The 114,050-nt window shown below is 73.5% G+C and carries 104 protein-coding genes, 2 tRNA genes and 2 pseudogenes (2 of these 108 running past the window's edge); 69 read left to right on the top strand and 39 right to left on the bottom strand.

What is annotated here, in order from left to right:
* Positions 1 to 7 carry the 5' end (the start) of an aminopeptidase N gene (gene pepN / locus FU792_RS03885; protein ID WP_022924268.1) on the bottom strand. The gene continues 2,567 nt to the left of window position 1, outside the view, so the window shows 7 of its 2,574 coding nt (coding positions 1–7); its start codon is at positions 5 to 7; its stop codon lies off the left edge, out of view.
* A 68-nt stretch (positions 8 to 75) separates the two neighbouring features.
* Here pepN and FU792_RS03890 point away from each other — a divergent pair, with 68 nt between their 5' ends.
* Both FU792_RS03890 and FU792_RS03895 read left to right on the top strand, forming a co-directional pair.
* The gene (locus FU792_RS03890) at positions 76 to 735 is read left to right on the top strand and encodes a mycothiol-dependent nitroreductase Rv2466c family protein (RefSeq protein ID WP_022924267.1); all 660 of its coding nucleotides are present in this window, start codon (positions 76 to 78) and stop codon (positions 733 to 735) included.
* Between the two features lie 11 nt (positions 736 to 746).
* Positions 747 to 1,214 (top strand): ribose-5-phosphate isomerase, encoded by a 468-nt coding sequence (locus FU792_RS03895; protein WP_022924266.1) that lies wholly within the window; start codon positions 747 to 749, stop codon positions 1,212 to 1,214.
* Positions 1,215 to 1,277: 63 nt separating this feature from the next.
* Here FU792_RS03895 and FU792_RS03900 read toward each other — a convergent pair whose 3' ends face one another.
* On the bottom strand, positions 1,278 to 1,490 hold the full coding sequence (locus FU792_RS03900) for an antitoxin (protein WP_022924265.1): 213 nt from the start codon (positions 1,488 to 1,490) through the stop codon (positions 1,278 to 1,280).
* 172 nt (positions 1,491 to 1,662) lie between these two features.
* Here FU792_RS03900 and FU792_RS03905 point away from each other — a divergent pair, with 172 nt between their 5' ends.
* Complete coding sequence (locus FU792_RS03905; protein ID WP_272943989.1) at positions 1,663 to 2,706, top strand: DNA polymerase IV; 1,044 nt, start codon at positions 1,663 to 1,665, stop codon at positions 2,704 to 2,706.
* A 23-nt stretch (positions 2,707 to 2,729) separates the two neighbouring features.
* A complete protein-coding gene (locus FU792_RS03910) occupies positions 2,730 to 3,281 on the top strand; it encodes an NADPH-dependent FMN reductase (RefSeq protein WP_022924263.1) in 552 nt (183 codons plus the stop codon).
* A gap of 45 nt (positions 3,282 to 3,326) precedes the next feature.
* On the opposite strand, the gene FU792_RS03915 is transcribed toward FU792_RS03910, so the two are convergent.
* Positions 3,327 to 4,040, bottom strand: a complete 714-nt coding sequence (locus FU792_RS03915) for a GAP family protein (protein WP_022924262.1) — start codon at positions 4,038 to 4,040, stop codon at positions 3,327 to 3,329.
* A gap of 75 nt (positions 4,041 to 4,115) precedes the next feature.
* On the opposite strand from FU792_RS03915, the gene FU792_RS03920 reads away from it, so the two are divergent.
* On the top strand, positions 4,116 to 4,754 hold the full coding sequence (locus FU792_RS03920) for a TetR/AcrR family transcriptional regulator (RefSeq protein ID WP_028130882.1): 639 nt from the start codon (positions 4,116 to 4,118) through the stop codon (positions 4,752 to 4,754).
* Here FU792_RS03920 and FU792_RS03925 read toward each other — a convergent pair.
* A tRNA-Gly gene (locus FU792_RS03925) sits at positions 4,743 to 4,816 on the bottom strand. The two genes, FU792_RS03920 and FU792_RS03925, sit on opposite strands and share 12 nt — an antisense overlap.
* Positions 4,817 to 4,899: 83 nt before the next feature.
* Between FU792_RS03925 and FU792_RS03930 the strand changes: the two genes are divergently transcribed.
* Both FU792_RS03930 and tig read left to right on the top strand, forming a co-directional pair.
* A tRNA-Pro gene (locus tag FU792_RS03930) sits at positions 4,900 to 4,976 on the top strand.
* A 94-nt stretch (positions 4,977 to 5,070) separates the two neighbouring features.
* Complete coding sequence (gene tig, locus FU792_RS03935; protein WP_022924261.1) at positions 5,071 to 6,444, top strand: trigger factor; 1,374 nt, start codon at positions 5,071 to 5,073, stop codon at positions 6,442 to 6,444.
* Between the two features lie 675 nt (positions 6,445 to 7,119).
* On the opposite strand, the gene FU792_RS03940 is transcribed toward tig, so the two are convergent.
* A complete protein-coding gene (locus FU792_RS03940; protein ID WP_022924260.1) occupies positions 7,120 to 8,052 on the bottom strand; it encodes a DMT family transporter in 933 nt (310 codons plus the stop codon).
* 210 nt (positions 8,053 to 8,262) lie between these two features.
* Between FU792_RS03940 and FU792_RS03945 the strand changes: the two genes are divergently transcribed.
* The 4 genes from FU792_RS03945 (at position 8,263) to clpX (ending at position 12,669) form a co-directional block, all read left to right on the top strand.
* On the top strand, positions 8,263 to 8,868 hold the full coding sequence (locus tag FU792_RS03945; protein WP_022924259.1) for an ATP-dependent Clp protease proteolytic subunit: 606 nt from the start codon (positions 8,263 to 8,265) through the stop codon (positions 8,866 to 8,868).
* 32 nt (positions 8,869 to 8,900) lie between these two features.
* Positions 8,901 to 9,605 carry an ATP-dependent Clp protease proteolytic subunit gene (locus tag FU792_RS03950; RefSeq protein ID WP_022924258.1) on the top strand — a complete coding sequence of 235 codons (705 nt, stop codon included), beginning with the start codon at positions 8,901 to 8,903 and terminating at the stop codon, positions 9,603 to 9,605.
* Positions 9,606 to 9,742: 137 nt separating this feature from the next.
* Positions 9,743 to 11,320, top strand: a complete 1,578-nt coding sequence (locus tag FU792_RS03955; RefSeq protein WP_022924257.1) for a hypothetical protein — start codon at positions 9,743 to 9,745, stop codon at positions 11,318 to 11,320.
* A 71-nt stretch (positions 11,321 to 11,391) separates the two neighbouring features.
* Complete coding sequence (gene clpX, locus FU792_RS03960; RefSeq protein ID WP_022924256.1) at positions 11,392 to 12,669, top strand: ATP-dependent Clp protease ATP-binding subunit ClpX; 1,278 nt, start codon at positions 11,392 to 11,394, stop codon at positions 12,667 to 12,669.
* Positions 12,670 to 12,696: 27 nt separating this feature from the next.
* Here clpX and FU792_RS03965 read toward each other — a convergent pair whose 3' ends face one another.
* From FU792_RS03965 to valS, 8 genes are all read right to left on the bottom strand, one after another.
* A complete protein-coding gene (locus FU792_RS03965; RefSeq protein WP_022924255.1) occupies positions 12,697 to 13,044 on the bottom strand; it encodes a DUF202 domain-containing protein in 348 nt (115 codons plus the stop codon).
* Positions 13,041 to 13,412, bottom strand: a complete 372-nt coding sequence (locus FU792_RS03970; protein ID WP_022924254.1) for a YidH family protein — start codon at positions 13,410 to 13,412, stop codon at positions 13,041 to 13,043. The genes FU792_RS03965 and FU792_RS03970 overlap by 4 nt, the downstream gene beginning before the upstream one ends.
* Before the next feature lie 54 nt (positions 13,413 to 13,466).
* Positions 13,467 to 14,009 (bottom strand): hypothetical protein, encoded by a 543-nt coding sequence (locus tag FU792_RS03975; RefSeq protein WP_022924253.1) that lies wholly within the window; start codon positions 14,007 to 14,009, stop codon positions 13,467 to 13,469.
* 2 nt (positions 14,010 to 14,011) lie between these two features.
* On the bottom strand, positions 14,012 to 15,097 hold the full coding sequence (locus tag FU792_RS03980) for a DUF58 domain-containing protein (RefSeq protein ID WP_149814556.1): 1,086 nt from the start codon (positions 15,095 to 15,097) through the stop codon (positions 14,012 to 14,014).
* A gap of 277 nt (positions 15,098 to 15,374) precedes the next feature.
* Positions 15,375 to 16,424 (bottom strand): AAA family ATPase, encoded by a 1,050-nt coding sequence (locus FU792_RS03985; RefSeq protein WP_022924251.1) that lies wholly within the window; start codon positions 16,422 to 16,424, stop codon positions 15,375 to 15,377.
* Positions 16,421 to 16,810, bottom strand: coding sequence for a hypothetical protein (locus FU792_RS03990; protein ID WP_149814557.1), 390 nt, complete (start codon positions 16,808 to 16,810; stop codon positions 16,421 to 16,423). Before FU792_RS03990 ends, FU792_RS03985 begins: the two co-directional genes overlap by 4 nt.
* A 139-nt stretch (positions 16,811 to 16,949) precedes the next feature.
* Positions 16,950 to 17,705, bottom strand: a complete 756-nt coding sequence (locus FU792_RS03995) for a DUF4129 domain-containing protein (protein WP_084485085.1) — start codon at positions 17,703 to 17,705, stop codon at positions 16,950 to 16,952.
* A 9-nt stretch (positions 17,706 to 17,714) separates the two neighbouring features.
* A complete protein-coding gene (gene valS, locus FU792_RS04000) occupies positions 17,715 to 20,387 on the bottom strand; it encodes a valine--tRNA ligase (protein ID WP_149814558.1) in 2,673 nt (890 codons plus the stop codon).
* A gap of 172 nt (positions 20,388 to 20,559) precedes the next feature.
* Here valS and FU792_RS04005 point away from each other — a divergent pair, with 172 nt between their 5' ends.
* From FU792_RS04005 to FU792_RS04015, 3 genes are all read left to right on the top strand, one after another.
* Positions 20,560 to 20,739 (top strand): hypothetical protein, encoded by a 180-nt coding sequence (locus FU792_RS04005; protein ID WP_149814559.1) that lies wholly within the window; start codon positions 20,560 to 20,562, stop codon positions 20,737 to 20,739.
* On the top strand, positions 20,740 to 22,239 hold the full coding sequence (locus tag FU792_RS04010; RefSeq protein ID WP_149814560.1) for an alanine/glycine:cation symporter family protein: 1,500 nt from the start codon (positions 20,740 to 20,742) through the stop codon (positions 22,237 to 22,239).
* Positions 22,240 to 22,471: 232 nt separating this feature from the next.
* Complete coding sequence (locus FU792_RS04015; protein ID WP_149814561.1) at positions 22,472 to 23,449, top strand: endonuclease domain-containing protein; 978 nt, start codon at positions 22,472 to 22,474, stop codon at positions 23,447 to 23,449.
* Positions 23,450 to 23,512: 63 nt separating this feature from the next.
* Here the strand turns inward: FU792_RS04015 and FU792_RS04020 are convergent, their stop codons facing one another.
* Entirely contained in the window at positions 23,513 to 25,141 is a 1,629-nt protein-coding gene (locus FU792_RS04020; protein WP_028130878.1) for an AbgT family transporter, read from the bottom strand.
* Positions 25,142 to 25,530: 389 nt separating this feature from the next.
* Here FU792_RS04020 and ileS point away from each other — a divergent pair, with 389 nt between their 5' ends.
* Both ileS and FU792_RS04030 read left to right on the top strand, forming a co-directional pair.
* Positions 25,531 to 28,899 carry an isoleucine--tRNA ligase gene (gene ileS / locus FU792_RS04025; protein WP_022924245.1) on the top strand — a complete coding sequence of 1,123 codons (3,369 nt, stop codon included), beginning with the start codon at positions 25,531 to 25,533 and terminating at the stop codon, positions 28,897 to 28,899.
* The gene (locus tag FU792_RS04030; RefSeq protein WP_022924244.1) at positions 28,896 to 30,365 is read left to right on the top strand and encodes a bifunctional folylpolyglutamate synthase/dihydrofolate synthase; all 1,470 of its coding nucleotides are present in this window, start codon (positions 28,896 to 28,898) and stop codon (positions 30,363 to 30,365) included. Before ileS ends, FU792_RS04030 begins: the two co-directional genes overlap by 4 nt.
* Here the strand turns inward: FU792_RS04030 and FU792_RS04035 are convergent.
* The 5 genes from FU792_RS04035 to FU792_RS04055 form a co-directional block, all read right to left on the bottom strand.
* A complete protein-coding gene (locus FU792_RS04035; protein WP_022924243.1) occupies positions 30,362 to 31,372 on the bottom strand; it encodes a sucrase ferredoxin in 1,011 nt (336 codons plus the stop codon). The genes FU792_RS04030 and FU792_RS04035 overlap by 4 nt on opposite strands.
* Entirely contained in the window at positions 31,369 to 32,655 is a 1,287-nt protein-coding gene (locus tag FU792_RS04040; protein WP_022924242.1) for a cupin domain-containing protein, read from the bottom strand. The genes FU792_RS04035 and FU792_RS04040 overlap by 4 nt, the downstream gene beginning before the upstream one ends.
* A complete protein-coding gene (locus FU792_RS04045) occupies positions 32,652 to 32,966 on the bottom strand; it encodes a hypothetical protein (protein WP_028130875.1) in 315 nt (104 codons plus the stop codon). The genes FU792_RS04040 and FU792_RS04045 overlap by 4 nt, the downstream gene beginning before the upstream one ends.
* A gap of 101 nt (positions 32,967 to 33,067) precedes the next feature.
* Positions 33,068 to 33,817: a DUF305 domain-containing protein gene (locus FU792_RS04050; RefSeq protein WP_084485083.1), complete on the bottom strand. Its 750-nt coding sequence runs from the start codon at positions 33,815 to 33,817 to the stop codon at positions 33,068 to 33,070.
* On the bottom strand, positions 33,814 to 34,446 hold the full coding sequence (locus FU792_RS04055; protein ID WP_022924239.1) for a DUF3105 domain-containing protein: 633 nt from the start codon (positions 34,444 to 34,446) through the stop codon (positions 33,814 to 33,816). Before FU792_RS04055 ends, FU792_RS04050 begins: the two co-directional genes overlap by 4 nt.
* A gap of 111 nt (positions 34,447 to 34,557) precedes the next feature.
* Between FU792_RS04055 and FU792_RS04060 the strand changes: the two genes are divergently transcribed.
* From FU792_RS04060 to FU792_RS04130, 15 genes are all read left to right on the top strand, one after another.
* On the top strand, positions 34,558 to 34,965 hold the full coding sequence (locus tag FU792_RS04060; RefSeq protein WP_237739994.1) for a DUF4233 domain-containing protein: 408 nt from the start codon (positions 34,558 to 34,560) through the stop codon (positions 34,963 to 34,965).
* A gap of 1 nt (position 34,966) precedes the next feature.
* Positions 34,967 to 35,803, top strand: coding sequence for an undecaprenyl-diphosphate phosphatase (locus FU792_RS04065; protein ID WP_022924237.1), 837 nt, complete (start codon positions 34,967 to 34,969; stop codon positions 35,801 to 35,803).
* 37 nt (positions 35,804 to 35,840) lie between these two features.
* Positions 35,841 to 36,281, top strand: a complete 441-nt coding sequence (ndk, locus tag FU792_RS04070; protein ID WP_149814562.1) for a nucleoside-diphosphate kinase — start codon at positions 35,841 to 35,843, stop codon at positions 36,279 to 36,281.
* Positions 36,282 to 36,609: 328 nt separating this feature from the next.
* The gene (locus tag FU792_RS04075) at positions 36,610 to 38,325 is read left to right on the top strand and encodes a S8 family serine peptidase (protein ID WP_022924234.1); all 1,716 of its coding nucleotides are present in this window, start codon (positions 36,610 to 36,612) and stop codon (positions 38,323 to 38,325) included.
* Positions 38,319 to 38,927 carry an RNA polymerase sigma factor gene (locus tag FU792_RS04080; protein ID WP_052327759.1) on the top strand — a complete coding sequence of 203 codons (609 nt, stop codon included), beginning with the start codon at positions 38,319 to 38,321 and terminating at the stop codon, positions 38,925 to 38,927. Before FU792_RS04075 ends, FU792_RS04080 begins: the two co-directional genes overlap by 7 nt.
* Positions 38,924 to 39,409, top strand: a complete 486-nt coding sequence (locus FU792_RS04085; protein ID WP_022924232.1) for a hypothetical protein — start codon at positions 38,924 to 38,926, stop codon at positions 39,407 to 39,409. Before FU792_RS04080 ends, FU792_RS04085 begins: the two co-directional genes overlap by 4 nt.
* Before the next feature lies 1 nt (position 39,410).
* Positions 39,411 to 41,996, top strand: a complete 2,586-nt coding sequence (locus FU792_RS04090) for a CHAT domain-containing protein (RefSeq protein ID WP_022924231.1) — start codon at positions 39,411 to 39,413, stop codon at positions 41,994 to 41,996.
* A 19-nt stretch (positions 41,997 to 42,015) separates the two neighbouring features.
* Positions 42,016 to 43,071: a rod shape-determining protein gene (mreB, locus tag FU792_RS04095; protein ID WP_022924230.1), complete on the top strand. Its 1,056-nt coding sequence runs from the start codon at positions 42,016 to 42,018 to the stop codon at positions 43,069 to 43,071.
* On the top strand, positions 43,071 to 43,868 hold the full coding sequence (gene mreC / locus FU792_RS04100; RefSeq protein WP_022924229.1) for a rod shape-determining protein MreC: 798 nt from the start codon (positions 43,071 to 43,073) through the stop codon (positions 43,866 to 43,868). Before mreB ends, mreC begins: the two co-directional genes overlap by 1 nt.
* The gene (gene mreD, locus FU792_RS04105; RefSeq protein WP_022924228.1) at positions 43,865 to 44,350 is read left to right on the top strand and encodes a rod shape-determining protein MreD; all 486 of its coding nucleotides are present in this window, start codon (positions 43,865 to 43,867) and stop codon (positions 44,348 to 44,350) included. The genes mreC and mreD overlap by 4 nt, the downstream gene beginning before the upstream one ends.
* Complete coding sequence (gene mrdA, locus FU792_RS04110) at positions 44,347 to 46,425, top strand: penicillin-binding protein 2 (protein ID WP_237739993.1); 2,079 nt, start codon at positions 44,347 to 44,349, stop codon at positions 46,423 to 46,425. The genes mreD and mrdA overlap by 4 nt, the downstream gene beginning before the upstream one ends.
* On the top strand, positions 46,422 to 46,796 hold the full coding sequence (locus FU792_RS04115) for a GNAT family N-acetyltransferase (protein ID WP_022924226.1): 375 nt from the start codon (positions 46,422 to 46,424) through the stop codon (positions 46,794 to 46,796). The genes mrdA and FU792_RS04115 overlap by 4 nt, the downstream gene beginning before the upstream one ends.
* A complete protein-coding gene (ppc, locus tag FU792_RS04120) occupies positions 46,793 to 49,591 on the top strand; it encodes a phosphoenolpyruvate carboxylase (protein WP_022924225.1) in 2,799 nt (932 codons plus the stop codon). Before FU792_RS04115 ends, ppc begins: the two co-directional genes overlap by 4 nt.
* Positions 49,592 to 49,628: 37 nt before the next feature.
* A complete protein-coding gene (locus FU792_RS04125) occupies positions 49,629 to 50,465 on the top strand; it encodes an Fpg/Nei family DNA glycosylase (protein WP_022924224.1) in 837 nt (278 codons plus the stop codon).
* A 179-nt stretch (positions 50,466 to 50,644) separates the two neighbouring features.
* Positions 50,645 to 51,604 carry a hypothetical protein gene (locus FU792_RS04130; protein ID WP_149814563.1) on the top strand — a complete coding sequence of 320 codons (960 nt, stop codon included), beginning with the start codon at positions 50,645 to 50,647 and terminating at the stop codon, positions 51,602 to 51,604.
* A 320-nt stretch (positions 51,605 to 51,924) separates the two neighbouring features.
* Here FU792_RS04130 and FU792_RS04135 read toward each other — a convergent pair whose 3' ends face one another.
* Together FU792_RS04135 and FU792_RS04140 are read right to left on the bottom strand one after the other, a co-directional pair.
* The gene (locus FU792_RS04135; RefSeq protein ID WP_022924222.1) at positions 51,925 to 52,659 is read right to left on the bottom strand and encodes a PIG-L deacetylase family protein; all 735 of its coding nucleotides are present in this window, start codon (positions 52,657 to 52,659) and stop codon (positions 51,925 to 51,927) included.
* Entirely contained in the window at positions 52,656 to 53,651 is a 996-nt protein-coding gene (locus tag FU792_RS04140) for a DNA topoisomerase IB (RefSeq protein ID WP_022924221.1), read from the bottom strand. Before FU792_RS04140 ends, FU792_RS04135 begins: the two co-directional genes overlap by 4 nt.
* A gap of 129 nt (positions 53,652 to 53,780) precedes the next feature.
* Between FU792_RS04140 and rpsO the strand changes: the two genes are divergently transcribed.
* The gene (gene rpsO, locus FU792_RS04145) at positions 53,781 to 54,050 is read left to right on the top strand and encodes a 30S ribosomal protein S15 (protein ID WP_022924220.1); all 270 of its coding nucleotides are present in this window, start codon (positions 53,781 to 53,783) and stop codon (positions 54,048 to 54,050) included.
* A gap of 148 nt (positions 54,051 to 54,198) precedes the next feature.
* Entirely contained in the window at positions 54,199 to 56,745 is a 2,547-nt protein-coding gene (locus FU792_RS04150; RefSeq protein ID WP_022924219.1) for a polyribonucleotide nucleotidyltransferase, read from the top strand.
* A 100-nt stretch (positions 56,746 to 56,845) separates the two neighbouring features.
* On the opposite strand, the gene FU792_RS16625 is transcribed toward FU792_RS04150, so the two are convergent.
* From FU792_RS16625 to FU792_RS04160, 3 genes are all read right to left on the bottom strand, one after another.
* Entirely contained in the window at positions 56,846 to 57,001 is a 156-nt protein-coding gene (locus FU792_RS16625; protein WP_022924218.1) for a hypothetical protein, read from the bottom strand.
* Between the two features lie 118 nt (positions 57,002 to 57,119).
* Positions 57,120 to 58,298, bottom strand: coding sequence for a heparan-alpha-glucosaminide N-acetyltransferase domain-containing protein (locus FU792_RS04155; RefSeq protein WP_022924217.1), 1,179 nt, complete (start codon positions 58,296 to 58,298; stop codon positions 57,120 to 57,122).
* 35 nt (positions 58,299 to 58,333) lie between these two features.
* Positions 58,334 to 58,900: a GNAT family N-acetyltransferase gene (locus FU792_RS04160; protein ID WP_022924216.1), complete on the bottom strand. Its 567-nt coding sequence runs from the start codon at positions 58,898 to 58,900 to the stop codon at positions 58,334 to 58,336.
* Between the two features lie 95 nt (positions 58,901 to 58,995).
* Here FU792_RS04160 and paaA point away from each other — a divergent pair, with 95 nt between their 5' ends.
* The 5 genes from paaA to paaE all read left to right on the top strand — a co-directional run bounded on the left by paaA (position 58,996) and on the right by paaE (position 62,836).
* Complete coding sequence (gene paaA, locus FU792_RS04165) at positions 58,996 to 60,024, top strand: 1,2-phenylacetyl-CoA epoxidase subunit PaaA (RefSeq protein WP_022924215.1); 1,029 nt, start codon at positions 58,996 to 58,998, stop codon at positions 60,022 to 60,024.
* Positions 60,021 to 60,308, top strand: a complete 288-nt coding sequence (paaB, locus tag FU792_RS04170) for a 1,2-phenylacetyl-CoA epoxidase subunit PaaB (RefSeq protein WP_022924214.1) — start codon at positions 60,021 to 60,023, stop codon at positions 60,306 to 60,308. The genes paaA and paaB overlap by 4 nt, the downstream gene beginning before the upstream one ends.
* The gene (gene paaC, locus FU792_RS04175) at positions 60,305 to 61,069 is read left to right on the top strand and encodes a 1,2-phenylacetyl-CoA epoxidase subunit PaaC (protein ID WP_022924213.1); all 765 of its coding nucleotides are present in this window, start codon (positions 60,305 to 60,307) and stop codon (positions 61,067 to 61,069) included. Before paaB ends, paaC begins: the two co-directional genes overlap by 4 nt.
* Positions 61,069 to 61,638 (top strand): 1,2-phenylacetyl-CoA epoxidase subunit PaaD, encoded by a 570-nt coding sequence (gene paaD, locus FU792_RS04180; protein WP_022924212.1) that lies wholly within the window; start codon positions 61,069 to 61,071, stop codon positions 61,636 to 61,638. The genes paaC and paaD overlap by 1 nt, the downstream gene beginning before the upstream one ends.
* Positions 61,639 to 61,711: 73 nt before the next feature.
* On the top strand, positions 61,712 to 62,836 hold the full coding sequence (paaE, locus tag FU792_RS04185; RefSeq protein ID WP_022924211.1) for a 1,2-phenylacetyl-CoA epoxidase subunit PaaE: 1,125 nt from the start codon (positions 61,712 to 61,714) through the stop codon (positions 62,834 to 62,836).
* Here the strand turns inward: paaE and FU792_RS16630 are convergent.
* Both FU792_RS16630 and FU792_RS04190 read right to left on the bottom strand, forming a co-directional pair.
* On the bottom strand, positions 62,824 to 62,973 hold the full coding sequence (locus tag FU792_RS16630) for a hypothetical protein (RefSeq protein WP_022924210.1): 150 nt from the start codon (positions 62,971 to 62,973) through the stop codon (positions 62,824 to 62,826). The two genes, paaE and FU792_RS16630, sit on opposite strands and share 13 nt — an antisense overlap.
* A 544-nt stretch (positions 62,974 to 63,517) precedes the next feature.
* Positions 63,518 to 64,147, bottom strand: a complete 630-nt coding sequence (locus FU792_RS04190) for a Maf family protein (protein WP_022924209.1) — start codon at positions 64,145 to 64,147, stop codon at positions 63,518 to 63,520.
* 2,488 nt (positions 64,148 to 66,635) lie between these two features.
* Here FU792_RS04190 and FU792_RS04195 point away from each other — a divergent pair.
* On the top strand, positions 66,636 to 66,917 hold the full coding sequence (locus FU792_RS04195; RefSeq protein WP_052327756.1) for a DUF1697 domain-containing protein: 282 nt from the start codon (positions 66,636 to 66,638) through the stop codon (positions 66,915 to 66,917).
* Positions 66,918 to 67,124: 207 nt separating this feature from the next.
* On the opposite strand, the gene FU792_RS04200 is transcribed toward FU792_RS04195, so the two are convergent.
* Positions 67,125 to 68,810 (bottom strand): DUF885 domain-containing protein, encoded by a 1,686-nt coding sequence (locus tag FU792_RS04200; RefSeq protein ID WP_022924207.1) that lies wholly within the window; start codon positions 68,808 to 68,810, stop codon positions 67,125 to 67,127.
* 32 nt (positions 68,811 to 68,842) lie between these two features.
* Between FU792_RS04200 and FU792_RS18750 the strand changes: the two genes are divergently transcribed.
* The 4 genes from FU792_RS18750 (at position 68,843) to FU792_RS04220 (ending at position 72,887) form a co-directional block, all read left to right on the top strand.
* Entirely contained in the window at positions 68,843 to 70,156 is a 1,314-nt protein-coding gene (locus tag FU792_RS18750; protein WP_338101158.1) for a hypothetical protein, read from the top strand.
* Complete coding sequence (locus FU792_RS04210; RefSeq protein ID WP_338101179.1) at positions 70,042 to 70,677, top strand: class I SAM-dependent methyltransferase; 636 nt, start codon at positions 70,042 to 70,044, stop codon at positions 70,675 to 70,677. The genes FU792_RS18750 and FU792_RS04210 overlap by 115 nt, the downstream gene beginning before the upstream one ends.
* Before the next feature lie 4 nt (positions 70,678 to 70,681).
* Positions 70,682 to 71,338 (top strand): MOSC domain-containing protein, encoded by a 657-nt coding sequence (locus FU792_RS04215; RefSeq protein WP_028130870.1) that lies wholly within the window; start codon positions 70,682 to 70,684, stop codon positions 71,336 to 71,338.
* 79 nt (positions 71,339 to 71,417) lie between these two features.
* The gene (locus FU792_RS04220) at positions 71,418 to 72,887 is read left to right on the top strand and encodes a sodium/glutamate symporter (RefSeq protein WP_022924204.1); all 1,470 of its coding nucleotides are present in this window, start codon (positions 71,418 to 71,420) and stop codon (positions 72,885 to 72,887) included.
* Positions 72,888 to 72,927: 40 nt separating this feature from the next.
* Here the strand turns inward: FU792_RS04220 and FU792_RS04225 are convergent, their stop codons facing one another.
* Both FU792_RS04225 and FU792_RS04230 read right to left on the bottom strand, forming a co-directional pair.
* A complete protein-coding gene (locus tag FU792_RS04225) occupies positions 72,928 to 73,176 on the bottom strand; it encodes an acyl-CoA carboxylase subunit epsilon (protein WP_028130869.1) in 249 nt (82 codons plus the stop codon).
* Positions 73,173 to 74,792, bottom strand: a complete 1,620-nt coding sequence (locus tag FU792_RS04230; RefSeq protein WP_022924202.1) for an acyl-CoA carboxylase subunit beta — start codon at positions 74,790 to 74,792, stop codon at positions 73,173 to 73,175. The genes FU792_RS04225 and FU792_RS04230 overlap by 4 nt, the downstream gene beginning before the upstream one ends.
* 22 nt (positions 74,793 to 74,814) lie before the next feature.
* Here FU792_RS04230 and FU792_RS04235 point away from each other — a divergent pair, with 22 nt between their 5' ends.
* The 4 genes from FU792_RS04235 to FU792_RS04250 are packed head-to-tail and all read left to right on the top strand — an operon-like array spanning position 74,815 to position 78,188.
* The gene (locus FU792_RS04235) at positions 74,815 to 75,573 is read left to right on the top strand and encodes a biotin--[acetyl-CoA-carboxylase] ligase (RefSeq protein WP_033418605.1); all 759 of its coding nucleotides are present in this window, start codon (positions 74,815 to 74,817) and stop codon (positions 75,571 to 75,573) included.
* 10 nt (positions 75,574 to 75,583) lie between these two features.
* The gene (locus FU792_RS04240) at positions 75,584 to 76,372 is read left to right on the top strand and encodes an enoyl-CoA hydratase/isomerase family protein (protein ID WP_022924201.1); all 789 of its coding nucleotides are present in this window, start codon (positions 75,584 to 75,586) and stop codon (positions 76,370 to 76,372) included.
* 43 nt (positions 76,373 to 76,415) lie between these two features.
* Positions 76,416 to 77,120, top strand: a complete 705-nt coding sequence (locus tag FU792_RS04245; protein ID WP_028130868.1) for a response regulator transcription factor — start codon at positions 76,416 to 76,418, stop codon at positions 77,118 to 77,120.
* Positions 77,121 to 77,123: 3 nt separating this feature from the next.
* Positions 77,124 to 78,188, top strand: a complete 1,065-nt coding sequence (locus FU792_RS04250; RefSeq protein ID WP_022924199.1) for a sensor histidine kinase — start codon at positions 77,124 to 77,126, stop codon at positions 78,186 to 78,188.
* Here FU792_RS04250 and FU792_RS04255 read toward each other — a convergent pair.
* Entirely contained in the window at positions 78,161 to 78,679 is a 519-nt protein-coding gene (locus FU792_RS04255) for a GtrA family protein (protein ID WP_022924198.1), read from the bottom strand. The two genes, FU792_RS04250 and FU792_RS04255, sit on opposite strands and share 28 nt — an antisense overlap.
* A gap of 41 nt (positions 78,680 to 78,720) precedes the next feature.
* Here FU792_RS04255 and FU792_RS04260 point away from each other — a divergent pair, with 41 nt between their 5' ends.
* The 3 genes from FU792_RS04260 to FU792_RS04270 are packed head-to-tail and all read left to right on the top strand — an operon-like array spanning position 78,721 to position 81,704.
* Positions 78,721 to 79,944, top strand: a complete 1,224-nt coding sequence (locus FU792_RS04260) for a 5-(carboxyamino)imidazole ribonucleotide synthase (protein ID WP_022924197.1) — start codon at positions 78,721 to 78,723, stop codon at positions 79,942 to 79,944.
* Between the two features lie 56 nt (positions 79,945 to 80,000).
* Entirely contained in the window at positions 80,001 to 80,489 is a 489-nt protein-coding gene (gene purE / locus FU792_RS04265) for a 5-(carboxyamino)imidazole ribonucleotide mutase (RefSeq protein WP_052327772.1), read from the top strand.
* Between the two features lie 54 nt (positions 80,490 to 80,543).
* Positions 80,544 to 81,704: an acyl-CoA dehydrogenase family protein gene (locus tag FU792_RS04270; RefSeq protein ID WP_022924195.1), complete on the top strand. Its 1,161-nt coding sequence runs from the start codon at positions 80,544 to 80,546 to the stop codon at positions 81,702 to 81,704.
* A 22-nt stretch (positions 81,705 to 81,726) separates the two neighbouring features.
* Here the strand turns inward: FU792_RS04270 and FU792_RS04275 are convergent, their stop codons facing one another.
* A complete protein-coding gene (locus tag FU792_RS04275; RefSeq protein ID WP_022924194.1) occupies positions 81,727 to 83,370 on the bottom strand; it encodes a serine/threonine-protein kinase in 1,644 nt (547 codons plus the stop codon).
* Between the two features lie 38 nt (positions 83,371 to 83,408).
* Complete coding sequence (locus FU792_RS04280; RefSeq protein WP_149814564.1) at positions 83,409 to 84,647, bottom strand: LCP family protein; 1,239 nt, start codon at positions 84,645 to 84,647, stop codon at positions 83,409 to 83,411.
* Between the two features lie 86 nt (positions 84,648 to 84,733).
* Here FU792_RS04280 and FU792_RS04285 point away from each other — a divergent pair, with 86 nt between their 5' ends.
* Positions 84,734 to 85,717, top strand: coding sequence for a glycosyltransferase family 2 protein (locus tag FU792_RS04285; protein ID WP_022924192.1), 984 nt, complete (start codon positions 84,734 to 84,736; stop codon positions 85,715 to 85,717).
* 28 nt (positions 85,718 to 85,745) lie between these two features.
* Here FU792_RS04285 and FU792_RS04290 read toward each other — a convergent pair whose 3' ends face one another.
* From FU792_RS04290 to FU792_RS17695, 3 genes and pseudogenes are all read right to left on the bottom strand, one after another.
* A complete protein-coding gene (locus FU792_RS04290) occupies positions 85,746 to 86,420 on the bottom strand; it encodes a 3-oxoacid CoA-transferase subunit B (RefSeq protein WP_022924191.1) in 675 nt (224 codons plus the stop codon).
* Between the two features lie 5 nt (positions 86,421 to 86,425).
* Entirely contained in the window at positions 86,426 to 87,211 is a 786-nt protein-coding gene (locus tag FU792_RS17690) for a CoA transferase subunit A (protein ID WP_022924190.1), read from the bottom strand.
* A gap of 87 nt (positions 87,212 to 87,298) precedes the next feature.
* Positions 87,299 to 88,075, bottom strand: a pseudogene (locus FU792_RS17695) (TIGR03089 family protein); the annotation flags it as partial.
* Here FU792_RS17695 and FU792_RS04300 point away from each other — a divergent pair.
* Complete coding sequence (locus FU792_RS04300) at positions 88,008 to 88,943, top strand: DNA-3-methyladenine glycosylase family protein (RefSeq protein WP_022924188.1); 936 nt, start codon at positions 88,008 to 88,010, stop codon at positions 88,941 to 88,943. The pseudogene FU792_RS17695 and the gene FU792_RS04300 sit on opposite strands and share 68 nt — an antisense overlap.
* On the opposite strand, the gene FU792_RS04305 is transcribed toward FU792_RS04300, so the two are convergent.
* Together FU792_RS04305 and cofD are read right to left on the bottom strand one after the other, a co-directional pair.
* Positions 88,921 to 89,688 (bottom strand): coenzyme F420-0:L-glutamate ligase, encoded by a 768-nt coding sequence (locus tag FU792_RS04305; RefSeq protein WP_238706042.1) that lies wholly within the window; start codon positions 89,686 to 89,688, stop codon positions 88,921 to 88,923. The genes FU792_RS04300 and FU792_RS04305 overlap by 23 nt on opposite strands.
* Before the next feature lie 310 nt (positions 89,689 to 89,998).
* Positions 89,999 to 91,003, bottom strand: a complete 1,005-nt coding sequence (cofD, locus tag FU792_RS04310; protein WP_022924186.1) for a 2-phospho-L-lactate transferase — start codon at positions 91,001 to 91,003, stop codon at positions 89,999 to 90,001.
* 157 nt (positions 91,004 to 91,160) lie between these two features.
* Between cofD and FU792_RS04315 the strand changes: the two genes are divergently transcribed.
* The 3 genes from FU792_RS04315 to FU792_RS04325 all read left to right on the top strand — a co-directional run bounded on the left by FU792_RS04315 (position 91,161) and on the right by FU792_RS04325 (position 96,370).
* Entirely contained in the window at positions 91,161 to 91,430 is a 270-nt protein-coding gene (locus FU792_RS04315) for a WhiB family transcriptional regulator (protein WP_022924185.1), read from the top strand.
* A 132-nt stretch (positions 91,431 to 91,562) separates the two neighbouring features.
* A complete protein-coding gene (locus FU792_RS04320; protein ID WP_022924184.1) occupies positions 91,563 to 94,721 on the top strand; it encodes a glycosyltransferase in 3,159 nt (1,052 codons plus the stop codon).
* Positions 94,718 to 96,370 (top strand): DUF5719 family protein, encoded by a 1,653-nt coding sequence (locus FU792_RS04325; protein ID WP_022924183.1) that lies wholly within the window; start codon positions 94,718 to 94,720, stop codon positions 96,368 to 96,370. The genes FU792_RS04320 and FU792_RS04325 overlap by 4 nt, the downstream gene beginning before the upstream one ends.
* Positions 96,371 to 96,376: 6 nt before the next feature.
* Here FU792_RS04325 and FU792_RS04330 read toward each other — a convergent pair whose 3' ends face one another.
* Complete coding sequence (locus FU792_RS04330) at positions 96,377 to 96,694, bottom strand: metallopeptidase family protein (protein ID WP_028130865.1); 318 nt, start codon at positions 96,692 to 96,694, stop codon at positions 96,377 to 96,379.
* 152 nt (positions 96,695 to 96,846) lie between these two features.
* Here FU792_RS04330 and FU792_RS04335 point away from each other — a divergent pair, with 152 nt between their 5' ends.
* The 14 genes and pseudogenes from FU792_RS04335 to FU792_RS04400 all read left to right on the top strand — a co-directional run bounded on the left by FU792_RS04335 (position 96,847) and on the right by FU792_RS04400 (position 112,655).
* A complete protein-coding gene (locus FU792_RS04335; RefSeq protein ID WP_028130864.1) occupies positions 96,847 to 97,215 on the top strand; it encodes a DUF3499 domain-containing protein in 369 nt (122 codons plus the stop codon).
* A gap of 22 nt (positions 97,216 to 97,237) precedes the next feature.
* On the top strand, positions 97,238 to 98,659 hold the full coding sequence (locus FU792_RS04340; protein WP_028130863.1) for a phosphohexomutase domain-containing protein: 1,422 nt from the start codon (positions 97,238 to 97,240) through the stop codon (positions 98,657 to 98,659).
* 4 nt (positions 98,660 to 98,663) lie between these two features.
* Positions 98,664 to 98,885, top strand: a complete 222-nt coding sequence (locus FU792_RS04345; protein WP_022924180.1) for a Trm112 family protein — start codon at positions 98,664 to 98,666, stop codon at positions 98,883 to 98,885.
* A gap of 11 nt (positions 98,886 to 98,896) precedes the next feature.
* Positions 98,897 to 100,187 (top strand): annotated as a pseudogene (locus FU792_RS04350) (SIS domain-containing protein).
* Between the two features lie 5 nt (positions 100,188 to 100,192).
* Positions 100,193 to 101,131, top strand: a complete 939-nt coding sequence (locus tag FU792_RS04355; RefSeq protein WP_052327770.1) for a tryptophan 2,3-dioxygenase — start codon at positions 100,193 to 100,195, stop codon at positions 101,129 to 101,131.
* Positions 101,115 to 102,365, top strand: a complete 1,251-nt coding sequence (locus tag FU792_RS04360; RefSeq protein WP_022924177.1) for a kynureninase — start codon at positions 101,115 to 101,117, stop codon at positions 102,363 to 102,365. The genes FU792_RS04355 and FU792_RS04360 overlap by 17 nt, the downstream gene beginning before the upstream one ends.
* 346 nt (positions 102,366 to 102,711) lie before the next feature.
* On the top strand, positions 102,712 to 104,166 hold the full coding sequence (locus tag FU792_RS04365) for a mycothione reductase (RefSeq protein WP_478013396.1): 1,455 nt from the start codon (positions 102,712 to 102,714) through the stop codon (positions 104,164 to 104,166).
* The gene (gene ahcY, locus FU792_RS04370; protein ID WP_237739992.1) at positions 104,151 to 105,614 is read left to right on the top strand and encodes an adenosylhomocysteinase; all 1,464 of its coding nucleotides are present in this window, start codon (positions 104,151 to 104,153) and stop codon (positions 105,612 to 105,614) included. The genes FU792_RS04365 and ahcY overlap by 16 nt, the downstream gene beginning before the upstream one ends.
* Positions 105,615 to 105,648: 34 nt before the next feature.
* Positions 105,649 to 106,326, top strand: coding sequence for an MtrAB system response regulator MtrA (gene mtrA, locus FU792_RS04375; RefSeq protein ID WP_022924173.1), 678 nt, complete (start codon positions 105,649 to 105,651; stop codon positions 106,324 to 106,326).
* 19 nt (positions 106,327 to 106,345) lie between these two features.
* Positions 106,346 to 107,953, top strand: coding sequence for an MtrAB system histidine kinase MtrB (mtrB, locus tag FU792_RS04380; RefSeq protein WP_052327755.1), 1,608 nt, complete (start codon positions 106,346 to 106,348; stop codon positions 107,951 to 107,953).
* Positions 107,950 to 109,734: an LpqB family beta-propeller domain-containing protein gene (locus FU792_RS04385; RefSeq protein WP_022924171.1), complete on the top strand. Its 1,785-nt coding sequence runs from the start codon at positions 107,950 to 107,952 to the stop codon at positions 109,732 to 109,734. The genes mtrB and FU792_RS04385 overlap by 4 nt, the downstream gene beginning before the upstream one ends.
* A 46-nt stretch (positions 109,735 to 109,780) precedes the next feature.
* Positions 109,781 to 110,512 (top strand): ComF family protein, encoded by a 732-nt coding sequence (locus tag FU792_RS04390; protein ID WP_022924170.1) that lies wholly within the window; start codon positions 109,781 to 109,783, stop codon positions 110,510 to 110,512.
* Between the two features lie 131 nt (positions 110,513 to 110,643).
* Entirely contained in the window at positions 110,644 to 111,339 is a 696-nt protein-coding gene (gene hpf / locus FU792_RS04395) for a ribosome hibernation-promoting factor, HPF/YfiA family (protein ID WP_022924169.1), read from the top strand.
* 101 nt (positions 111,340 to 111,440) lie between these two features.
* Entirely contained in the window at positions 111,441 to 112,655 is a 1,215-nt protein-coding gene (locus FU792_RS04400) for a DNA glycosylase AlkZ-like family protein (protein WP_022924168.1), read from the top strand.
* 9 nt (positions 112,656 to 112,664) lie between these two features.
* Here FU792_RS04400 and FU792_RS04405 read toward each other — a convergent pair whose 3' ends face one another.
* Positions 112,665 to 114,050, bottom strand: the 3' portion of a protein-coding gene (locus tag FU792_RS04405; RefSeq protein WP_084485079.1) for a GNAT family N-acetyltransferase. 429 nt of this gene lie beyond the right edge of the window; the window shows 1,386 of its 1,815 coding nt (coding positions 430–1,815); the start codon falls outside the window, past its right edge; its stop codon occupies positions 112,665 to 112,667.

Consider the following 114,050-nt stretch of genomic DNA (forward strand, 5'->3'; position numbering starts at 1 on the left):
CGGGCATGCAGAGGTCTCCTCGTCGAGCGTCGGGTCCGCAGGTGCGGTCAGGGTATGCCGTGACACGATGGTCGCATGACGCATCACGAGTCCTCTGCCCAGTGCGCCACAGGTCGGACCACCCACGCCGAGATGTTCTTCGACCCGGCCTGCCCGTGGGCCTGGATGACCTCCCGGTGGCTCATGGAGGCGGCTCAGGTCCGCGACCTGGAGATCACCTGGTCCGTGATGAGCCTGTCGGTGCTCAACGAGGGGCGCGACCTCGACGAGGGCTACCGCGAGATGCTCGACCGCGCCTGGGGCCCGGTCCGCACGATCATCGCGGCCACCGCCGACCTGCCCGCGGCCGAGGCCAACGAGATGCGCAAGAAGATGTACGACGCCTACGGCCAGCGGATCCACCTCGACGGACGCGGCAGCGAGGACCTCGACGCCATCACCACCGAGGTGGTCGAGGAGCTCGGGCTGGACGCCTCGCTCGCTCAGGCCGGCGGCTCGGAGGAGCACGACGAGGCGCTGCGCGCCAGCCACCAGCGGGCCATCGACCTCGTCGGCGACGACGTCGGCACGCCGGTCGTCTCGGTCGAGGACGTCGCCTTCTTCGGGCCCGTCGTCACACCCGCCCCCAAGGGCGAGGCCGCCGGCAAGCTCTGGGACGGCTGCCTGCTCGTCGCCGCGACCCCGGGCTTCTACGAGATCAAGCGGACCCGCTCGGTGGGTCCGGACTTCAGCTGAGGGAGAGCGCCGTGCGGGTTCACATCGGCGGCGACCACGCCGCCTACGAGATGCAGCGCGACCTGGTGACCTGGCTCGGTGAGCAGGGTCACGAGGTCGTCGACCACGGGCCGGTCGACCACGACCCGCAGGACGACTACCCGGTCTTCGTGCTGCGCGCCGCCGAGGCGGTCGCCGCGGACCCGGGGTCGCTCGGGATCGTGCTGGGCGGGTCGGGCAACGGTGAGCAGATGGCCGCCAACAAGGTGGCCGGCATCCGCGCGGCGCTCGCCTACGACCCCGAGCTGGCACGCCTCACCCGCGAGCACAACGATGCGCAGGTCGTCTCCCTCGGCGCGCGGATGCATACCCTCGAGGAGGGGCGCGCCATCGTCGAGGCCTTCCTGGCCACCCCCTTCTCGGGCGACGACCGGCACCAGCGCCGGATCGACATGATGCGCGCCTACGAGAGCGACGGGACGCTCCCGCCGCTGCCCTGACGCCGCACGACGAAGCCCCCGCCCGGATCGACCGGGCGGGGGCTTCGCAGGCTCAGCTCACGCTCAGGCGTTGTTGTCGCCCTCGCCGTTGCCCTCGCCCTCGACGCCACCGAACTGGTCGGCGCGGTCGTTGGCGAAGTCCTGGGCCTTGTCGACCTGCTCGGAGTGCTTGCCGCCGGTCTTGTCGTCGACGAAGTCGCCAGCCTGCTCGACGCCCTGGTCGACCTTCTCGTCGTGCTGACCGGCCATGTCCTTGGCCTTGTCCATGAAGCCCATGACGAGACTCCTTCCCATCGGGTCCGGCGCCCCGGTCGGGGCGCCTTTCTTGCGGGACCACGCAACCACATCCCCCCGGGGCTGTCGACCCGGGCGCGATGCCCGGGCGCGTCGCGGTCGAGGACCGGTCGGCGCCCGGGCGGGTGTCGGCGGGCTCGGACACAATGGGCGCGTGAGCCGCAGATGGGTGCTGCACGTCGACATGGACCAGTTCCTGGCCGCCGTGGAGATCTTGCGCCGTCCCGAGCTGGCGGGGTGCCCCGTGGTCGTCGGCGGACGCGGCGACCCGACCGAGCGCGCGGTGGTCTCGACCGCGTCCTACGAGGCGCGCGAGCACGGCGTCCGCTCCGGTATGCCGCTGCGCGTCGCCGCGCGCCGGTGCCCCGACGCGGTCTTCCTGCCGGTGGACTTCCCGGTCTACGAGGACGCCTCCGAGCAGGTCATGGACACGCTGCGGGCGTGGCCGGGCGCGGTGGTGCAGGTGCTCGGGTGGGACGAGGCCTTCGTCGGGGTCGAGACCGACGACGTCGAGGCCGTGGCCGCCGGGGTGCAGGCGGCGGTGCTGGAGCGCACCGGGCTGCACTGCTCGATCGGCATCGGTGACAGCCTCGTGCGGGCCAAGACCGCGACCGACTTCGGCAAGCCGCGCGGCACCTGCGTCCTCACCCGTGAGACCTGGCTCGAGGTGATGGGACCACGCCCGACGACGGCGCTGTGGGGCGTCGGCAAGCGCATCGCCGCGCGCCTGGAGCAGGTCGGTCTGACCACGGTGGCGGAGCTGGCCGGGGCCGACGACGCGGTGCTGGCCGCGGAGTTCGGCCCGACCAACGGGCCGCGACTCTCCGAGCTGGGCCGGGGCGGGGGAGCAGACTGGCCGGACGACTCGCCCTGGGTGCCGCGGGCGCGGGGCCGCGAGACGACATACCAGCAGGACCTCGTGACCCCCGAGGAGGTGCGCGAGGCCCTGCGCGAGCTCGCGGCGCGGGTCGTCGAGGACGTCGCCTCGGAGGGCCGGCCGGTGCAGCGCGTCTTCCTCAAGGTGCGCTTCGTGCCCTTCTTCACCTACCACCGGGGTCGCAAGCTGCCGGAGCCGACCACCGACCCCGACGTGCTCGCGGCCACCGCCTTCGAGCTCTACCAGCGCCTCGCGGACGAGCGACCGGTGCGGCTGCTGGGGGTGCGCGGCGAGATGGTGCCCCCGCCGGGCGGGTACTGAGCAGCTGTGGTCCGATGGTGCCCATGAAGATCGGCATCATCATCGGGTCCATCCGCGAGGGCCGCAAGGGCGAGAGCGTGGCCCGCTGGGTCCACGACCAGGCACAGCAGCGCGACGGCGGCACCGACTACGAGCTCATCGACCTCAAGACCTTCGGGGTGCCGCTGCTGGAGTGGGAGAAGGTGCCCGGCGGCGTCAAGAAGCAGTACCCGCACGAGTCCGTGCACGCCTGGAGCGCCGCCATCGACGCCTGCGACGGCTTCGTCGTGGTGACGCCGGAGTACAACCACTCGGTCCCGGGCGGCCTCAAGAACGCCACCGACTGGCTCTACCCGGAGTGGCAGGGCAAGGCGGCCGGGTTGGTCGGCTACGGGTCCGAGGGCGGTGTCCGGGCCATCGAGCACTGGCGGCTGATCCTGGCGAACTACAGCATGGTCGTGGTCCGGCAGCAGGTGTCGTTGTCGACCTTCGACGAGTTCGACGGGGGCGAGGTGGCGCCCAACGAGCGCCGGCCCGAAGAGCTCGGGACCCTGCTGGACCAGGTCGAGGAGGCCGCGGCCCGCCAGCGGTCCTGACTCCCCGCGGGTCCGGTCCCACGGACCGGGCGGTCCTGCAGGGCGTCAGAAAATGCGTGTCGCCGCGTCGGCTGCGAGCAGGAAACCGATGATGCCGATGACCCACCACACGGCGCCACCTGCACGGGCTGCCAGCCAGGCGGAGAGGCGGCGCAGCGTCGGCTCGGCCCTCTGGTGAAGGCTGAGTCGGACGAGGAGCAGGAGCAGCGCGGGCAGCGCCATGACCATCACGTAGCCGGCAAGGACGCCGAGGCGGCCACCGGGCCCGAGGTCGCTGGTGCTGATGAGGGCGACGGCTCCGAGGTAGGGGACCATGCTGGCGGCCTCGATCAGCCCGGCGACGAGCGCGACCCCGATCACCGTCGACACCTTGCCCTCGGAGGTGGCGATGGCGTCCGCCCAGGTCTGCGCCCGTGGCGGTGCACCCTCGGCCTTGCGCCGAGCAGCGGCCCGCTTGGCCCACGCAGTATCTGGCCAGAAGCTGACGAGCAGGAGACCGACCCCCGTCGCCAGCTGCAGGTGGTCCGCACCTGGGGTGCCCGAGAGGTCGGCTGCCAGGTCGCCGAGCAGGTCGGCGCCGGTCAGCAGGGCCACGCCGAGTGCGAGGTAGAACAGGCTGATCGTGGTCAGGTAGATGAGGACCCGGCTCGCACTCACCCTGGGGTGCACGAGCATCAGGAGGGGGAGCACCAACGTGCCCACGCTCGTGCTGTCGACCAGCGCCAGTCCGACAAGTGCCAGGAGCGCGCCCGGTGCCATGATTTTCCCTTCCTGATACAGCTGTATCGGATCACCCCAGCATCTCTTCCCAATACACCTGTGTCAAGATGGCTCATGCCCAAGGTCGTGGATCACGAGCAGCGGCGGCGGCAGATCGCCGACGCGATGTGGCGGGTCATCGCCCGCGAGGGCATGGCGGCTGCCAGTGCGCGCTCGGTCGCGGCCGAGGGCGCCTGGTCGCTCGGAGCCGTGCGGTACTACTTCACCAGCCAGGACGAGCTGTTGCGATTCGCCATCGACCAGATGATCGAGGGGGTGACGGCGCGGGTGCGCCACCAGTGGCGCACCGGGTCGCCGGGGGAGGAGCGGTGCCGGCGGGTCTTGGAGGAGCTGCTCCCGTTCGACGAACGTCGCACGGGCGAGGTGCGGGTCTGGCTGGCGGCCCTGGTGCAGTCACAGGTCGACCCCTCTCTCACCGATCTCTGTCAGGCGGGGTGGCGGGGCACCCGACTGGTCTGCCGAGGGGTCGTGGCCGAAGTCCGAGGCGAGGACAGGCTCTTCGCCCAGGTGGTGGCGGACCCCGACCATCCCCTACCCCCGAAGCTCGAGAAGGCCGCCGAGCTCCTGCATACCGTGGTCGACGGGCTGACCCTGCAGGCATCGACCATACCGGACGCCGTGGACGAGCGAGAGGTCCGACGCCAGCTGAGTCGCTACGTCTCGGCCGTGCGCACCGGTGAGTGGAGCGGGTGACGGGAATCGAACCCGCGTAGCCAGTTTGGAAGACTGGGGCTCTACCATTGAGCTACACCCGCGCGACCCCGCGTGAGGCGTGTCCCGCCGGGCCGAGGAGATAGTCTAGACCCTTGCCCGCGGCGTCCGTGACGCCGTCCGACGACGGGGTATGGCGCAGCTTGGTAGCGCGTCCGCTTTGGGAGCGGAAGGCCGCCGGTTCGAATCCGGCTACCCCGACCACCTAGCATGGTGCTGATCCGCGTGCTCGCCGCGGGCTGTTCGCACGCCCGGCGAGAGACGACATACCCCCGACATGACAACGGAGCAACCTGCAGTGAAGAGCGCTGTCGAGACCCTGACCCCGACCCGGGTCAAGCTGACCGTCGAGGTCCCCGCCGCCGACCTCCAGCCCAAGCTGGATGCCGCCTACAAGAGCATCGGCGCCAACGTGCAGATCCCGGGCTTCCGCAAGGGCAAGGTGCCGAACCGGATCATCGACCAGCGCTTCGGCCGCGGCGCCGTGGTGCAGGAGGCTGTCAACGACGCCCTGCCGGAGTACTACACCCAGGCGATGACCGAGAACGACCTCACTCCGCTCTCGCAGCCCGAGGTCAACCTCACCACGCTGCCGATGGAGGAGGGCCAGGACCTCGCCTTCGAGGCGGAGGTCGACATCGTCCCGCAGTTCGAGCTGCCCGACTTCTCCGGCATCGAGGTCGTCGTCGACCCGGTCCAGGCGTCCGAGGAGGACGTGCAGACCCGGATCGACAACCTGCGCGAGCGTTTTGGCACCCTCAAGCCGATCAAGCGCAAGGCCAAGACCGGCGACCACCTGACGATCGACCTGTCCGCAAAGATCGGCGAGGAGGAGATCGACTCGGTGACCGGCGTCTCCTACGAGATCGGCTCCGGCACGATGCTGGACGGGCTGGACACCGCGCTGCGCGGAACCAAGGCCGGCGACACCGTCGAGTTCAGCTCGCCGCTGGCCGGTGGTGACCGCAAGGGCGAGAACGCCGACGTCACCGTCACCGTGCAGGCCGCCAAGGAGCGCGAGCTGCCCGAGCTGGACGACGAGTTCGCCCAGCTGGCCAGCCAGTTCGACACGATGGACGAGCTGCGCGAGGACCTCGCCAAGCAGGCCGAGCAGGGCGCCCGCTTCGAGCAGGGCGTCGGCGCCCGCGACAAGGTGCTGGAGGCCATGCTCGGCATGGTCGAGATCCCGGTGCCCGAGAGCCTCGTCGAGGCCGAGGTGCACCGTCACCTCGAGGGCGAGGAGCGGCTCGAGGACGACGAGCACCGCGCCGAGGTCACCGAGTCCACGATCAAGGCGATGCAGACGCAGTTCCTGCTCGACGCGCTGGTCAAGCGGGACGAGGTCGAGGTCGACCAGGGCGAGCTCATCGAGTACATCATGATGACCGCGCAGCAGTACGGCATGAACGCCCAGCAGTTCGCGCAGCAGATCGACCAGCAGAACCAGGTGCCCGCGATGGTCGCCGAGGTCGGTCGCCGCAAGGCGCTCGCGAACGTCCTGGAGCAGGCGAAGGTCACCGACACCGACGGGAACGTCGTCGACCTCGACGCGATCGAGGGTGACGACGAGGACGACGAGGCGGCCGAGGAGGTCGGGCCGGGCGACCAGGTCGTGGAGGCCGGCCACGAGGTCGTCGAGGCCGAGGAGACCGAGGACGCCGCCAAGGCCTGACCCACCACGCACGGTGCGCGACTGCACCGGGTATGCCGCCCAGCAGGGCGAGTTCACGGCATACCCGGTGCAGTCGCGTTTTCTGTGGCCCGGGCCGCGCTGCTGGTCGCCCCGGCCGACGCCTTGGCCTCCCACCACACCGCCGCCGAGCTCTGGGGCGGTGTCGTCCCGCACGCGGTGCGCCCGCACGTCAGCGTGCCGACCGGGCGGGCGCGGTCGGCCCGGGAGGACCTCGTCGTGCACGCCTCGTCGCGGCAGCCGGTGGTCTTCCGGGGCCTGCGGGTCACGACGCCGTTGGACACCTTCCTCGACTGCGCACGGGTACTCGATCTCGTCGACCTGGTGGTGCTGGGCGACAGCCCGGTCGGCAGGCGCCGGGTCACGCCCGAGCAGCTGCGGCAGGGGGCGCAGGAAGCGACCGGCCGGGGCGCCCGCCTCGCCCGCCGTGCCGCCGGCCTCGTCCGGGCGGGCGTGGACTCACCCATGGAGACCCGGGCGCGGATGCTCCGCGTGCTCGCGGGCCTTCCCGAGCTCGAGACCGACATCCGCTTCCACGACGAGAGCGGTGACCTGCTGCGTCGGCTCGACGCGGGGGACCGGGCGACGCGGACCGCGGTGGAGTACGACGGACGGCACCACATCGAGCGGGAGGGCGGCCGCGGTGGTCGAGAGAGGTCAGCGCTGCAGGGCCTCGGCGCGCTCGGGCGCCCGGACCGAGGGCTGCGGGGCGCGCTGCTCGTGCAGCGACAGCGCGACGACGGTCGCGACGACCAGCGCCATCCCCAGCCACTGGGTCGGCTCAGGGCGGCTGCCGAACGCGATCACCCCGATGAGGGCGGCGGTGAGCGGGAAGGTCAGCTCGGCGAGAGTCGCCCGGGAGGCCGGGGTATGCCGCAGCGCCCGGTAGTAGAGCGTCATCGCCGCGAGCCCGGGCAGCAGCGCGAGCGCCGCGATCGAGGGCGCGGCGGAGAGCGGGACGGCCAACGGGGTGCCGGTGAAGCCGGCGATGATCGCCAGTGTCACCAGGCCGACAGCGAAGCGCAGGGCCGTCAGGTCCACGAAGCGCAGCTCCGCGCTCGCCGCCCGGCCGAGCACCGTCCCACCCGCCCACAGCGCCGCGGCGCCGAGCGCGAGCAGCGCGGCCTGCGCCGAGCTCACCGTGACGGCCAGCGGGTCGGCGAAGGTCATCAGCCACGCGCCGACGACGGCGGGCGCGAGGAAGAGCAGGTAGGACCGGCGCAGCCGCTCCCCGAGCAGGACCGCGGCGAGCGCCAGCGCGATGAAGGGCTGCAGCTTCTGCAGGACCTGCGGGGTGATGGGGTCGCCGAGGCGGAAGGCAGCGGTGAACAACGTCGTGGCCAGCGCCGAGCTGCCGGCGCCGATGACGAGCACCGAGACCTGGGTGCGCAGGCTCGCGGCGCGCCAGCGGCGGACCGCGGGGACCAGCCACGGCAGCAGGAGCAGGGTCAGCATGGCGTGCTCCCAGAAGACGATGGCGAGCGAGGGCAGCTCCTGCGCCAGCGGGCCGCGCCAGAGCGCGGACAGGCCCCACAGCGAGGCAGCCAGGGCGACCAGCCAGGTGCGGTCGGCGCGAAGGGTGTCGGTCACGCGGACAGCCTCGCACGGCTGGGACGGTGCCCACCGTGCGGCCGGTCGGCGCAGACCGCGCGGCCGGTCGGGGGAGGGGGCGAGGCGGCAGTGCGCTCAGGGCGAACACGGCGCCCGCGGGGGAGTTTCGCGACGGGGGCGGACGTTAGGGTCGATGACAAGCACAGGTGCCGCACGGCATACCCCGGACGAAGCGAGGGAAAGCAGCGCATGACCGACATCACGATGGCCGAGAGCACCGCGCCGGCGGGTCTCGACGACCAGATCTACAACCGGCTCCTCAAGGAGCGCATCATCTTCCTGGGCTCGGAGGTGCGCGACGACAACGCCAACGCGATCTGCGCCCAGCTGCTGCTCCTGGCCGCCGAGGACCCGGAGAAGGACATCTGGCTCTACATCAACTCCCCGGGCGGCTCGGTGACCGCGGGCATGGCGATCTTCGACACCATGCAGTGGATCCCCAACGACGTCGCCACGGTGGCGATGGGCCTGGCCGCCTCGATGGGGCAGTTCCTCCTCTCCGCCGGCGCCCCCGGCAAGCGGTATGCCACCCCGCACGCCCGCGTCATGATGCACCAGCCCTCGGGCGGCATCGGCGGCACCGCCTCCGACATCAAGATCCAGGCCGAGCAGATGCTGCACATCAAGCAGCAGATGGCCGAGCTGATCGCCGAGCACACCGGGCAGAGCGTGGAGCAGATCACCACCGACTCCGACCGCGACCGCTGGTTCACCGCGGCCGAGGCCAAGGAGTACGGCTTCGTCGACCACGTCTACGAGCGCTCCGACGACGCGCCGTCGTCCCCCACCTCCTGACCGGCCACCCCAGCGAGAAGAGAGCTGACCCCATGACCTTCCCCCAGCAGAGCCCGTACGTTGGTGGCGCCTGGAGCGGCACCCCGCAGCAGCCCGGCGGTGGCCTGGCCCGTCCGCTGGCTCCGAGCAGCCGCTACATCCTGCCGCAGTTCGAGGAGCGCACCTCCTACGGCACCAAGCGCCAGGATCCCTACACCAAGCTGTTCGAGGACCGGATCATCTTCCTCGGCGTCCAGGTCGACGACGCCTCGGCCGACGACATCATCGCCCAGCTCATCGTGCTGGAGAGCCAGGACCCGGACCGCGACATCCTCATGTACATCAACAGCCCCGGCGGCTCGTTCACCGCGCTGACGGCGATCTACGACACGATGCAGTACATCAAGCCGGACGTGCAGACCTTCGTCATCGGCCAGGCCGCCTCGGCGGCCGCGGTGCTGCTGGCGGCCGGCGCGCCGGGCAAGCGCTTCGCGCTGCCCAACGCGCGGGTGCTCATCCACCAGCCGGCGCTCGCCGGCGGCGACTACGGCCAGGCCTCGGACATCGAGATCCAGGCCAACGAGGTGCTGCGGATGCGGACCTGGCTCGAGGAGACCTGGGCCAAGCACTCCGGCCGCAGCGCCGAGCAGGTCCAGAAGGACATCGAGCGCGACAAGATCCTTACCGCCGCGGAGGCCAAGGAGTACGGCCTCGTCGACGAGGTGCTCGCCTCGCGCAAGGCGTCGCTGGACGACTGAGGCCACCCGGCGCCGGGCATACCCCGGTCCGCCGGTTGCCGACCCCGGAGCCCGTCACCCCTCGTGGGGGCGGGCTCCCGTCGTCCCCGGGCGCGCCGGGTCCGGCACCGCGCCGTGAGCAGGTAGGTTCACCCAGCGTGGCGCGGGTGCTGGGCTGGGTGCAACGGGGGCTGGGCCTGCTGCTGCTCGTCGTGGCGGTGTGCGCCGTGGTCGCGCCCGTCACCAGCTGGTTCGTCATGCCCGGCGGGCTGGTGTGGGTGGTGACCGCACTCCTGCTCGGGCTCTGGTGGCTGGGTCGCGGCCGGCTCGGACCCGTGGCCGCCGCGGTGCAGCGCCGCCCGCGGCTGGTGGTCGGGCTCGGTGCCGCGGCCGGTGGCCTGCTCGTGCTGGGCCACCTTCCCCTCGCCCAGATCGACTTCGGCTGGGACGCCCGCCAGGTGGTCTGGGGCGTCGAGGAGCTCGTGGGCGGGGAGCCGCTCACGCAGGGGCGCGAAAACTACTTCTCCAAGTACCCCAACAACATCCCCGTCCTGGCCCTCTTCACCCCCGGGGCCCTGCTCGGCGACCAGCTCGGTCTCCCGCCCGTGACGTCCATGCTGCTCCTCCAGGGCGTCGGGGTCGGGGTCGTCGTCTGGTGCCTGGGGGCCACGATGGTGCTGCTCGATCGACCGGACTCGGTGCTGCCCGTGCAGGCCCTGGCGACGGTGCTGCTGGGCCTCAACGCGCAGACCGCCATCCCCTACTCCGACGTGCCGGCCGCGACCTTCGTGGCGGTGTGCCTCTGGGCCGCGGTGCGTGCCGACGTGACCCGGCGTCGGCGCTGGTGGGCCGTCGCCCTCCCCGCCCTCGTCGTCGCGGTCTCGATCAAGGTGTATGCCGTCGCGTTCGCCTGCGGGGCGCTCGCCCTCGTCCCCGAGCTGGTGCGCCGACGGGGCGCGAGGAGTGCCGTGGCCGCCGTCCTGGCCGGTGCGCTGGCCCTGGGGGTGGGTGTCGCGGCGACCACGTCGGCGGCGGCGCGGCTGACGCAGCTGCCGTCGGAGCGGCTGGAGCAGGTCCAGCAGCCCTACCCGGTGGAGCATTTCCTGGCGATGGGCACCTACGACTCGCAGGACCCGTCGCCGACCCGCGTCTACGGTGGCTGGAACTGGGAGCACGCGTCGACCATGAAGCATCAGCCCGACCAGGAGCTGCGGCAGCAGATCTCCCGCGACAAGATTCGCACCCAGGTCCTGGAGCGGGGCGTGGTCGGCAACCTGACCTTCACCTCCCGCAAGATCGCCTGGGTCTGGGGCGACGGCACCTTCTGGGCCCACGGGGAGGGCGTCGACCGGGACGAGCCCGGCCTCCTCGGAAGCCGGTGGAGCGCGCTGCAGTCCTGGTTCGTCGGCTCCGGCGAGCCCTACCGTCAGGTGGTGGCCCCCGCGCTGCACGGCCTCTGGGTGGCGACGCTGCTCGTGACCGGGGTCGGGCTCTGGCGCGTCCGGAGCGGTCCCTGGGTGGCCGCCTGCTCGGTCAGCCTGCTCGCGCTGACGGGCTACCTCGCGCTGTTCGAGGCCCGCCCGCGCTACCTGGTGGCCCTGCTCCCGGTCCTGCTCGTGCTGACCGGTCTCACGGCGGGAGCTCCCCCGGAGCGGGGTTCCGCTGACAGCGGATCGCGGGCCCAACACGCGGATCGCGCCGGGAAAACCGTGCCGAAACCCGGCTCGGCAAGGTAGCGTCGTGCAGACAGGGCGACCCCGGGTCGCCCGGACCACGGTGAGGACGCAGCGGTAGGAAGGACGACCACGTGGCACGGATGGGCGAGAGCAGCGAGCTGCTGAAGTGCTCTTTCTGCGGGAAGAGCCAGAAGCAGGTCAAGAAGCTGATCGCCGGGCCCGGCGTCTACATCTGCGACGAGTGCATCGACCTGTGCAACGAGATCATCGAGGAGGAGCTGGCGGAGTCCAGCGACCTGGGGCTGGGCCAGCTGCCCAAGCCGCGGGAGATCTTCGACTTCCTGCAGAACTACGTCGTGGGCCAGGACCCGGCCAAGCGCGCCCTGGCCGTCGCGGTCTACAACCACTACAAGCGCATCCAGGCCGGTGAGGGCAAGGGCAGCGCCGACGAGAACGTCGACATCGCCAAGTCCAACATCCTGCTCATCGGGCCCACGGGCTGCGGCAAGACCTACCTGGCGCAGACCCTGGCCCGGATGCTCAACGTCCCCTTCGCGATCGCCGACGCGACCGCGCTCACCGAGGCGGGGTATGTCGGTGAGGACGTCGAGAACATCCTGCTCAAGCTCATCCAGGCCGCCGACTTCGACGTGAAGAAGGCCGAGACCGGGATCATCTACATCGACGAGATCGACAAGATCGCGCGCAAGAGCGAGAACCCCTCGATCACCCGGGACGTGTCCGGCGAGGGCGTGCAGCAGGCGCTGCTGAAGATCCTCGAGGGGACGGTCGCCAGCGTGCCGCCGCAGGGCGGCCGCAAGCACCCGCACCAGGAGTTCATCCAGATCGACACCGGCAACGTGCTCTTCATCGTCGGCGGCGCCTTCGCCGGGATGGAGAAGATCATCGAGTCGCGCACCGGCAAGCAGGGGCTGGGCTTCGGTGCCGAGCTGAAATCCGCCAAGGACGTGGGGGAGCACTTCGGCGACGTCCTGCCCGAGGACCTCATGAAGTTCGGGCTGATCCCGGAGTTCATCGGTCGGCTGCCGGTCATCACCACAGTGTCCCCGCTGGACCGGGACGCCCTGGTCAACATCCTCACCGAGCCGCGCAACGCGCTGGTGAAGCAGTACCAGAAGATGTTCGAGATCGACGGCGTCGAGCTCGAGTTCGCCGACGAGGCGCTGGAGGCCATCGCCGACCAAGCGTTGCTGCGCGGCACCGGCGCCCGCGGCCTGCGCGCGATCCTGGAGGAGGTCCTCCTCCCGGTGATGTTCGACGTGCCCTCCGACGACGAGATCGCCAAGGTCGTCATCTCCCGCGAGGTCGTGCAGGAGAACGTCAACCCGACGATCGTGCGCCGGGACGTCGCCCCCCGCAAGCGGCAGCAGCGCAAGGAGAGCGCCTGAGCGCTGGCCGTGCGCCGGGGGACCCGGTCAGCCCAGTCGTTCCAGACCGACCCGCAGCACGAAGACCGCGGCGGCCACGCTCACCAGGCCCAGGCTGACGCTGGCCACGACGAAGGCCACCCCGTCCGAGGCGATGGTGTCGTCGTGGTGCAGCCGGAGGTGGTCGCGACGGTAGCGCCCGGTGGCCCGGTGGTAGGCCCACCCGGCACCGAGGACCACCAGCCCGCCCACCAGGGCCGCCGTCGCCAGCCCGAGGTATAAACCGGTGAAGCGGGCGATCCCGGCACCGATGACGGCGAGCGCCAGGCACGTGCGGCGCCAGGCCAGCAGCGTGCGCTCCGGCTGCAGCCCCGGGTCGTAGGCAGGAGCGCTCACACCAGCAGCCCGATCGCGACGAGCAGGATCGCCAGGAGCAGCCCGACGGCGATGAACAAGCCGATGGTCAGCGGGGGCAGGGCGCGCCCCTCGCGCATCGCCCGCTCCACCCGGAACCACCCCACCCAGGCCTGCAGCGAGGCCAGCATGCCGAGGACCACGAAGACCGCGGAGGCCGCGAGCCGGAAGCCGGGGTCGACCGGCACCGGCAGCGCCTCCAGCGCCACGCCTGCCGCCAGGAAGGCCAGCGCGGTGCGGATCCAGGCGAGGAAGGTGCGCTCGTTGGCCAGGCTGAACCGGGGGTCCGGCTCCGAGCCGCGGGCGTACACCGACCGGGGCAGGCGGGTCGCCGACCGGCGCTCACTCATCCGGGCCCGCTCCGATCGGCTCGTCGCTCACGCGGACCAGCATAGGCAGGGACCTCATCCGTCCTGCTGGCGCTCACGTAGCCGCAGATAGCCCCCGAGCGTCAGCGCGAGCAGGGCCAGCCCGAGGATGCCGGGGACCGGACCGCCGGTCGCGGCACCGGTCGTCACGAGGGCGGCGAGCGCCCAGACGACCGTGGTGACGAGGGCGACGACCGCGCTATGCAGGGCATACCGCCGCAGCACGGTGGGCGGCAGGGTCGCCTGCGGGGGCACCGACGCGGCCAGCGAGGCGCTCGCGTGCACGACGAGCAGGCTCCACGTGGCGGGCAGCAGGGCCCAGTGCCACGGGCCGTCGACCCCCGCCCACCAGCTGGCGATGGCCCAGACGAGGAAGACGGCGGGCATGATGCCGTTCGGCTGGACCACGACGAGCAGGCCCAGGAGCACGGTGCCGACCCAGGCGACCGGCCCGCCGCCGCCCGCGGCCGCCTGGGAGAGGGCGAAGCCGAGGGCTCCCAGGACCGCCAGGAGCCGCACCCGCCGGTGGCTGGGGGTGGCGGTGCGCAGGTTGACCCAGTGCTCGCGCAGCTCGCCCACGGCTACACCCCCGCCCCGCGCCGCCGGTGCGACAACTCGCGCAGCACGACGTCCAGGCTGCCGGGGCCCAGCCACGGCACGACCGCCACGCCCTGGCGCCTGATCGCCCGGATCTCCCGCTCCCGCTCCAGCATCCGGATCCGCCAGGCGGTGCGGGCGAGCGGGTCGCGGTCGGCGCTCGGGACCACACCCGCGCCGCCCTCGACCAGCGCGTCCACCACGACGACCGACAGGCCGCGGGCGGCCAGCGTCGCGGCCTGGGTGAGCGCGTCGGGCGAGACGAGGGCCGAGATCATGACGACGAGCGTGCCCGAGCCCACCCCGAGGTGGACCCTGCGCGGGTCGGTCTCGTCGTCCACGGCCGGCTGGATCCGGCTCAGGGTGTCCAGGATGCGCACACCGTGCCGCCGGCCCGTTCCCACCGGGACCGTGAGCGGGGTGCGGGCGGACAGCACCCGCAGGCTCACCCGGTCGCCCTGCTGCAGGAAGTGCTCGCCGACGGCGGCCGCGGCACGAACCGAGCGGTCCAGCGAGCTGGGCGTGCCCGTCAGCCCACCGGAACGGCCGAGGTCGTAGTGCGCGTCCACGAGCACGGCCACGTGGGTGTCCTGGTCGGCGTAGCTCGAGGTCACGTGCAGCTCCCCGGTGCGGCTGGACCGCGGCCAGTGGATGCGGCGCAGTCGGTCGCCCACCTGGAAGGGCCGGATCGTGGCGAACTCGCTGCCGTCGCCCGGGCGGGTGGAACGGTGCATCCCGACCAGGCCGCGAGGGTGCGGCGCCGGGGCCGAGGTGTCGAAGGCGGCGGGCTGGGGCAGCACCCGCAGGCCCTGGGCCCCGACCGAGATCGGCCCCCAGCGGTAGGACCCCCAGGCGCTGCTGGCCGCCACCTGCATGGGCCCGATCCGGCGCACGCCCCACCGGGTGACCCGCAGCCCGACGAGCAGCCGTCGCCGGCCCTGCACGAGCGACCCCTCGGCGTCGACGACGGTGGCCGTGCGCTGGACCGGGAGGTCGTCGCTGTCCAACGCCGCGCGCATCCGCTCCTGGGCCACGGCCTCCACGAAGGGGCGGGGGTCAACGCCGCGCACAGGACGTGGGCGCCCTCGACCGGCTCGAGGTCGGCGACCGCCAGCGCCTGGTCGCCCTCGCGCACCTGAGCGTGCGACAGGGCGAAGCGGTGGTCCGGCCGGTCGGCGGGGCGCGTCGCCAGGCTCCAGGCGAGGACGACCACGAGCGGGCTGAGCAGCACGAGCAGGTCCGGGCGGCGCCACAGCAGCGCCACCGGGGCGACCAGCAGCACGGCCACGAGGCAGCGGGCGAAGGCGTGCGTCGGGCGCCAGGCGTCGGCCCGCTCGGTGAGCGACATCAGGCCTGCGTGCCGACGTCGCCGTCGCCGTGGCTGGGTCCGGTGCCGTCGTCCACGGTGGAGGCCCCGGTGCGAGAGCCGGGGACCGGCACCTGGCCCAGCGCGGCGGTCACGACGGCGGCGCCTCCGGTGTCCGACATCCACAGCTCGGGCTTGATCGAGATGCGGTGGTCCAGCACCGCGTGCGCGACCGCCTTGACGTCCTCCGGGGTGAGGTAGTCGCGGCCGCGGATGACGGCATACGCCCGCGCGGTGAGCATGAGCGCGAGCGAGCCGCGGGGAGAGGCCCCGACGAGGACGGCACGGTGCCGGCGCGTCGCCGAGGCCAGCTCGACGCAGTAGCGGGAGATGTCGTCCTCGACCGGGACGCGCTCGATCGCCTCCTGCATCGCGGCCAGCCCGGCGGCGTCCGTGACCGGCTCCAGCCGCTGGTCCTCGGTCTGCCGAGAGACGCGACGGCGCAGCACGTCCCACTCCTCCTCGGGCGAGGGGTAGCCGAAGGAGACCCGGGCCAGGAAGCGGTCGAGCTGGGCCTCGGGGAGCGGGTAGGTGCCCTCGTACTCCACCGGGTTGGCGGTGGCGAGGACGTGGAACGGCTGCGGCAGCGCGAAGGTCTGGCCCTCGACGGTGACCTGGTGCTCCTGCATCGCCTCGAGCAGCGCCGACTGGGTCTTGGGCGGGGTGCGGTTGATCTCGTCGGCGAGCAGCAGCCCGGTGAACAACGGACCCGGGCGGAAGGCGAACTCGGCGGCCTTCTGGTCGAAGACGAAGGACCCGGTGAGGTCCGAGGGCAGCAGGTCGGGGGTGAACTGCGCGCGGGTGAACTCCAGCCCGAGGGTCTGCGCGAAGGAGCGCGCGGCGAGGGTCTTGCCGAGCCCGGGGAAGTCCTCCAGCAGGACGTGGCCCCGGGACAGGATCGCGGTGAGCACCATGGTCAGCGCCTCGCGCTTGCCGACGACCGCCTGCTCGACCCGGTCGAGCACCTCGCCGGCGCGGCGCGAGACCTCCTCGGTGGTCAGGGTGGGTGTCTCGGTGCTGGTCTGGCTCACAGCTGCTCGACTCCTTCGATCGCGGTGTGCAGGGCGCTCTTGCTGCGCTTGCGCCTGTCGGTGGGCGGGCGGGTCAGGTAGTTCCACAGGTGGGGGTCGAGCACCGCCCGCGCCCGCTCGGGCTCGGTCTCCAGGTCGACGTCGTGGTGCGCCAGCAGCCGCTCGGCGGCCAGCTCCCGGACGACCGGGTAGATGTGGTCGCCCCGGTCGTCCCGCTCGAGCGCGTCCCGCAGGTCGCGCCGCAGCCGCAGGAGGCGGTAGTCCATGGCGTCCGGCGGCGCCGACTCCTGCCGTGGCGTCGACACCCAGTAGGCCTGCTCGACGTCGCGGGTGGTGCTCGTCGCGCCCCACAGCGCCAGGCCGAGGACGAGGCCGGCGAGGACCACGGCGAGGACGGCCAGTGGCAGGGCGTAGGGAAGCGAGCCGATGTAGTAGACAGCGCGCCGACGAGCAGCGCGCCGACCAGCGCCGGGGTCAGCTGGCGGCGCAGCGTGCGCCGGGTGACCGCGCCGTGGACCGTGGGGCTCACCGGGCCCCTCCGGCCCGCCCGGCCTGCTGCTCGCCCTGCTCCTGCGCCGCGGCCTCCTGCTCAGCGGCGCGGGCCTGCTCGGCCAGGACGCGCCGACGCAGGTCGTCATGGATCCGCTCGAGCGCGCCGACCGCCCGGTCGCGCTGCTGCTCGCTGACCGGGTGCCGGGAGAAACGGGCCTCGCGGTAGGCCTCGGAGAGCTCCCGGATCGCGGCCTCGTCGACCTCCCACCGGCCCAGCACCCGTCGGGTGAGCTCCGCGGCGGTCTCCGCGGGGTTCTGGTGCAGCCCGGAGCGGCGCACGGCGTCCTCGAGGGCCACCCAGCAGGCGACGACGGCGTTGCGCGGGTCACCCTCCGCGAGCGCCCGGTAGCGGACGTCGTCGCCGCTGGCCTCCAGCAGGGCGACGAGCTCCTCGTCCTCCTCGACGGTGAGCGGCTCCCGCTCGCGGACGCCGCGGTTCGCCAGCATCCGCAGCACCATGAGGACGACCGCGACCACCAGGACGAGGAACCCGATGAGCAGCCAGTCGACGGCGCGGCCCTCGGTCTCCTCGAGCTCGCCACCGCTCGCCTGCTCGGCCGGGGCCTGCGTCACGGCGGGCAGGTCGGGCATCCCGACCGAGGGCGCCCAGGTGCTCTGCGGCGGGCCGACGAGGGAGGAGCCGCTGCTCGAGCTCCACAGCAGCAGCGTGATGCCGGCCAGGGCAGCGACGACGGCGATGACGACCGTCGGACCCATGCCCCTGCGCATGGCCTCAGCCTATGCCGGGTCCACCACCAGGGCGACGTCCTCGACGCTCAGGGTGTCGGCGTCGGCGAAGGACACCTCGCCGACGACCTTGCCGGCGGCACGCAGGTCGTCCAGGGCGGACCGGACGTGGTCGAGCTCGGTCCCCGGCCCGGCGACGGTCGCGGCCGAGATCTCGGTGCGCATCTTGACCTTGGCCTCCGACTTGGCCCGCCGGAGCCCCGCCAGGGCCTGCCCGACGGTGGTCAGCAGCGCGGCCGGGGCGTCGTCCGCGGCGCGGGAGAGCTCCTCGACCACCGGCCAGGGCTGGGCGTGCACCGAGCTGCCCTCCTCGTGCCACCAGGACCACACCTCCTCGGTCGCGAAGGACACGACCGGCGCGAGCAGACGCAGCTGCACCGACAGGGCCAGCCGGAGCGCGGCCCGTGCCGAGAGGGTCGCGGAGGAGGGTTCGGTCGTGGGGCCCTCGGCGCTGAAGGCGCCGCCGTAGGCACGCTCCTTGACCAGCTCGAGGTAGTCGTCGCAGAAACCCCAGAAGAAGGACTCGGTGACATCCAGCGCGGTCGAGTAGTCCCAGCGCTCGTAGGCCTCGGTGGCCCGCCGGACCACGTCGGCCAGCCCGGCGAGCATGGCGCGGTCGAGCGGCTCGGTGACCAGCTCGGACTCCGCGGCGCCCTCCGGCAGCTCGCCGAAGGACAGCACGAACTTGCTGGCGTTGAGCAGCTTGATGGCGAGCCGGCGCCCGACCTTGACCTGGCCGGGGTCGTCCACGGTGTCGACGCCCGGGCGGGCGGCGGCGGCCCAGTAGCGCACCGCGTCCGTGCCGTTCGCCTCGAGCATCCCCAGCGGCGTGGCGGCGTTGCCCTTGGACTTGGACATCTTCTTGCGGTCCGGGTCCAGGATCCAGCCGTTGAGGTAGGCGTCGGTCCACGGGACCGAGCCGTGCTCGTGGTGCGCACGCACGACCGTGGCGAACAGCCAGGTCCGGATGATGTCGTGACCCTGGGGCCGCATGTCGAAGGGGAAGATCGCCTCGAAGAGCTCGGCGTCGGACCCCTCGCCCCGGCCCCCCCGGGTGGGCCAGCCGCCGGCGATCTGCGGCGAGAGCGAGCTGGTCGCCCAGGTGTCCATGACGTCGGTGTCGGCGGTGAAGCCGCCCGGGGCGTCCCGCTGCTCCGCGGTATACCCCGGGGGCACGTCGTTCACGGGGTCGACCGGCAGGCTGGCCTCGTCGGCGACGAGCACCCGGTCGTGGTCGACCTCGCCGTGGTCGTCGACGGCGTACCAGAGCGGGAAGGGCACCCCGAAGAAGCGCTGCCTGCTGATGAGCCAGTCGCCGTTGAGCCCCTCCACCCAGTTCGTGTAGCGGCTGCGCATGAACGCCGGGTGGAAGTCGATCTCCGCGCCGCGGGCGACGAGCGCGGCGCGCAGGTCCTCCTCCCGCCCGCCGTTGCGGATGAACCACTGCCGGCTGGTGACGATCTCCAGCGGCTTCTCGCCGCGCTCGTAGAAGTTGGCCTTGCGCTGGGTCCGGGTGGGCTCGCCGTCGAGGTCCCCGCTCTCGCGCAGCGCCGCCACGGTGGCCTCGCGGGCCGAGTGCGTGGTCTTGCCCGCGAGCTGCTCGGCATACAGACCCTCGCCCGGGCCGCCCGCGACCCACGCCGGCGTCTCGGCCTGGAACCGGCCGCTGCGGGTGATGACCGACCGGGTCGGCAGGCCCAGCTCGCGCCACCACATCACGTCGGTCATGTCGCCGAAGGTGCAGCACATCGCGATGCCGGCACCCTTGTCCATCTCCGCCGCCGGGTGCGCGAGGACAGGCACCTCGACCCCGAAGAGCGGGGAGGTGACGGTGGTCCCGACGAGGTCGGCATACCGCTCGTCGTCGGGGTGCGCGACCAGCGCGACCACCGAGCAGATCAGCTCGGGGCGGGTCGTCTCGATGTAGACCGGGTCCTGACCCGCACGGTGGTAGGCCACGCGGTGGTAGGCACCCGGGTAGTCGCGCGCCTCGAGCTCGGCCTGGGCGACCGCGGTCTGGAAGGTGATGTCCCACAGCCCCGGAGCCTCGGACTGGTATGCCTCGCCGCGCGCGAGGTTGCGCAGGAAGGCCTGCTGGGCGACCGCGCGGGAGCGATCCTCGATGGTGCGGTACTGCACGTTCCAGTCGATGGCCAGGCCGAGACGGCGGAAGACCTCCTCGAAGGCCTGCTCGTCGATGACCGTGAGCTCCTCGCACAGCTCGATGAAGTTGGCCCGGCTCACCGGCACCTGGTCGGCGGCCTTGAGGCTCTTGCCCTCACCGCCGCGCTGCGGCGGCGTGAAGTCGGGGTCGTAGGGGAGCGAGGCGTCCCCGCGCACGCCGTAGTAGTTCTGCACCCGCTTCTCGGTCGGCAGGCCATTGTCGTCCCACCCGATGGGGTAGAAGACCTGCTTGCCGGTCATCCGGTGGTAACGGGCCAGGCAGTCGGCCTGGGTGTAGCCGAAGACGTGGCCAAGGTGCAGGGTCCCCGAGGCGGTCGGGGGAGGGGTGTCGACGGCGAAGATCTGCTCGCGCGGGCCGGCCAGGGCCGCCTCCCGGTCGAAGGCGTAGACGTCGGTGTCCTTCCATACCCCGACCCACTTCTCCTCCAGGCCGTCGACGGACGGACGCTCGGGCAGCTGCGCCGGGCGGGAGGGAGCGATCTGGTGGGGTGCGTCATACCCGTCATTGTCACAGACCCCGGCGTCCCGACGGACGGGGATGGAGAGCGTCGAACGAGAGACGTGTGCCTGGTGTTCCGGGATCGGGTCACGTTTTGGTCACGATCGGGGTATGTCGTTGACCATCCCCCCGATGTGGCACACCGTGTGACGCATGTTGCGATCACTTCCCGTGCCCATGGGCGCCACCGAGACCACAGACCCAGAGTGGCTGCAGTCAATCGAAGGTGCGGTCGACAGCGCCTTCACCAACCTCACCGTGTGGTTCGACACCGTGCTCTTCTGGGCGCCGGACTTCTTCCCGATGCCTGGATCGTGGCCTGGCTCCTCGTAGGTGCCATCGTCATCACCATCTACCTCGGGTTTCCCGCAGCTGCGCGGCGTGGGCCTGGCCTGGAAGGTCGTGCGAGGGAACTTCTCCTCGCCCGACGACCCGGGTGAGATCCCGATCTCACTCCAGGCGTTGACCTCAGCCGTCTCTGGGACGGTCGGCCTCGGCAACATCGCCGGCGTCGGTGCTGCTGTGGTCATGGGTGGTCCTGGAGCCACGTTCTGGATGATCCTCGCCGGCATCCTGGGGATGGCGACGAAGTTCGCGGAGTGCACCCTCGGAGTCAAGTACCGCGAGATCCGCGCGGACGGCACCGTCTCGGGCGGGCCGTTCAAGTACCTCCCGGTGGCCTTCACCAAGTTCCCGAAGTTCCTGTCCGTGGGCCTAACCGGCGCCTTCGCCATCGCGATCCTCCTCTTCGGTGTCGCGGGGGGCAACATGTTCCAGTCCAACCAGACCTACGCCCAGCTGGTCCAGGTCACCGGCGGAGAGAACTCGCCGTTCGTGGCGTTGGCCTGGCAGTTCGGCGTCGGTCTCATCATCGCGGCCATCATCGGCGCGGTCATCATCGGCGGGATGAAGTCGATCGGTCGGGTGACCTCGACGCTGGTGCCGTTCATGGGTGGCATCTACGTCCTGGCCTGCCTCTTCGTCATCCTGAGCAACATCGGCCAGGTGCCCAGTGCGGTGGTGGCGATCGTCGGCGGCGCGTTCTCTCCGGAGGCCGTCGCAGGTGGCTTCCTGGGTGCCCTCATCGTGGGGCTCCAGCGATCGGCCTTCTCGAACGAGGCCGGGCTCGGCTCCGCGCCGATCGCCCACTCCACGGTGAAGACGCGTCGTCCGGTGTCGGAGGGCTTCGTCGCCCTGTTCGAGCCCTTCATCGACACGGTCATCGTCTGCACGATGACCGCGCTGACGATCATCATCGCGGACACGCAGTTCTACAACGACGCCCGCGAGGGGTACTTCAACGGTGACCCGGCCGCCGACGGCGTGGTCGTGACCTCCGAGTCCTTCGAGTCGGCCATCGGCTGGTTCCCGTACCTGCTGGCGCTGGCCGTCGCGCTGTTCGCCATCTCGACGCTCATCACGTGGTCCTACTACGGCCAGCGCGCCTGGGCCTACCTCTTCAACGACAGCAAGACCTCGGTGACGATCTACCGAGGGGTCTTCCTGCTCTTCACGGTGATGGGGTGTGTGCTGTCCTTCGGTCAGCTCATCGACTTCACCAACGTCATCCTCTTCCTCTGCGCCTTCATCAACCTGCTCGGCGTCTACTTCCTCCTGCCGGTCATCAAGCGCGAGATGAAGGAGTACTGGGCGGACTACCGCTCGGGCAAGCTCTACGAGCTCGGCAAGCTGGATGCCGACAAGGAGATCGCTGTCGAGGAGCTCGCCGAGGCCAACCAGGTGAGGGACGACTCCGGTCAGAACCGCCTGGCCGACCCCGACGACGACGGATTCGGAGCGGGCGGCGCCACCACCCCGCGCGACCGGCGCTGACGGGTATACCGCAACGGCGAGGGCCGGGAGCAGCCACCGTGCTGCTCCCGGCCCTTCGCCGTCCGGGAGCTGCCAGCGTCCCGTCGACACCCCCAGCCAGAACGGCTCCAGAGTTCATGTGAACGCTGGAGCCGGTGACCTCCGGCGCGGCGGCCGGACGGAGCGGACCCCGTGGGCATACCTGTGGACAAGTTCTGCGCGTGCGGTGCCCGGTGCGGCACCGTGCTGCGGTATGGAGCTCGATCTCACCCGACCCTTCCTGCGGTCAAAGGGGCTCGCCGCAGGGCTGACCAAGCACCACCTGGACGGCGCCTCCTTCCACTCGGTCTTCGGGAGCGTCCGCCTGGCCGCCGACGTCCCCCTCACCCCCGAGATGATGGGACGCTGCGCCGCCCTCGTGGTCCCGCGGTGCGCGGCAAGCCACCAGACCGCGGCACGGATCTGGGGCGGGGTGGTGCCGGAGACGTCCACCACGCACGTGACCGTGCCCGACGCACGGTCCCGCCGCTCGCGGCGGGGACTGCAGAGCCACGTCGACGCAGGAGCGACCGTGCGCAGGCGGCGAGGCCTGCTGCTCACCGTACCCGCGCAGACCTTCCTCGATCTCGCCGTGCCGCTGTCCTGCGTCGACCTCGTGGTCCTGGGCGACTCACTCGTCCACCAGCGATCCACGACGATCCAGGAGCTGGACCGCGCGCTGGTCGAGCACGGCACTCGGCTGCCCCGGCTTGCCCCGCAGGCAGCCGCCCTCGTCCGGGCGGGAGCCGAGTCGCCGATGGAGACCCGCACCCGCTTGGTGCTGGTCCTCGCCGGTCTGCCCGAGCCGGAGCTGCAGCACGAGGTGGGTGACGAGACCCGCCGGTTCCGCCTCGACCTGGCCTACCCCGAGCTCAAGATCGCCGTCGAGTACGACGGGCGCCAGCACGCGGACGACCCACGCCAGTGGCAGCACGACCTCGCCCGGAGGGAGTGGCTGGACGCCCACGGGTGGCGGGTGATCGTCGTCACGACCACGGACGTCTACGCCACGCCCTGGGCCACGGTGCGTTCGTGTCGCGGGGGCGATGGCGGCGCGGGGCTACGTCAAGCCGCTGCCGTCCAGCGCCCCGCCCGCGTTCGCTGCGCACTTCCCCGGCCAGCCCTGGCGCCGCACCTGATGACCTTCGTCCCGCCGGCGCGCCGGTCCCGACCGGCTCCAGCGTTCATGTGAACGCTGGAGCCGCTCAGGTCGGGCGTGTCGCCGGGACGACGGGGGCGGGGTGGATCTCGCGGGTCAGCGCACCGGGGAGCCAGGTCCGAGGGGGAGTCCGACGGCATACCAGAGCACGAAGAAGGCCACCCAGCCGACGAGGATCGCGAGCGAGGCCGGCAGGGTCATCGCCATGAGCGTGCCGACGCCGGCGTCCTTCTTGTAGCGCTGCAGGTAGGTCAGCATGAGGGCGAAGTAGACGTTGAGCGGCGTGATGATGTTGGAGGCGGAGTCGCCGATCCGGAAGCCCATCTGCGCCACCTCGGGGGCGATCCCCAGCAGCATGAGCGCCGGCACGATGACCGGCGCCATGAGGGTCCACTGCGCCGAGCCGCTGGTGATGAACAGGTTGAGCACGTAGGTCATGAGCACGACCAGCAGGATGACGACGAGCGGCGGCACACCCAGGCTCTCGATGGCGTTCGCGCCGGAGACCGCGAGCACCGTGCCCATGTTGGACCAGCCGAACCAGGCGATGAACTGCGCGGCGGCGAAGAAGAGGACGAGCACGGGGGCCAGGTCGGACATGCCCTTGGCCATGAAGGTGGGCAGGTCGCCCCACGAGGTGATCGTGCCCGCGACCCGTCCGTACGCGACGCCGGCGACGACGAACAGCCCGGCGATGAGGATGGACACGCTGAGGATCGCCGGCCCGGTGAGGATGGCACCGTCCTCGCCGCGCAGGGGCGAGCCCGGGATCGCGGTGATGATCGCGACGACGGCGAGGAAGCCGAGCGCCGCGAGGCCGCCCACCTTCAGCGCGCGCTTCTCGGTCTGGTCCAGCTCCGCGTCCTCGAGGCTCTCGAACTCCGTGTCAGCCGCCTGGTCGTCGTCGCCGGCCGCGTCCTCGCCCGCAGCGTCCCCGCCGGCCTCGTCCTCGTCGACGTCGCCGGCCTCGGAGTTCTCCGACCGCCACCCCTCGGCCTCCATCCGAGGGCTGACCCAGCGCTCGAAGACCACGGTGATGATGACCGCCAGCAGGACCGAGGAGACGACGGTGAAGTAGATGTTGGCCAAAGGGGAGACGACGTAGTCCTCCTCCACCAGCTGGGCGGCCGTCGTCGAGATGCCGGCCAGCAGGGGATCGGTGGCGTTGATGATGAGGGAGGCGTTGAAGCCGGCGCTCACGGCGGTGAACCCCAGCCCGATGCCCACCAGCGGGTTGCGCCCCACGGCGAGGAAGGCCATCGCGGCCAGCGGTGGCAGGATCACGGTGATGGCGTCCGAGGCGATGGACCCGGTGATGCCGGTCAGGGCGATGGCGAAGGTCAACCACCGGCCCGACACCGAGGTCACGACGAGCCGCACGGCGGCCATGATCATCCCGCTGCCCTCGGCAACGGCCACGCCGAGCATGACGACGAGCACGATCCCCAGCGGCGGGAAGCCGGTGAAGTTGCTGATCGACTCCACCACCATGCGGCGCAGGTTCTCCACCGTGAGCAGGTTCTCGATGGCGACCGGGGCGTCCTCGCCCGGGACCTGCACGCTGATCGGGGTCTGGCTGAGGACGGCGCTGAGCAGGGCGACGAGGATCGCGAGCCCGGTGAAGAGCCAGAACGGGTGGGGTATGCGGTTGCCCCAGCGCTCGATGACGTCCAGGACGCCTCCCTGCCGGGAGCTGGTGCTACGGGCCTCTTCGTCCGTGTCCATGCCGTTCCTCTCTTTCCGCTACGGCAACGTAACTCAGACCGGGAGCACGTGCGCACCTGGCCCGCCGGTGGCCCGGAGTGCCGTCCTGGGTCGGCTAGCATGGAGGCACAGGCGTCCGAGCCGTCATCAGCGGCAAGCCTGCGGAAGAACGGCCACCGTGACCCGACGGTGAGCCCACTAGACCCGCACGGGGCAGGCCCGTCACAGCCGGAACGAAGCGGCACGCCGCGCCAGCAGGCCCGACCGGGGCCGGGGGTGAGCGGCGGGCAAGCGAGGTGGTACCGCGGTGCCGACCGGGCTCATCCCCCGGGCAGCGTCGTCCTCGTGGCAGCAGAGCACGACTGACACGAGTCCGACGACGACGCACCAGGAGCAGGAGCCACCCCCCCATGGCCTACCCCCGCACCAGCACCTCCGCCGACGCGCTCACCAGCTCGCCGCGCTTCCCGGAGATCGAGCAGGCCGTGCTGGCCTACTGGCGCGAGCACGGCACCTTCGCCAAGAGCGTGGAGCAGCGTGAGGCCGGGGAGGACGGCGCCAACGAGTACGTCTTCTACGACGGGCCGCCGTTCGCCAACGGACTGCCGCACTACGGCCACCTGCTCACCGGCTACGTCAAGGACGTCGTGCCGCGCTACCAGACGATGCGCGGGCGCCGGGTCGAGCGGCGCTTCGGGTGGGACACCCACGGGCTGCCCGCCGAGCTGGAGGCGATGGACCAGCTCGGGATCAAGACCAAGGACGAGATCCTCGGCCTCGGCATCGAGGCGTTCAACGCCAAGTGCCGCGAATCGGTGCTGAAGTACACCGACGAGTGGCAGGACTACGTCACCCGGCAGGCGCGGTGGGTCGACTTCGAGCACGACTACAAGACGCTCGAGGTCGACTACATGGAGTCGGTGCTCTGGGCGTTCAAGAGCCTCTACGACAAGGGCCTGGTCTACGAGGGCTTCCGGGTGCTGCCCTACTGCTGGAACGACCAGACGCCGCTGTCCAACCACGAGCTGCGGATGGACGACGAGGTCTACCAGGTGCGCCAGGACCCGGCGGTGACCGTCGGTGCGCGGCTGCTTCCGGGTGAGGGTCCCGACGAGGTGCTGGACGGCGCGCTGGCGCTGGTGTGGACGACGACGCCGTGGACCTTGCCGGCGAACCTCGCGATCATGGTCGGCGAGGACATCGAGTATGTCGTCGTGCGGGCCCCGCTGCCCGGCGCCACCGGCGAAGGCGCCGGGTCCGGCGGCGGTGAGCGCTACCTCATCGCGAAGGAGCGGCTCGCGGCCTACGCCCACGAGCTCGGCGAGGATCCGGAGGTGCTCGGCACCTACACCGGTGCCGAGCTGACCGGCCGGTCCTACGTGCCGCCGTTCTCCTACTACGAGGGCTGGGAGCGCGCCCACCGGCTGGTCGTCGCGGAGTTCGTCACGACCACCGACGGCACCGGCCTGGTCCACACCGCGGGCGCCTTCGGTGAGGACGACAAGGTGGTCACCGACCGCGAGGGCATCGAGCCGGTCATGCCGGTCGGCCCGGACGGCGCCTTCACCGCCCCGGTGGAGGAGTACGCCGGGATGCTTGTCTTCGACGCCAACGCGCCGATCATGGACCACCTCAAGGCGGCCACCCGCAACCAGCTCGGCGGGGAGCAGCACGAGACCGGCTCGGTCACCGCGGGCACCGTGCTGCTGCGGCGAGAGTCCTACGGCCACTCCTACCCGCACTGCTGGCGCTGCAAGCAACCGCTGATCTACAAGGCGGTCTCCTCCTGGTTCGTCGAGGTGACGGCCTTCAAGGACGACATGCTGCGCACCAACCAGGAGATCACCTGGGTGCCCGAGCACATCAAGGACGGCCAGTTCGGCCGGTGGCTGGAGAACGCCCGCGACTGGTCGATCTCCCGCAACCGCTTCTGGGGCAGCCCGATCCCGGTGTGGCGCAGCGACGACCCGGCCTACCCGCGGATCGACGTCTACGGCTCCCTGGAGCAGCTCGAGGCCGACTTCGGCGGGCTCCCGCGCGACCGCGAGGGCAGCATCGACCTGCACCGCCCCTTCGTCGACGAGCTGACCCGGCCCAACCCCGACGACCCCACCGGCAAGAGCACCATGCGCCGGGTCGAGGACGTGCTCGACGTGTGGTTCGACTCCGGGTCGATGAGCTACGCCCAGGTGCACTACCCGTTCGAGAACGCCGACTGGTTCGAGCACCACTTCCCGGCGGACTTCATCGTGGAGTACATCGGGCAGACCCGCGGCTGGTTCTACACGCTGCACATCCTCGCGACCGCGCTCTTCGACCGGCCCGCCTTCTCGACCTGTCTGTCCCACGGCATCGTGCTCGGCAGCGACGGGCAGAAGATGAGCAAGTCGCTGCGCAACTACCCGGACGTGCGGGAGGTCTTCGACCGCGACGGCGCAGACGCGATGCGCTGGTTCCTCATGAGCAGCCCGATCCTGCGGGGCGGCAACCTCATCGTCACCGAGCAGGGCATCCGGGACGGCGTGCGCCAGACGATGATCCCGCTGTGGAACGCGTGGTACTTCTTCGGGCTCTACGCCAACGCCGCCGGGTACCAGGCGCGGTGGTCCACGGACTCCGAGCACGAGCTGGACCGGTACGTCCTCGCCAAGACGCGCGAGTTCGTCGAGGCGGCGCAGGCCGCCTACGACGGCAACGAGATCGCGGTCGCCGCCGAGGTCATCCGCGACTTCGTCGACGTGCTCACCAACTGGTACATCCGGCGTTCCCGCGACCGCTTCTGGGCCGAGGACGAGTCTGCCTTCGACACGCTCTACACCGTGCTCGAGATCACCTGCCGGGTCGCCGCGCCGCTCCTGCCGCTCCTGACCGAGGAGGTATGGCGGGGGCTCACCGGTGGTGAGTCGGTGCACCTCACCGACTGGCCGGAGGTGGGCGACCTGCCCGGCGACGCCGGTCTGGTGGCCGCGATGGACACGGTGCGCGAGGTCTGCTCGGCGGCGCTCGGGATGCGCAAGGCGCAGGGGCTGCGGGTGCGCCTCCCGCTGCCGCGGCTCACGGTGGTGCTGCCGGACTGGGAGTCCTTCACGCCGCCGGGCAACCGGTCCCGGGCCCGGATGGTCACGCAGGTCGTCATGGAGGAGGTCAACGTCCGGCAGCTCACCGTGCTCGACGCGAACGACCCGGACGCGCTGGCCGATCTCCAGATCGAGCAGCGGCTCACCGTCAACGCCCGGGCCGCCGGGCCCCGTCTCGGCAAGCAGGTGCAGGCCGCGATCAAGGGGTCCAAGTCCGGCGACTGGTCCGTCGGCGACGACGGCGTGGTCACCAGCGGCGGCATACCGCTGCAGGAGGGCGAGTTCACCCTGGAGACGGTCGTGGGCGAGTCCGCCGACGGCGCCTCGTCGTCCGCGACCGCGCCGCTGCGCGGCCACGGCGGCGGCTTCGTCGTGCTCGACACCGAGGTGACCCCGGAGCTGGAGAAGGAGGGTCTGGCCCGTGACCTGGTCCGCGCGGTCCAGGGCGCCCGCAAGGATGCCGGGCTGAACATCAGCGACCGGATCAGCCTGACCGTCGTCGGTGACGACGAGGTGTGGGACGCCGCGATGGCCTACCAGCAGCTCGTCATGAGCGAGACGCTCGCCGTGCAGTTCGGGGCGGCCGGGGCCGGGCAGCCGCTGCCGCCGGCCAAGGACGGTGCGCACTCGGGCACCGCCGACCTGGGCGGTGGGCATACCGTGCAGCTGCTGATCAGCCGACGCGAGGAGGCAGGACGATGAGCGACAACATCTTCGCCGGCGACGACGGCAGCACCGAGCTGCCGCTGGACCCGGGCGGCGCCGTGCCCCCCGCCGAGGAGGGCTCGCCCCGGGCGCCGGAGGCGACGTCGCCGGAGCTGCTGGCGCGCTACGCCGAGGTCAGCGAGGCGATCTTCGCGCGCACCCCCGAGCACATGCCGCAGCCCACCCTGCACCGGGTCGCCCGCGTCATGGAGCTCATGGGTGACCCCCAGCACAGCTTCCGGATGATCCACCTCACCGGCACCAACGGCAAGACCTCCACCGCGCGGATCACCGAGCGGCTGCTGCGCGAGATGGGTCTGCGCACCGGCCGGTTCACCAGCCCGCACCTGCACGACATGCGCGAGCGGGTCAGCATCGACGGGGAGCCGGTCTCGATCGAGGCCTTCCTCGCCGCCTACGACGACGTCCTGCCCTTCGTCGAGATGGTGGACGCCGAGAGCATGGCGTCGCCGGACGAGGCGGACCGGGTCCGGATGACCTACTTCGAGGTGATCGTCGCCCTCGCCTACGCCGCCTTCGCCGACGCCCCGGTCGAGGTCGCCGTCGTCGAGGTGGGCCTGGGCGGCGTCTGGGACGCCACCTCGGTCGCCGACGGCGACGTCGCGGTCCTCACCCCCGTCGCGCTCGACCACACCCGTCTGCTCGGCTCGACGCTGGAGGAGATCGCGGGCGAGAAGTCGGGGATCATCAAGGCCGACGCCCTGGCGGTCGTGGGGGTGCAGGAGCCGGAGGTCATGCAGGTCCTCACCGAGCGTGCCGAGGAGGTCGGAGCGCAGGTCCACGCTGAGGGCGTCGCCTTCGGGGTCCTGGCCCGCGAGGTCGCGGTGGGCGGGCAGCAGCTGTCCGTGCGCGGCCTGGCCGGCGACTACACCGACCTGTTCCTGCCGCTCTTCGGTGCCTACCAGGCGCACAACGCGGCGATGGCGATCGCCGCCGTGGAGGCCTTCGTCGGGGGTGGCGAGCAGCCGCTCACCGACGAGGTGCTGCGCGCGGCGCTGGCCGACGTCAGCTCGCCGGGCCGGCTGGAGATCGTCCGGCGCTCCCCGACGGTCCTCGTGGACGCGGCGCACAACCCGGCCGGGGCCGCGGCGCTGGTCGAGGCGGTGCGGGAGTCCTTCACCTTCACCCGGCTCGTCGGGCTGCTCGCGGTCCTCGAGGACAAGGACGCCGAGCACATGATCCAGGCGCTGGAGCCGGTGCTGGACCACGTCGTGGTCTCCCGCACCACCTCGCCGCGCGCCATCCGGCCGCACCGTCTCGGGGAGCTGGTCGCGGAGTACTTCGGCGAGGACCGGGTGACCGTCGTCGCCGACCTGCCGGACGCCCTCGACGTCGCGGCCGGTCTCGCCGACGACGGCGGGGTCGGCGGCGCGGTGCTCGCGACGGGCTCGGTGACGACCGCGGCCGAGGTCCGTGAGCTGCTCGGCCGGCAGACCGCCTAGCGGCTGGCGACGGCCTCGGCGGGCAACGCGCTCCAGCCGGTCACCTCGGGTATGCGCACCGCGCCGGCCCGCGGGGCACGGCAGGTGAGCCGTTGCGGAGCAGCCAGACGTTCGACCCCGGTGGCCCGCCAGGCACCCTGGCCGCGCACCCTCACGTCGGTGTGCCACCGGCCGACCACGGGGGCAGCGCCATCGTCGCGGTCGTCCCCGGCGGGGGCCTCGACCGGCAGCTCCACGGGGGCGCCGAGCGGGTGCACCGCGTCCCACGGCACCTGCCACCGGGCCAGGGCCGCCAGCACCGCGCTCTGGACCACGCGGTGCTGGCCGAGGGCCCCTCGCAGATGGGCGACGCTGGGCGCGCCCTCGCGATGGTCGCGCACCAGCCGGGCGGCGGTGCCGGGGTCGAGCGCGCCGTAGCAGGCGCCGTCCGGCAGGACGAGCAGGTTCGCCGCGAAGCGGTCACCGCCCGTGTGCGAGCACTCCCAGGTCTGGTCCGGCCAGGCCTCCTGCAAGGCCACGGCCACCGGTCGACCGCGGACCGCGCAGCAGACGTCCTTGCGGCCGTGGGTGCAGACCAGCAGCAGCTGCTCGTCGTCGGCCGAGGCGTCGGTGAGGCCGACGGGCTCGGCGGCGGCCGCGCGCGCGGCCGCCGCCCCGGCCATCTGACGCAGCCGCGCCGCCCCGGTGAGCAGCTCGGCACCGGAGCCCCAGGCACCGCGCACCACCCGCGACCCGGGAGGGGCGCCCGGGTCGACGGCATACCAGCGCCACGGGCCCTCGCGCCGAGGCTGCTCGCCCGGGCGTCGGATGAGCAGCACCCTGGCCCAGGCCGCCGCGCTCTCCCGGAGGACGTCGTCCCGCACGTCATCCGGGAGGGCTTGGAGGGCGTCGAAGGGCCACCCGCCCGGCACCTCGACCAGTAGCAGCCGCGGCTGCGGGGGTGCGGTCCCCGGCAGCGGGTCCGCGCGCTCCCGCGCGGCGTCCGAGCAGCGGAAGCTCTCGGTCATCGGTGCCCGTCGCCCGACCCGGGCACGACGGCGATGCCGCGGGTCAGCAGCCCGCGCGCGAGCTGCAGCGCGGCGTCCTCGTCGAGGCCCGCGGCGCCGCCGAGGTCGCGCACCCTCACCGGCCCGCCCTCCAGCAGGAGGTCCAGGGCCGGGCGGTAGGAGGCCGGCAGGGTGAACGCCGCGACGCGCGAGGTCACGGTCACCCGCTCGTCCTCGTCCTCCAGCTGGGCCACGAGATGGGGGCGCAGCAGGATCTCGTCGTCGACGGTCAGGGACTGGGCCGCCGCGACCTGCGCGAGCGGCCGCACGGCCGAGGGTCGGGCGCTGCCCCGCTGTCGTGCGTGCAGGGTCGCGGCCAGCTCGTCGGCCGGTAGCTCCCGCAGCCGCCGCAGCAACGTCTCGCGCACCTGCTCGACGTCGTCGTGCCAACCGCCCGGATCGGAGAGGTCCACGCCCAGGGGCAGGCTGCGGCGCACCTCGTCCTCGGCGCCGAGACCGGCAGCGACGAGGTCCAGCGCCGAGGTCGCCAGGTGGTGCCGGGTCCATGCGTGCACGCCGATGGTCAGGTGCGTGCTGACCTCGCCCATCGCCCGGGCCGAGTGGATCCAGCCGCGGGGGAGGTAGAGGCAGTCGCCAGGCTCCAGGGTCGTCTCGAGGTGGGCGGGTCGCTGGGCGGCGGCAGTCACCTCCTCGCGCCGGTCGGTCCACGGTTGGCTGCGCAGCGGCTGCGGGAGCACCGGCTCGCGCAGCGACCAGCGCTTGGTCCCGGAGATCTGCAGCACGAAGACGTCGTGCACGTCGTAATGGTCGTCGAAGCCCTGGTTGGCCGCCGGGGTGACGTAGGCGTTGACCTGCACCGGGCTGCCGAGGTCGGCGGCCAGGTCGTCGGCGAGGACGCGGATCGGCGACCACGTGCGGTGCAGGCCCTGGAGGACGATCGTCGCCCCGTCGGCGAAGAGCCGGAGCAGCTTGCTGTCGTCGACCTGGTCCGGCATCCCGGCGCCGGTGCCGCCCGAGGAGGTGAAGGCGCTCTCCGGCAGCGTGGACCCGTCCTTGGCGACCCGCAGGAAGGGGGTGCGCAACCCGCGCTCCGAGACGAGATCGTCGACGGCGTCCAGGGAGAAGAGGTCGTCGAAGGTGTCACCACCGCGGTCGGCGACCCCGGCCAGGTGGAGGGTATGCCCCCAGTGGTCCCGTGCGAAGTCCTGCGGGGACAGCGAGCCGAGCAGTCGGGTGAGGGCCGGTCTCCCGGCCCTCACCCGGTGCGATCCGATGTCGGTCACTCGGCGGGACCGTCAGCCCCGCCGTCACCACCGGCACCGGCGTGGCCGTCTGCACCGCCGTCGGCTCCGCCGTCGCCACCCGGGCCGGCGTGGCCGTCCGCGCCGCCGTCGGCTCCGCCGTCGCCACCCGGGCCGGCGTGGCCGTCCGCGCCGCCGTCGGCTCCGCCGTCGCCACCCGGGCCGGCGTGACCGTCCGCGCCGCCGTCGGCTCCGCCGTCACCGCCGGGGCCTGCGTGACCGTCGGCGTCGCCGCTGGCGGCCTCGGTCGCCTCCGGCACGTCCTGGAACGGGTCGTTGTCCTGCGTGCTCATGTCGTCCACCCTTCTGTCGATGGTGCTGCCGCGAGGTCCACGGCCTCAGCACGAGCATCCTGCGTGGCCCGCCGGCGTGCAACCGGAGGTGCCCTGCCCGCTCAGTGGTCGTGACCGCCCGGAGGCTCGCTCGGCGAGGTCGCGTCCCCCGTGTCTCCGGAGGCCGCGTCCCGCTGCTCCACCCAGGCGTCGACGTCCTCCCGCGGCGCGGCGTCCCGCTCCTCGAGCATGTCCTGCATGAGCAGGACCTCGCCGACCTGCGCGTCCACCATCTTCTGCGCGGCGAGGAGCACCTCCGGCTGCTGCGCCTGGTCGACCGCGGCCTGCGCCATGTCCACCCCGGAGAGGTGGTGCGTGGTCATGAGCTGGAGGAAGAGCACCTCGGCCTCCTCGCCCGAGGCCTCGCCGAGCTCCTGGATCTCGGTGGGGGAGGCCATACCGGGCATGGGCACGCCCGCGGGCAGGTCGGCCGTGTCGCCGTGGTCCATCCCCTCCATCGACGTCCCCGCCGACGACATCCAGGCCATCCGCTGCTCGCCCCGGGCCCGCGGCAGCCCCCAGTCGTCGAGCCAGGTCCCCATCATCCCGCGCTCGTAGCCCTGGGTGTTGCTGATGTCGACCGCCAGCCGGCGCACCGCCTCGTCGTCGGTCCGCTGCATGACCAACTGCGACATCTGGACCGCCTGCGCGTGGTGCTCGCTCATGTCGCGGGCGAAGCCGGCGTCCGCGCCGTCGTCCGGGGGGGTCCGCTCGCCGAAGGCCAGCCACCCCACGAGGGCGCCCAGGCACAGCGCCACGATGGTGACGGCGGCGAGCGCAGGGGCACCGAAGGTGCGCCACCGATCGGTCATCCGCGCTCCACGAGGTCCGTGCTCGTCCCGCTCGTGCACGCGGAACCGAGCTCGGGGGTGTCTGGCGCCAGCTTGTACTCCCGCACGAAGGCCTGCAGCAGCTTCTCGTCCGCCGAGTCCAGCTCGAGCTGGTGGTTCCAGGACGTCGCCATGACCGGCGACTCCTGGTCGGCGACCGGGCTGACCAGCATGTAGTCCTCCTCGCCGAGGGCGGTGATCACCTCGACCTGCTCCGCCGGGAGGTCGGGCTGGTAGGTCAACCAGACGGCCCCGTGCTCGAGCGAGTGCACGGCGTGCTCGGTCGGGACCTCTTCGGCGTAGACGCCGCAGTTCCACCAGGCCGGGTGGTGCGGGCCGCCCGGCGGCACCGCGGAGTCGTAGTCGATCTGCTCGGTGCGGTGGTCCGCGGCGGTGTTGTCGAAGTCCTTGACGGCCGACAGGTCGGCCAGCGCGGGCGAGTCCCGCACGACCGCGAAGACGACCGCCCCGACGATGACCACGACGATGGCCACCACCGACCCCCAGATGAGCAGCCCCCGGCGGCGCTCGGCGGCGGCGCCGGCTTTCTGGATCTTGGCCGCCTTCGCGGCGCGGTCGGAGGCCGCGGGCTTGCGGTCGGGTCGGGGCATCGGTGCGCTCCTGTGCGGATCGGTCGAGCTGGGGTGCCGACCCCAGCGTATGCCGTCGGGCTGGCGGGTTGCTGGGAAGCCTCCCAGGCTGGGTCTGCGACACTGACGGGCGTGACCCCCGGCACCCTCACCCGACGTCTGTGTGCCACGACACTGCTCGCCCAGGCGATGTCGGTCTTCTTCGGCACTCTCGTGGCCTGGCGCCTGGCCGGGACGACCGGGGACCCGCGGGCAGGGGCATACCTCTGGGGCGGGCTCGTGCTCACCGCTCTGTGCGTGCTCGCCGCCGGTGCGCTGCGCAGCCGGGTCGGGATCCTCCTGGGCTGGCTCGCGCAGTTCCTCACCCTGGCGGCCGGGCTCGTCCTGCCGGCCATGCTCGTCGTGGCCGGGCTCTTCGGTTTCCTCTGGTGGCTGTGCCTCAGCCAGGGGACGCGGATGGACCGGCTCACGGCGCAGCGGCAGGCGCAGGCCGACGACCCGGCGACCGACGACACCGCGACCGACAGGGAGAGCGAGTGAGATGGACCTGCTGAGCGCGATCGTGCTGGGGATCGTGCAGGGGCTGACGGAGTTCCTGCCGATCTCCTCCAGCGCGCACGTGTCGATCGTCGGGCGACTGCTGGGCGACGACGGCGCGGACCCGGGTGCCGCGTTCACCGCGATCACCCAGCTCGGCACCGAGGCGGCCGTGCTCCTCTACTTCTGGCGCGACATCGTCCGGATCGTCCGCGCCTGGTTCGCCGCGCTCGCCGGGCGCATCCCCCGCGACGACCCGGACGCCGTGCTCGGCTGGTGGGTCATCCTCGGCACCTTCCCCATCGGGATCCTGGGCCTGCTGCTGCAGGACTGGATCGAGACCGACCTGCGGAGCCTGTGGATCACGGCGACCATGCTGCTCGTCTTCGCGCTGGTCATCCTGGCCGCCGAGCGGGTGGGGCGTCAGGAGCGCGAGCTGCACCAGCTCACCTGGAAGCACGGCCTCGGCTTCGGCCTGTGGCAGGCGCTCGCACTGGTCCCGGGCGTCTCCCGCAGCGGCGGCACCATCGCCGGCGGCCTCTTCATGGGCTACACCCGCGAGGCCGCGGCCCGCTACTCCTTCCTGCTCGCGATCCCGGCCGTGCTCGCCTCCGGCGGGCTGCAGCTGGTCAAGGTCGTCACCGGGGACGCCATCGGGTCGGGGACGGGATGGGGCGCCATCGCGGTCGCCACGGTGCTCGCCTTCGGCGTGGGGTATGCCGTCATCGCCTGGTTCATGCGCTACATCACCACCCACACCTTCACGCCGTTCATGGTCTACCGGATCGTGCTGGCCCTCGTCCTCTTCGGCCTGCTGGGCCTCGGCGTGCTCGAGCCCTGACGTCGAGCAGCCGCCGCGACGGCCTACGCTGGGGCCCGTGACCGACACGACCGCCGCGCAGACCGAACGCTCTCTCGTCCTCGTCAAGCCGTACGGCTACCGTCGCGGCCTGTCCGGGGAGGTGCTGCGTCGCATCGAGGCCAAGGGCTACACGCTCACCGCCCTCGCCGTGCTCACCCCGACCCGGGCGCAGCTCGAGCAGCACTACGCCGAGCACGAGGGCAAGCCGTTCTACGAGCCGCTGCTGGAGTTCATGTCCTCCGGACCCGTGACGGCCGCCGTCATCGAGGGACAGGGCTGCATCCCCGGCTTCCGCTCCCTCGCGGGGGCCACCGACCCGACCGCGGCCGCGCCGGGCACCATCCGCGGCGACCACGGCCGCGACTGGGGACTCAAGGTGCAGCAGAACATCGTGCACGGCTCGGACAGTCCGGAGTCCGCGGAGCGCGAGATCGACATCTGGTTCCCGCAGGGCTGAGCGCGGGACCGTCGCCCCCCGCTGGGCACGGTCACCAGGGGATAGCCGGCCACCGCCGCGTAGGACGAGGTCACGCCGAGGAAGTTGTCGCCGTTGACCAGGTCGGTCATCCACGCGGGCCCGCCGGTCGGGGCGACGAGGGCGTCCGGCCAGGGCTCGTGGCTCCTGGACTCCTCGGCGCCGGACGGCATCGTCCAGGGAGCAGAGGCCGGGCCGGCCGCGCAGATACGTCACGATCCGATGTATCTGCGCGGTGAAGGGGTGCTCTGAGGGCCACCTGACCCCTAGGCTGGGACCCGCAGGGGACCGAGCCGGCCAAGGAGGCCTGATGACCCAGCGGGACGCCGTTGAGCTCTTCCTGCCCCCCGCGCTGCTGCGCCGTCACGACGCACGGCTCCTCGACCCGTCCAACGCCGCCCGGGAGCGGGCTCGTGACGGGTCGGCCCTCGCCGCACCGTCGGCGACGGCATACCGTGCCGGCCGGCTGCTGGTGAGCGGGTTGCTAGGCGTCTCCGCCGTGGACCGCATCGACGAGCTGGAGCGTGTCCTGCGCGCGGCCGGGTTCGAGGTGTCCCTGCGCCCCGACGTCGCCGACGAGGCCTTCACCCGGTGGCTGCTGCTGGCGGTCGAGACCGGGGCCGAGGACGGGGGAGGCAAGGAGTTCGAGCAGGTCCGGAGCGCGCCGATGGGTCCGGACGACCCGGTGACCCGCATCGACCCCGGGCTGCAGGTCGGTGCCCTGGGCGTCCGCGAGCTGGACGCCGGGTATGCCTCACGGGTGTTCGTCGTGCCGGGCGAGGGGGTCCGGGAGCCCGACCCGTGGACGCTGCTCCTGGCCGCGCGGGCGGCCGGGCTGAAGAACGTGGACCTGGAGCACCTCGTCATGCCCGGGACCGGAGGGCTCTACTGGGGTGGGCAGACCGGCGGGCTCTACTGGGGCGGCCAGACGGGCGGGCTCTACTGGGGTGGGCAGACCGGAGGGCTCTACTGGGGCGGACAGGGAGGGGTGCCGGGCGTGGCCCCCGACCGGACGCCGGTGCAGCTGGCGCTCTCCGACCCGACGAGGAAGCCGCGCGGTCGGCGAGCCCCGGTCGTCGTCATCCCGGACACGGGGCTCGGGGAGCACCCGTGGTTCGCGGGCGGCGACCTCGCCTCAGAGCGGCGCTCGCTGCTCGGTTGGCCCGTCCTGCCGGACGGCCGGCCCGATCCGTGGCCGGAGGGTACGGGTGTGGTCGACGAGCTGACCGGCGCGCTCGACCCGCTGTCCGGGCACGGCACCTTCATCGCCGGCGTCGTCCGGCAGGCCGCCCCGGGCGCGCGGATCGTCGCGCTCCCGGTGCTGGACTCCGCAGGGCTGGCGGCGGAGCAGGACGTGGTGCGCACGCTCGTCGTCCTGCTCGTCCTGCACCTCATCCGGCAGGAGCAGGGACGTGACGACTTCGGCGACGCCGGGGGCGTCGTGGACGTCCTCAACCTCTCGCTCGGCTTCTACCACCAGGACGGCGAGGTGAAGGAGCATCCGGTGCGGTCCCTGCTCGAGATCTTCGGCAGGTCCGGGGTGGGCGTCGTGGCCGCAGCGGGCAACCAGGCGACGAGGACCCCGATGTATCCCGCCGGGTGGGCGCTGCCCGCCGGGTCGACCCCGGACACCCGGAAGGCGGTGCCGCTCGTCTGCGTCGGCGCGCTCAACCCGGACCGGTGCTCGGTGGCGCTCTTCAGCAACGCCGGGCCGTGGGTCACGACCCACCGCCCGGGCGTCAACATCGTCAGCACCCTCCCGGTCACCTTCGACGCCTCGGCCCAACCCGCCCGCCGGGTCGGCACCGACCCGGGCACCCGGGCCACCCCGGACCCGGACGACTTCCGGGGCGGGTTCGGCGTCTGGAGCGGGACCAGCTTCGCCGCACCCTGGTTGGCCGGGCAGCTGGCAGACCATCTCGCGGCGCTGCTGGCGGCGGACGACGACGGGGACGCGGCGGCAGCACTGCGCGGCCGGGCAGGGGCGGCCCTGCACACCCTGCTGGTGGAGGAGGGACGATGCTGACCGACGACGAGCCGGAGGTGGGTGTCCAGGAGGATCCCCCTTCGCTCGGGGATCAGGCCGGGGCCTGCTTCCACCGGTACCGCGAGGGTCAGGACCAGGCGCTGGGTGAGCTCGTCGACCTGGCGAGCCCGCTGCTGTGGAACGTCGCGCGGGCCCACGGGTGCGACCGGGAGGCCGCCGAGGACGTGGTCCAGGACGTGTGGATCAGGCTGGTGGACCGGGCCGCCGACATCCGGGAGAGCGGTGCGGTGCTGGGGTGGCTCGTCATCGCGGTCAAGCGGGAGAGCTGGCGCACCGCCAAGGTGGCACGGCGCACCTCCTACGACCCGACGGGGACCGTCGACCCCGGTGAGACCGAGCCCGGTCCCGAGGCAGCCACCATCCTCACCGAGCGCCAGCAGGTGCTCTGGGCCGCGGTCCAGGAGCTCTCCGAACGGTGCCGGCAGCTGCTGCGCATCGTGGCCTTCTGCGACCGGCCGGACTACGACGAGATCTCGGCGGCGCTGGGCATGCCGAGAGGAAGCATCGGACCCACCCGTGGTCGGTGCCTGGACAAACTGCGACGGTCGCTGGCGGCCGACGACAGGTGGGAGGACCGATGACCTACGACGACCTCTCGTCGGCGCCGCTCGACGACTCCGACGTCGCCGTGCTGCACGACCTGCGCGAGACCGTGGACCGGCTCGACCCCTCCCCGGCCGGTCTCACCGACCGGATCAAGTTCGCCCTGACCGTGCGGGCGCTCCAGGCCGAGGTGGCCGAGCTCACGCGGGCACCGACGGCACTCACCCGGGGTGACGACGCCCAGGACGAGCCGGACCAGACGATGACGGTGACCTTCAGCACCGACTCCGTGAGCATCATGATCACGGTCAGCCCGCTGGGTGACGGCACGGCGCGCGTGGACGGCTGGCTCACCTGCGAGGTGTCCGAGGTGGAGCTGGCCCGACCGGACGGACGTCGCGACCGCGTCGAGGTCCAGGACGGACGGTTCGCCTTCGCCGCAGTGAGCACCGGCCCCGCCTACCTCGTGGTCCACCCCCTCGGTGACCGCACCGTCCTGACCCCCACCTTCACCATCTGACGTGGGCCGTCGGGCTCCGGCACGGGCGTCGCCCACGGCGGCCTCGCTCTTCGACGCCGGTCGGCAGGCCAACCTCGCGGGGCGGCCGGCCGAGGGCGAGCGGCTGCTCCGCCGGGCCTTGCGCTCGTTGGACCGGCACGCCGACGAGACGGTGCCCGGCATCGGCTCGGTGCGGGGTGGCGACGCAGGAGTGGTGGAGGCGCGCGTCCGGGTGCTGCTGTCGTTGAGCACCTCGCTCGTGCAACGGCACGGGGCGAGCCCCGCGCTCGAGGTCGCGACCAGCGCCCTCCACCTGGCCCAGGGACCGCTGCTCGGCGAGGAGGAGCAGATGCTCCTCATGACCAAGTGCCAGCTGCAGCTCGCGATGATCCACGGCCGCACCGGCCACGCCGACGCCGCGTTGAACCAGCTCGACCGTGCCCTGTGCTTCGTCGACCGGCTCGGACCCAGGGACCGCTTCCATCTGCTGCTCTCCCGCGGGGCAGCCCGCACCGACGGCCACGACCCCGGGGAGGCCGAGGCCGACTTCGTGGCCGCGGCCCAGATCGCTCACGACCACGGGTTCGCGATCGAGGAGTTCATGGCCCGGCACAACCTCGCGCAGGCCGTCTCGCTGCAGGGCGACCTGCCACGGGCGCTCCGGCTCTTCCGCGACATCGAGCGACTGGGCGGCGAGGCCTCGCTCGCGGTGGCCCTGCACGGGCGGGCGCGCACGCTCCTGGACGCCGGGCTCGTCACCGAGGCCCGGGAGCTGCTGCAGCGCGCGGTCGCGGAGGCCGTGCGGACCGGACAACGCCTCGTCGTCGGCGAGGTGCAGGTCGACCTGGCCGTCGCCGAGCTGATCGACGGCGACCAGGCGGCAGCGGCCCGCACCGCGGCGGGGGCACGCCGCTCCCTGCAGGGCCGCGCCCCAGGGGTGCGTCGGCGGGCCGAGCTGGTGCTCCTGGACGCCCGTCGTCGGCGTGGACGACGGCTCACGGAGGTGGCGCGCCGCGGTCTGGCCCTCGTCGAGGCCTTCGACCGCGACGGTGACCACGTCGCGGCCGACCTCGCCCGCCTGGTCGTCGCCGAGACCGAGGTGGACCGGGACCGGTCCGCCGAGGCCGTGCAGCTGCTGCGGGCCACCGCAGACCTCACCCACGCCGGGTCGCTCAGCATGCGGCTGCGGGCCCGAGGGGTGCTCGCCGCTGCCGCGCGGGCGGCTGACGACGCCGTCACCGCCCGTCGCCACCTGCGGGCGGCGCTGACCGACCTGACGCGGACCGTGGCCGGCAGCTCCAGCCTGGAGCTGCGCGCGGCGACCCATCACTACGCCCAGGGGCTCGCGGCGCTGGATCTGTCGGTGGCCCCCGACAGCTCCCGGGACCGGCTGCTGGCCGTCGAGCGCTGGCGCGAGGCGGCCAGCCGGTCGCCCGCCGTCCGGCCTCCTGCCGACCCGGAGCTGGCCAGGCGCACGACGGTGCTGCGCCACCTGCGCCAGCAGGTCCGGGACGACCTCGACCGGGCCCACCGGCTCCGACCCCGGTTGCGGGAGCTGGAGCGCTCGGTGGCCGCCCTGTCGTGGTCGGCACCCGGTGGCACGGCCGGGCGTGAGGTCGTCACGCGCCAGCAGCTGGGCCGGGCGCTGGGCCGGCTGCGGGAGCGGGACACCTCGCTCGTCTACCTCGTGGAGGCGTCCGGCACCCTGGTGGCCGAGGTCCTGGCACAGGGCAGGATGCGCACGGTCGAGCTGGGGCCGGTCGCTCCGGTGCGCGAGCTGGCGCAACGACTGGCGGCGGACCTGGAGACCGGCGCACGGTCCCACGGGTGGCCGATGGAGGAGCTGCTCCACCGGTCGCTGCGCCGCTCCGCGCGGATCCTCGACGACGCCACGCTCGCGCCGTTGCTGCTGGACGGACGCGTCCTCGTGGTGCCCACACCGAGCCTGGCCGCGGTGCCCTGGGGCATGCTCCCGAGCCGGTCCGGCCAACCCACCCCGGTGGCGCCGAGCCTCACCGCCTGGGCCCGACAGGAGCTCGCCGTCCCGGCCCCCACCGTGGTGGCCCTCTCCGGGCCGGAGCTGGCTCGGGCCCGGGACGAGGTCGCGCGGGTGGCACAGGCGTGGGGACCGACCCGGGCCACGCCGGTGGGCGATGCCGCCGCGCCGGACCTCGCCGCGGCGCTGGGCGGGGCCGACCTCGTCCACGTCGCCGCCCACGGGCGGCACCGCGACGACAGCCCGCTCTTCTCCTCGCTGTGGCTCGCCGACGGGCCCTACTTCCTCGCCGACCTGGAGCGCGAGGACCGCCGGGCCAGCCACGTGGTGCTCTCGGCCTGCGACTCGGGCCGGTCCCGCCACCGCGGCGGGTCGGCAGCCCTGGGCCTGGCGGCCGGCCTGCTGTGGCTGGGCGTCACCAGCGTCGTCGCCGCCCCCTGCAGGGTTCCCGACCAGGTCGCCGCCGAGCACTTTCCGGACTACCACCGGCTGCTCGTGGCGGGCCTACCCGCGGACGAGGCGCTGAGCCGCTCGGCGCAGCGGGCCCACCCGCTCGCGGGTGCCTTCGTGGCCTGGGGCGCGCCCTGGAGCGCCGCGCCGACGCCCGGGTGACGCTGCGTACGATGCCGGGGTGAGCATCGAGGCAGGACGGCGGGCGCGAGGGTCCTCGCTGCTCGGGCGGGACCTCGCCGTCGACCTCGGGACCGCCACGACGCAGGTGCACGTGCAGGGTCGGGGCGTCGTCCTCGACGAGCCGACCCTGGTCGCCGTGGACACCGGCACCGGTCGGCTCGTCGCCGCCGGCAGCAGCGCCCACGAGATGCTCGGGCGCACGCCGCAGCACGTGCTCACGCTGCGACCGCTCGCCGACGGCGTCATCAGCGACGGCGACCTCGCCGAGCAGCTGCTGCGGCACTTCCTGGAGCGGGTGCGTCCCACCCGGCTGGTGCGGCCACGGACCGTCGTGTGCCTGCCCGGTGGGATCACCGCCGTCGAGCGCCGCGCCCTCGAGGACGCCGCGATGCGGTGCGGGGCGCGCCGGGTCTACGCCCTGGAGGAGGCCATGGCCGCGGCCGTCGGTGCCGGGCTCCCGATCGAGGGCGCTGCGGCCACCATGGTCGTCGACCTCGGTGGTGGGACGACCGACGCGGCCGTCATCAGCCTCGGTGGGGTGGTGAACGCGCGCAGCCTCCGGGTCGGGGGCAACGAGGTGGACGAGGCCTTGGCCGAGGGGGTCCGCCGCGAGCACGACCTGCTCCTCGGGGAGCGGTCGGCGCAGCACATCACGCACGCGGTGGGATCGGTCTGGCCGGTCGCCGAGAGGCTGACGACCCGGGTGCGGGGACGTGACCTCGGCACCGGGCTGCCGCGGACGATCGAGCTCGGGAGCGAGGAGGTGCGGCGGATGATCGAGCCGGTCACCGCCCAGGTCGTCGAGGTGGTGCGCTCGGTGCTCGACGTGTGCCCGCCCGAGCTGTCCGGGGATCTCCTGGACACGGGGGTCACGCTCACCGGGGGTGGGGCGCTGCTCCGGGGCTGGGCCGAGCGGCTGCGGCACGAGCTCGGGGTGCCGGTGCGGCTGGCCGAGGACCCGCAGCGCGCGGTCATCCGCGGGGCCGGGGCCTGCGTCGACGACATGGGCGCGCTCCGACAGGTCCTGACGCGTCGGGCCGCGACGCCGGCCTGATGCGTCGGCTCACCCTGGTCTCGGTGCTGCTGGCGGGGGCGACCGCCGCGGCGATCGTGGTCGACCTCGCCCGCCCGGGACTCGCCGACCCCGTCCGCGAGGCGGTGGCCGTCGCGGCGGCCCCCGCGCAACGGGTGCTCGCCGGGTGGGACGACGGGGAGCTGGCCCGGCTGAGCGAGGAGCGCAACGAGCTGGCGGCGCAGGTGGACCGGCTGGAGGCACGGGAGCGCGACGTCGTCGAGCTGGACGCGCTGGCGCGCTCGAGCACGGTGGCCGCGGTGGACCGCCAGCTGCTGCCCGCGCGGGTGGTCGCCTTCGCCTCCGGCAGCTCCCCGGTCGGGTCACGGACCGTCACCGTCGACGTCGGCCGCGAGGACGGCCTCGCGCCGGACCAGACCGTCGTGAGCGTCGACGGGCTCGTGGGTCGGGTCCTGCGGGTGGCCCCCCGCAGCGCCGACGTGCTGCTGCTCGGCGACGCGCAGGTCGTCGTCGGGGTGCGCTTCGGCGACGAGGGCGCGCTGGGCGACGTCCAGGCGGGCACCCCGCCCGAGCTGCCCCCGCGGGGCCACGGTGAGCTGACGCTCACCGCGCTCGGGGACAGCGAGATCGCCGTCGGGGACGAGGTGACCACCCTCGGGAGTCCGGACGACATCCCCTACGTCGCAGGCATACCGCTCGGCACGGTGACCGACGTCGACCCCGACCGGGGACAGCTCGGCCGGACCGCCGTGGTCCGGCCGCACGTGGACACCGACACCCTGGACCTCGTCGCCGTCGTGACGGTGGCGGACGGATGATCCGCGTCCTCGGACCGACGGTGCGCGCCCTGCTGCTGGTGCTCGCGGTGCTGCTGCCGAGCGCGTGGCCCGCCGGACTGGCGCGGCCCGACCTCGTCCTGCTCGTCGTGGCCGCTGCCGCACTGCTGCACCGCCCGCAGGTGGGTCTGCTCGTCGGGCTGGTGGGGGGCTGGCTCGTCGACCTCGTCCCTCCGGGCGGCGAGCCGCTGGGGGCGAGCGCGCTCGGCTATGCCGCCGTGGGTCTCGGCCTGGGATGGGTCCGGCGGGCGCTCGTGATCTCCCCGCTCCTGCCGTGGGCGGCCACCGCGCTCGCCGCGGCCCTCGTGCTCGGGGTGCGTGGCGTCGGCGCGGCTGCCGGTCTCGGGAGGGCGCTGCCCGGTGAGCTCGTCTGGTCGTGGGTGGTCACCATGCTCGTCGCGGTGCTCGCCCTGCCCGTGCTCATGTCGCTCGAGCGGTGGATGACGGCACGGGGGTGGGCATGAGCCCGTCGCCTCCGCGCCGGGGTCGACCCGCCCCGGTGCGGGTGCCCCGGCCGACGGTGACCCCGCCCCGCGTCCGGCGCCGTCGCTCGACGCGCCCGCTGTGGGCCGCCGTCGTCGTGGTGCTCCTGCTCGGCGGGGTCCTCCTCGGGCGCCTCGGCCAGGTGCAGCTGACCCGGCACGAGCAGCTCGCGACGCAGGCCGCGGAGGTGAGCACCCGTGAGGTGGTCACCCCCGCCCTGCGCGGCCGCGTGCTGGCGGCGGACGGCACCCCCGTCGTGACCAACACCGCCTCGTCCGTCGTCACCGTCGACCCGCAGGTCCTGCTGGAGGCCGAGGACGAGGGCCGGGCGCTGATCGCCTCGGTCGCCGCCGCCCTCCGGCTGCCGGAGGAGGAGCTGTGGGGCCGCACCCGGGTGTGCGGCACCGAGGGTGCGCCGCCCGTGCCCGCGTGCTTCAGCGGGTCGCCCTACCAGCCGGTCCCGATCGTCGACGATGTCGACCCGGTCGACGCCCTCGCCCTGCTCGAGCGGCCCGAGGACTACCCCGGGGTCAGGGTCGACAGCATCCCCGTCCGGGACTACCCGGCACCGGAGGGGATCAACGCGGCGCACCTGACGGGCTACCTCGGTCGGGTGACCGCGGCCGAGGTCGAGGCGGCGGACGGGGCGCTCGACCCCGAGGCCTGGGTGGGGCGCGCCGGACTCGAGGCGGTCTACGACGCGGGGGTGCGCGGGACGGCCGGCCGGACCACGGTGACCGTCGACCCGCGGGGCGTGGTCACCGGCACCCTCGAGCGGACCGACCCCGTGCAGGGGGCGGACCTGCGGACCCACCTCGACGTGGAGGTCCAGGCGGCGAGCGAGACCGCCCTGGTCGAGGCGGTCCGGGCCGCCCGTCGGGCGGGTGCGCCCGCGACCAGCGGCGCCGCGGTCGTGCTCCGCCCGGACACCGGCGCCGTGGTGGCCGCGGCCAGCTTCCCCACCTACGACCCCGGCCTGTGGACGCGCGGCGTGAGCGCGCGGGAGTACGACCGGCTTCTCGATCCCGACCGGGGGGCGCCCCTGGTCAACCGGCTCGTCGCGGAGACCTTCCCGCCCGCGTCCACCTTCAAGGTCGTCACGCTGCCCGCAGCGCTGCAGACCGGCATCGACCCCGAGGGGGAGTATGCCTGCCCGGGCGCCGTGACCATCGCCGGGCAGCGGTTCACCAACTACGAGTCGGAGGCCTACGGCGAGATCGACCTGCCGCGCATCCTCGAGGTCTCCTGCGACACGACGTTCTACCGGTGGGCCTACGACCACTGGCGCCAGCTCGGCGGCCTGGGCGGCGGCGCGGAGGCCGACGCCCGGGACCGCTTCCTCGCGGTGGCCCGTGGGTTCGGGCTCGGGCAGCGCACCGGGGTCGACCTGCCCGGCGAGGTCGCGGGCACGCTGCCGTCGCGGGCGTGGAAGCAGGACTACTGGGAGACCACCCGGGAGGACACCTGCGCGCGTGCCGAGGAGGGCTACCCGGAGGTCGAGGACGAGGACCGTCGGGAGTTCCTCGAGCAGCTGGCGGAGGAGAACTGCGTCGACGGGGGCCAGTGGCGGCCGGGGGACGCGGCCAACTTCTCCATCGGGCAGGGCGACGTCGCGACCACCCCGCTGCAGATGGCCGTCGTCTACGCCGCCGTCGCCAACGGCGGCCGGCTCGTGACCCCGCAGCTGGCCGACGCTCTGGTGCACGTCGACGGCACCGTGGTCGAGGAGCTGGAGCGGCCCGACCAGGGCAGTGTGTCGCTGGAGGACGAGACCTGGCAGATCCTGCGCTCGGGCCTCGAGGCGGTCGTCACCGACGGCACCGGCGCCGCCGCCTTCGCCGGCTGGCCGCAGGAGGCATACCCGCTGGCCGGCAAGACCGGGTCGGCCGAGTCCTTCGGGCAGGACGCGACCTCGTGGTTCGCGTCCTACGGCCCGGTCGAGGACCCGGAGTACGTCGTGCTCGTCATGGTCGAGCAGGGCGGCATCGGGTCCGACGTCGCGGCACCGGCCGCGCGGGCCATCTGGGAGACGTTGCGCGAGCAGGAGGGACGATGACGACGACACCGGACCCCGTCACGATCCGTGACGCCACCGGCGCCGACGCGGCGGGCTGCGCGGCGATCTACGCGCCCTACGTCCGGGACACCGCGGTCACCTTCGAGACCGACCCGCCGGACGACGTCGCCCTCGCCGGCCGCATCGCTGCCGCGCAGGACCGGCACGCGTGGCTGGTCGCCGAGCGGGACGGTGAGCTCCTCGGGTATGCCTACGCCGGCACCTACCGGCCCCGGCGCGCCTACGCCCGGACCGCGGAGACCAGCGTCTACCTGGTGCCCGAGGTGGTGGGAGCTGCCGCTCGCCGAGGACGTCGCGGAGCCCTGAGGGGTTCGGAGGCCGACCCTGGTTGCCGTAGGGTCGACGCGTGAGCGAGCCGACGTCCACCGACCCCATCAGCCCCGAGCTCCGTGCCGACGTCCGACGGGTCTCCACCCTGCTCGGGCAGTCGCTCGTGCGGCACCACGGGCAAGAGCTCCTCGACGCCGTGGAGGAGGTGCGGCTCGCCGCCAAGGCCAGCAAGGAGGGGGACGAGCAGGCCGCCGCCGACGTCCGCCGGGTCCTCTCCGGCCTCCCGCTGGACCAGGCGACCGACCTCGTCCGGGCGTTCTCGGCATACTTCCACCTGGCGAACGCCGCCGAGCAGGTGCACCGGGTGCGCACCCACGCGGCCCGCAGCGAGGACGAGGGCTGGTTGACCTCCGCGGTCCGGGACGTCGTCGAGCACGGCGGCCCCGAGTTGCTGGCCAGCAGCGTCGCCGAGCTGGACATGCGGCCGGTCTTCACCGCGCACCCGACCGAGGCGTCGCGGCGCAGCGTGCTGACCAAGATCCGGCACCTGTCCGACCTGCTCGCGACGACCACCGAGCCGGAGACCCTCGCGCGGCGGCGCCAGGACCGCGAGCTGGGCGAGCTGGTCGACCTGATCTGGCAGACCGACGAGCTGCGGCAGAATCGCCCGACCCCGCTCGACGAGGCGCGCAACGCGATGTACTACCTCGACGAGGTGCTCACCACGACGATGCCGAACCTGCTCGGGCACCTGTCCGACCTGCTCGCCGAGCAGGGCGTCCGCATGGATGCCTCCCGCTCGCCGCTGCGCTTCGGCAGCTGGATCGGCGGGGACCGGGACGGCAACCCCTACGTCACGCCGGCGGTCACCCGCGAGGTGCTCACGCTGCAGGGCACGCATGCCATGAAGGTCGCGCTCGCGCTGGTCGATGTGCTGATCTCGCAGGTCTCCTCCTCCACCCTGGTCGTCGACGTCGAGGAGGAGCTCCTGGCGTCGGTGCGCGAGGACCTCGCGCACCTGCCCGGCCTCGACAAGCGGGTGCTTGAGCTGAACGCCCAGGAGCCCTACCGGCTCAAGCTGACCTGCGTACGGGCCAAGCTGCTCAACACGCGCCGTCGCTTCGACGCGGGCACGCCGCACGAGGAGGGACGCGACTACGCCTCGGTGGACGAGGTCGTCGCCGACCTGCAGGTGGTCGCCGACTCGCTGCGCCGGCACGGCGGGGAGCTGGTCGCCGACGGGCGGCTGGCGCACGCGACTCAGACCATCGCCTCCACCGGCCTGCACCTGGCGACGCTCGACGTGCGCGAGCACTCCGAGAAGCACCACGAGACGCTGGCGCCGATGCTGGACGCCGCCGGGGCTGCGGGAGAGGCGGGCTACGACGCGCTGGACCGCGAGGAGCGGCTGGAGCTGCTCGGCGCCGAGCTCGGCTCGCGCCGCCCGCTGCTCACCCGGGCGGCACCCCGGGAGAAGACGCTGGCCGTCTTCGACGAGATCCGGCAGGCGGTCGCGACCTACGGTGAGGACGTCGTCGAGACCTACATCATCTCGATGACGCAGGGACCAGACGACGTGTTGGCGGCGGCCGTGCTCGCGCGGGAGGCCGGGCTCGTCGACCTGCACGGCGACGCCGGGGGCGAGGGCGCCTTCGCGCTCATCGGCTTCGCGCCGCTGCTGGAGACGATCGACGAGCTCCGCGGTGCCGCGGCGCTGGTCGACTCGATGCTGTCCACCCCGGCATACCGCGAGCTGGTGCGGCTGCGCGGGGACGTCCAGGAGGTCATGCTCGGCTACTCCGACTCCAACAAGCAGGCGGGCGTGCTCACCAGCCAGTGGGGCATCCACCAGGCGCAGCGGGCGCTGCGCGACGTCGCGGCGAAGCACGGCGTGCGGCTGCGGCTCTTCCACGGTCGCGGCGGCTCGGTCGGCCGCGGCGGCGGCCCGACCTACGACGCCATCCTCGCCCAGCCCAACGGGGTGCTGGAGGGCGACATCAAGTTCACCGAGCAGGGTGAGGTCATCTCCGACAAGTACTCGCTGCCGGCCCTCGCGCAGGAGAACCTGGAGCTGTCTCTCGCCGCGGTCCTGCGCGCCTCCGCGCTGCACCGCGACCCACGGACCACCGCCGAGGAGCGGGAGCGCTACGGCGCGGTCATGGACGTGGCCAGCGACGCCGCCTTCGCGGCCTACCGCAGCCTCATCGACGACGAGGACCTGCCGGCCTACTTCGTCGCGGCGACGCCGGTCGACCAGCTGGGCGCGCTCAACATCGGCTCCCGCCCGAGCAAGCGGCCGGACACCGGCAAGGGCCTGGACGGGCTGCGGGCGATCCCGTGGGTCTTCGGCTGGACCCAGACCCGGCAGATCGTCCCGGGGTGGTTCGGCGTCGGCTCCGGGCTGCGGGCGGCGCGCGAGGCCGGGCACGGCGAGACGCTGCACGAGATGCTGGAGCACTGGCACTTCTTCCGCTCGGTGATCTCCAACGTCGAGATGACCGTCGCCAAGACCGACCTCGGCATCGCGGCGCACTACGTCGACACCCTCGTGCCGGAGGAGCTGCGGCACGTCTTCGCGGCCATCCGCGAGGAGTTCGAGCTCACCGTCACCGAGCTCAAGGCGCTGACGGGGGAGGATGACCTGCTCGACGACCAGCCGGTGCTCAAGCGCACGCTGGCCGTCCGGGACAACTACCTCGACCCGATCTCCTACCTGCAGGTGGAGCTGCTGCGCCGGCTGCGCGAGCGGCCGGACGACACGGCCTCGGCCGACGAGGGGGCGGCCGGACCCGGCGACGACGAGGTCGACGAGCTGCAGCGTGCGCTGCTCGTGACCGTCAACGGGGTGGCGGCAGGTCTGCGCAACACCGGCTGAGAGGGCCGGTGCCGGCGCTGCGTGAGAGCATCGGGTCATGCCCGAGGGACACACGCTGCACCGGCTCGCCCGCGCCCTCGACTCCGCCTACGGTGGCACGACGCCGCAGGTCAGCAGCCCGCAGGGCCGCTTCGCGCAGGAGGCCGCCGTCCTGGACGGGCAGGTCGTGGACGGGTCGTGGGCCCACGGCAAGCTGCTCTTCGTCGACTTCGCGCAGGGGCGCAGCCTCTACGTCCACCTCGGGCTCATCGGCAAGTGGTTCGTGCTGCCGGTGGAGCCGCCAGGCAGCGAGCCGCCCGCGACCGGGCAGGTGCGGCTGCGGCTGCTCTCGGACACCCGGGTCGCCGACCTGCGCGGCCCGATGGCCTGCGAGCTCGTGGACGAGGCGGAGGTGGACCGGCTGGTGCGGCGGCAGGGGCCGGACCCGCTGCAGCCGGTGGGCGGGCTGAACGACCCGGACGAGGCATACCGGAAGATCCGCCGCTCGGGCAAGACCGTCGCCGAGCTGCTCATGGTCCAGACGGTGCTCGCCGGGGTGGGCAACATCTATCGCTGCGAGGTGCTGTGGCGGCACCGGTTGCACCCGCTCAAGCCCGGCCGCTCGCTCAAGCCGGCATCCTGGCAGCTCATCTGGGAGGACCTCGTGCGGCTTATGCCGCTGGGGGTGCGGACCGGCACGATCATCACCCTCGACGACGTGGCTGCGGACACCGAGGCGGCCCTGGAGCGCGGCGAGCTGCCCGACGTGCCCCGCGAGTTCGCCGTCTACAAGCGCACCGGTCAGCCGTGCCTGCGCTGCGGCGCGAGCATCCGGCACAAGGTCGTCGCCGGCCGCAACCTCTTCTGGTGCGGCAACTGCCAGCGCCGCACCTGAGGTCCCCTCCCGCCTGAGCAGAGAGATGTGCCCGAGGCAGGCGCTGCAACCCCCGCGTGGCACACCCTTCTCTGCTCAGGCTCCGGTCTACGTGCCTTCCTCTGCTCAGGTCCACCTGCGGATACTGCACCTGTGGACAAGTCCGGCGCTGAGTCGTCGCGGCGCGGCAGGCTGGTCCCATGAGGGGCGACGCGATGGACCCGCGGGTGGGTCGGCTGCTGGAGGTGCACCCGCACGGGCTCACGACGGCCCACCTGCACCGTGCCGGTGTGTCCGACACGGTCATCCGGAGCCAGGTCGCCGCGGGGGTGCTCCTCCGCCTGCGCCGGGAGGTCCTCGTCGACCGGCGGGTATGGGAGGCGTCGCCCCCGCGGGAGCGTCATCGCCTGCGCGCGCTCGCGGTCGCGGGTTCGCTGACGTCGCTGGGCACCGAACCTGGGCAGGTCGCACTCAGCCACCGCAGCGGGCTGGTGGTTCAGGACCTGGACGTGCACGGTCTCGACGACGAGGTCCACGGGAGCCGCGTGGGCTGCGGCCGTGGCCACCGCTCGGGAGGCCTGTGGGTGCACGCGCCGGTGCCGCCGGGACAGGTCACCGACCAGGACGGTATACCCGTGGTCCGGCCCGCGCTCGCCAGCCTCCAGGAGGCCGTCGTGCACGGCGCCGAGTGCGGGCTGGTCGCCGCCGACTCGGCCCTGCGGGTCGGCGCCGCGACCCCGGAGGAGCTCCGCTCCCTGGTCGACCTGTCGTGCCTGCGGCGTGACCGGCCTGCAGCGTGCCTGGTGGCCGACCTGGCCGACGGCAGCCGGGAGAGCGCCGGGGAGTCACGCACGGCCTGGCTGCTGCACCTGCTCGACCTCGAGGTCGAGTGCCAGGTCGAGATCTACGACCCCGCCGGCTGGCTGGTGGCGCGGTCGGACTTCCGGATCAAGGGCACGAACGTCCTGCTGGAGTTCGACGGCCGGGTGAAGTACGACGACCGGGACGTGCTCATGGCTGAGAAGGTGCGCGAGGACCGGCTGCGGGAGCTGGGCTACGAGGTCGTGCGACTCACCTGGGCAGACCTGGCCACGCCGGGGCTCGTGCGGGCCAAGATCCGGCAGGCCCTCGCGCGGGCGTCCCTCCGCCGACCGGCCTGAGCGCTGGTGCGCCGGGGCCGCCGGTGCTTCCGGTCCCGCCGGGGCCGCCGGTGCTTCCGGTCTCGCCAGGGCCGCTGGTGCTTCCGGTCCCGCCTGAGCAGAGAAGGCTGGCCCAGGCAGGGGTTGCAGCGCGTGCGTCGGGCACGTTTCTCTGCTCAGGTCGGGTGGGGGTGGCTGTGTCCCTGCTGAGCAGAGAAATCTGGCCCAGGCAGGGGTTGCAACCTGTGCGTCGGGCACGTTTATCTGCTCAGGTCGGCGATGGGCGGGTGCGGGCCGGAGTGGGCGGCCGCGGGGGCACGGTGGCGCCCGGCGGGGGTGGCTCAGCGCGGCCAGACCTGGGCGCGCCAGGCATACCGGGTGGGGCCGGCGCTGTCGCCGGCGCCGTCGGTGCTGCCCAGGATCATGCCGAGCAGCTCGCGCGGGGAGGGGTAGTCGTCGTCCAGCGCGGCGAGGTACTGCCGGTGCGCCTCCAGCGAGGCGACGCCGCGCTCGAAGGTGTCGGTGACGTCGACCTCGTGCGTGGGGGTATGCCCGGCCGAGGACGCGATCCAGCGCACCCCGTCCCACGGCTCGTGGCCCTCGGTGACCAGCTCGGGGAAGATCCACCGGTTGCCCGCCGCGGGCACGGCGTCGATGACGCTCAGGCCGACGACGCGGTGGTCGGCCTGGTTGAGCCCACCGCCCGGGAAGGTCTCGGCGTGCGTGATGGTGGTCACCACCTCGGGCCGCACCTCCCGGATCACCCGGGCGAGCTCGCGCCGCAGCCGCAGGCCGGCCTCCAGCACCCCGTCGGAGAAGCCGTCGAGGAAGCGCACGTCCACGACGCCCACCTCGCGGGCGCCGTCCCGCTCCTCCTGCTCGCGGACCGGGCCGGCCTCCTCCGGCGGCATCGTGGCGATGCCGGCCTCCCCGCGCGTGACGAGCAGGTAGGTGACCTCCTTGCCCTCGGCGGTCCACCGGGCCACCGCCGCGGCCGTGCCGTACTCCAGGTCGTCGGGGTGGGCGGCAATGCACAGCGCCCGCTGCCAGTCCGTGGGGAAGGTCTCCAGGCTCATGCCAGCATCTCTAGCACGGCCTTCTCCAGGTCACGCGTCCGGGCCGCCGGTGAGCGGTGCCGCCGCCGCGCCACCTCGGCGATCGTCGTGCCGCTCTCGTAGAGGTCGATGACGCGCGGGTCGATGTAGGACGAGCGCGCGACGGTCGGGGTGTTGCCGAGGTATGCCGCCACCTCGTCCACAGCGGCCTTCACCGCTCTCTTCCGCGAGGCCTGGGTGTCGCCCGCCTCCTCCGAGAGCGCCAGCGAGGTCGCCGCCAGCACCGTCGCGTGCCAGGTCCGGAAGTCCTTGGCGGTCAGCTCGCCCCCGAGCAGCTCGTCGAGGTAGAGGTTGACCGCGGCGGCGTCGAGGTCGATCCAGCGGCGCCCGTCCTGGTAGGCCAGCAGCCGCTGCCCGGACCGGCGCCGCCGCATCCGGTCCAGCGCCGCGATGACGTCGGCATCGTCGATCTCGACCGTGTGCTCGACGCCGGACTTGCCCACGAAGCGGAAGACCAGCACGTCACCCCGGGCGCGGACGTGCCGGCGCTCCAGCGTGGTGAGGCCGAAGCTGCCGTGCGCGTCGGTGTAGACGTCGCTGCCGATGCGGAAGTAGCCCAGGTCCAGCAGCCGCACGGCGACCGCCTCGGCGCGCTCGGCGGGCATACCCTCCTGCGCCAGGTCACGGGCCACCCGACGTCGCGCCGCGGGCAGCTCGGCCGCCGCCGCGAGCACCCGGTCGAACTTCATCCGGTCCCGCTTCTCCCGCCAGGCCGGGTGGTAGAGGTACTGCCGCCGTCCGGCGTCGTCGGTGCCGACCGCCTGGAGGTGCCCCTGCGGGTGCGGGCAGATCCAGACGTCCTGCCAGGCCGGCGGGATGGCCAGCGCCTTGACCCGCTCGACCTCCTCGTCCGGCAGCCGCTCGCCCTTGGCGTCCAGGTAGGTGAACCCACGCCCGGAACGTCGGCGGGTCCAGCCGGGCGAGCTGGGGGAGACGGTGCGCAACCGGGGCATACGCGCAGATTAGGGCCGATCCCGCCCCACTGATAACCTGAACGGTGCCGTCATGACGGCCGCGGATTCGAGAGTGCCCCGGTGAACAGGCCCGGGTTGGCGCCGCGCAACAACACGAAGGAGTCGCCCATGGCGATCGACACTGCCGCCAAGCAGGACATCATCAAGGAATACGCCACGACCGAGGGCGACACCGGGTCCCCTGAGGTCCAGGTCGCGCTGCTGACCGCCCGCATCAAGGAGCTCACCGAGCACTCCCGCGAGCACAAGCACGACCACCACAGCCGCCGCGGCCTGCTGCTGCTGGTCGGCAAGCGCAAGCGGCTGCTGCGCTACCTCGAGGAGATCGACATCGAGCGCTACCGGTCGCTGATCAAGCGACTCGGCCTGCGCCGCTGAGACTTCGCCTGGGAGCGGTTCCCGTCACGGGGACCGCTCCTTCGCGTATGAGGTGGGGGGCCGACGCGCGTCCCTCACCAGCAGGACCGGCCGGGCACAACGATGATGCCCCGCGCCGTGAGCAGAGTTGAGCAGAAAAGGAGGGCCCATGGAGGGTCCAGAGATCACCTTCGCCGAAGCCGCCATCGACAACGGCTCCTTCGGCATCCGCACCGTCCGGTTCGAGACCGGGCGCCTGGCCAAGCAGGCCGGCGGCTCCGTCACCGCCTACCTCGACGACGACACCATGCTGCTGTCGACCACCACGGCCGGCAAGCACCCCAAGGACCACTTCGACTTCTTCCCGCTGACGGTGGACGTCGAGGAGAAGATGTATGCCCTCGGCAAGATCCCGGGCAGCTTCTTCCGCCGTGAGGGTCGCCCGTCCACGGACGCGATCCTCACCTGCCGGCTGATCGACCGCCCGCTGCGCCCGACCTTCGCCAAGGGGCTGCGCAACGAGGTCCAGGTCGTCATCACCGTGCTGTCCCTCAACCCCGAGCACCAGTACGACGTGCTCGCGATCAACGCGGCCTCCGCGTCCACCCAGATCTCGGGCCTGCCCTTCAGCGGCCCGATCGGCGCGACGCGGATCTCCCTCATCGACGGGCAGTGGGTGGCCTTCCCGAACTTCTCCGACGCCGAGCGCTCGACCTTCGACATGGTCGTCGCCGGGCGGGTCGTCGACGGTGACGACGTGGCCATCATGATGGTCGAGGCCGAGTCCACCGAGGCGACCTGGGACCTGGTGAAGTCCGAGGGCAAGCAGGCCCCGACCGAGGAGGTCGTGGCTCAGGGCCTCGAGGAGTCCAAGAAGTTCATCAAGGCCCTCTGCGACGCTCAGGCCCAGCTCGCCCAGGAGTCCGCCAAGGAGGTCCAGGAGTTCCCGCGCTTCCTCGACTACGAGGACGACGCCTACTCCGCCGTCGAGGAAGCCACCAGCGGTGACCTCGCCACGGCGCTGCAGATCGCCGGCAAGGCCGAGCGCGACGACCGCGTCGACGAAATCAAGGCCGCCATGATGACCCGGCTGGCCGGCGACGACGACGGGTCGGGCGCCGCCTTCGCCGGTCGCGAGAAGGAGCTGTCCGCGGCCTACCGCGCCGTGCAGAAGAAGCTCATCCGTGAGCGCATCCTGCGCGACGAGGTCCGTATCGACGGTCGCGGGCTCAAGGACATCCGTGCCCTGTCCGCCGAGGTCGAGGTCATCCCGCGGGCGCACGGCTCGGCGATCTTCGAGCGCGGCGAGACCCAGATCATGGGCGTGACCACGCTCAACATGCTGCGCATGGAGCAGCAGCTGGACACCCTCTCCCCGGTGTCCCGCAAGCGCTACATGCACAACTACAACTTCCCGCCCTACTCGACCGGTGAGACCGGTCGCGTCGGCTCGCCCAAGCGGCGCGAGATCGGCCACGGCGCGCTCGCCGAGCGGGCCCTCATGCCGGTGCTGCCGGCGCGCGAAGAGTTCCCCTACGCGATCCGCCAGGTGTCCGAGGCGCTCGGCTCCAACGGCTCGACCTCGATGGGCTCGGTCTGCGCGTCCACGATGTCGCTGCTCAACGCTGGTGTGCCGCTGCGCGCGCCGGTGGCGGGCATCGCGATGGGACTGGTCTCGGCGGAGATCAAGAACGACGCCGGGACGTCCGAGACGAAGTATGCCGCGCTGACCGACATCCTCGGCGCCGAGGACGCCTTCGGCGACATGGACTTCAAGGTCGCCGGCACCAAGGAGTTCGTCACCGCGATCCAGCTGGACACCAAGCTCGACGGCATCCCCGCCGACGTGCTCGCCGGCGCCCTGACCCAGGCCCGCGACGCGCGTCTGCACATCCTGGACGTCATGAACGAGGCGATCGACGCCCCGGACGAGATGAGCCCCTACGCCCCGCGGGTGATCTCGGTGCGCGTGCCCACCGACAAGATCGGCGAGGTCATCGGCCCGAAGGGCAAGATGATCAACCAGATCCAGGAGGACACCGGCGCCGACATCTCGATCGAGGACGACGGCACCGTCTACATCGGCGCGACCGACGGCCCCTCGGCCGAGGCCGCGCGGGCGGCGATCAACGCGATCGCCAACCCGCAGATGCCGGAGGTCGGCGAGCGCTTCCTCGGGACCGTGGTCAAGACCACGACCTTCGGGGCGTTCGTGTCGCTGCTGCCGGGCAAGGACGGGCTGCTGCACATCTCCGAGATCCGCAAGCTCGTCGGTGGCCAGCGCATCGACGCGGTCGAGGACGTGCTGGGCGTGGGCCAGAAGGTCCAGGTCGAGCTCAAGGAGATCGACCCCCGCGGCAAGCTCTCGCTCGCGGCGGTCGTCGCGCAGGAGCAGGGCGCGTCGGGCGAGGGCCAGACCCCGGCCCCGGAGCAGGGGCAGCCCGCCGGTGACGCCGGGGAGCCCAGCCGTGCGGACGACGCCGAGGCGCCCGAGGTGACCGAGCCGGCCACCAGCGGTGACGCCGACGGCGGCGACGCCGACGGCGGTGACGCCTCCGGGAGCGACGCCTCCGGGAGCGACGCCGAGGGCGAGGGCGGCGAGCGTCCGCGTCGTCAGCGCCGCCGTCGGGGCGGCCGTGGTCGTGGCGGCAACGGTGGTGGCACCGGCGCCGCCTCGGACTCCGCCGAGTCGGACGGCTCCGGCTCCGAGGTCTGATCGACCTGAGGCGCGGCACGACGCTGCCGCAGGCATGACGTGAGGAAGGGCGGGCCCGATCGGGCCCGCCCTTCCTGCGCGTGTGTCGTCGTCCGGCTGCTCAGGCCAGCGCCTTGCGCCGGATCCTGGGTGCGGGGGCGTCGACGTGCCAGCGCATCTCCATCCGGGTGCGGCCGGTGGTGTCGGTGACCGGGACCCACGTGAGGGCCCGGGTCGCGCGCGTGGTGTCGGTCCGCAGGGAGCGAACGGTCGCCATGGGGTCCACCTCCTCCGAGAGATGAGTCTCGGCTCGAATCGTTCATCTGCTGTTCACCGAGCATACCCCAGAGTTCACCGAGAAGTGAACAGAAGGTGAACGCGCGTCGTCGTCACGTTCAGGATGTGGCGGGGGTGGCGGCTGTGGTGCCCACGGAGCGCACGACGGCGCTGACGACCGCCTCCAACGGGCCGCGTCGACCGACGGCCACCAGCATGGCGCCCACCACCAGCGCGAGGAGGCTGTGCGCCAGCAGACCGGTCGAGGTGTCCGGCGCCCAGGGGCCGGCGTCGCCCAGGGGTGTGGCCAGCAGCACGACGTGTGCCGAGTAGAGGCTGAGGGTGGCGCGACCGGCTCCCGCGAGCAGGGCCCAGGGCAGGACGGAGAACACGCGGACCAGGATGAGGCAGCACCCGAGCACGAACGTCGCCGCTGCGGTCGTGTGCACGAGGTCCACGACGCTGCCGCTGTGCCTCGCCCAGACGCCGAGCCACCAGGGACTGCCCTCGGGGTGGGTGCCGTAGAAGCCGGTGCGCCGCTGGTGGTCGAGCACTGCCCAGTCGCCTGGGCCGAGCCCGACCGTGGCCAGCAGCGAGGTGCGCACCTCCTCGCTGCGTGTGACCAGCCTCGAGACGCCGAGGGCGAGCACCGCGGTCGCCCCGGAGGCGAGGACGAGGGGTCGGGTGACCCGAGTGCCGGGGCCGCGGTCGTGCAGGACGCGGCCCACCGCCATCCCGGCGAAGAGGTAGGTCGCCCAGGTGAGGACCGGGTAGTAGCCGGTGACGAGCAGCTCGCCGAGGAGCTGGAGCGGCCCCGTGAGCAGCGTGGCCAGGGACGGCACGGCCAGCGTGGGCTCGGGCAGCGCCGAGCGCAAGGTCAGGCTGAGCACCGGGCTGAGGAGCCCCCAGGCGAGTGCCAGCCAGGCCAATGGTGCCGCCCGCCAGGAGAGCACCGGCAGGGCGCAGCAGAAGAGCAGGCCGTAGTACGTGAGGATCACCGCGATCCCGGAGCTGGGCAGTCCCAGCAGCAGCCCCAGGCCGCCGACGAGCGCGGCGCGGACCAGGACCCGGCGGCGGTGGAGGCGCGGATCGGCCAGCACCTCGGTCCGGGGCGAGGCCAGGACGAGGCTCACCCCGGCCAGGACGGCGAAGAGCGCGGAGGAGCGACCCGCGACGGTCTGGAACACCCAGCTCACCCCACCGGGCCCGGGCCCCTCCTGCTCGACCAGGTGGGCGGCGAACATCCCCAGCAGCGCGAGCGTGCGCGCCAGATCCACCCCCACCAACCGGCCGGCCACGTCAGGACCCTCGCCTCAGGTGCCCGTGGGCGGCGTCACGGCCACGCCACCAGGCGGACCTCGCGGACGGTCCGCCCGTCGTCGGCCACCACCCGGTCACGCCACGCGCCGTCCGGCTCGAAGCCGGCGGCCTGGAGGAAGCCCCGCGTGACCTCGGCCTCGGCCAGCACCCAGGTGGCCACCGCCTCGAGCCCGTCCTGGGCGGCTCGCAGGGTGTCGACCGCAGCGTTGAGCAGGCGGGAGCCGTGGCCGGCGCGGCGCGCCTCGGGGTGGACGCCACCGTCGAGGAGCAGCGCCGAGGTGCCCTCGGGCAGACCTGGCTCCTCCTCCGCCGGACCGACCGCGACGTAGCCGGTGACCTGCGGTCCGGCGCACGCGACCAGCAGGCGGTGCCGCGGGGAGGGCGGGTGCTCCAGCGACTGGCGCCATGCCGAGGCGAACCGTGGGCCGGTCAGCGCCTCCAGGACCTCGGGGTCGAGCACGTCGGCATACTCCTGCTGCCAGACGAAGGCCTGCACGAGCCCCACCGCGGGCGCGTCGTTGGGGCGCGCGGTGCGGACGCTGGCGTCGGCGGCGGGGGCCTGCTCGTGCGGATGGCTCATCGTCCCAGTCTCGCACCCGCGGTTTGTTACACCGCGACCGTCGAATGACGTGACGCGCGTTATACAAAGTCAGGGATCTCTGGCACACTGGGGTCATGTACGGCAACGACTTCGGCCAGCCAGGCACCGACACCCAGGCGAAGCCCTCGCCGCTCAATGCGGCGGAGACGGAGGACTACACCGAGGCGCTCGCCGCCTACTTCGACGGGCTGGTCGAGGACGACCAGCGGGTCGAGCCGCGCGACGCCATGCCGGAGGCCTATCGCACCACCCTGATCCGGCAGATGGCGCAGCACGCGCACTCCGAGATCATCGGCATGCAGCCGGAGGGCAACTGGATCAGCCGGGCGCCCAGCCTGCGCCGCAAGGCGATCCTCATGGCCAAGGTCCAGGACGAGGCCGGGCACGGGCTTTACCTCTACTCCGCCGCGGAGACCCTCGGGGTGGATCGTTCCGAGCTGCTCGACAAGCTGCACCAGGGCAAGCAGAAGTACTCTTCGATCTTCAACTACCCCACGCTGACCTGGGCCGACGTGGGCGCGATCGGCTGGCTCGTCGACGGCGCCGCGATCATGAACCAGGTGCCGCTGTGCCGCTGCTCCTACGGCCCCTACGCCCGCGCGATGATCCGCGTGTGCAAGGAGGAGTCCTTCCACCAGCGGCAGGGCTTCGAGATCCTCTGGACGCTCGCCCGTGGCACCGAGGAGCAGCAGGCGATGGCGCAGGACGCCGCCGACCGGTGGTGGTGGCCGGCGCTGATGATGTTCGGCCCGCCGGACTCCGGCGAGGCGGCCAGCAACGGGCATACCGCCCAGAGCATGGCCTGGGGGATCAAGCGGTTCTCCAACGACGACCTGCGGCAGAAGTTCATCGACATGACCGTCCCGCAGGCGCAGAAGCTCGGCCTGACCCTGCCCGACCCGGACCTGCGGTGGAACGAGGAGCGCGGGCACTGGGACTTCGGCGACATCGACTGGGACGAGTTCTGGCGCGTGCTCAAGGGCGACGGCCCGTGCAACGAGCAGCGGATCAGCACCCGCGTCCAGGCGCACGAGGACGGCGCGTGGGTGCGTGAGGCCGCGGCGGCGTATGCCGACAAGCAGGCCGCGCAGGAGGTCGCATGACCACCGCCGGCTGGCCGCTGTGGGAGGTCTTCGTGCGGGCCAAGCGTGGGCTGTCGCACGTGCACGCCGGGTCGTTGCACGCCCCCGACCGGGAGATGGCGCTGCGCAACGCGCGGGACCTCTACACCCGGCGGCAGGAGGGTGTGTCGATCTGGGTCGTCGCCTCCAGCGACATCACCGCCTCCAGCCCGGACGAGCGCGACAGCTTCTTCGACCCGGCCGCCGACAAGGTCTACCGGCACCCCACGTTCTACGACGTGCCGGAGGACGTGGAGTACCTGTGAGCGAGCAGCACCACGTCGACTACCTCCTCGGGTTCGGCGACGACGCCCTCATCTATGCCCAGCGGCTCGGGGAGTGGCTCACCCACGCCCCGCAGATCGAGGAGGACATGGCCCTCGGCAACGTCGGGCTCGACCTCGTCGGGCAGGCCCGCGCGCTGCTGACCCGCGCCGGGGAGGTGGAGGGGGCCGACCCGGTGCGGGACGAGGACGACCTCGCGATGCTGCGCGACGAGCGCGAGTTCCGCAACGTGCAGCTCGTCGAGCAGCCGCGCGGCGACTTCGCGCACGAGATGGCGCGGATGCTGTGGTTCTCCGCCTACCAGTGCGAGCTGTATGCCCGCCTGCTCGACTCCGCCGACGAGACGCTGGCCGCCATCGCCGCGAAGGCGGTCAAGGAGGTCGACTACCACCGCGACCACGCGACGCAGTGGGTGCTGCGCCTCGGCGACGGCACGGCGGAGAGCCACGAGCGGATGCAGCAGGGGCTCGTCGCCGTCCACCCCTACGTCGCCGAACTGGGCGAGGACCACGACGCCGCGCGCTGGGCCGCCGAGCAGGGGATCGGCGTGCTTCCGTCGACCTTGACCGAGGCCGTCAACGAGCACGTCGGGCAGGTGCTGGAGCGGGCCACGCTGAGCATGCCCGACGCGCCCCGCTGGCACGCCCGCGGCGGTCGCGACGGGATCCACTCCGAGCAGATGGGCTACCTGCTCGCCGAGATGCAGCACATCCACCGCAGCCATCCCGGGGCGACCTGGTGATGGTGGCTGCACCAGGAGACCGCCCTGAGCCAGCCCGTGCCGGGCTGCCCGGCGCCGGGCTGACCGACGCCGAGCTGGCGGACGCCGAGCGGGCGATCCGCGGGGTCGCCGACCCCGAGATCCCGGTCATCACCATCGACGACCTCGGGGTCATCCGCGACGTCGAGCCCGCCGACGTCAACGGCAGCCCCGGGCTCCGGGTGACCATCACCCCGACCTACTCCGGTTGCCCCGCCATGCACGCGATGGAGGACGGCGTGCGCGAGGCGGCGCAGCGGCACGGCATACCCGTCGACGTCGTGACCCGGCTCTCGCCGGCGTGGACCACCGACTGGATGAGCGAGGAGGGGCGCACCAAGCTGCGCCGCTTCGGGATCGCGCCGCCCACCGGCGACCGGGCGCACGCGGCCGGCCCGGTGCCCGTCGGGCTGCAGATCCGGGTGGTCGCCTGCCCGCACTGCGGATCGCAGGACACCGAGGAGGTCGCCCGCTTCGGGTCGACCGCCTGCAAGGCGCTGCGGCGGTGCCGTACGTGCCGGGAGCCGTTCGACGAGTTCAAGACGATCTGATCGCCCGGGGGCTCCGCCCCCGGGTCCCCCCGCAGCTGGGGCTGCGCCCCAGACCCCCGACAGGAGTGATTCGTTGAGCCTGATCCAGCAGCCGACCCGCCGTCGCGCACGGTTCCACGACCTCACGGTGCGCCGGGTGGACCGCCTGACCGACCAGGCGGTCGCCATCAGCTTCGAGATCCCCGAGGAGCTGCGCGAGGAGTTCACCTTCGAGCCGGGGCAGCACCTCACCGTGCGCGCCACCATCGACGGCGAGGACGCCCGGCGCTCCTACTCCTGCTGCATCTCGCGCGCGCAGTCCCGGGAGCGGGGAGAGCTGCGGGTCGCCACCGCGACCGTGCCCGGCGGGCTCATGTCGACCTGGCTCAACGAGCAGGTGCAGGCGGGGGACACGCTGCAGGTCATGACCCCGATGGGGTCGTTCACCTGCCCGACGCAGCCGACCGCGACGCGGCACCACGTCGGCATCGCCGCGGGCTCCGGGATCACCCCCGTGCTCTCGCTGCTGACGACGGCCCTGGAGGAGGAGCCGCACTCCCGGGTCACCCTCGTCTTCGGCAACCGCCGCACCGACTCCGTCATGTTCCTCGAGGAGCTGATGGACCTCAAGAACCGCTTTCCCGGCCGGTTCACGCTGCTCAACGTGCTCTCCCGGGAGCCGCAGGACGCCGAGCTGCTCACCGGCCGTATCGACCGGGAGAAGGTCGAGCAGCTGCTCGCCACCTTCATCCCCGAGGACCAGGTCGACGAGTGGTACCTCTGCGGGCCGTTCGGGATGGTGGAGACGGTGCAGGAGATCCTCGCCGAGCGTGGTGTGGACTCCGAGCACGTGCACCACGAGATCTTCCACGTCGACGGCGACGGGGCCCCGGTCACGGAGCAGACGCCTGCGGAACCGGTGGACCCGGGCGCGCCGCCGGAGGCGGTCGCCACGGTGACCCTGGACGGTCGGACCACGACCGTGCCGATGCAGACCACGGCCGAGACGATCCTCGCCGCGACGCTGCGGGAGCGGCCGGACGCCCCCTTCTCCTGCACCGGCGGCGTCTGCGGCACCTGCCGGGCCAAGGTCGTCGACGGCGAGGTGCGGATGGAGCGCAACTACGCCCTGGAGCCGGACGAGGTCGAGCGCGGCTACCGCCTCATGTGCCAGTCGCACCCGGTGACCGAGACGGTCACCATCGACTACGACGCCTGACCGGGGGAGGACGCGGCGCCGGGGGAGTCTCCTCGCTGGTGGAGAAGCCAGCGGACCTCCTGCTCCAGCGCGTCCGTGGCCGTCGGCAGGGTGAAACCGAGGTGCGTGAGGCGCGTCGTGTCGAGCACCGTGGGCACGCGCCAGGGGAGGTCCGGGGGCGGTCGGCGCAGGCGAGCACGGCACGCGCGAGGACCTCGGTGGAGTTCGTCGACTCGACCACGTCGCCGCCCCGGACGCGGAGGACCGCGACCGTGGGCTCGTCCCCTCGGCGGACCCGGTGGGCGAGGGCGAGCACCGCAGTCGTGCGCACCTGCCGCACCCAGGCGCCCTGGATCGTGCTCGGTCGCAGCACGCTGACGCGCTCGCCGTGCCCCGCAGCACACGCTCGGACTCCGCCTTGCCAGCGCCGTAGCCCTCGGCGCCCCGGCCTCGTGCCCGGCCCAGGCCATCGTGGGCGTGCCCTCGGGGACCGGCGCGGTGAAGTGGGCGCCGCCGGGGGAGTTGAGGTGGTGGCCGCACGGATCGACGTAGACGGCTGTCGCGCTGAGGTACGCCGTCCCGCCGCAGCGACGCGAGAGGCGGCCCACCCGGCGGCGGCCAGGCGCTCGGCCGTGCGCCACAGCGATCCGGTGCCTCCGAGGATGACTGCCCGGGGTGCTGGACTGCCGCCGCGCATGCGGCTCAGGCGTGGTCCGTGAGCTCGTGCCAGGCGAGGTCGAGCTGACCGACCAGGTCGCGCAGCAGCGGCAGACTGACACCGACCACGGCGTGGTAGTCACCCTCGATGCCGGTGACGTAGGGGCCGCCGAGGCCGTCGACGGTGAAGCCGCCGGCGACGTGGAGCGGCTCGCCGGTGGCGACGTAGTGCGCGATCTCGGCGTCGGTGAGGTCGGCGAAGTGCACGGTGGTCGAGGCGGTCCCGCCGAGCGTCGCGCCGGAGCCCTCGCTCCGGTCGTCGATGACCCAGTGGCCCGAGTGCAGGACGCCGGAGCGACCCCGCATGCGTTGCCAGCGCTCGATCGCCACCTGCGAGGAGTGCGGCTTGCCGAAGATCTCACCGTCCAGCTCGAGCACCGAGTCGCAGCCGAGCACGAGTGCGTCGACGTCGTGCCCGGCGCTCACCTGCTCGGCCTTGGCCCGGGCGAGGGTCAGCGCGACGTCGGCGGCCTCGAGCTCTCCGTGCCGCTCCTGTGCCGCGGCGATCGCCGCGTCCTCGTCGACACCCGACACGATCACCTCGGGCCGGACCCCGGCCCTGGTCAGAGTGGTGAGGCGGGCCGGGGACGCGGACGCGAGCACGAGCGGGATCACGGGGCACAGCCTACGGGGCGTGACGTCACCCCTTGAGCAGGTTTCGGGCGGGAGGTCGAGGCGTGGGGCGGTGTTCACGGTGATCAGCCCGCGGTCGTCAGGGAGCCCCTGTGGGGAGGGAAGTGCCGGGGGGAGGGGAGGTGGCGCCGGGTCAGATGGGGACTCAGAAGGGGGAGACTCGGTCTCGCGTGATGACCACGGCACGCCGGGTGCATCGCCCCGGCCGGTCCCACCCGTCGTGCCGTGCTCCTCTGGCTCTCCGTGGGCATGCTCGGTGACGTCCAGCGGAATGCCCAGCACCTCCTCCGCCGTCGGCACGGGGGTGTCTGAGCGACGACGGGTGACCGAGCACCAGCCGGCGAGAGGAGTGCCGTCGTCGGCGTCGTCGTCGAGGTCCGAGAGGAGGGCGTCGGCCCCGCGGTGCACCAGGGCGGCGTAGAGCGCCTGGCAGGCGAGGTCGCGGCGGGACTCCCAGGTCTGCGTGGTTGAGCCGTCGACCGCGTGGCTGTCTGTCGCGTGATCGTCGGCGGCGCTGCCACCCGTCGGACGAGCGGCCGTCGCCTCACCAGCCGTCGCCTGACCGGCCGTCACTCGACCACCTGTCGCGTGACCACCCGTCGCGTGACCACCTGAACCCGAACCGCGGGCGAGGACCGCCCGCTCGAGGTACTGCCGGTAGTCGTGAACCCGGGTGGTCGTGCTCTGGCCGAGCAGCGTGCACCAGCGCAGGTCTCGCCGTCGGTTGATCGTGACCGACCACGTGCGAGCGGTCTTGAACTGGTGGGTGCGGACGTCGAGGGAGCCCAGGTTGAGCTCGCCGGTCACCCCGCCGACGGCGCCGAAGGGAACGACGTGGTCGAGCTCGCACCGGGAGGCGGGCACCCTGGTCAGTGGTGACCGCGAGTGGACGTCGGCGGCGATCACCTGCCGACGCATGTCGGCATCCGGACGGTAGCGGGTGATGGTCCGCTCGATGAGCCGACCGTCGGCGGGGTCCACCAGCAGCCGGGACAGAGTCGTCCCCGGGACCAGGGCGAGCTCGCGGGCATGGCCGGGCGAGATGAAGACAGGGTGGTGCCCCAGGACCTGGCCCACCGACCCGAGCCGCGGCACCGGGCCGAGGCGCCCGTGCTCGCCATCCGTCCCGGCCGTCCGGTCAGGTGCGGCACTTCCCGCGGGCGTGCGGTCCGGCAGAGCACTCCCCGCGGGCGTGCGGTCCAGTTCGGCAGTCGACTCGGGCGTGCGGTCCGGTGCGGCACTCACCTCGGGCGTCCTGTCCCCCTCGGCACCTGTACGGGGCGTTCGGTCCGGCAACGCCGTTTGGTGGCTCGGCGGATCCATGCCGTGCGCGTCGGACGCTGCGCGCCCAGCCAGAGACTCCCACGGCACGACGACCTGCAGCTCGACCTGCGGTTGTGCGGTGGTGACCCGATGGATCGCCGCCAGGTCGGCCAGGGTGAGGTCCTCCTCGGCCTCTGCCTCCGGCAGGGGCACCGTGCCGTAGAGCAGCAGGCCTGCGGGGACGTCCGAGCGCAGCTGGTCGAGGGTCCGCTCGTCGCCGGCCGACCGTAGGGCCCGCGCGGCATGCTCGATCCGCGCATGGATCCCGCTCATCGTCGTCAGCGCTCCGGTGACGCTCAGGGTGGCGGTCCCGTCGTCGTGCACGGACAACCACGACCACCGCGCCCGGTAGGCCGCGCGGCGCCGCTCCCGCTCGGCCTGCACATCCTCACCCTCGGCCCGGACGGCCTCCCGCTCCAGCGTCGCCCAGTAGTCGGCGTGCTGCCAGGGCTCCTCCCGCAGGTCGCCCTCGCTGTCGAGCCGCTCGACCGCCGCGGTGGCCGGGTCGGTGCCGAAGAGCACCTCCGCCACGAGCGCAGCCCGCTCCGCGGGCAACGAGCCGCACCGGTCCCAGAAGCCGCGCACGAGACCCCAGGTCACCTCGGCCCGGTCCAGCGCCCCCAGCACCTGACCGCGCACGTCGACCGGCGCGCAGGCCAGTCCGGTCATCGCGCGCGCCTCTCGTTCACCGACGCCCAGCCGGAGCCGGATCTCGGCGACGCACAGGCGCTTCGCCTCCGCCCGCCAACGGCGCCGCTCCGTGGCGGTCAGCTCCTCGACGCTGCTGAACCCCTTCTGCGCCAGCAGCGCAGCACCCGTGGCCGCGACGAGCTGGTGCGCCACCTCCAGCAGGCGACGCTCGGCCCGGGAGCGCGTCGCCGACACCTCCCCGAGCTCGGCCAGCAGCGCAGCACCCCGCTCCCGCTCCCCGGTCGCGCCCTGCTGGTCGTCCTGGTCCGCTGCTCGCCCGTCCCGCGCTGGATCGGTCATCGTGCGTCACCCCCTCCCCGGGCCTCCGAGCCCTCGCGAAGGTGGCCCGTCTTTCGAACAAGTGTATGAGTAGCCACCGACAGACCCTCGTCGTCACGGGCCTGTCACGTGCTCCCACCGCCAGACGGGGTGTGCGGCCAGGTGGCAGGATCGCGGCATGGCCACCCACGTCGCCTTCCTCCGCGCCATCAACCTCGGCGCGCGCCGGCAGTTCCCCAAGGACGACATCCTGCGGGTGACCGAGGAGGCGGGCTTCCAGAGCGTCGCCACCTACATCAATACGGGCAACGTGCGGCTCGAGACGCGGAGGCGCTCGCGGGCGAGGATCGAGGCCAGGCTCGAAGCGGCCTACCTCGCCGACCGCGGGTTCGAGGCCCACGATCACGTATGCCGCCGCCGAGCTGCGCGCGCTCGGCACGGACCTGGACGAGCTGGGTGAGGGGCATACCGGCCAGCACCACGTGTGCCTGCCCAAGCTCGCCGGTCGCGTGGAAGAGGTGGCGCACCAGCTGGGGGTATGCCATCGCGTCCACCCGGGGGTGGGCGACGTCGCGTGCCGGGTCGTGCACCGGGACGATCTTGGCCATGACGCGCAGCGACGCCGTGTTGACGGCCGGGGTGAAGGACACGGTCTTCGCCGGGCCGCTCACAGCTCGCCGAGCACCGCCGCCCGCAGCGTGTCCAGACCGACCCCGCCGATGTCCAGCGCCCGCCGGTGGAAGGCCGTGAGGTCGAAGTCCTCGCCCTCGCGGCGCCGGCACTCCTCGCGCAGCTCGAGCCACAGCCGCTCGCCGATCTTGTAGCTCGGCGCCTGCCCCGGCCACCCCAGGTAGCGGTCGAGCTCGAAGCGCAGCGACTCCTCGTTCTCGTGCGCGTGCGTGGTGAGGAACTGCCAGGCCTTGTCGTAGGTCCACTGCCCGCCCCCGACCTCGGCCGGCGCCTCGAAGCCGCAGTGCACCCCGATGTCGATGACGACGCGGGCGGCGCGCAGCGACTGGCCGCCCAGCAGCCCCATCCGGTTGCCGGGGTCGTCCATGTAACCGAGGTCGGCCATGAGCCACTCGGCATAGAGCGCCCACCCCTCGCCGTGCCCGGAGGTCCACGACGCGAGCCGCCGCCAGCGGTTGAGCAGCTCGGAGCGGTAGACCGTCTGCCCGATCTGCAGGTGGTGGCCCGGAACGCCCTCGTGGTAGACGGTCGTCAGCTCGCGCCAGGTCGAGAAGCGGGTAACCCCCTTCGGCACCGACCACCACATCCGCCCCGGCCGGGTGAAGTCCTCGCTGGGGCCGGTGTAGTAGATCCCCCCGGTCTGGCTGGGCGCGATCATGCACTCGATGCGCCGCACCGGCTCGGGCACGTCGAACTGGCTGTCGGTCAGCTCGGCGACCGCGCGGTCCGCGGTGACCTGCATCCACTCGCGCAGCGCCTCGGTGCCCTCCAGGGCATACCCCGGGTCCTCGTCGAGGACGGCGACGGCCTCCGCCACGGACGCGCCCGGCCGGATCTGCTCGGCGGTCTCGCGCATCATCGCGGTGATCCGCGCCAGTTCCTCCTGCCCCCAGCGGTAGGTCTCCTCCAGGTCGATCTCGGCACCGAGGAAGCTGCGGGAGTGCAGCCGGTAGCGCTCGATGCCGCAGGCGTCGGACTCCGGCGCCCGCGCCACCAGCTCCTCCTCGAGGTATGCCGCGAGCGCGCCGAACGCCTGCTTGGCACCGCCCACGGCGCTCGCCAGGTGGGTGCGGATCGCCTCCGGCTGACCGGCGCTCTCCTCGGTCAGCGCGTCGAAGCTGCTCGCCTCGTCCCCGGCCTGGTCGCGGCACTGCCCGGCGACCGCGCGCACCTGCCGTCCCGGGGCCACCTGGCCCTGCTCGGCCGACCAGCGCAGCGCGGAGCGGTACTGCTCCAGCGCGGTCGGCACCGCCTCCAGCCGGGCGATGATCGTCTCCCAGTGCGCCTCGGTGTCCTTGGCCATGAGGTCGAAGATGTCCCGGACCGCCTGCGGGGCCGAGGCGATGACGTTGAGCTCGACGGGCGCCTGGCCCGCGAGCACCAGGTCCAGCGACTCGACCTCCAGGCCGAGCCGCTCGCGCAGCGCCGCCGCGGTGACCCGGTCGGTGTCGTCCGCGGGCTCGACCGTGTCGAGCCGCTGCAGCGTCCGGGCCGCCTGGTCCCGGTGCGCCCGGAGTCCCTCGACCGACAGGTCGTCGATCTCGGTGTCGCGGCCGGGGACGCCGAGGTAGGTCGCCTCCAGCGGGCTGAGCGCCACCATGGCGTCGAGGTGCTCCTCGGCGAGGCGGTCGATGTCGGTGGGGGTGCGGGTCGACGTCGTCACGGGAGCCCAACCTACCCGCCTACCCTGGGGCGGTGCCCAGACGTCGCCAGCCCGCCGATCCCCGCCGCGAGACCGAGCGCTGGTTCCTGGCCAACGGCCTGTCCTACTTCGTGCCCGGCGAGCGGGCCGCGGCCCGCGCCGCCCTGCGGCCTCGCCACCTCCTCCCGCTGGCGGCGCTCGTGCTGCTGGCGACCGCCGCGCTGGGCGGCACCCTCGGCTGGGTGTCGCAGCAGGTCAGCGCTGCCCCCGCGGTCTGGCTCACGCTCGTCATCCTCGCCGCCCTCTGGTATGCCTCGACCGCTCTGCACGCGCGGCCGATCCTCACCTTCGCGCTGCGCCGCACGGTGCGCAGCGCCCCGCTGCTCGTCGGCACCGCGATGCGGGCGCTGCCGCTGCTGCTGCTCTTCGTCGCCTTCCTCTTCATCAACGCCGAGGCCTGGGAGATGAGCGCCAGCCTGCCCTTCGCCACGCACTGGCTGGTCGTCCTGCTGCTGCTCGGCATCGGGGTCGTCTTCCAGCTCGTCCGGCTGCCTGAGGAGGTCGACCGGGCCGACGACGCCGTCGACGCCGACTTCCTCGAGCGCGCCTGCCGCGGCACCCCGATGGAGGCCACCCAGGTCGCCCTGGCGGCGGACCCGCGGGTCGACGTCCCCGCCTACGCCCGCGTCACCGGCTTCGAGCGGTGGAACCTCATCATCGCGCTGCTGCTCATCCAGCTGGTCCAGGTCGTGGCGCTCATCTGCGCCGTCTTCGTCTTCCTCCTGGTCTTCGGGTCGATCATCCTGCAGCAGGAGACGCAGCTGGCCTGGACCGGGCTGGAGCGGACGCACCACGTCCCCTACCTGGGCAGCGTGTCGGCCGAGCTGGTCAAGGTCTCGCTCTTCCTCGCCTCCTTCTCCGGCCTCTACTTCATCGTCAGCGCGGTGACGGACGACACCTACCGGCACCAGTTCTTCTCGGTCGTCACCCAGGAGCTGGAGCGGGCGGTGGGGTCCGGGCCGTCTACCGCGCGCTGCGCGCGCAGGAGGAGGGTGTCGCATGAGCACGGGCAGGCACGGGTAGGACCCGGCGCACTACGGGCGGTATGCCGCGGAGCGGGACCGCCCGTTCGTCGAGCTCATGGCGCGGGTCCCCGAGGTGGAGCCACGGCGGGTCGTCGACCTCGGCTGCGGCCCCGGTCACGGGGCTGCGGTGGTTGCGGGAGCGGTGGCCGGACGCCGAGGTGCTGGGCCTGGACTCCTCGCCCGAGATGGTCGCCGCCGCCCGCGAGGACGGCTCGCAGGCGGAGGTCGCCGACCTGGTCGACTGGGCCCGCGGCGACGCCGACCCGGTCGACCTGCTCGTGACCACCGCCACGCTGCAGTGGGTGCCCGACCACCTGGAGCTGCTGCCCGACCTCGTCGCCCGCCTGCGCCCCGGCGAGGGCGGCGTTCTGGCGCTCACCGTGCCGGGCAACTTCGACGAGCCGAGCCACACCCTGCGCCGGGAGCTCGCGGACCGGCCGCGGTATGCCGCGCACCTGGACGGCATCGCCGCGCCGTCGTCGCACGACCCGGCCGACTACCTACGGGTGCTCACCGCCGCCGGCTGCGTGGTCGACGCCTGGGAGACCACCTACCTGCACGTCCTCGACCCGGCGGTCACCGACCCGGACCCGGTCTTCACCTGGGTCTCCGCCACCGGCGCCCGGCCCACCCTGCAGGCGCTGCCCGAGGGGCTGCGGGAGGAGTTCACCGTCGAGTTCCAGGACGCGCTGCGGCGGGCCTACCCCCGCTCCGAGGCGGGCGTCGTGCTGCCCTTCCGGCGGGTCTTCGCCGTCGCGCGCCGACGTGACGGGGACGACGGGGCGGGAGCGCGCATACCGTGAGGGCATGAGCCCCCGCGTGCGGTCGACCAACCTGGCCAAGCCCAAGCCCGACCCGGGCGCGCCGCGCGTGACCGGCATCGACAAGCAGCCGGTGAGCGGGATCGAGGTGGTCGCGCCCGGCCCGGACCACGGGGACGGCTCCGGCGCCGTCGGCGACCACATCGGGGACGCGCGACACCACGGCGGGGCCGACAAGGCCGTCTACGCCGTGGCGCGCGCGGAGCTGGACTGGTGGGAGTCCGAGCTGGGGCGCGTGCTGCGCGACGGGATGTTCGGGGAGAACCTCACCACCGCGGACTGCGACGTGGACGGGCTCGAGCTCGGGCAGCGGCTGCGGGTGGGCTCGAACCTGCTGGAGGTCTCGGTCCCCCGGCAGCCCTGCGCGACCTTCGCTCGGCACCTGGGGGAGGAGCGCTGGGTGCGCCGCTTCACCGAACGGGGCGCGTGCGGGGCCTACCTCCGGGTCGTCGAGCCGGGCCGGATCGAGGCGGGCGACCCGCTCGAGATCGGCCCGCCGCCGGGCCACGGCGTCACCATGCGCACCGCCTTCGCCGCCGCGATGGGCGACGGTGCGGCCGCGCGAGAGGTGGTGGCGGCCCGCTGCCTGCCGGAACGCTTCCACGAGCCGATGGAGCGCCGGCTCGCTGCCCGACGGGCCTGACGCGACCGTCGTGAACCCTTCCCGTGCGTCGCGCGCTGTGCCAGAGTGTGCGGACCACGCATACGAGGGAGGGTGACCGATGTCCGCTGACCAGATCGGCTTCGCACTGATCGTCCTGGGCCTGTTCCTGCTCCTGGGCAAGGTGATCCGGGTCAAGGTCGGCTGGGTGCAGAAGCTCTTCCTGCCCAGCTCGATCATCGGGGGCTTCCTGCTCCTGCTGCTCGGCCCGCAGGTGCTCGGCCGGGTCGGCGGCCCGGTCGGGGAGAACGGCCTCTTCACCGGCTCGATGCTGGAGGTCTGGAGCGCGCTGCCCGGCCTGCTCATCAGCATCGTCTTCGCCACCATGTTCCTCGGCCAGGACCTGCCGAGCCCGAAGCGCGCAGGCAAGCTGGTCGGCCCGCAGCTCTCGCTCGGTGTCGCGATGGGATCGGGGCAGTACGTCGTCGGTCTGGGCCTCGCCGCGCTCGTGCTGGTGCCGCTGCTCGCCGCCGAGCCGATGGTGGGCGCGCTCATCGAGATGGGCTTCGAGGGTGGGCACGGCACGGCTGCCGGCATGCGCCCGGTGCTGGAGGACCTCGGGTATGCCGAGGGTGCCGACCTCGCGGTCGGGATCGCCACGGTGGGGATCGTGGCCGGCGTCGTCATCGGGATCGCGCTCATCAACTGGGGCGTGCGGACCGGGCGCACCGAGATCCTCAAGGGCGACGTCAAGGCCTCGGTCGAGGAGCAGAAGGGGCTGTTCCGCAAGGACGAGCACTACCCGGCCGGCACGATGACCAGCCGCCCCGCCTCGGTCGAGCCGCTGTCGCTGCACATGGCCCTGGTGTCGGTGGCCATCCTCATCGGGTGGTGCGTGCTGGAGGCGCTGCGCTGGATCGAGGCGCAGACCTACTCCAGCGTCCTCATCAACGGCGACACCCCGCTGGAGATCTTCGCCTTCGTCCCGCTCTTCCCGCTGGCCCTGCTCGGCGGTGTCGCGATCCAGGCGGTCGCCTCCGTGCTCGGTGTGGACCACCTCATCGACCACCAGATCATGCTCCGGATCCAGGGCTGGGCCCTCGACTTCCTCATCGTCGCCGCCATCGGCACGCTCTCGCTCGAGGCCATCGGGTCCAACATCGGCTCGTTCGTGCTGCTGTCGATCGCGGGCATCGCGCTCAATGTGGGGCTGTTCCTGTGGTTCGCCCCGCGGATCATCGGCCGCTACTGGTTCGAGCGCGGGATCGGCGACTTCGGGCAGTCGATGGGCGTCACCGCCACCGGCCTCATCCTCATGCGGATCACCGACCCGGACGCCGAGAGCCCGGCTTTCGAGGCCTTCGGCTACAAGCAGCTCGTCTTCGAGCCGTTCTTCGGCGGCGGGCTGGTGACGGCGCTCGCCGTGCCGGTGATCGCGCTCACCGGCATCTGGCCGCTGTTCACGGTCATGCTCGTGCTCTTCCTCACGGCGATCGCGATCGGCTGGTTCGTCTTCAAGCCCCGGGCGGAGGCCGAGCGCCGTGAGCTGCAGGAGCAGGGCGAGGAGGGCGCGGACGCGGTCGCGACCTGAGCTCGCGGTCGCGAGGCGGCCACGCCGGCCGCGACCGTCCTCAGCGCGGCAGCGAGGACGCCCGCCAGCCGCCGGGTCCGACCGCGGGGCGGGGGCGGGCGAAGCGGGACCGCGCCGTCCACAACGTCCGCGCCCGGGAGCCAGACCCCCTCTGGCCGGACCGGTCGCCGTCCCCGGAGAGCCCGACGAGCACGGCCGTGAGCGCCGCCAGCTGGGCCGGCGTGGGGCTGCCCCGCACGACCCGCAGCACGGGCGCGTCCACCGCGTCCGGCGTATCCTGCCCGCTCACAGCGGGATGTTCCCGTGCTTGCGCGGGGCGCGGTTGGAGCGCTTGGTCCGCAGGTGGCGCAGGGCACGGGCGACCTCGACCCGGGTCTGCGAGGGCGCGATGACGGCGTCGACGTAGCCGCGCTCGGCCGCGAGGTAGGGCGTGGCGACGGTGTCCTCGTAGTCGCGGACGTGCCGGGCGCGCTCGGCCTCGACGTCGCCACCGTCGGCGCGGACCTGCGCGAGCTCGCGGCGGTGCAGGATGCTCGCCGCCCCCTGCGCCCCGGTGACCGCGATCTGGGCGGTCGGCCAGGCCAGGTTGACGTCGGCACCCAGGTGCTTGGAGCCCATGACGTCGTAGGCGCCGCCCACGGCCTTGCGGACGACGACGGTGACCAGCGGCACGGTGGCCTCGGCATAGGCATACAGCAGTTTGGCGCCCCGCCGCACCATGCCGCCGAGCTCCTGGTCCGTGCCGGGCAGGAAGCCGGGGGCGTCCACGAGGGTGATCACGGGCAGGTTGAAGGCGTCGCAGGTGCGCACGAAGCGGGCGGCCTTCTCCGAGGCGTCGATGTCCAGCGTCCCGGCGAGGTGCATCGGCTGGTTGGCGACGACGCCCACCGGCCGGCCCTCGACCCGCCCCAGGCCCACGACCACGTTGGGCGCGAACTGCTCGGCCACCTGGAGGAAGTCCCCGTCGTCCACGACCGCCCGGACCGCCTCCACGATGTCGTAGGCCGCGCCGGCGGCATCCGGGACGAGGCTGTCCAGCGCCTCGTCGGTCTCGTCGACCTCGGTGTCCGGCTCCTCGTCGTAGGCCGGCGGGTCCTCGAGGTTGTTCTGCGGGAGGTGACCGAGGAGCTCCTTGACGTAGTCGAAGGCGTCGTCCTCGTCGCTGGCGACGTAGTGGGCCACGCCGCTGCGGGTCGCGTGGGTCTGCGCCCCGGCCAGCTCGTCCAGCGAGACGTCCTCGCCGGTCACCGTCGCGATGACGTCCGGGCCGGTGAGGAAGAGGTGGGAGCTCCCCTCGACCATGACCACGAAGTCGCTGAGCGCGGGGGAGTAGGCCGCTCCGCCGGGGCAGGGGCCCATGACCAGGGAGATCTGCGGGATGACCCCCGAGGCGTGCACCTGGCGGCGGAAGATCTCCGCGGTCAGGCCCAGCGAGGCCACACCCTCTTGGATCCGGGACCCGCCCGTGTCGTGGATGCCGACGACCGGGCAGCCGATCTTCATCGCCAGGTCCAGGACCTTGGTGATCTTCTCCCCGAAGACCTCGCCGAACGACCCGCCGAGGACGGTGTAGTCGTGGGCGAAGACCGCGACCGTCCGACCGTCGACGGTGCCGTAGCCGGTGACCACGCCGTCACCGTAGGGTCGGTGGCGCTCCTGCCCGTAGGCGCTGCTCCGGTGGCGGGTGAGGGCGTCCAGCTCGGTGAAGCTGTCCTCGTCGAGCAGCGCCTCGACCCGCTCCCGGGCGGTGCCCTTGCCCTTGGCGCGCTGCTTGTCCAGCGCCTTGTCGGCGGCGGCGTGCGCCGCCTCCTGCGCGCGGGCGTGGAAGTCGGCCAGCCGACCCGCGGTGGTGCGCAGGTCCGGCCCGTCCTCGTCCTGGCGCTCGGCGCGCGGCGTGTCGCTCATGGTCCCAACTTAGCCTTGCCGCATGAGACCTCTGCGCTGGGCCGCGCCGGAGCGGCACGAGTCGCTGCCCTCGACCAACCTCGAGGCGCTGCGCGACCCGCGCCCCGGGCGGGTCGTCGTCGCCGACCACCAGTCCGCCGGCCTGGGACGGCGCGGCCGCTCGTGGTCCTCGCCGCCGGGGGACTGCCTCGCGATCAGCGCCGTGCTGCCCGCGGTGGCGCCCGAGCTCGCCGGCTGGGTCCCGCTCGCCGCCGGGGTCGCGGTGGTCGACGCGCTGGCCGTCAGCCGCTGGCCGGTCGAGGCGCGGCTGAAGTGGCCCAACGACGTGCTCGTGGCGGACGGCCCGGCACCGGGCAAGATCAGCGGGATCCTCACCCAGGTCGCCGACGACGGCGCGGTCGTCGTCGGCGCCGGCCTCAACGTGGACCACGACCGGACCCGGCTGCCGGTCCCCACCGCGACCTCCTGGCGGCTCGCCCGCGGGGGCTCCCCGCTGCCGCCTGGGGCTCGGGAGTCCTTCCTCGAGGACTACCTGGACCGGCTGCGCGACCTGCACCGCTCCGTGGCCGAGGGTGACCACGAGACGCTGCACGCCGCCTACGGCAGCCGCTGCGCCACCCTCGGTCGGGACGTCGTCGTGCACCGACCGGACGGCGGACGGACGCGCGGCCGGGCGCTCCGCGTCGACCACCGGGGCGCGCTAGTCGTGGCCGGCTCCCCGCCCGACGGTGGCGAGAGCGTCCACGACGCCGGTGACGTCGAGCACCTGCGCGAGCAGTAACGTCACCCGCATGGACGCACCCACGATGCTGCGGCTCACCCGCCACGGCGACCACGTCGTCGAGCTGGCCCTGGACCGCCCGGACGCGATGAACGCCGTCTCGACGGCCTTCTCCGAGGAGATCACCGCCGCCACCGCCGACCTGGCCCGGGACGCCTCGGTGCGCGCGGTGGTCGTCACGAGCACCCACGCCACGGCGTTCTGCGTCGGCGCCGACCTCAGGGAGCGCAACCGCTTCAGCGACGCCGAGATGATGGACCACCGGCTGGTGTCCAAGCTCGCCTACCGCGGGGTGCTCGACCTGCCGATGCCGGCCATCGCCGCGGTCGAGGGGTATGCCCTGGGCGGCGGCCTGGAGATCGCGCTGTCCTGCGACCTCCTCGTCGCCGGTCGTGAGGCGACGCTGGCGCTGCCGGAGGTCGGGGTCGGCGTCATCCCCGGCGGCGGTGGCACCCAGCTGCTCACCCGCCGGGTCGGCTGGTCCCGGGCGGCGTCGATGATCTTCACCGCCCGCCGGCTCACCGGCTCCGAGGGCCACGAGCTGGGGGTGGTGGACGAGCTGGTCGACGCGGGGAGCGCCCGCGGGCGGGCGCTGGAGCTGGCCTCCTCCATCGCCGGCAACAGCCCGGTGGCGGTCCGCAACGCCAAGCGGGCGATGCGCCTGGGCCAGGGCACCGACCTGGCCGCGGGGCTGGAGATCGAGGACGGCTGCTGGCGCGCGACGGCCTTCAGCCGGGACCGCGCCGAGGGCGTCGCCGCCTTCGCGGAGAAGCGGACTCCGCAGTGGCCCGGACGGTGACCGACCACGCATACTGGCAGCCAGCCTGCCGAGAGGAGACGACGTGACCCGAGTGCTGCTGGCCGAGGACGACCCCACGATCTCCGAGCCGCTCGCGCGAGCGCTGCGCCGCGAGGGTTACGAGGTGACCCTGGCCCCGAACGGGCGCCAGGCCCTCGCCGAGGCGACCGGCGACCTGCCGCACGACCTGCTCGTGCTCGACCTGGGGCTGCCCCAGCTCGACGGGGTCGAGGTCTGCCGCTCGCTGCGCGACTCCGGCGTGCGGATGCCCGTCCTCATGCTGACCGCGCGCAGCGAGGAGGTGGACACCGTCGTCGGTCTCGACGCCGGGGCCGACGACTACGTCACCAAGCCGTTCCGGCTCGGCGAGCTGCTGGCGCGGGTGCGCGCTCTGCTGCGGCGCGGTCCGGGCGCTGCTCCGAGCTCGACCGGTGCTGCCCTGCGGATGGACGTGGAGGCGCGCCGCGTCTTCCTCCACGACCGGGAGGTGCGGCTCACCACCAAGGAGTTCGACCTGCTGCGGGTGCTGATGCGCGAAGAGGGCCGCGTCGTCTCCCGCGAGGTCCTCATGCGCGAGGTGTGGGACACCTGGTTCGGGTCCACCAAGACCCTCGACATGCACGTGTCGGTGCTGCGCCGCAAGATCGGCGACGACGCCCACGACCCGCGGCACATCGTCACCGTGCGTGGCGTGGGCTTCCGCTTCCAGAACGACCCGGACGGGGACGACGCCGAGGCGACGGACTGACCCGTGCGCCGGATCCTGCGCGAGCTCGCGGTGCGGATCGTGCTCGTCGTCACCGGTGGTGCCCTCCTGCTCGCGATCTTCGTCGCCTGGCTGCTCCCGCAGGTGCGGGAGAGCGCCTGGCCAGGCGGGGCGGGGGCGGTGCCGGGGTGGGTGCTGCCGCTCATCATGGTGCTGTGCGGGATGCTCGTGCTGGCGGCCGGGGTCCCGACCGCCCGCTCGCTCGCCGACCGCGCGGCCGAGACCACCGCCGGGCCGCTGCGTCAGCTCGCCCACCGCACCGACGAGCTGGCCTCGGGTGGATTCGCCCTGGACCCGGAGGCGCGTCCGGGGCGGCTGGTCGAGCCTGAGCCCTTCCGGTCCGGGATCGCCGAGATCGACGCGGTCGCCCGCGTCGTGGACCGGCACCACAGCACCTTCGCCAGGGCCCTCGTCTTCGAGCGATCCTTCGCCGCCGACGCCTCGCACCAGCTCCGCACCCCCTTGGCCGCGCTGCTGCTGCGGCTGGAGGAGATCGCCCAGTCCGACGACGCGGCGGTGGCCCGCTCCGAGGCGGAGATCGCCATCGGCCAGGTGGAGCGGCTGACCGGCGTCGTGGACGACCTGCTGCAGCGGACCCGCGCCGGTCATGCCAGCGGCGGTGCGGTCACGGCGGCCGACGCCGTCGTGGCGGGGCTCGACGAGGAGTGGACCCCCGCCTTCGAGGAGCGCGGCCGGGTGGTCGAGCTGACCTGCGAGCGCGGGGTGATCGTCGAGGCGAGCGCCTCGGTCCTGTCCCAGGTCCTCAACACCCTCGTGGAGAACGCCCTCGTCCACGGGCGCGGGGACGTGCGGGTCCACGTCTACCGCTCCGGCCCCTCGGCCATCTTCACCGTGTCCGACCAGGGGCCGGGCATACCCCGTGACCTGGCGCGCACCATCTTCGACCGCGGCATCACCACCGGCGCGGGGACCGGCCTCGGACTGGCCGTCGCCCGGGAGACCGCCGAGTCGATCGGGGGGCGGGTGGAGCTGGTCCACACCTTCCCGCCGGTCTTCGCCTGCTACCTGCCCCTGGCGACGACGCCCTGACCCTTGCCCTCCAGGTCCAGCTCGCCACGGAAGACGAAGGTGCGGTAGGCCCAGAACCGGAACAGCGTGCCGAGCACGAGCCCCACGCCGTTGCCCGACACGTTGTCGGCCAGCTGGCTGTCCAGCCCGAGGATGTAGCGGGAGAACCCCAGGCACGCCAGCGCGATGAGCAGCCCGAGCGCGTTGAAGACCACGAAGAGCGCGAACTCGTGGGCCACCGGCTCGCTGCGGCGGTGCCGGAAGGTCCACAGCCGGTTGCCGACCCAGGAGAAGACCGTCGCCACGCTCGTCGCGACCACCTTGCCCCACAGCGGCGACCCCGCCATCGGGCCCTCCGCGACCCCGGGCACCCCGAAGATGAGGACGTTGTAGAGCGCCGTGTCCAGGACGAAGGCGAGCGCGCCCACCGTCCCGAACTTGGCCAGCTCGGCGACCAGGACGCGGTAGGCCGCGCGGGCGCGGGCGAGCAGCCCGGGGGTAGAGGGGGTCACGGGGCCGCAGTGTAGGCGCGCTCGCTGGATAGGGTGGTCGCGTGACGTCACCCAGCCCCGTCCGCGCCGAGGGCGGCTTCCCCGTGGTGGGCATCGTCGGCGGTGGCCAGCTCGCCCGGATGTGCCAGCCACCGGCGGTCGCCCTGTCTCTCACCCTCTCCGTCCTCGCCGAGTCGCCGACGGCCAGCGCCGCGCTGGTCGTGCCGCACAGCCCGGTCGGGGAGCACACCGACCTCGCGGCGGTGCGGGAGTTCGCGCGCGGCTGCGACGTCGTGACCTTCGACCACGAGCACGTCCCGCAGGAGGTGCTGCTCGCGCTGCAGGAGGAGGGGGTGGAGCTGCACCCGAGTCCCCAGGCGCTGGTCTTCGCGCAGGACAAGCTGGCCATGCGGCGGCGACTCACCGAGCTCGGACTCCCCTGCCCCCGGTGGGCGCAGGCACGCACCGGCGCCGACGTGGAGGACTTCGCCGCGCAGGTCGGCTGGCCGCTGGTCGCCAAGGCCCCGCGCGGCGGCTACGACGGCAAGGGGGTGCTGGTCTGCCGGTCGCTCGCCGACGTGCAGCCGTGGCTCGGCGAGGTGGGCACCGGCGGTCTCGCCGACGGCATCCTGCTGGAGGAGGCCGTGGACTTCTCCCGCGAGCTCTCGGTCATGGTCGGTCGCAGCCCCTCCGGGCAGGCGGCGACCTGGCCGGTCGTGGAGACCGTGCAGGAGGGCGGCATCAACACCGAGGTGCTCGCCCCGGCGCCCGGCCTCGACGACGAGCTCGCCGTGGCCCTCGCCGAGGGGGCGCTGCGCATCGCCGGTGAGCTCGGGGTGACCGGCGTCATGGCCGTCGAGGTCTTCGAGGTGACCGGGCGGTGGCCGGACGGGTCGGCCTACCCCACCTACCTGGTCAACGAGCTGGCGATGCGCCCGCACAACAGCGGGCACTGGAGCATCGACGGCGCGGTGACCAGCCAGTTCGAGCAGCACCTGCGGGCGGTGCTGGACCTGCCGCTCGGCGACCCCTCGGCCCGGGCCCCGTGGACCGCCTCCGCCAACGTGCTGGGCGGCGACTATCCCGAGCTGTACGCCACCTACAAGCACCTCATGGCGCGCGACCCGGGCCTGAAGATCCACCTCTACGGCAAGGGGGTGCGACCCGGGCGCAAGCTCGGGCACGTCACGGTCTGCGGCGGCGACGGGAGCGCGTCCTCGCTGGCGGAGCTGCGCGGGCGGAGCACCCATGCCGCCGACTACCTGCGAGGAGTGGTGACCGAGTGAGCTCACCGGCAGAGCGGAGCACCCGGGGCGAGCAGGCCCCGGTCGTCGGCCTGGTGATGGGCAGCGACAGCGACTGGCCGGTGATGGAGGCCGCCGCCGAGGTGCTCGAGGAGTTCGGGGTGCCCTACGAGGCCGACGTCGTCTCGGCGCACCGGATGCCGATCGAGATGATCGACTACGGCGCAGGCGCGCAGGAGCGCGGACTGCGGGTGATCGTCGCCGGTGCCGGGGGAGCGGCGCACCTACCGGGCATGCTCGCCTCGGTGACGGTGCTGCCGGTCATCGGGGTGCCGGTGCCGCTGAAGCACCTGGACGGTATGGACTCGTTGCTCTCGATCGTGCAGATGCCGGCCGGGATCCCGGTCGCCACGGTGTCGGTCGCGGGCGCCCGCAACGCCGGCCTGCTGGCGGTCCGGATGCTGGGCGCCGGCGAGGGCGAGCAGGCGGCACGGCTCCGGGAGCGGCTGGCGGGTTTCGCCGGCGACCTGCGCGACCAGGCCCACGCCAAGGGCGAGAGGCTGCGGGAGCGCCGGACGTCACGCTGAGACCCGTCGGAGGACGGGCACGTCGCGGTTGACGTCCGCGTTAGGCTGCGCTCCATGAGCGAGTTCGACCTGTTCCGGATCAGTGAGGACCACGAGGCGCTGCGCGAGGCGGTTCGCGAGATCGCGGAGGAGCAGATCGCCCCCCACGCGGCAGCGGTGGACGAGGAGAGCCGGTTCCCGGACGAGGCGCTCAAGGCCCTCACGGCCACCGACTTCCACGCCCCGCACATCGCGGAGGACTACGACGGCGCCGGCGCCGATGCGCTGGCGACCTGCATCGTCATCGAGGAGGTGGCGCGGGCCTGCGCGAGCAGCTCACTGATCCCCGCGGTCAACAAGCTCGGCACCATGCCGTTGATCCTGGCGGCCTCCGAGGAGGTCAAGGCCCGCTACCTGCCGCCGGTGGCGCGGGGCGAGGCGATGTTCTCCTACGGCCTGTCCGAGGCGGGCGCCGGCTCGGACACGGCGGGCATGACGTGCAAGGCGCTGGAGCAGCCGGACGGCAGCTTCGTGCTCAACGGCCAGAAGTCGTGGATCACCAACGCCGGGGTGAGCGAGTTCTACACCGTCATGGCCGTCACGGACCCCGACGGGCCGCGCGGCCGCAACGTCACGGCCTTCGTCGTGGAGAAGGACGACGAGGGCTTCACCTTCGGTGCGCCGGAGAAGAAGCTCGGGATCAAGGGCAGCCCCACGCGTGAGCTGCACTTCGACGACTGCCGGATCCCCGGTGACCGGATGGTCGGCGGGCTCGGCGAGGGCCTCAAGATCGCGCTGCGCACGCTCGACCACACGCGGGTCACCATCGGTGCCCAGGCGGTGGGGATCGCCCAGGGCGCGCTGGACCTGGCCCTGGGATACGTCCAGGAGCGCCAGCAGTTCGGCAGGGCCGTCGCCGACTTCCAGGGCGTGCAGTTCATGCTCGCCGACATGGGGATGAAGCTGGAGGCGGCGCGGCAGCTGGTCTACGTCGCGGCGTCGAAGTCCGAGCGGGGCGACGACGACCTGCCCTTCTTCGGTGCCGCCGCCAAGTGCTACGCCTCGGACGTCGCGATGGAGATCACCACCGACGCGGTGCAGCTGCTCGGCGGCTACGGCTACACCAAGGACTTCCCGGCGGAGCGCATGATGCGCGACGCCAAGATCACCCAGATCTACGAGGGCACCAACCAGGTCCAGCGCGTGGTGATGGCGCGCCAGCTGCTCAAGGGCTGACGCCGGAGGGGACGGCGCCGCGCTAGCGGTCGTCGTCCCCGCCCGCCTCGTCGTCGCCGGAGCCGCCGCCGTCGGTGCGAGGCGTGCTCTGCACCTCCACGGCCTGACGCAGCGCGACGACCGGCCCGTCCTGGCCACGGACGACGGTCAGCGTCTCCTCCTGCTCGATGACGGACACGTCGTAGGTGTAGGTCACCAGGCCGGTCACGGTGGCGCTCCCGTCAGCCTGCTCCTGGGCGGAGAGGTCACCGGCCGAGATCGACTGGAGCCCCACCTCGATGTCGGAGGCGATGTAGGCCTCGGGCAGGGTCAGCTGCCGCGCCGCGTCCAGCCCCTCGTCGGCGAGCGTGGTGTAAAACCGCTGCGCCAGGTCCCGCGCTTCGTCGGCGGCGACCGGCTCGCTGTCGGTCCCTGACGCCGACGCCGATGAGGTGGGGTCGGCGGTGCCGGTGCCACCCTCCGAGCCGGTCGCGATGGTCCACACCAGCCAGCCGAGCAGCAGGGCCAGCGGCACGATGAGCAGCCAGCTCAACCACACCCCGCGCCGTGGGCCGGGACGGCGACCCGAGGGTGCCGTGCGCCGCACCTCGTCGTGCTGACCTGCCGCGGCGGGTGCCGCCCGTGACGCCGCCGGCCGCGCTGCCTGCGCCGTCGGTGTCGGTGCCGGCGTGGGCTGGGCGAAGGTCCGGGTGGGGTCGGCCCGGGGCACCCGCTCGGTATGCATGCCTGCACCGGCGCCCGCTGCCGCGGCACCCGCTGCCGCTGCTCCCGCGGCGCCCGCTGCGCCGCCCCGGCCACCGCGGACCAGCTGCTCCAGCTCACGCGCCGCCCGCTGCGCGTCCCACCGGGTCGCCGGGTCCGGGTCGAGCATCCCGGCGAGCGCGGGCGTCAGCTCGCCCGCGTGCTGCGGGGGCCGCGGGTCGTCCCGGGCGATGGTGTGCAGCTGGGCGACGGCGTTGGCGCGCTCCTCGAACGGGCGGCGCCCCTCGACTGCGGCATACAGGGTGGCGCCCAGCGCCCACACGTCCGAGGCGGTGCTGGGCTCCTCGCCCCGCGCCAGCTCGGGGGAGAAGTAGGCGGCCGTGCCGGAGACGAAACCGGTCAGGGTCAGCTGCGGGTCCTCGTCGGCCCGGGCGATGCCGAAGTCGGTGAGCTTGGCGTCGTGCCCGGCACCCCCGGTGAGCAGCACGTTGGCCGGCTTGACGTCCCGGTGCAGGATGCCCGCCTGGTGGGCCGCGGCGAGCGCGGTGGCCATCTGCGCGCCGATCGCCGCGACCTGGGCCGGGGGCAGCCGCTGCCCGTCGGCGATCAGCTCGGCCAGCGAGGGACCCTCGACGAACTCCATGACGATCCAGGGCGACCCGTCGTGCTCGAAGGCGTCGTAGACGCGCACGACGTGCTGGTGCGCGAGCGTGGCGCTGGTCCGCGCCTCGCGGAAACCGCGGCTGAGCAGCAGCTCGGTGTCGGCCTCGCCGGCGACCTGCTTGAGCGCGACCTGCCGGCCGAGGTTCTCGTCGGTCGCCAACCACACCTGGCCGCCGCCGCCCCTGCCGAGCGTGCGGACGATGCGGTAGCGGCCCGCGACCAGGGTGGGGTCCTGGTCGGCGGGGGCCGGTGCCGTCGTCTCGGCGTCGTGGTCGCCGTGGTCGTCGCGGGGATCCGCCATGGTCGCCTCCGATCAGCGCAAGGGTAGCCCGAGGCCGCTCAGGGGTCGACGGTGATGCTCTGATCCTGGCGCAGGGCGGTGAAGAGCTGCGCGGCGCCCTGCTCGTCCCAGAGGACGGCGCTGCCCACCTCGGTCTGGTAGTTGGGGTCGGCGACCGGGACGGTCACCGAGTTGCCCTCGCCGGCCGCGACCTGGCGCATCGCCGCAGCCATCCGGCCCGCCTCGAGCATCGAGGTGTCGTCGCCGAGGCTCAGGGCGGACCCGGTGGCGGTGCCCACCTCGTGCAGCCGCCACGGGACGAGCACGGTGCTCGGCGTGATCATCTTGTCCACGAGGGCGGAGAGGAACTCGCGCTGCCGCTCGACCCGGCCGATGTCGCCGCGCGGGTCGCTGTAGCGCATCCGGACGTAGCCCAGCGCCTGCTCACCGGCCAGCTCCTGGCACCCGGCGGGGAGGTCGATGTGCGCCTTCTCGTCCGCGACCGGCTCGTCGAGGCACATCTCGACCCCGCCGACGCCGTCGACGACGCTGACGAAGCCGCCGAAGCCGATCTCCATGTAGCCGTCGACCGGCAGCCCGGTGCTGCGCTCGACGGTGTCGACGAGCTGCTCGGGCCCGCCGTTCGAGTGCGCGGCGTTGAGCTTGTTCCAGCCGCTGTCCCGGATCTCGACGTAGCTGTCGCGGGGCAGGCTCACCAGGGTCGGCTCCCCGAGGGCCGGCACGTGCAGCAGCATCACCGTGTCGGCCCGGTGGCCCTCGGTGAAGCCGGTGCCGAACTCGCCCCGCTGCTCCTCGGTCAGCTGCTCCCGGCTGTCGGTGCCCACCAGCAGGTAGTTGGCGCCTTCTGCGGCGGCCGGACGGTCGGAGACGTCGGGGGTGGCGTCGATCCGGTTGACGCTGCCCCACACCGTCGCGACCACGACCGCCATGACGACGACGTAGGCGACGACGGCGAGCACGAGCAGCGCCATGGCGCGCCGGAACCCGTAGCGGGGCCTACGGCGGCGCGGCGGGCGTCCGGCCGGGCGGCGGGGAGCGGCATACCGGTCGTCGCCACGGTCCCAGCCCCGGTCGTCGTCGCGGTCCCAGCCCCGGTCGTCGTGCCGGGCCTCGCCGCGGTCCCACCCGTCCTCGGCGTAGCGGTCGTCGTGGTCCCGGGGCTCGCGTGGCGCTGAGGCCCGCGGGATGCGCTCCGTCGGATCGGGGTCGCGGCGCTGCCCGCTGCGCGGCGTCCGCGGCATCGGACGGGTCCAGTCGTCCTCGGGGTGGTGGGGCACGAGAGGCAAGACTACGGGGTCCACCTTGCCGCGCCTTGGGAGCGGCGCGCCACGAGCCGTGCCCTCCTGCGGGGTAGCCTCGCCGCGTGAGCTCTGCCGACTCCCGTGACCAGCGGCACCACCCGCCCGTCTCGGTCATCATGACCGTCCTCGACGAGGAGACCCACCTGCCCGAGGCCGTGCGCTCGGTGCTGTCCCAGGACTACCCGGGGGAGATGGAGGTCGTCGTCGCGGTCGGGCCCAGCCGTGACCGGACCCGGGAGGTCGCCGACGCCCTCGCCGCGGCCGACCCGCGCGTGGTCGTCGTCGACAACCCCTCCGGGCGCACCCCGGACGGGCTCAACGCGGCCGTGGCGACGTCGCGGCACGACGTCGTCGTGCGCATGGACGGCCACGGGGAGCTGAGCGAGGGCTACGTGCGGCGCGCGGTCGCGCTGCTGGAGCGGACCGGCGCCGCCAACGTCGGCGGCATCATGCTCGCCCAGGGTTCCGGGCCGGTGCAGGAGGCCGTGGCCCTCGCGATGCGCTCGCCGCTGGGCATGGGCAGCGAGCGCTTCCACACCGGGGGCGCGGAGGGCCCGGCCGACACGGTCTTCCTCGGCGTCTTCCGGCGGGAGTGGCTGGACCGGGTCGGGGGCTACGACCCGACCTACACCCGTGCCCAGGACTGGGAGCTCAACCACCGGATCCGGGCGGCCGGCGGCACCATCTGGTTCACCCCCGAGCTCACCGTGACCTACCGGCCCCGCTCCACCTTCCGCGACCTGGCCCGCCAGTTCTACACCAGCGGCCAGTGGCGCCGGCAGGTCGTGCGCCAGCACCCCGACTCGGTCAACGCCCGCTACCTCGCGCCGCCGGTCGCGCTCTGCGCGGTGGCCGCAGGGGCCGTCGGAGGTGTCGTCTGGCGCCCGCTGTGGCTGCTGCCGATGGGGTATGCCGCGGCCGTCACCGTCGGGGGAGCCTGGGTCGCCCGGGGCAAGGAGCCCGGCGTGGTGGCGCGCATGCCCGGGGTGCTCGCGACCATGCACCTCACCTGGGGAGCCGGCTTCCTGCGCGGCCCCCGCCGCTGAGCCGTCGCGCCGCTGAGCTCCTGCGCCGTCAGCCCTCGGTGGGGGGCGTCGCCTCCGGGGTGGGCTCGTCCACCGCGACGCGCAGCGGCGGCTGCGTCTTGGCGACGACCTCGTCGACGGACACGCCGGGTGCCAGCTCGCGCAGCACGAGACCGTCGTCGGTGACGTCGATGACGGCCAGGTCGGTGATGATCCGCTGCACGACCCGCAGGCCGGTGATCGGCAGGTCGCACTCGTCCACGATCTTGGCCGAGCCGTCCTTGGCGACGTGGTCCATGAGGACCACGACCTTCTTGGCGCCGAGCACGAGGTCCATGGCGCCCCCCATGCCCTTGACCATCTTGCCGGGGATCATCCAGTTGGCGATGTCGCCGGCCGCCGAGACCTGCATGGCGCCGAGGATCGCGGCGTCGACCTTGCCGCCCCGGATCATGCCGAAGCTCGTGGCCGAGTCGAAGAAGCTGGCGCCGGGCCGGACCGTCACCGTCTCCTTGCCCGCGTTGATGAGGTCGGGCTCCTCCTCGCCCTCGTAGGGGTAGGGGCCGACGCCGAGGATGCCGTTCTCCGACTGCAGGACCAGCTCCACGTCGTCCGGGACGTAGTTGGGGACCAGCGTCGGCATCCCGATGCCGAGGTTGACGTAGTCGCCGTCGCGCAGCTCGGCCGCGGCGCGCGCGGCCATCTCCTCACGGGTCAGGGCCATGTCTCTCAGTCGTCCTTCCCGGGGCGCGGGCGGGTGGTGCGCTTCTCGATGTCCTTGTCGGCGGCCTGCTCGGCGGTCAGGGCGAGCACGCGCTGGACGTAGATGCCGGGCAGGTGGACCTCGTCGGGGTCGATCTCACCCGGCTCGACCAGCTCCTCCACCTCGGCGACCGCGACCTGCGCGGACATGGCGCACAGCGGGTTGAAGTTGCGGGCCGACTGGTGGAAGACCAGGTTGCCGTGCCGGTCGCCCTTGGCCGCCCGCACCAGCGCGAAGTCGGCGAAGATCGCGTGCTCGAGCACGTAGTCGCGGGCGTGGTCGCGGACCGAGAACTCGCGGGTCTCCTTGGCGGGGGAGCGCAGGACCACCTCACCGTCGCTGTCGTAGCGCCAGGGCATACCCCCCTCGGAGACCTGCGACCCGACGCCGGTGGGCGTGAAGAAGGCCGGTATGCCCGCGCCCCCGGCGCGCAGCTTCTCGGCGAGCGTGCCCTGCGGGGTCAGCTCGACCTCGAGCTCGCCGGAGAGGTACTGCCGCGCGAACTCCTTGTTCTCCCCGACGTAGGAGGCGATGACGCGACGGATCCTGCCCTGCGCGAGGAGCAGCCCCAGCCCGGCCCCGTCGACGCCGCAGTTGTTGGAGACGACCTCCAGGTCGCTCGTGCCCTGCTCCAGGGCCTGGTGGATCAGCACGGTGGGGATGCCCGAGAGCCCGAAGCCGCCCACGGCGACGGTCATCCCGTCAATGAGCCCCTCGAGCGCATCCTGGGCGGAGGCGACGACCTTGTCCATGGCGCCGAGGCTACCCGCCGGCCCGGTGGTCGACGCCCTCGGCCTCCCAGCGCGGGTCGTCCCCGACGGCCTCCGCGCCGAGCACGAGGACAGCGGACCCCTCGCCCGCCAGCAGCTGCAGCACTGGCGCACGAACAGGCCCCGGTCGGTGGTCGTGGTGCCGACCAGGGACCGGGCGCCCTCGGGCACCGGCGGCAGGTCGGCCAGCAGGTCGGCATACGTCACCCGGTCGCCGCCGCTCACCAGCGCGGCGTCCTCCGCCTCGGCCTCGTCCCACGCGGTGAAGTCGTCGGCGTAGCTCGCCAGCTCGGCCGCCTCGTCCATGACGCCGGAGCGCAGCTCGCCGTCGAAGGCCCGCGCCAGGGCGGGCAGGGCCACCGCCACGACCTCGTCGCAGTCGCCGGCGACCTCGCTGTCCGGGTCGTCGGTGACGAGCACGTCGGCGCCCTCGTGCGTGTCCACCGTGAGGGTGGCCCCGACGGACCAGACGGCGAGGGCCCAGTAGGCCAGGCGCCAGTGCGGGGCGGGCAGGTCCACCAGGACCACCGAGCCCGGCTGGATGTCCAGCCCCTCCTGCAGCGCGTTGGCGGCCTTGGACACCCAGGTGCGCAGCACCTTGCGGGAGATCTCGATGCGCTCGCCGGGGCCCCCGGGGGTGTCGTCGTAGAAGGTGAGGGCAGGGCGGGTCGCGTCGGCGGCGACCGCCTGGCTCAGGATCGCGGAGGGTTGCGGCACGGGGGCCACGGTAGTGGGTGCTGTTGCGCGGGGGGCGAGGAGCGGGGCAGGCTGCTCCCTCGTGAGCACCGCCCGGCACCGTGTCTGGCGTCCGGCGCGCCCGCTGGACGTCGCCGCGACCTGGGGCACGTTGCGGCGCGGTGCCGGGGACCCGTGCTGGCGCGTGGTCGACGGCGAGCTGTGGCGCGGGGTGCGGGCGCCGACCGGCGCCGCGACCCTGCGGCTGGCTCGCCGGGCCCCCGACTCCCCGGTCGCGGCGCAGGCCTGGGGGCCGGGAGCGGAGTGGCTGCTGGACGGGTTGCCGGGGATGCTCGGCGAGGGGGACGACGACGAGGGGTTCGTGCCGGTGCACGCGCCGGTGGCCCACGCCCTCCGCCGGCATCCGGGGTGGCGGACGCCCCGGACCGGGTTGGTCCTGGAGTGCCTCGTCCCGGCCGTGGTCGAGCAGAAGGTCACCGGCCAGGAGGCCTTCTCCGGGTGGCGGCGGGTGGTCCAGCGCTTCGGGGACGTCGCGCCGGGCCCCGGGGCCGCGCTGCGCCTGCGGGTGCCGCCCTCGGTGCCGACGCTGTCGGGCATACCGTCCTGGGAGTGGTTGCGCGCCGGGGTCAGCCCGCAGCGCGCGGACACCGTCGCCCGGGTCGTGCAGGTGGCGGCACGGTTGGAGGAGTGCGTCGGGATGAGCTCCTCCCGGGCGCGGGCCCGGCTGACCGCCGTCCCGGGGGTCGGGGTCTGGACGGCCGCCGAGACCGCGCAGCGCGCCCTCGGGGACGCCGACGCGGTCTCCTTCGGCGACTACCACGTCGCGGCCAACATCGGGTATGCCCTCACCGGCGAGACGGTCGACGACCACGGCCTGGTCGAGCTGCTCGCCCCGTATGCCGGTCACCGCTACCGGGTGCAGCGGCTGCTGGAGCTCTCGGGTGCCGGCCGTCCACGGCGGGGGCCGCGGATGGCGCCGCGGGGGCACCTGCCGGTCAGTCGGTCCCGGGGCCGCTGACCACGCTGACTCGCACCGACAGGTCCTCCGCGGCCAGGGCGAGCTCGAGTCTCGTGGCGATGCGGCCGGCCAGCACGGGGTCCTCGGCGCGGACGACGAGGCCCTCGTCGACGGAGCCCTGCACCTCGACCCGGTGGTCGGCGGCCAGACCCAGCAGCGCCAGCCGGGTCGCTCGCGCGGTGCGTGCCGCCCCGCTCTCGGGCAGCACCGAGGGGAGGCCGACCTCCGCGGCGGCCGGGCTGCTCGGAGGCGCACCGAGGGCCGAGCGCAGCGCCTCGCGGTGCCCGAGCGCGAACCAGTCGCCGGGGCCGGTGCGCACCAGGGACCGTGCGCCGGCAGCGGCGGCGTCGCCCGCCCCGCCGTCCCCGTCGGCACCGGTGCCGAGCACGAGCTCCGGCAGTCCCCGGACCAGGGCCGCCCCGGTGCCGGAGGCCTTGCCCTTGACGAGGTCGGCGGCAGCGGCGAGCTCGTCGGCGACCGCGCGGCTGGTGACCGACAGCGGCCGACCGTCGGCGTCCTCGCCGCCGCGGAGGTCCTCCAGGACCCGCATGCCGCAGGCACCCAGGGCCAGGTCGGTCTGACCCTCGCGCCACGGGCGGCCGGCGGTGTCGGTGAGGAGCAGGCCGAAGCGGGCCGCCGCGCCGGGGGTCCGACGCAGCGCGGCGTGCAGGTCGCGGGCCACGGCGTCCGGGTCCGGGGGGAGCAGCAGCAGCCCGCCCTCGGGGCCGGTGTTGCTCGCGTCCACCCCCGCGCGGCCAGGACCGGGCCGGCCACGGACTCGACCACCCGCGTCACCCCGGCCGGCGTGAGCCGCTCGGCCACCACCCGCACGCTCTGGGCGGCGACGACGTCCTCGCGGTCGGCCGGAGCGCCGACGCGCAGCCCGAGCGCCTTGGAGACCAGCTTGCTCGACACCGCCAGGACGTCGCCGTCGCGCAGCCCGCCGGCAGGTGCGACGGCGCCGGCGAGGGCGGCGGCCAGATCCATACCGGCGGTCACCTCGGGGAGCCCGGGGAGGGGGATCACCCGCACCGTGCCGGGGGTCGGGGCGGGGCTCACCTCCGGTCACGGCCCGCGGGCACGGCGGCGCCGGCCAGCTCCTGCCCGAGGTCGAGGGCGGCGCCGGCCAGCCGGGCGGCACCGGCGCCGTCCCGCATGAGCAGGTCCAGCGAGCGGACCCGCACCCCGGCGGGATACCGCGCGTCGCCGTCCGCGTCGTCGACCAGCCACCCGTCGAGGAAGTCCGCATAGAGCCCCGCGACCCCGGCCGCGCTCACCTCGACCCCCAACGGGGCGAGGCAGGCGTCGGCGTGACCGCGGACCGGCCGGCCGCCGAGCAGCGGGCTGACCCCCACGACCGGGGCGCGGGTGCCGCGCACCGCCTCCCGGATGCCGGGGACGCCGAGGATGATGCCGATCGAGACGACCGGGTTGCTCGGGGGCAGCAGGACGAGGTCGGCCCCGCGCACCGCGTCGAGCACGTGCGGGGCGGCGGTGGCCCCGCCCAGCCCGGCGACGGAGAAGCGCCGCGCCGGCAGCGCCGCGCCGTGCCGCACCCACCACTCCTGGAAGTGGATGGCCCGCTCGCCCCCGGCGTCGTCGTCGACCACCACGTGGGTCTCGATCGGGGTGTCCGTCGCCGGCAGGAGCCGCACCCCCCGCTCGGGCAGGCCCCACCGCTGCGCCAGCCGGCCCGTCACCTCGCTGAGCGTCAGGCCCTGGGCCAGCCAGCGGCTGCGCGCCAGGTGGGTGGCGAGGTCCAGGTCGCCGAGGGTGAACCAGGCCGGCCCCACCCCGAGGGTCCCCAGCTCGTCGGCGACCCGCGTGCTCTCCCCGGCCCGGCCCCAGCCCTGGTCCTCGTCCACGCCGCCCCCGAGGGTGTAGAGCAGCGTGTCCAGGTCCGGGCAGACCCGCAGCCCGACCAGCGTGATGTCGTCGCCGGTGTTGCCGATGACGGTCACCGTGGTCGGCTCCGGGGCCTCGCGGGTCGCCAGGTGCGACAGGAGGCCGCGGACGAAGCGGGCGCCGCCGACGCCGCCGGCCAGAACGGTGATCTGCATGCCCCCATTGTCGGTGCCGGGGCAGGTTGTAGCAGATCCGGGGTTGACTCTGGCGGATGACACGCGTGTAATTCAGGTGTTGCCATCTGCTGCCGGGGCGAGCCGGCGGGGTGCGCGGCCGGCGAGAAGTGTGTAGGCGAGAGGTCGAGGAGGAGCCATGCACGAGCTGGAGCTGATGTCGTTGATGCACGGTATCGATGACACCGAGGAGATGAACTGGCAGGAGCGTGCCCTGTGCGCGCAGACCGACCCGGAGGCCTTCTTCCCCGAGAAGGGCGGGTCCACCCGCGAGGCCAAGAAGGTCTGCGTCGGGTGCGAGGTGCGGGCCGAGTGCCTGGAGTATGCGCTCGGCCACGACGAGCGCTTCGGCATCTGGGGAGGACTGTCCGAGCGTGAGCGGCGCAAGCTGAAGAAGCGCGCGGTCTGAGCACCCGACGCACGCCGGTCGCCGGGCAGGGTCCGGACGCGCCGGTCGCAGCGATTCCCACGCACCCCGACGAGTCGCTCCCGCAGCGACCCCCGTGCCGGTGGTCGCGCCGCTGTCGACGACGTCTCGCTCGTGCTCCTGCCGGTGGACCTCCCGGCGGGTGGTGGGGACGGCGAGGACGAGCTGGCCGGGTCGTTGCGCGCCGTCGCGGCCGGCCGCCGCCGACCGCAACGGGTGCTGCTGCTGCATCCCGACCCCGAGGGGGGACCGGTGGCCGCGCTCCAGGACCTGGCCCGGGAGCTGGGTCTGCCGCTGAGCGTCCGCTCCCACCCGCAGCAGGACCGGGTGGCGGCCGTCCGCACCGCCCTGGACGTCCTACCGGACCAGCCGGGGCACTGGATCTGGTTCCTCACCGCCGACGCCCGGCCTGAGCCGGAGGCGCTGGCCGCCCTCACCGCCGCGGTCCGGCGCAGCAGCCGGGTCGGCGTCGTCGGCCCCAAGCTCGTGCGCGCCGACCAGCCGCGGCTGCTGCGCTCGCTCGGTCACCGCGTCACGCCGGCCGGCCGGGTCGTCGACCCCACCCGCGCCGCCCTCGTCGACCAGGGCCAGCTGGACCTGCGTCAGGACGTCCTCGGAGTTCCGCTGAGCGGGGCCCTCGTCCAGGCCCGGGTGCTGCAGGAGGTCGGCGGGATCGACCCGGCCTTCGCGCAGGACGGTGTCGACGGGCTCGACCTGGGCTGGCGGGCCCACCTCGCCGGTCACCGGACGGTCGTCGCGCCCGAGGCCGTCGTCCGGCAGGGCGAGGCAGGGCTGGGCGTCGTCGACCCGTTGGTGACCCGCGCCAGGGTGCGCCAGGTGGCCCTGGCCCGTGGCTCGTTCTGGGCGGCCCCCTGGCGCGCGCTGGGCGTCCTCGTCACCAGCCTGGCCGCCGCGCTGCTCCTGCTCCTCGTCAAGCGCCCCGCCGAGGCCGCCGGGGAGTGGGCGGATGTCCGGGCGGTGCTGCGACCGGGGCGCGGGTGGTCCGCGCGGCGGCGGTTCCGCCGCCGCCGACGGGTGGCGCCCCGCGACCTCGCGGGTCTGCACGAGCCCCGTGCGACGGGCTGGCGCGCGACCGTGGACACGGTGGGCGAGGCCCTCGACCCGCGCTACCGACGCGGCTCGGGCGCGCCACTGCCGCGGACCGAGGCGTTGCGTACCGGTCCGGTCTCCGACGACTTCGACGACGCGGTCGGCGAGGGCCGTCGGTCGGGGAGGTGGAGCTGGCCGCTGGCGCTCGCCCTCCTGATCGTGGCGGCAGTCACCGCCTGGATGGGGCGAGGTGCTCTCTCGCCGGCCGGTCTCGACCTCGCGGGCGTCGGCCTGTCCGGGGGACAGCTGGGGGTCGCCGCCACGGACGCCGTCGGACTGTGGTCCGCCGCGGTGGACGGCTGGCGGGGCGCCGGTCTCGGTCACGGCGACCCCGCCCCGGCGTGGCTGCCGCAGGCGACGGTCCTGTCCTGGCTCCTCGGCCTCCTGCCCGGTGCGGGGCCGACCACGGCCGGGCCCGCCCTGGCCTGGCTGCTCGCCGCCGCGCCGGTGCTGAGCGTCCTCACGGCATACCTCGCGCTGCGTCGGAGCACCCGGCGCGGCTGGGTCCGGGCGGTGCTCGCGCTGGGCTGGGCCCTGGCGCCGGCGCTCGTCGTCGCGACGTCCCAGGGGAGGGTGGGACCGGCCGTGGTGCACGTCCTCGCGCCGCTGCTCGTGGCCGGCATCCTCGTCGTCAGCGACCGGTCCCGCGGGGTCCGCAGGGCCGCGGCGGCCTTCGGCACCGCCCTCGGCCTCGCGATCGCCGCGCAGTGGGTGCCGCTCGTGCTCGTGCTGGGGACCGTGGCCGGGCTGCTGGTCCTCGGCGTGGGCCGGGGGAGCGCCCGGTGGCGCGGCGCGGTCGTCGCGGTCCTGCCGTGGGTGCTGCTGCTGCCCTGGTGGCCGAGCCTGCTGGCCGGGCCGGTCCAGCTCCTGGGGGGAGCCGGCGCGACCTCCGCCACCCCCCGGCTGCCCGCGACGCCCGACGCCTGGCAGCTGCTCCTGCTCCACCCTGCCGGCGTCGACCCCTCCGGGCTCGACGGCCTCCTGCTGTGGCTGCAGGTGCCGCTCTGGCTGGCGGCGCTGGCCGCGCTGCTGCGGCCGGGCGACGGCGGCCGGCGGGCAGGCGTGCTCGTCGCCGTCGGCATCGTCGCCCTCGTCCTGGCGCAGGTCGCGGTGCGCACCTCGCTGGGCGTGCTCCCCGTCGGGCACTCCGAGGCCGGCTCGGTGGTCTCGGCCTGGCCGGGGACCCTGTTGTCCTTCGGTGGCGCCGCGCTGCTCCTCGCCGCCGCCTCGCTGGTCGAGGACCTCCTGGCGACCCGCCGGGGGAGGGTCCTGCGGGTGCCGGCCCGGGCGCTGGCCTCGACGGGCGCGGTGGTCGTGCTCGCCGCCACCGTGGTCGCCGCGGGATGGACCGTCCTGAGCAGCCGGGTCACCCCCGGGCTCACGGTCGCCACCGAGCCGCTCCCGCCGGTCGCCGCCGAGCAGGCCCGAGGACCAGAGGCGTTGCGCACGCTGCTGCTCACCCCGGAGCAGGACGGCCTGCTCGTCGACCTGCGGGGCAGCGAGCCGGAGGCCACCCGCATCCTGCGCGACCGGACCGCCGACCTCGCGCGGGGCGTCGCCGGCCCGGGGCAGGTCGAGCAGGCGGTCCGGGCCCTCGTCGGGGGTGCCTCGTCGGACCAGGCACGCCAGGAGCTGCTCGGCCTCGGCGTGGGCTACGTCGAGCTCGAGGCGTCCGACACCCATCCCGCGGCCGACGACCTGGACCGGGTCGCCGGTCTGGCGCGGGTCTCCAGCCCCGAGGGCAGCGTCCTGTGGCGGATGGTCGAGGGCGACCCGGGACGCACGCGCGTGGTCGAGGCCGACGGCGCGACCGTCGAGGTGCTGCCCAGCACCGGTCCGCACGGGCAGGCCGCGGGCCGCGTCGACGTGCCGTCGGGAGGCTCGCTGCTCGTCGCCGAGGCGGCCGGCTGGGCCGAGGTCGCGCAGCTCACCGTCGACGGCGACGAGCTGGACCTCGAGGGATCGCGGACGAGCCTGCCCGCCGGGCGGCACACCATCGAGGTCACCCTGCCCACCCCCGGGCTGCCCTGGCACCTGCTGGCCCTCGCCGTCGCAGTCGTGACGGCCTTCCTGGCGCTCCCGGTCGGGCGGACCGACGAGGCCGAGGACGAGGCCCAGGACGCGGCGACCCCTGGCACCCACGAGCCGCAGGAGGAGTCGTGAGCGACACGGACACCGGCAGCGGCGCCGCGCCCCGACGGGGTGCCTGGGTGCGACTCGGCTCCGGCCTGCTGGCACTCGGGCTGCTCACCTGGGGCAGCGTCCAGGCCGGCGCCTGGGGGCCGGGTAGCGACGGTGGGCAGAGCCTCGTGTCGACGGCCGCCGACAGCGAGACCGCCGATGGTGGCGATGAGCCGGTCCTGGTCGAGGAGGCACGGCTGGCGTGCGCCGGGGTCAGCGGCTCGCCGGGGGCGAGCGCGGCGGCCCTCGCACCGCCCGAGCTCTTCGCCGAGCAGCCCACCGGGCAGCGATCGGCCACGCTGTCGCCGGTGGCAGGGTCGGCCGGGTCGGACGTGCTGGAGCTGCGTGCGGACCAGGAGGTCGCCGAGACCCCACCGGCCGACGACGCCACGCCGCTGCTGACCGCGACCGGGCCCGGTGCCCCCGGCCTCGTGGGGGGTCACCTGTCCGTCGGCACCGGGAGCGGGGCGAGGGGAGCCGCCCTGGTGGGGTGCGCTGCGGCCGCTGCGGAGCACTGGTTGCTCGGCGGTGACGCCGCAGCCGGTCGCACCGAGCAGGTCGTGCTCACCAACCCCGGCACCGACCCGGTGCGCGTCGATCTGGAGGTGCACGGCGCCGAGGGGCCGGTCGAGGCCACCGGTGCCTCCGGACTGGTCGTCCCCGCCGGCGGCCGGCTCGTCCGCCCGCTGGACGCCCTGGCGCCCGGGACCGCCGCACCGGCCGTCCACGTCGCCGCGGAGGGTGGACCGGTGACCGCGCACCTCGTGGACACCTCGCGCGAGGGCACGACCGACCTGGGCGTGGATGTGACCGGCCCGAGCGCCGAGGCGGCCCGTGACCTGGTGATCCCGCCCCTGCCGGACGCCGGTGCCGACGGGACGGAGACGGTGCTGCGGCTGCTCGCGCCGGAGGCGGACGCCGTGGTCGAGCTCGGTGCGCTCACCGAGGACGGCGCCGCGACACCGGGAACCTCCGCCGTCCGCGTCGCCGCCGGCACCACCACGGACCTCCCTCTCGACGGGCTGCCCGAGGGTGCGGTCGGCCTCCGGCTGCGCTCGGACCACCCGGTCACCGCGTCCTTGCAGGTCCGGCTCGCGCCCTCCGGCGACGAGCCGGTGGAGCAGGAGGTCGCGGAGCAGGAGACGACGGACGGTGAGGCCGCCACGGCGACCGCCGCACCGGACGGGGCCACTGCCACCGGCTCGCCGCAGGACCAGGAGCAGCCACTGGTCCGACCCGCCGGCGAGCTGGCCTGGGTGCCCGCCGCCGGTCCGGCCACGCAACCCGTCGGGATCGGCCTGCCCGACCGTGCTGCGGTGCCAGGGGCCGAGACGTCGCTGTCCGTCGCGGTCCTCGACGCCACAACGGTCGAGGTGCTGCTGCGCTCGGCGGACGGGAGCACCCGGGTGGAGACCCTGGAGCTGGGCAACGACTCGACGACGCTGCTCTCCCTGGCTCCGGACGTGAGAGGGGTCTGGGTCCGGCCGGCCGAGGAGGGCGGCACCGGCGTCGTCGCCGCGGCCGTGCACCTCACCGGGTCCGACGACCTCGGCCCCTACCGGGCGGCGGCCGCGCTGGCGGCCGTCCCGTGGTCCCGCGAGGTGACCGGCGTCAGCCGGGTCGTGCCCTGAGGCGCCTCACACCAGGTCCTCGGGGTCGCGCCCCAGCATCCGGGCGACCTGCTCGACGACCACCTCGGTGACGAGGGCGCCCAGCTCGACCTCGTCCGCGGCCCGGTGCAGCACCGGGCGGCGGTAGACCACCAGCCGCGCCGGCATACCCCCCTGCGCCGGGAACAACCGGCCGAGCGCGACGTCGTGCTCCCAGGGCGCGGGGTCGGAGGGCGGCACCTCCTCCACCGCGAGCTCCAGGCCCAGCGGGCTGCCCCAGCGCTGCTCGACCGTCTCGGCGGCATCGAGCACCAGCTCGTCGAACCGGTCGCGCCGGCTGCTCATGGCCGGCACCCGAGGCCAGGCGAGAGGTCCGCGGACCCCCCGTCCGCGGCGGTCCCGGTGCGTGGCCATGGCGCGACGATAGATCACCAGGGGCGGCGCCCGGTCGGGGTGGCACCACGGGATCGTGGGCGGGGGCGCCTAGAGTGTCGGGCGTGACCCTGACTCGCCAGTGCTCGAAGACGGCGTGCGTCCGCCCCGCCACGTCGACGCTCACCTACGTCTACGCGGAGCAGACCGCGGTGCTCGGGCCGCTGGCGACATATGCCGAGCCCCACAGCTACGACCTGTGCGAGGAGCACGCGACCCGGCTCACCGCGCCCCGCGGCTGGGACGTCGTGCGGTTGGAGCTGCCCGAGGGAGAGCCCCGCCCGCCGGTGGACGACCTCGCGGCGCTGGCCGACGCGGTGCGCGAGCACCGCGGCACCATCGTCCGGGTGGACTCCCCGCAGAGCCCGCACGAGGGCGCGACCGTGACCGAGATCGCCCGGCGCGGACACCTGCGGGTGCTGCGCGACCGCTGACGGGGCGCGGAACCTGCTCGTGGTGGAGGTCGCCGCGGTCGTCAAGGCCTACGACGTGCGTGGGCTGGTCCCCGAGCAGCTCGACGCAGGGACGGCACGAGCGCTGGGCTCCGCCTTCGCACAGGTGGTGGTCCGTCCCGAGGGGCACGCCGGGATCGTGCTCGGCCGCGACATGCGCGCGTCCTCCCCGGAGCTCGCCGACGCCTTCGCCGGCGGGGTCCTCGAGCAGGGCGTGGACGTGACGGACATCGGGCTCTGCTCCACCGACGGTCTCTACCACGCCAGCGGCACCTGCGACCTGCCGGGGGCGATGGTCACGGCGAGCCACAACCCTGCCGGCTACAACGGGATGAAGCTCTGCCGGGCGGCCGCCGCGCCCGTCGGGCAGGACTCCGGGCTGGCCGAGATCCGGGACCTCGCGCAGTGGCTGCTGGACCGCGGCGACCTGCACCAGCTCCCGGCCCCGGCCTCGGCGGGGCGGCGGCGGGAGGTGGACCTGCTCGCGGACTACGCCGCCCATCTGCACTCGCTGGTCGACCTGGGCGGGATCCGTCCGCTGCACGTCGTCGTGGACGCCGGCAACGGGATGGCGGGGCATACCGTGCCCGCGGTCCTGGGCGCCGAGGGGTCGCCGCTGCGGCTCGACCCGCTCCACTTCGAGCTGGACGGCTCCTTCCCGCACCACGACGCGAACCCGCTCGACCCGGCCAACCAGCGGGAGCTGCAGGAGGCGGTGCGCGCCCGTGGCGCGGGCCTGGGCCTGGCCTTCGACGGCGACGCGGACCGGGTCTTCGTCGTCGACGAGCGGGGCCGGCAGGTGCCGGCCGGGGCGGTGACCGCGCTCCTCGCGCGGTGGCTGGTCGCGCGGGAGGTGGTGGCCGGGCGTGACCCGGCCGACGTCACGGTCGTGCACGGGTCGATCCTGCCGCGGGCCGTGGAGGAGGGCGTCGCGGCGAGCGGCGCACGGCTGGTGACCTGCCGCGTCGGCCACACCTTCGTCAAGGCCGCGATGGCCACGCAGGCCGCCGTCTTCGGGGCGGAGCACTCTGGGCACTACTACTTCCGCGACTTCTGGTCCGCCGACAGCGGCCTGCTCGCGGTGCTCCACCTGCTCGCCGCCGTGAGCGAGCAGCAGCGCCCGGTCTCGGCGATCCTCGGGGAGCTCGACCCCTACGCCGCGTCCGGGGAGATCAGCCTCCGGGTCCCGGACCCGGCCGCCGCGGCCGAGCGGGTGCGACGGTGGGCGCTCGACCGGGGGGCGAGGGTCGACGACACCGATGGCCTGCTCGTCCGGCAGGACGAGGGCAGCGGGGCCTTCTGGTGGGTCTCGCTGCGGTCCAGCAACACCGAGCCGGTGATGCGGCTCACCGTCGAGGCGCGCGACGGTGCAAGGATGGGGCAGGTCCGGGACGCCGTCCTGGCCGTGGTGGAGCAGGAGGACTGACGCGATGGCACGACCGGAGTTCGACCCGTGGGTGCGCAGCATCCTGCGATGCCCCGTGGGGCGCCACGAGCTGGTTGACGTGACCGACGAGCAGGGGGAGCCGGCGCTGCAGTGCGCCGAGGACTGCGAGGGTCCCGGGCGCCGGCGGCGGTACCCGTGGCGGGAGGGCATACCGGTGCTGCTCGCCGATGACGCGGTGGTCGTCACGGTCGCCGACGGATCTTGAGGAGACCAGGTATGCCCTACATCGACGAAGCGCTCCTCGACGACCCGGAGGAGCTGCAGCGCAAGGACTCGCGGGACACGCTGCGCGCCCTCGCCAGTGCCGGGGCGCAGGTGCGCGAGGCGATGACGCTGGCCGACGAGGCCGGCATCGACCGGCTGGCCAGCACCGAGCGGCCGCGCTCGGTGCTGGTGGCGGCGATCGGCGGGTCCTCCATCGTGGCCGATGTGCTCGAGCTGCTCGCGGAGCCGGGGTCGCCGGTGCCGGTGCAGGCGCGGCGCAACCTCCCGCTGCCGGGCTGGGTCGGGCCGCTCGACCTCGTGGTGGCGGTCTCGCTCTCCGGTCGGGCACCGGGACCGCTGGCCGTGGCGGCCGAGGCGGCCCGACGGGGCGCGATGCTGCTGACCGTGGGCGCCGACGACTCGCCGCTGGCGCAGGTCTGCCGCAGCGCCCGCGGGGTGCACGTCGGGGTCGGCTCCGGCGGACGCACGAGCTCGCGGACGCGCTGTGGACGCTGCTCGCCCCGGTGCTCATCGGTGCCGACCGGTTGGGCCTGCTGGACGCCCCGGCCGACGTGGTGCGGGCTGTCGCCGAGCGGCTGGACCACCGTGCCGAGCAGTTCCGCCGTCCTCCGACGCCTTCGTCAACCCCGCCAAGATCCTCGCCGTCCAGCTCGCCGAGACGGTGCCGGTCGTGCTCGGGGACGGGCCGCTCGGCGGGGTCGCCGCGGCGCGCGCCGCCTCGATGCTGGCCCGGACCGCCCGCATCCCGGCGACCTTCGGTGAGCTCCCGGACGCCGCGAGCGGGATCGTCGCGTGCTTCGACGGGCCCTACACCGCGATCGGCGGGCGACGGGCGGGGACCTACGACGACGCCCGGATCCGTCTCGGCGACATCGACACCTCAGGCTGGGAGCCGCACCACTTCGCCGAGCCGGAGGGGGAGCTGATGGAGCGCCCGCGTGGCCCGGCGGCCGGCCGCGGCGGCGACGACATCTTCGCCGATCCCTATCTGGACGGCCCGCCGCCGCCGCGCCTCGGGCTGCTCATGCTGCGAGACGCGCCGGTGTCGCCGGCGACGCCGGAGTCGGTGCAGGCCGAGGCGCTCACCGACGCCGTGCTCACCACGGCGCGCGAGGCCGGGGCGCGGGTCATGGAGGTGCAGGCCGAGGACGGCGCACCCGTGGTCCGGCTGGCCGACCACGTCGCCGCCCTGGACTTCGCGGCGACCTACCTGGCCATCGGGCTGGGGCTCGACCCCTCGGTGTCCCCGCACGTCGCCGATCTCAGGGACCGGACGCGGTGAGCCAGATGCCGGGAAGCACCGACGACGCCGGGCCCGATCTCGACCCGATCACCCGGCATACCCGCTCCCGACGCGACCTCGAGGAGGGGATCGAGCGCGACTTCGGGCAGAACCTGTCCTACGGCGCCTACCTCGACCTGCCGACCCTGCTCTCGGCCCAGCACCCTCGGGCGACCCCGCCGCAGCACGACGAGCTGCTCTTCATCATCCAGCACCAGACGACCGAGCTCTGGCTGCGCCTGGTCATCCACGAGCTGACCAGTGCTCGGTCCTTGCTGGCGGCCGACGACCACCGGCAGGCGCTCAAGCGCATCGCCCGGGTGAAGCACATCCAGGCCTCCATGACCGAGCAGTGGTCGGTCCTGGCCACGCTCACGCCCAGCGAGTACGCGCAGTTCCGGGCCTTCCTCGCCACCGGATCCGGGTTCCAGAGCTGGCAGTACCGCGCCGTCGAGTTCATGCTCGGCAACAAGAACGCGGCGATGCTGCCGGTCTTCGCCCACGACGAGGAGCAGCACGCCGAGCTGGAGCGGCTGCTGCACGAGCCCAGCCTCTACGACGAGGTGCTCGCCTGGCTGGCGCGCCGCGGGCACCCCGTCCCGCAGGAGGTGCTGACCCGGGACGTGTCCGAGCCGTACCGGGCGCACGAGGGGGTCGTGGCGGCCCTCAGCCGGATCTACGCCGACCCGCAGGAGCACTGGGCGGAGTACGAGACGGCCGAGGAGCTGGTGGATCTCGAGGACAACTTCCAGGTATGGCGCTTCCGTCACCTCAAGACGGTGGAGCGCATCATCGGGAGCAAGCGGGGCTCCGGGGGATCCAGCGGTGTCCCCTTCCTCCGCCGGGCGCTGGAGCTGACGTTCTTCCCCGAGCTCTACGACGTGCGCTCGGCCATCCAGGACGTCACGCCGGAGGGCTACCACGGGGGTGACGGACGTGGCTGAGCAGGCACCGTCGCGGGAGAGGGCCGCACGGCTGGACGACCAGGACCCGCTGGCCGCCTATGCCGAGCGCTTCGAGCGCGCCGACGGTGTGGTGGCCTACTTCGACGGCAACTCGCTGGGGCGACCGGTGGCGGGGGCCGCGGAGGCGATGGCCTCCTTCGTCCGGGACGAGTGGGGCACGCGCCTCATCCGGTCCTGGGACGAGGGCTGGATGGGGTGGCCCGAGCAGGTCGGGGATCTGGTCGGGTCCGCCGCGCTGGGGGCGGGCCCCGGCCAGACCGTGGTCGCCGACTCGACCACGGTGCTGCTCTACAAGGTGCTTCGCGCCCTCGTCGACCACCAGCTCGCCGTCGACCCGGGGCGCACCGAGCTGGTGCTCGACACCGACAACTTCCCGACCGACCGTTACGTCGCCGAGGGGATCGCGGCGGAGCGTGGTCTGACGCTGCGGTGGATCGACGCCGACCCGGCGTCGGGGGTGCGCGAGGGCCAGGTCCGAGAGGTCGTGGGGGAGCGCGCCGGTGTGGTCCTCGTCTCGCACGTGGCCTACCGGTCCGGCTTCGTCGCCGATGCCGAGGCCATCACCCGGGTGGCCCACGAGGCCGGGGCGCTGGTGCTCTGGGACACCTGCCACAGCGCCGGGTCCGTGCCGGTGCGCGCTGACGCGTGGGGGTGGGACGCGGCCGTGGGGTGCGACTACAAGTACCTCAACGGCGGGCCGGGGGCACCGGCGCACGCCTACCTGGCCCGGCGCCACCACGACCTGGCGACGCTGCAGCAGCCGATCCAGGGGTGGATGGGCCGCCGTGATCCCTTCCTCATGGAGCAGGGCTACCAGCCGGCTGCCGGCATCCGGGCACTCGTGAGCGGCACCCCGCCGATCGTGGGGATGGTGCCGGTGCGGCTGGGCGCGCAGATGCTGGCCGAGGCCGGCATCGAGGCGGTCCGGGCCAAGAGTCTGGCGCTCACCGACCTCGCCTGGTCCGTGGTGGAGAGCTGGCCGGAGGAGCTGGGGGTGGTGGTCGCCAGCCCGCGCGAGCACGCCCGTCGCGGGGGCCACCTGACGCTGCGCCACCCGGCCTTCGAGGAGATCTACCCCCGGCTGTGGGATCGCGGGGTGATTCCCGACTTCCGCTCCCCGGACGGCCTGCGCCTGGGGCTGTCCCCGCTGTCCACCACCTTCGTCGAGGTGTGGGACGGGCTCGCGGCGATCCTGGAGGAGCTGCAGCGCTGAGCCCTGGCACGTCCGTTGGGTGCCCGTCAGAAGGGTCGCGCTGGCCGTCAGGATCGGGCGCCTGACGGGCAGAGGTGTCCCCCGCCCGGTGGTCCCGGCCGTCGCGACGGGGTGGGGGTGCCTGGTAGTGCCGGTAGTCGTGGGTGCGGGTCGTGGTGGTGCGGTCGAGCAGAGTCGTCCACATCAGGTCGCGGAGCCGGTTGATGCTGGCGGTGGCGAGGCCGAGGGTCTTGAGCCGGTGGTGGCGCTGCCCCTGCGACGAGCTGGCAGCTTCATCATACTCGAACACATGTACGAGAGCAGGACCCTGGGTCGACGTCCTCCCTCGGCGATCTACGCTGGTCGGGTGAGCGACACCTCCCACTACGACCTGGTCATCATCGGCACGGGCTCGGGCAACTCGCTCGTGACGCCGGAGCTGCAGGGGCGACGCATCGCGATCGTCGAGGGGGGCGTCTTCGGCGGCACCTGCCTCAACGTGGGCTGCATCCCCACCAAGATGTTCGTGTATGCCGCCGAGGTCGCCACGACCATCCGCGACGCCGCCCGCTTCGGGATCGACGCGACGCTGGACCAGGTCCGGTGGGCCGACATCCGCGACCGCGTCTTCGGGCGGATCGACCCCATCAGCGACGGCGGCCGGGACTACCGGGTCACCGGCGAGCACACCGAGGCCTACCTCGGCCACGCCCGCTTCGTGGGGGACCACGAGCTCGAGGTGGAGATCACCCATGACGGCGGCGAGCACGCGCTCGGGTCGGTGCACCGGATCAGCGGTGAGCAGATCGTCATCGCCACCGGTGCGAGCCCGGTGGTGCCGGAGGTCATCCGGGCCTCCGGCGTGCCCTTCGAGACCTCCGACACGGTCATGCGCCTCGAGGAGCTGCCCGCGCGCCTGGTCGTCCTCGGCGGCGGTGTCATCGCCGCGGAGTTCGCGCATATCTTCTCCGCCCTGGGTGTCGCGGTGACCATCGTCAACCGCAGCGACGGGCTGCTGCGGGTGCTGGACCGCGAGATCGCGGTGGCCTACACCGACCTGGCCCGCGCCCAGTGGGACGTCCGCACCGGGGTGGAGGCCGTCGACGCCCGGCAGGACGAGGCCGGCATCGAGCTGCGCCTCTCCGACGGCTCGGTCGTGACCGGTGACACGCTCCTCGTGGCCACCGGACGCGCGCCCAACACCGACGACCTCGGGCTGGAGCGCACGGCCGTGCGGACCCACGACGACGGGAGGGTCGTCGTGGACCGCTTCGGTCGCACCGACGTGACCGGTGTGTGGTCGCTCGGGGACGCCTCGTCCGAGCACCAGCTCAAGCACGTCGCCAACCACGAGGCGCGGGTCGTCGCGCACAACCTGGCGCACCCGGACGAGCTACGGCCCTTCGACCACCGCTTCGTGCCCGCCGCCATCTTCAGTCACCCGCAGGTGGCGACGGTCGGCCTGAGCGAGGAGGAGGCGGGAGCAGGGCTACGACGTCACGACCAAGGTGCAGCGCTACGGCGACACCGCCTACGGCTGGGCGATGGAGGACACGACCGGCATCCTCAAGGCGGTCGGCGACGCCGCCACCGGCCGGCTGCTCGGCGTCCACTGCCTCGGGGCCCACGCGAGCACCCTCGTCCAGCCCGCCATCCAGGCCCTCAGCCTGGGCCCCGACGTCACCGCGCACGAGCTGGCGCGGGGGCAGTACTGGATCCACCCCGCGCTCTCCGAGGTCCTGGAGAACGCGCTGCTCGGGCTCACCGTCCCCGGCGACGTCGGGGACGCCACGTAGCATGGCGGGCATGCCCGACACGATGACGACCACCGGCACGGAGCTGGAGCACCAGGTCCGCGACCTGTCGCTCGCCGAGCAGGGCCGCCACCAGATACGCCTGGCCGAGCACGAGATGCCCGGCCTGATGGCGCTGCGCGAGCGGTTCTCCCGCGACCAGCCGCTGGCGGGCGCCCGGATCGCCGGCTCGCTGCACATGACCGTCCAGACCGCCGTGCTCATCGAGACCCTCGTCGCGCTCGGCGCGGACGTCCGCTGGGCCTCCTGCAACATCTTCTCCACCCAGGACGAGGCCGCCGCCGCGGTCGTCGTCGGTCCGGAAGGCACGCCCGAGCAGCCCCGGGGCGTCCCGGTCTTCGCCTGGAAGGGCGAGACGCTGGAGGAGTACTGGTGGTGCACGACCCGGATCATGGAGTGGCCCGGAGAGACCGGCCCCACCCTCATCCTCGACGACGGCGGCGACGCGACGCTGCTGGTGCTCAAGGGACGTGAGTGGGAGCGGCAGGGAGCGGTGCCGGGTGCCGAGGAGGAGGACCCCGAGGAGTGGAAGGTCATCCTGGAGACCGTCCGCGCCACGATGGCCCAGGACCCCACCCGGTGGACCCGGGTCGCCGAGGGCGTCGGCGGAGTCTCCGAGGAGACCACCACCGGGGTGCACCGGCTCTACCAGCTGCACGAGGCCGGTGAGCTGCTCTTCCCGGCGATCAACGTCAACGACTCGGTCACCAAGAGCAAGTTCGACAACACCTACGGCTGCCGGCACAGCCTGATCGACGGCCTCAACCGGGCCACCGACGTGCTCATCGGCGGCAAGGTCGCCGTCGTCTGCGGCTACGGCGACGTCGGCAAGGGCTGCGCGGAGGCGCTGCGGGGGCAGGGCGCCCGCGTCATCGTCACCGAGATCGACCCGATCTGCGCGCTGCAGGCCGCGATGGACGGCTACCAGGTGGCCCGGTTGGAGGACGTCGTCGGCAGCGCCGACTTCGTGATCACCGCGACCGGCTGCAAGGACGTCGTCACCGTGGACCACATGATGTCGATGAAGGACAAGGCGGTCCTGGGCAACATCGGGCACTTCGACAACGAGATCGACATGGCGGGCCTGGCCCGGGTGCCCGACGTCCGCCGGGTCGAGATCAAGCCGCAGGTCCACGAGTGGTCCACCGTGGAGGGCCGCTCGATCATCGTCCTGTCCGAGGGGCGGCTGCTCAACCTGGGCAACGCGACCGGCCACCCCAGCTTCGTCATGTCGACCAGCTTCGCCAACCAGGTGATGGCCCAGGTCGAGCTGCACACCCGGATCGAGGACTACCCGCTCGGTGTGCACACGCTGCGCAAGGAGCTGGACGAGGAGGTCGCGCGGCTGCACCTGACCTCGGTCGCCGCCGACCTCACCGAGCTGACCAAGGAGCAGGCTGCCTACCTGGGGGTCGACGTGGCCGGCCCCTACAAGCCTGAGCACTACCGCTACTGATCCCCGCGCAGGGGCAGGGAAGCAGGAGGAACCCGTGAGCGCTCGAGTACTCGTGGTCGACGACGACCAGGCGCTGGCCGAGATGCTGGGCATCGTGCTGCGCAAGGAGGGCTACGAGGTGGCCACCTGCGGCGACGGTGGCCGGGCCATGCCGATGTTCCGCGAGTTCCGGCCCGACCTGGTGCTCCTCGACGTCATGCTCCCGTCGAAGGACGGCATCGAGGTATGCCATGAGCTGCGCGCCGAGTCCGGCGTGCCGGTGGTCATGCTCACCGCCCGCACCGACACCAAGGACGTCGTGCTCGGCCTGGAGGCGGGGGCCGACGACTACGTCGTCAAGCCGTTCAAGCCGCAGGAGCTGCTGGCCCGGCTCCGGGCCCGGCTGCGCCGGTCCGAGAGCGGCGACGACACCCGCCTGCAGGTCGGCGACGTGCTCATCGACGTCGCGGGGCACGAGGTGACCCGCGGCGGCGAGCAGATCCCGCTGACCCCGTTGGAGTTCGACCTGCTCGTCGCGCTGGCCAGCAAGCCGAGCCAGGTCTTCGACCGGGAGTCGCTCCTGGAGCAGGTGTGGGGGTACCGGCACGCCGGGGACACGCGGCTGGTCAACGTCCACGTCCAGCGGCTGCGCAGCAAGATCGAGAAGGACCCGGAGAACCCCCAGATCGTGGTGACGGTGCGTGGCGTCGGGTACAAGGCCGGACACCCCTGAGGCGCCGCAGCAGCCCGCGGTGCGGCGGCTGCTGCAGTGGTGGCGTGGCTCGCTGCGGGCCCGGGTGGTCACCTCCACGGTGCTCCTCGGCTCACTGCTCGCGGTGCTGCTCGGGAGCGTGCTCTACCAGCAGGTCGCACGGGGCCTGGTGGACCAGGCGATCGCCAGCGCCCAGCGGGACGCGTCCCAGCAGGTGGCCACGGCGCAGCGGGCCTTCGACTCCACCGACCGGCGGGACGACAGCGGGCTGCGCGGACTGGCCGAGGAGCAGATCCAGTCGATGAGCGGTCCGTCGGCCGAGGACGGCCGCCGGGTGCAGCTCCTCCCGGCCCTCGGCAACGAGCGGGGCGTCGTCGAGCGGATGGCGACCGGTGTCGCGGCCGAGGACATCCCGGCCTCGCTGCAGGAGGCGATCGACGCCGACCCGGCCAACCAGCAGGTCGTCGTGGTGCCCGTCTCCCTCGAGGAGGGGGAGGAGCGGGCGGCGGCCGTCGTCGTCGGGTCACGGGTGTCGCTGCTGCGCGCCGGCCCCTACGACCTGGTGCTCGTCTACCCGTTGCTGCGCGAGCAGGAGACGCTAAACCTCGTGCGCCAGCTCTTCCTGCTCGGCGGGCTCGGTCTGGTCGCCCTGGTCGTGGGGCTCGCCCTGCTCGCGACCAGGATGGTCACCCGACCGGTGGAGGAGGTCGCCAAGGCGTCGCAGGAGGTGGCGCTGGGTCACCTCGACGAGCGGCTGCCGGTGGTCGGCAACGACGAGATCGCCCAGCTCGCGACGTCCTTCAACACCATGGCTGACTCCATCCAGCACCAGATCCGCGAGCTGCGCTCACTCTCCCAGCTGCAGCAGCGCTTCGTCTCCGACGTCTCCCACGAGCTGCGCACGCCGCTGACGACGATGCGGATGGCCGGGGACGTCCTGCACGCCTCGCGGGAGGACTTCACCGCCCCCGTCGCCCGCTCGGCCGAGCTCCTGGACCAGGAGATGGACCGCTTCGAGGACCTCCTCGCCGAGCTGCTGGAGATCAGCAGGTTCGACTCCGGGGCGGTCACTGTCGAGCGCCACGAGGAGGACATCGTGCCCACCGTCCGGGCCGCGGTCGACGGGGTGCGGACCCTCGCGGACAACCTCGGGACCTCGCTGCGGCTGCACCTGCCGCAGGAGCGGGTCGAGGTATGCATGGACGGACGTCGCGTCTCCCGCGTCCTGCGTAACCTCCTCACCAACGCGGTCGAGCACGGCGAGGGGCGGCCGGTGGACGTCACCGTGGCGGTGACCCCGCAGGTCGCGTCGATCTCCGTGCGGGACCACGGGATCGGCATGGACGAGGAGCAACGACGCCAGGTCTTCGACCGCTTCTGGCGCGCCGACCCGGCGCGCACGCGCACCACGGGTGGGACGGGCCTCGGGCTGGCCATCGCCCTGGAGGACGCCCGCGTGCACGGCGGCTGGCTGCAGGTCGGCAGCGAGCCCGGGCAGGGCGCCTGCTTCCGCCTGCTGCTGCCGCGGACGCATACCCACGTCATCGCGGAGGAGCCCTCGCCGGTGCCGTCGACGGGCTCGGCGGCGACCGACGCGGAGGTCCCGGCCGTGGTGCTGGCCCTGGACACGAGGGAGGACGACTCATGACCCGACCGGCCGCGCTGCTCGCGGCGGCCTCGGTGCTCACCCTGGCCGGCTGCTCCGGGCAGCTGCCGATGACCCCCGACCCCCGCCCCGGTCTCGCCGTGTCGCAGCAGTCCGAGCGGCAGGTGGAGCGCTTCCTCCCGCCCGCCGAGGCCGGGGACTCCGAGATGGAGATCGTCCAGGGCTTCCTGCGCGCGGGGGAGGGCTTTGCCAGCGACGACGACGTGTCGCGCACCTACCTCACCGACGAGCTCGCCAGCGACTGGGTGCCCACCTCGGACGTGATCGTCTACGACGGCGGGGGCGGCCTCACCCTCACCCGGACGGGGGAGGGCGAGGTGAGCGTCGAGATGCTGGCCGTGGGCCGGGTGAACGAGCAGGGGCGGCTCACCGAGCTCGCCCCGCGGACCACCACGGTGACCTTCGGGCTCACGCGGGTGGACGGGGAGCCCCGGATCAGCGCCTTCCCCGACGACGCCAGGCTGTGGCTGTCCGACACCGAGTTCGCGCGGGCCTTCCGGCCGACCACGATCTCCTACCTCAACCCGCAGCGGGACCTCTTCGTCCCCGAGCTGCGGTGGCTGCCCGACAGCGACGGCCTGCCGACGGCCGTCACCCGCGCGCAGCTCGCCCCGCTGCCCGCGCACCTCGAGGGCGCGGTCCGCACCGGGGCGCAGGAGGGACTGCGGCTGGCCACCCCGGCGGTGCCGGTGGACCCCTCGACGCTCGTCGCGACGGTCAACCTGCGGGGCGCCACGCTGGCGCAGGACGACACGCTGGCCGCGGACCTGAGCAGCCAGCTCGCGCACAGCCTGCTGGGGCTGACGTCCGTGGCCGGGGTCGAGGTCCAGGTGGCCGGTCAGCCGTTGACGCTGGAGGGGGTCGAGGGCGCGATCACCGGCGCGACGCAGCTGCCCTACGCCGAGCTCGAGCAGTCGACCGACCAGGTCCTGCTGCGCGTGGGCGAGGAGCTCACCGGGGTCGACCCGGCGCAGTACGCGCTGCGGGACCTGCCCTCCACGGGTGAGGACCGGCTCCCCACGGTCGGGCTGGACTGGACCGGGATCGCCGCCTCGGCGGACCTGGAGGACCTGACCGCCGTGTCGACCGACGGCAGTTCCTTCCGCCGGTGGCGCGGGGAGGAGGTGCACACCAACGCCGGGATCGGGGACGAGCTGACGACCCCGGCGGTCGACAGCGACGAGGCCTTCTGGCTGGGCGGCCTGCAGCGCAGCAGCCAGACCCCGCGCATCTGGGTCGTGGACCGCGCGGACCTCGACGGGGTGGCCCGTCCGGTGGAGACGCCCTGGCTCGCCGACGACGACCGGGTGCACGGCCTGTCGATCTCGCCCGACGGCAGCCGCGCGCTGGTCGTCCTGGAGCAGGTCGACCAGGACGGGCAGGAGGAGCAGGGACCCCACCGGCTCGTCCTCAGCGGCATCGTCCGCGACGGTCAGGGCCGCCCCGTCGGACTGACCGAACCTGCCCCGGTCGCCGCCCAGCTGGAGGACGTCACCTCGGCCCGCTGGAGCGGCGCCGGTGAGGTCCTGCTCGTCGGGCAGCGCGCGACGGACGCCGGACCTCACCCCTTCCGGTTGCCGCTGGGCGGCTGGCTGGAACCGCTGGGCGAGCTCCCCGGCCTGGTGGACGCGGTGCCGGTGCCCGGCGCGACCGGTGTCGACGTGGTCGCACGCACCCGGGACGGCGGGGTCTACGTCCCGGAGGGCCAGAGCGGCTGGCAGCCGGTGCGCAACGCCGACCAGGTCGTGGTGCCGGGCGGCTGACCTGTGGACGGGCGTCACCGGCCCTCTGTGCGTGCCAGGCTCGGGTATGCCGTGGCGCCCGGGTGTCGACCTGCGTGCCCTGCTCGACCTCCTCGCCCCGCAGGACTGCGCGGGCTGCGCTGCGGAGGGGTCCGTCTGGTGCGGGGCCTGCGAGAGCCTGTTGAGCGTGCCGCCGCGACCCTGGCGCCCCACGCCCTGTCCTGCGGGCTTCCCCCCGACGTGGACCGGCCCGGACTACTCCGGCGTCGTGCGTGCCGGCCTCGTCGCGTGGAAGGAGCAGGACCGCGTCGCCGCGACCGGTGCGCTGGCGCAGATCCTGCGCCGGTCCCTCCGGGCGGCGATCGCGGCGTCGCCGGAGCATCGCGCCGCCGTCGCCGTCGGCCGCCCCGTGGCCGTGCTCCCCGCGCCCTCCTCCCGCCGCAGCACCCGCGCGCGCGGTCGCTCACCGGTGGGGGACCTCGCCCGGGCCGCCGCCGGTCCGGCTGCCGTCGTGCCGGGGCTGGTCCTGCGCCGGCGGGTGCGGGACCAGGCCGGACTGTCGGCGGCCGAGCGGGCGCGCAACCTCGCCGGGGCCGTCGACCTGGCGCCCCGTGCCGCGGCGCGGCTGGCGGGCCTGCCCTGCGTCGTGGTGGACGACATCGTGACGACCGGTGCCACGCTGACCGACTGCGCCCGCGCGCTGGCCGCGGGCGGTGCGGGTCCGGTGGTGGCGGCGACGGTCGCCGCGACGAGCCGTCACGGCGCCGAGCGGGACCGTGCCGAGCACCCTCTACCGTGAACGCGGACGGCGGACTAGTGTGGGTCCATGGAGCACCTCGCGAGCAGACGTGAGGGGGTGAGGCCGGACGAGAGCAGGCGCCGCAGCCGACGCCATACCCCGCATCACACCGTCTTGCATGGAGGACTTTGATGGAACTCACCGTGACCGGTCGCAAGAGAGATGTCCCGGAGCGCTTCCGCCGCCACATCGAGGACAAGCTCGACAAGATCCAGCAGCTGGCCCCCCGCGTCCGGCGCACCGAGGTGGTGCTCACGCACGAGGCCAACCCGCGCCAGGCCAAGGAGGCCGAGCGCTGCGAGATCACCTGCTACGTGCACCGGACCGTGGTCCGCGCCGAGGCCGCGGCCGACGAGGAGTATGCCGCCCTCGACCTCGCGATGGGCAAGCTGACCGAGCGGCTGCGCCGGATCCACGACAAGCGGCGGGTCTCGCACACCGGCAAGCACCGGCTCCCGTCGGTGGCCGAGGCGACCTTCGGGCTCCCCACCGAGCCGCTGGCCGACCGCGCGAACGGGTCGAGCGCACCCGACGCCCCCCGGGACCCGGAGGAGGCGGTAGACGAGGCGCTGCAGACCCAGGGCAACAGCCCGATCGAGATCCGGGAGAAGGTGCACTCCTCACCGCCCATGACCGTCGGCGAGGCGCTGTCCCAGATGGAGCTGGTCGGCCACGAGTTCTTCCTCTTCCACGACGCCGACGCCGACCGGCCCAGCGTGGTCTACCGCCGCAGGGGCTGGTCCTACGGCGTGCTGCGGCTGGACCACGCGGACGCCGACCCCGGGGACGCCTCGGAGCAGCCAGCCGCCGAGGTGGTCGCCTCCTGATGGCGGCCGGGTCGACGCGCCGCTGCGCGTGACCCCCGCACCGGCCCGGGTCCCGACGACGACAACGACCCGGGCCGGGCCCGTCGGTGCACCGTGGCAGGGTGAGCACCGTGCTGACACTCTCCCCCGCCCAGGCGCGGCGCATCGCGCTCGCGGCACAGGGCTTCGGCCGACCACGCCCGAGCGAGCCCGGGACCCGGCAGCTGAGCGGCGTGCTGGACCGACTGGGCGTCGTCCAGATCGACAGCGTCAACGCGCTCACGCGCAGCCACTACCTGCCGTTCTTCTCTCGCCTCGGCCCCTACGACCAGACCCTGCTCGACCGGCTGCGTGACGGGTCCGGGGTGCGCGGCCGGGCCCGTGCCGGCCGGCGGATGGTGGAGTACTGGGCGCACGAAGCCTCGCTGGTCGGGCTGGACACGTGGCCCCACCTCGGCTTCCGGATGCGCCGCCCGCGGACCCTGGCCTGGCGCGCGGACCTGGAGCGCCAGCACCCCGGGCTGCTCGACGCGGTCCAGGCCGTGGTCCGGGAGCACGGTCCGCTCACCGCGAGGGAGGTCGAGGTCCACCTGCCGCACGGAGCGACGCGGCGCACCGACCACTGGGGGTGGAACTGGTCGGCGGTCAAGACCTCCCTGGAGTGCCTCTTCGAGACCGGTGAGGTGACCAGCGCGGGGCGCAGCAGCCAGTTCGAGCGCTGGTATGCCGAGCCGCAGCGCGTGCTGCCGCCGGAGGTCCTGCTCCGCGCACCCGGCGGGCCGCAGGCACCGGAGGAGCTGGAGTCGGTCACCGAGCTGCTGCGGATGTCGCTGCGCGCACACGGGCTGGGCAGCCAGCGCTGCCTGGGTGACTACTTCCGGGTCCGGGGACCGCTCGTCGCGACCGCGCTGGAGCGGCTGGAGCTCGCGGGGGAGGCGGAGCGGGTGACGGTCCGCGGCTGGGACCGTCCGGTGTGGCTGGACCCGCAGGCCCGCCGGCCGCGCCGGGTGGAGGGGGCGGCGCTGCTCAGCCCGTTCGACTCCCTGGTCTGGCAGCGGGAACGGGTGGAGCAGCTCTGGGGGTTCCGCTACCGGCTGGAGATCTACGTGCCCGCGCCGCAGCGGGTTCACGGCTACTACGTGCTGCCCTTCCTCCTCGACGAGGAGCTCGTCGGGCGGGTGGACCTCAAGGCCGACCGGGAGGCCGGCGCGCTGGTCGCCAGGGCGGTCCACTGGGAGCCCGGCGCCGACGTCGCCCGGGCCGCGCCGCGGTTGCTCGCCGAGCTCGAGGCGATGGCCGGGTGGCTGGCACTGGGTCGGGTCGACCTGCCAGCCTGAGGGCGGTCCTCAGCGGTCGGTCGGTGCCGACGGCTCGTCGTCCTCGGCCAGCCGGTCGAAGCGCACCATGTCCTCCACCGTGTCGTCCCGCAGCGTCTCGGCCAGGCGGTCCCGGCCCACCTCGCGCATCCCCACGGTCCGGGCGACGCGCTGGCTCGCGACGTTGCTCGCGGCCGCCCGGAGGAAGACCCGGCGCAGCCCCAGACCGGACGACTCCTCCGCCGCGAAGGCGTGCCGCAGCACCGCAGCGACCGCGCGCGTGACGACCCCCCGGCCGCGGGCCTGCGGGTGGGCCCAGTAGCCGACCTCAGCGGTGCGCGTCCCGCGGTCGAGCCCGCTCAACGAGACGTTGCCGAGGGGGACGTCCGAGCCCTCCTCCGCCACGCACCAGGTCAGCTGCTCGCCCCGGCGGGCCGCGAGCAGCGCACGGTCGATGAAGCCCAGCGCCTCGGCGGAGGTGTAGGGGTCGGGCAGCTCGGGCAGGTACTGCCGGGTGACCGGGTCGGTCGCCGCCTCGACCATCCGGTCAGCCTCGCCCGGGTCCGACCGCCAGGGCCGCAGCACCAGCCCGTCCGTCCGCAGCGTGGGGATGCCACGGTCCCCGGTCCCGTCGGTCCCGTCCACGCCCGCGGACCCGAGCACGGACACCGGGGGTCCGGGGCGGGGAGCCTGCTGGACCTCGGCGTCGGCGAGGAGCTCGAAGCGCACGTTGTCCTCCCGCTCGCCGTCCTGTGTGTAGACGCAGGCCTGCGCCTCGGTGGCGACCCAGCGGAAGCCCGCGCGCAGCAGTGCCCGGTGCGACGCGGCGTTGCGGACGTCGGCGTCGGCGGCGAGCCGGTGCAGGCCGAGCTCGCCGAAGGCATACCGGCTCGCCAGGGTCAGCGCCTCGGTCACCGCGCCGCGGCCGCGCCCCGAGGGGAGCAGCCAGTAGCCCACGGTCCCGCACCCCATCTCGAACGGGCTGCGCAGGCCGAAGACCGACATCAGGCCCAGCGCGGCGTCGTCCTCGGCGTCGGCGATGCACCACCGCAGCCCGGTGCCGCCGGCAGCACCCTCGCGCTGTGCGGCCAGCCACGACGCGACCCCCTCCTGGGTCGCCGGAGGCAGCACCGGCCCGACGAAGCTGCGCGCCAGGTCGTCCACCGACAGCAGTGCCGCGGCGTCGTCGGCGTCCTCGCGCCACGGGCGCAGCACGACCCGCTCACCCCGCAGGACCGGGGTCCGCAGCCAGGGGTATGCCGGTCGCCGCGGCTCCTCGCGCGCCAGCGTCGCGATCCAGCCGTCGCGGGGCCCGGTGTCCTCACCCCACCCGGGCATGAGGCCACGCACCCGCTGGGGCACCGAGAAGCCGAGCCGCCAGGCGACCCGGCGCGAGGCCCAGTTGCCGACCTCGGC

Origin of the sequence: Serinicoccus marinus DSM 15273 (assembly GCF_008386315.1) — a bacterium.
GTDB classification, from domain to species: Bacteria; Actinomycetota; Actinomycetes; order Actinomycetales; family Dermatophilaceae; genus Ornithinicoccus; species Ornithinicoccus marinus.

What these genes read in the sequence shown, in the direction of transcription:
- FU792_RS03890 (WP_022924267.1), top strand. Translation starts at nt 76, where the DNA reads ATGACGCATCACGAGTCCTCTGCCCAGTGCGCCACAGGTCGGACCACC.
- FU792_RS03900 (WP_022924265.1), bottom strand. Translation starts at nt 1,490, where the DNA reads ATGGGCTTCATGGACAAGGCCAAGGACATGGCCGGTCAGCACGACGAG.
- FU792_RS03910 (WP_022924263.1), top strand. Translation starts at nt 2,730, where the DNA reads ATGAAGATCGGCATCATCATCGGGTCCATCCGCGAGGGCCGCAAGGGC.
- FU792_RS03915 (WP_022924262.1), bottom strand. Translation starts at nt 4,040, where the DNA reads ATGGCACCGGGCGCGCTCCTGGCACTTGTCGGACTGGCGCTGGTCGAC.
- FU792_RS03920 (WP_028130882.1), top strand. Translation starts at nt 4,116, where the DNA reads ATGCCCAAGGTCGTGGATCACGAGCAGCGGCGGCGGCAGATCGCCGAC.
- FU792_RS03945 (WP_022924259.1), top strand. Translation starts at nt 8,263, where the DNA reads ATGACCGACATCACGATGGCCGAGAGCACCGCGCCGGCGGGTCTCGAC.
- FU792_RS03950 (WP_022924258.1), top strand. Translation starts at nt 8,901, where the DNA reads ATGACCTTCCCCCAGCAGAGCCCGTACGTTGGTGGCGCCTGGAGCGGC.
- FU792_RS03970 (WP_022924254.1), bottom strand. Translation starts at nt 13,412, where the DNA reads ATGAGTGAGCGCCGGTCGGCGACCCGCCTGCCCCGGTCGGTGTACGCC.
- FU792_RS03995 (WP_084485085.1), bottom strand. Translation starts at nt 17,705, where the DNA reads ATGCGCAGGGGCATGGGTCCGACGGTCGTCATCGCCGTCGTCGCTGCC.
- FU792_RS04005 (WP_149814559.1), top strand. Translation starts at nt 20,560, where the DNA reads ATGTTGCGATCACTTCCCGTGCCCATGGGCGCCACCGAGACCACAGAC.
- FU792_RS04015 (WP_149814561.1), top strand. Translation starts at nt 22,472, where the DNA reads ATGGAGCTCGATCTCACCCGACCCTTCCTGCGGTCAAAGGGGCTCGCC.
- FU792_RS04020 (WP_028130878.1), bottom strand. Translation starts at nt 25,141, where the DNA reads ATGGACACGGACGAAGAGGCCCGTAGCACCAGCTCCCGGCAGGGAGGC.
- ileS (WP_022924245.1), top strand. Translation starts at nt 25,531, where the DNA reads ATGGCCTACCCCCGCACCAGCACCTCCGCCGACGCGCTCACCAGCTCG.
- FU792_RS04030 (WP_022924244.1), top strand. Translation starts at nt 28,896, where the DNA reads ATGAGCGACAACATCTTCGCCGGCGACGACGGCAGCACCGAGCTGCCG.
- FU792_RS04035 (WP_022924243.1), bottom strand. Translation starts at nt 31,372, where the DNA reads ATGACCGAGAGCTTCCGCTGCTCGGACGCCGCGCGGGAGCGCGCGGAC.
- FU792_RS04045 (WP_028130875.1), bottom strand. Translation starts at nt 32,966, where the DNA reads ATGAGCACGCAGGACAACGACCCGTTCCAGGACGTGCCGGAGGCGACC.
- FU792_RS04050 (WP_084485083.1), bottom strand. Translation starts at nt 33,817, where the DNA reads ATGACCGATCGGTGGCGCACCTTCGGTGCCCCTGCGCTCGCCGCCGTC.
- FU792_RS04055 (WP_022924239.1), bottom strand. Translation starts at nt 34,446, where the DNA reads ATGCCCCGACCCGACCGCAAGCCCGCGGCCTCCGACCGCGCCGCGAAG.
- FU792_RS04065 (WP_022924237.1), top strand. Translation starts at nt 34,967, where the DNA reads ATGGACCTGCTGAGCGCGATCGTGCTGGGGATCGTGCAGGGGCTGACG.
- FU792_RS04075 (WP_022924234.1), top strand. Translation starts at nt 36,610, where the DNA reads ATGACCCAGCGGGACGCCGTTGAGCTCTTCCTGCCCCCCGCGCTGCTG.
- FU792_RS04080 (WP_052327759.1), top strand. Translation starts at nt 38,319, where the DNA reads ATGCTGACCGACGACGAGCCGGAGGTGGGTGTCCAGGAGGATCCCCCT.
- FU792_RS04085 (WP_022924232.1), top strand. Translation starts at nt 38,924, where the DNA reads ATGACCTACGACGACCTCTCGTCGGCGCCGCTCGACGACTCCGACGTC.
- mreC (WP_022924229.1), top strand. Translation starts at nt 43,071, where the DNA reads ATGCGTCGGCTCACCCTGGTCTCGGTGCTGCTGGCGGGGGCGACCGCC.
- mreD (WP_022924228.1), top strand. Translation starts at nt 43,865, where the DNA reads ATGATCCGCGTCCTCGGACCGACGGTGCGCGCCCTGCTGCTGGTGCTC.
- mrdA (WP_237739993.1), top strand. Translation starts at nt 44,347, where the DNA reads ATGAGCCCGTCGCCTCCGCGCCGGGGTCGACCCGCCCCGGTGCGGGTG.
- FU792_RS04115 (WP_022924226.1), top strand. Translation starts at nt 46,422, where the DNA reads ATGACGACGACACCGGACCCCGTCACGATCCGTGACGCCACCGGCGCC.
- FU792_RS04125 (WP_022924224.1), top strand. Translation starts at nt 49,629, where the DNA reads ATGCCCGAGGGACACACGCTGCACCGGCTCGCCCGCGCCCTCGACTCC.
- FU792_RS04130 (WP_149814563.1), top strand. Translation starts at nt 50,645, where the DNA reads ATGAGGGGCGACGCGATGGACCCGCGGGTGGGTCGGCTGCTGGAGGTG.
- FU792_RS04135 (WP_022924222.1), bottom strand. Translation starts at nt 52,659, where the DNA reads ATGAGCCTGGAGACCTTCCCCACGGACTGGCAGCGGGCGCTGTGCATT.
- FU792_RS04140 (WP_022924221.1), bottom strand. Translation starts at nt 53,651, where the DNA reads ATGCCCCGGTTGCGCACCGTCTCCCCCAGCTCGCCCGGCTGGACCCGC.
- rpsO (WP_022924220.1), top strand. Translation starts at nt 53,781, where the DNA reads ATGGCGATCGACACTGCCGCCAAGCAGGACATCATCAAGGAATACGCC.
- FU792_RS04150 (WP_022924219.1), top strand. Translation starts at nt 54,199, where the DNA reads ATGGAGGGTCCAGAGATCACCTTCGCCGAAGCCGCCATCGACAACGGC.
- FU792_RS16625 (WP_022924218.1), bottom strand. Translation starts at nt 57,001, where the DNA reads ATGGCGACCGTTCGCTCCCTGCGGACCGACACCACGCGCGCGACCCGG.
- FU792_RS04160 (WP_022924216.1), bottom strand. Translation starts at nt 58,900, where the DNA reads ATGAGCCATCCGCACGAGCAGGCCCCCGCCGCCGACGCCAGCGTCCGC.
- paaA (WP_022924215.1), top strand. Translation starts at nt 58,996, where the DNA reads ATGTACGGCAACGACTTCGGCCAGCCAGGCACCGACACCCAGGCGAAG.
- paaB (WP_022924214.1), top strand. Translation starts at nt 60,021, where the DNA reads ATGACCACCGCCGGCTGGCCGCTGTGGGAGGTCTTCGTGCGGGCCAAG.
- paaD (WP_022924212.1), top strand. Translation starts at nt 61,069, where the DNA reads ATGGTGGCTGCACCAGGAGACCGCCCTGAGCCAGCCCGTGCCGGGCTG.
- FU792_RS04195 (WP_052327756.1), top strand. Translation starts at nt 66,636, where the DNA reads ATGGCCACCCACGTCGCCTTCCTCCGCGCCATCAACCTCGGCGCGCGC.
- FU792_RS04215 (WP_028130870.1), top strand. Translation starts at nt 70,682, where the DNA reads ATGAGCCCCCGCGTGCGGTCGACCAACCTGGCCAAGCCCAAGCCCGAC.
- FU792_RS04220 (WP_022924204.1), top strand. Translation starts at nt 71,418, where the DNA reads ATGTCCGCTGACCAGATCGGCTTCGCACTGATCGTCCTGGGCCTGTTC.
- FU792_RS04230 (WP_022924202.1), bottom strand. Translation starts at nt 74,792, where the DNA reads ATGAGCGACACGCCGCGCGCCGAGCGCCAGGACGAGGACGGGCCGGAC.
- FU792_RS04235 (WP_033418605.1), top strand. Translation starts at nt 74,815, where the DNA reads ATGAGACCTCTGCGCTGGGCCGCGCCGGAGCGGCACGAGTCGCTGCCC.
- FU792_RS04240 (WP_022924201.1), top strand. Translation starts at nt 75,584, where the DNA reads ATGGACGCACCCACGATGCTGCGGCTCACCCGCCACGGCGACCACGTC.
- purE (WP_052327772.1), top strand. Translation starts at nt 80,001, where the DNA reads ATGGGCAGCGACAGCGACTGGCCGGTGATGGAGGCCGCCGCCGAGGTG.
- FU792_RS04270 (WP_022924195.1), top strand. Translation starts at nt 80,544, where the DNA reads ATGAGCGAGTTCGACCTGTTCCGGATCAGTGAGGACCACGAGGCGCTG.
- FU792_RS04275 (WP_022924194.1), bottom strand. Translation starts at nt 83,370, where the DNA reads ATGGCGGATCCCCGCGACGACCACGGCGACCACGACGCCGAGACGACG.
- FU792_RS04290 (WP_022924191.1), bottom strand. Translation starts at nt 86,420, where the DNA reads ATGGCCCTGACCCGTGAGGAGATGGCCGCGCGCGCCGCGGCCGAGCTG.
- FU792_RS17690 (WP_022924190.1), bottom strand. Translation starts at nt 87,211, where the DNA reads ATGGACAAGGTCGTCGCCTCCGCCCAGGATGCGCTCGAGGGGCTCATT.
- cofD (WP_022924186.1), bottom strand. Translation starts at nt 91,003, where the DNA reads ATGCAGATCACCGTTCTGGCCGGCGGCGTCGGCGGCGCCCGCTTCGTC.
- FU792_RS04315 (WP_022924185.1), top strand. Translation starts at nt 91,161, where the DNA reads ATGCACGAGCTGGAGCTGATGTCGTTGATGCACGGTATCGATGACACC.
- FU792_RS04330 (WP_028130865.1), bottom strand. Translation starts at nt 96,694, where the DNA reads ATGAGCAGCCGGCGCGACCGGTTCGACGAGCTGGTGCTCGATGCCGCC.
- FU792_RS04345 (WP_022924180.1), top strand. Translation starts at nt 98,664, where the DNA reads ATGGCACGACCGGAGTTCGACCCGTGGGTGCGCAGCATCCTGCGATGC.
- FU792_RS04355 (WP_052327770.1), top strand. Translation starts at nt 100,193, where the DNA reads ATGCCGGGAAGCACCGACGACGCCGGGCCCGATCTCGACCCGATCACC.
- ahcY (WP_237739992.1), top strand. Translation starts at nt 104,151, where the DNA reads ATGCCCGACACGATGACGACCACCGGCACGGAGCTGGAGCACCAGGTC.
- FU792_RS04385 (WP_022924171.1), top strand. Translation starts at nt 107,950, where the DNA reads ATGACCCGACCGGCCGCGCTGCTCGCGGCGGCCTCGGTGCTCACCCTG.
- FU792_RS04390 (WP_022924170.1), top strand. Translation starts at nt 109,781, where the DNA reads ATGCCGTGGCGCCCGGGTGTCGACCTGCGTGCCCTGCTCGACCTCCTC.
- hpf (WP_022924169.1), top strand. Translation starts at nt 110,644, where the DNA reads ATGGAACTCACCGTGACCGGTCGCAAGAGAGATGTCCCGGAGCGCTTC.